Below are 95,630 nucleotides of genomic sequence, written 5' to 3'. Positions count from 1 at the left end.
CCACGCTCCGCGTGGGAACGATCACACAAAACTTTCAGGCGTTAGCGACCGCCACCGAGATCGACAAAAGTCCCGGTGGCATACGAAGCCTTGTCCGACAGCAGCCAGACAATCGCCTCCGCCACTTCATCCGGCCGCCCGCCCCGCGCCATCGGAATTGCCGACTCCAGCTTGCTGACCCGGTCCGGATCGCCGCTCAACGCGTGGAAGTCGGTGTAGATGTAGCCAGGACGCACCGCATTGACCCGAATACCCTCGCCCGCCACTTCCTTGGACAGACCGATGGTGAAGGTGTCGAGTGCGCCTTTTGACGCGGCGTAATCGACGTACTCGTTGGGCGAGCCCAGCCGCGCAGCGACCGAGGAGACGTTGACGATGCTGCCACCCTGCCCGCCATGTTTGGGCGACATGCGCAGGATCGCGTGCTTGGCGCAGAGGATCGGTGCCAGAACGTTGGTTTTCATGATTTTGAGGATGCGGAACTCCGACATTTCCTCGACCCGGGATTTATGACCGACGGTGCCGGCATTGTTCACCAGCGCGGTCACCCGACCCAGCTCCGTGTCGACTCGTTGAAACAGGCCGATCACCTCGTCCTCGATACTGACGTCGGCACGGACGGCGATGGCGGTGGCGCCACGCTCGCGTACCTGGTCAAGCACATGGTGGGCAGCCTGTTCGTCCGTCTGGTAATTGATGCAGATCCGATAGCCTTGCTCGGCAGCCAACAGCGCCGTGGCGGCCCCGATTCCGCGACCGCCACCGGTGATCACAATGACTTTATCCATGCTGGCCTCCCCCGATGCACACGTAACAGTCGAGGCAAGAATAACCGCCATCGCGGGGTTTTGCATGGCCTGCGTCAGCGGTTCAGCTCACCGCCAGAGGTTTGTCCCGCGCAATGCCCTGCAAAAAGCGATCAGCCGGCATCGGGTGGCCGAGCAGATAGCCTTGCAGCGAATCGCAACCCAGTTGTGTCAGAAAGTCCTGCTGAACGCCGGTTTCAACACCTTCGGCGACGATGCGCAAGCCCAGCGCCTGACCCAACGCGACAATCGCCGAAACGATGGCCGCGTCATCGCTGTCATGCTCCAGATCGCGGACGAAGCCACGGTCGATCTTCAGTTCGTTGGCCGGCAAGCGCTTGAGGTACATCAGGCTCGAATAACCGGTGCCGAAATCGTCGATGGACAGGTCGACGCCCATGTCGGACAGTTCCTGCAACACTGTCATGCTCGCGTCGGCGTCACTCATGGCGGTGGTTTCAGTGATTTCCAGCGTCAGGCTGTTGGCCGGCAAGTGGTGTGTCGCCAGCGCCTTGGCCACGCTTTGCACCAGCCCGGCGTGGCAGAACTGCAAGGCCGACAGGTTGACCGCGATGCGCCAGTCGGTGTGGCCCAGCACATACCATTCGCGCATCTGTCGACAGGCTTCGTTGAGCACCCATTCGCCAATCGGGATGATCAGCCCGGTTTTCTCCGCCAGTTCGATGAACTTGTCCGGCATCAGCATGCCGTGAGTCGGGTGCTCCCAGCGCAGCAGCGCCTCGGCCCCCACCGGACGCCCGTCGGCCGCGTGGAATTTGGGTTGGTAATGCAGACAGAATTGATTGTGCTCCAGCGCCGCGCGCAGGTCCTGCAGCAACTGAAGTTGCTTGCGTGCGTTGCTGTTCATCGAGGCGTCAAAAAAGCTGTAGCCGTTCTTGCCGCCGCCCTTGGCGTGGTACATCGCCGCGTCGGCGTTCATCAGCAGTTCCTGGGCACTGTGGCCGTTGCCCGGATACACAGCGATGCCGACGCTGGCGGAAATCTGCAGTTCATGTTCAGCCACCCGGAACGACTGCGCGATCAGACCGACCTGACGCGCGGCCAGCCCCAGTGCATCGTTGGGCTCGGTCAGGCGCACCAGCAGCACGAATTCGTCACCACCGATCCGTGCCAGCGTGTCGAGGCTGCGCAAATCTTCGCGCAGACGCACCGCCACCTCTTTGAGCAACTGATCGCCCATGTGGTGGCCGAAGGCATCGTTCACCGGTTTGAAGCCATCCAGATCGATGAACATCAGCGCGAAACAGCCGCCCTGCTCGTTGACCTTTTTCATGGCCTGATTGATCCGGTCATCCAGCAGCATGCGGTTGGGCAGACCGGTCAGCGTGTCGTGCAACGCCAGTTGAGTGAGTTCACGGTTGGCAACCGTCAACGAATGGGCCAGATCGGCAGTACGCGCCTCGAGGCGTGCGTCGAGAATCGAGGTCAACAGCGCAATGCTCAGCACCGCCAGCGTGGTGATCAGCACCAGATTGTCCAGGCCATTGCCATTCAGACCGTTGAGCGCCGCACCGCAGAAACTTCCCTCGGGAAAACGCGCCGCCGCCATGCCCGTGTAGTGCATGCCGACAATCGCGATCCCCATGACGATGGCGGCACCGGCACGGAACAGACGCACGTAAGGCGATTGCTGACGCAGGCGAAAGGCAATCCACAACGCCGCCGCCGAAGCACCGACAGCAATCGCCAGCGAGGCGCCGAACAAAGTGGGGTCGTAATCGATGCCTGGTTGCATGCGCATCGCGGCCATGCCGGTGTAATGCATGGCACTGATGCCGGCGCCCATGATCAGGGCGCCAAAGGCCAGTTGCCACACCGGCAGTTTCGGCTGGCTGACCAGCCACAGGGCGAAGCCGCAGGACAGTACGGCGATCAACAGCGAAAGCGCTGTGAGCGCAATGTCATACCCCAGGCTGATCGGCAGCTTGAAAGCCAGCATGCCGATGAAGTGCATCGACCAGACGCCGACCCCCATGGCAAACGCGCCACCGGCCGTCCACAAATGCACGGCGCGGCCCCTGGCAGTGGCGATGCGCCCGGTCAGGTCGAGCGCGGTGTATGAAGCCAGGATCGCCACACTCAGCGAAATGAAAACCAGGGTGAAGGAATAACTACCGATGAGCATGGGCATTCTCGCGACCACCCCACCGGACTGCGTCCGTTCGCGGCGGGGACAAATGCGGCGATTGTACTGATTGCGCAGAAGAACGCACTGACAAAGTAATCAAATGGCCATCAAGTCGATGAAACGCTTGTTTGATCGTCTGACATGCCTCTGGTCCGGTGGCCAAGACACAGAACAGATCGTTCCCGGTAAAGCGACAGATCGTTCCCACGCTCTGCGTGGGAACGATCTGGCTGCGTCAGGGATTCTGGCTGGTTTCCAGTTGCCCGTCCCAGCCACCACCCAGCGCCGCGATCAATTGCACGCTGGCGATCAGTCGGCTTTGCAGGATGTTGAGCACGGTGCGCTCGTTGCTCAGCGCCGTGGCTTGCACCACCACCACATCGATGTAGGCAATCAGGCCGGCCTTGTACTGATTCTGGGTCAGACGCAGAGAATCCCGCGCCGCATCCAGCGCTTCCTGGCGCACCGCCGCCTCGTCCTCGTACACCTTCAACTGCACCAGATAGTTTTCCACCTCGCGGAAGCCGTCGAGCACGGTCTGCCGGTATTTGGCTACAGTCTCGTCGTATTTCGCTTCGGTGCGGTCGACTTCCGCCGAGCGACGGCCACCGTCGAACAGCGGCAGGCTCATCTTCGGCCCGACCGACCAGAAGCGGTTCGGCAGGCTGATCAGGTCACGGGAGGTACTGCTGCTGTAGCCGCCGCTCATGCTCAGGCTGAAATCCGGGTAATACGCCGCTTTCGCTACACCGATATTGGCGTTCGCTGCGATGACCAAGCGCTCTGCCGAGGCGATGTCGGGACGCCGTTCCAGCAGTTGCGACGGCAGGCTCAACGGAATCTGCGGCAGTTTCGGGATGTCCTGGGTTTCGGCGATCTTGAACTGCGCCGGTGGTTGACCGGTCAGCACGGCAATCGCGTTCTCGAACTGTGCCCGTTGCCAGATCAGGTCCACCAGATCGCCCTGGGTGGATTTGAGCTGGGTCTGTGCCTGCGCCACCGCATCGCGTCCGGAGATCCCGGCGTTGTACTGGTTGCGGGTCATTTTCAGCGAACGCTCGTAAGCCTCCACCGTCGACTCCAGCAAACGTTTCTGCTGATCGATCACGCGCAATTGCAGGTAGTTCTGCACCAGCTCCGATTGCTGGCTCAGGCGCATGGCCGCCAGATCGGCGTAGCTGGCCTGGGCGCTGGCCTCGTTCGCCTCCAGACCACGACGCAACTTGCCCCAGACATCGGCTTCCCAACTCACACCCAGTTGCGCGTTGTAGGTATCGCGAATACCGCTGGCGGAACTGCTCAGGCTCGAACTGCTGCTGCCGGTGCCCTGGCTGGAGCGGGTCTTGCCCGCGCTCAGGTCGAGCGTCGGGTAGAACGCGCCACGGGCATCACGCACCAAGGCCTGGGCCTGACGATACTGCGCCTCGGACTGGGCCACGGTCTGGTTGGAACTGTTGAGTTTTTCCACCAGTTCGTTGAGCTGGCGGTCGCCGTACAATTCCCACCAGGCGCCACGGGCCAGAGCGTCGGAAGGGTTGGCCTGACGCCAGCCTTCAGCCTCTTTGTATTGAGCGATTTCGGCAGTCTGCGGGCGCTGGTAGTCCGGGCCGACGGCGCACGCGCTGAGCATCGCCACGCACAGCGACAGGCTCAGCAGACGCGAGCCGCGGACACTGGCCAGTTGGATAAGCGAACGGTCATTCATAGCGGAGTTTCCAGAGCGGCATCGGTACGCACGCCACGCCACTTGTTGAAGCGATGGCGGGCCTTGTCGAGATAGAGGTAAACCACAGGTGTGGTGTAAAGGGTCAGGATCTGGCTGAAGATCAGTCCGCCGATGATGGTCAGGCCGAGCGGCTGGCGCATTTCCGCACCTTCGGCCCGGCTGAGCAGCAAAGGCAAGGCGCCGAGGATTGCCGCCAAGGTGGTCATCAGAATAGGACGCAGCCGTTGCAGACAGGCGCTGCGGATCGATTCCAGCGGCGCCATGCCCTGGTGACGCTCCAGTTGCAGCGCCAGGTCGATCATCAGGATCGCGTTCTTCTTCACCACACCGATCAGCAGGAACAACCCGAGCAGCGAGATCAGGCTGAATTCGCCGCCCAGCACGTAGATCGACAGCAGCGCGCCGACCCCGGCCGATGGCAGTGTCGACAGAATGGTCAGCGGGTGAATGTAGCTTTCATACAGCACACCCAGCACCAGGTACACCGCCAGCAGCGCACCGAGAATCATGAACGGCTGGCTTTTCTGGGTGGCCGCGAAGGCATCGGCGGTGCCGGCCATTTTCGCGATCACGTCTTCCGGCAGGCCGACCTTGGCGATCGCTCGCTCGATGGCCGCGCTGCCCTTCTCCACCGTCACGCCTTCGGCCATGTCGAACGCGATGCTTTCGGAGGCGAACTGACCTTCGTGGCTGACCCGGTCGTCCTCCAGGCTGCTTTCGTAGTGGGCGATGGTCGACAGCGGAATCCGTGCACCATCGGCAGTGATCACCTGCACCTGATTGAGCGTAACCGGATCCTGGGCGTATTTCGGATTGACCTCCATCACCACCTGATACTGGTTGAGGCTGTCGTAGATCGTGGAAATCTGCCGCTGGCTGTAGGCGTTGTTCAGCACGGCGGTGACCATGTTCATGTCCACGCCCAGACGCTTGGCCTGATCGCGGTCGACGATCAGTGTGACCTGCTGCGCACCGCGTCCTTCACGAGCATCGATGGCCGTCAGTTCCGGCAACGCCCGCAACGCGGTCACCACTTTCGGGTACCACTCGCGCAAGGCGCCCAGATCGCCACTCTGCAGGATGTAGCTGTACTGCGACGTGGTCTGTTCACGACCGCCACCGAATTGCAGGTCCTGGTCGGCCATCAGCATCAATTGCGCGCCGGGCACCTTGGGCATTTCCTTGCGCAGACGCTCGATGACCTTCTGCGCCGAAATGTTGCGCTCCTTGATCGGCTTCAGGCGCACCAGCATGAAAGCGTTGTTGGTGCCGTTGTTGCCGCCGATGAACCCGGCAACGCTCTCGACGGCGTCATCCTTGAGCACGGCGCGGCGGAAGGTTTCCATTTTCGGCTGCATCACGCTGAACGACAGACCGTCGTCACCGCGCACGAAACCGATCAACTGGCCGGTATCCTGTTGCGGCATGAAGGTCTTCGGCACCACCACGTACAGCGCGACGTTGACCCCGACCGTGACAATGAGGCTCAGCAACGTCAGACGTCGGTGGCGCAGCACCCAATCAAGGCTGGTGGCGTATTTGCCCACCATCCAGTCGTTGGTGCGCCGGCTCCAGCGTTGCAGACGGTTTTCCTGCCCCTTTGTATGCGGTTTCAGCCAGCGGGCGCAAAGCATCGGTGTCAGGGTCAGCGACACCACCAGCGACACCACGATGGCCGCGGCCAGGGTGATGGAGAACTCTCGGAACAGGCTTTCGATGATCCCGCCCATGAACAGGATCGACAGGAACACCGCCACCAGCGACACGTTCATCGACAGCAGCGTGAACCCGACTTCCCTGGCCCCCAGATACGCGGCCTTCATCGGTTTGACGCCTTCGTCGATGTGCCGGGAAATGTTCTCCAGCACCACGATGGCGTCGTCCACCACGAGCCCGGTGGCGAGAATCAGCGCCATCAGCGACAGGTTGTTCAGGGAAAAGCCGTACAGGTACATCACCGCAAAGGTGCCGACCAGCGACACCGGCACCGCCAGGGTCGGAATCAGGGACGCCCGGAAATTGCCGAGGAACAGGAACACCACCAGGATCACCAGCGCCACGGCGATCAGCAGGGTCATCTCCGCTTCGTGCAGGGTGGCCTTGATCACCGGCGAACGGTCCATCGCCAGATTCAGTTTGACGCTGGCCGGCAGCACCGCCTGCAACGCCGGCAACTGGGCCTTGATCTCGTTGACCGTCTCGATGATGTTGGCGCCGGCCTGCCGGTTGATCACCAGCAGCACCGCCGCATCGTCGTTGAAGAAACCGCTGTTGTAACGGTCTTCCACGCCGTCGCTGACCTTGGCCACGTCCTTCAGACGCAAGGCCGCACCACCGTTGTAGTGAATGATCAGCGATTCGTAGTCCTTGGCTTTCTCCAGTTGATCGTTGGCCTGGATCTGCCACAGGCGCTGGTCATCCTCGACCGAGCCCTTGGGCCGGCGGACGTTGGCGCCGGCGATGGTCTTGCGCACATCGTCCAGCGCCACGCCATACTGGTTCAGCGCCTGGGGTTCGAGTTCGATGCGCACCGCCGGCAGGGAGCTGCCGCCAATCTGCACTTCACCCACGCCCTGCACCTGGGACAGGCTCTGGGACAGGATGGTGGAAGCCAGGTCGTAGAGCTGGCCTTTTTCCAGTACATCCGAAGTCAGCGACAACACCATGATCGGCGCCTGCGACGGGTTGACCTTCTTGTAGGTCGGCATGCTGCGCATCCCGCTCGGCAACAGATTGCGCGAAGCGTTGATCGCCGCCTGCACTTCCCGCGCTGCGCCATTGATGTCGCGGTCGAGGTCGAACTGCAGAATGACCCGTGTCGAGCCCTGGCTGGAGCGGCTGCTCATGGTGTTGACGCCGGCGATGGCGCCGAACGAACGCTCCAGCGGCGTGGCCACGGTGGAGGCCATGACCTCCGGGCTCGCGCCGGGCAGGCTCGCCTGCACCACGATCACCGGGAAGTCCATTTGTGGCAGTGGCGACACCGGCAGCAGACCGAAGCTCACACCGCCCAGCAGCATGATCGCCAGGCTCAGGAGCATGGTCGCCACCGGGCGTTTGATGAAAGGACCGGACAGGTTCATGGCTGCTCTACCGGCTCCACGGCCGAAGGCGCACGGCCCCAGCGCCGACCGAGGCGGTCGAAGTACAGGTAGATCACCGGCGTGGTGAACAGCGTCAGGATCTGGCTCACCAGCAATCCGCCGACCATCACCAGACCCAGCGGCTGACGCAATTCAGCCCCGGAGCCGGTGGCCAGCATCAGCGGCACCGCACCGAACAGCGCCGCCAGCGTGGTCATCAGGATCGGGCGGAAACGCAGCAGCGCCGCCTGATAGATCGCCTGCTCCGGCGCCATGCCCTGGTTGCGCTCGGCGTCGAGGGCGAAGTCGATCATCATGATTGCGTTCTTCTTGACGATACCGATCAGCAGGATGATGCCGATGATCGCGATCATGCCCAGGTCATTGCCGCTGAGCAGCAACGCCAGCAACGCGCCGACCGCCGCCGACGGCAAGGTCGAGAGAATGGTGATCGGGTGAATGTAGCTCTCGTAGAGCACGCCCAGCACGATGTACATGGTCACCACCGCCGCGAGGATCAGCAGCAAGGTGCTCGACAGCGAAGCCTGGAACGCTTCGGCCGCGCCCTGGAACTGGGTCTGCACGCCGATCGGCATGCCGATGTCCTTCTGCACCTGCTCGATGATGTCCACCGCATGCCCCAGCGCCACGCCGTGGGCCAGGTTGAACGACATCATCACCGCCGGGAACTGGCCGATATGGGTGATCGCCAGCTGTGCCTGACGCTCTTCGACATGGGCCAGGCTGGACAACCGCACCTGCCCGCCATCGGTGGTCTTGACGTGGATCTGGTCCAGCGCCTGCGGACCGATCTTCTCCCCGGCCTGAGCCTGCAGCACCACTCGGTACTGGCTGGCCTGGGTGTAAATGGTCGAGATCTGCCGCTGGCCGAAGGCGTCGTACAGTGCGTCGGTGATATTCGCCACCGAAACGCCAAGGCGCGAGGCCGCATCGCGGTCGATCACCAGGAACACCTGCAAACCCTTGTCCTGCAAATCACTGGCAACGTCCGTCAGCTCGGGACGCTGAGCCAGAGCCTCGACCAGACGCCCGCTCCACAGGCTGAGCAGTTCGGCGTCCGGCGAAGACATGCTGAACTGGTACTGGGTGCGGCTGACGCGGTCTTCGATGGTCAGATCCTGCACCGGCTGCATGAACAGACGGATGCCCACCAGTTTGTCCAGTTGCGGTTGCAGGCGGGTAATCACTTCGGCAGCCGTCAGATCACGTTGGCTGTGAGGCTTGAGGTTGATCAGCAGGCGACCACTGTTGAGCGTGGCGTTGTCGCCGTCGACGCCGATGTAGGAAGACAGGCTTTCCACCGCCGGATCTTCGAGAATCACCTTGGCCAACGCCTGTTGACGCTCGCCCATGGCGGCAAAGGAAATCGACTGCGGCGCCTCGGAAATGCCCTGGATCACCCCGGTGTCCTGCACCGGGAAAAAGCCCTTGGGCACCACCATGTAAAGGAACACGGTCAGCGCCAGGGTGCCGATGGCCACCAGCAGGGTCAGCGGCTGGTGCTTGAGCACCCACTGCAACTTGCGTCCGTAGGCGGCGATCATCCAGTCGATGAACGCGCCGCTGGCGCGGTAGAAACGGCCCTGCTCATGTTCTTCCGGCTCACGCTTGAGCAGACGCGCGCACATCATCGGCGTCAGCGTCAGCGAGACCACCAGGGAAATCAGGATCGCCACTGACAGGGTGATGGCGAATTCGCGGAACAGCCGCCCTACCACATCAGCCATGAACAGCAGCGGAATGAGTACCGCAATCAGCGACAGGGTCAGGGAAATCAGGGTAAAGCCGATCTGCTTCGCGCCCTTGAGCGCGGCCTGCATCGGACTGTCGCCTTCCTCGATGAAACGGGCGATGTTTTCCAGCATCACGATCGCATCGTCGACCACGAAGCCGGTGGCGATGGTCAGCGCCATCAGCGTCAGGTTGTTGACCGAGAACCCGGCCAGGTACATCACGCCGAACGTACCGATCAGCGACAGCGGCACGGCCACTGACGGAATGATCGTGGCGCTGGCCCGACGCAGGAACAGGAACGTCACCATCACCACCAGCGCGATGGCGATCAGCAGTTCGTGCTGCACGTCGGTGACCGAGGCGCGGATGGTCTGGGTGCGGTCGGTCAGCACGGTCACGTCGAGGCCGGCCGGCAGGTTGTCGGTGATGCTCGGCAGCAGCGCCTTGATCCGGTCGACCACCTCGATCACGTTGGCGCCCGGTTGACGCTGAATGTTCAGCAACACTGCCTGATTCTGGTTGGCCCACGCCGCCAGACGCTCGTTTTCGGCGCCATCGACGATCTGCGCGACATCCTTGAGTCGCAGCGGCGCGCCGTTCTTGTAGGCCAGGATCAGGTTGGCGTAGTCCTTGGGCGAAGTCAGCTGGTCGTTGGCATCGAGCATCGACACCCGGGTCGGGCCGTCGAAGTTACCCTTGGGCTGGTTGACGTTGGACGCACCGATGAGCGTGCGCACATCCGACAGGTTCAGACCATTGGCCGCCAGCGCCTCCGGGTTGACCTTGATCCTTACCGCCTGACGCTGGCCGCCGGCGATGCTGACCATGCCGACGCCGCTGATCTGGGCGATCTTCTGCGCCATGCGCGTGTCGACCAGATCGTTGAGCTTGGGCAGCAACATGGTTTTCGAGGTGATGGCCAGGGTCAGTACCGGGGTATCCGCCGGGTTGACCTTGTTATAGACCGGCGGCGCCGGCAGATCAGTCGGCAGCAGGTTGGTCGCCGCATTGATCGCCGCCTGCACCTGCTGCTCGGCGACGTCCATGTTGATGTCGAGGCTGAAACGCAGGGTCAGCACCGAGGCGCCGCCGGAACTGGTCGAGGCCATTTGCGTCAGGCCCGGCATCTGTCCGAACTGGCGTTCGAGCGGCGCGGTGACGGCGCTGGTCATGACATCGGGGCTGGCGCCCGGGTACAGGGTCATGACCCGGATGGTCGGATAGTCCACTTGCGGCAAAGCCGAAACCGGCAGCAGGCGATAGGCGATCAGACCGGCCAGCACGATGGCCAGCATGCTCAGCGTGGTGGCGACCGGGCGGAGGATGAACAGGCGCGAAATGTTCATGCGCCCTTCTTGGCCTTGTCGGTGACGGCAGCATCAGGTGCGCTGGCGGCGGATTTGCCTTGCAGGTGGCCGGTCGGGGTGGTCGGCACATCCTGACTGTCGTTGACCACTTCCACTTCACTGCCTTCCTTCAAACGGTCGGTGCCTTCCAGCACCACGCGGTCGCCGGCGGCCAGGCCTTCGGTGATCACGGTGTTCTGCCCGTCACTGGCGCCGATCTTCAACTGGCGGATGGTGACTTTCTTGTCGCCGTCCATCGCATAGACGAACGTACCGTTGGTGCCGAACTGGATGGCTGCGGACGGCGCCAGCACCACACCCTTGAGGGTGTCGGCCAGCAGGTGGACGTTGACGAACTGGTTGGGGAAAAGGGTCTGGTCGCGGTTTTCGTAGCGCGCCTTGAACTTCAAGGTGCCGGTGGTCACGTCGATCTGGTTGTCGAGGCTTTGCAGCACACCGGTGGCCTGAATTTTCGTGTCGCCACGGTCCCAGGCTTCGGCCGGCAGTCTGGCGCCGCTGCGATAGCGGGCGAGCACGGTTTCGAGGGAGTTTTCCGGCAGCGTGAAGACCACGCTGATCGGCTGGGTCTGGGTGATGACGGCGAGGAAGGTGGTGTCATTGGCCGCCACCAGGTTGCCGACGTCGAGCTGGCGCAGGCCGATGCGACCGGCAATCGGTGCGCGGATCTTGGTGAATTCGAGATTGAGCCTGGCGTCGTTGACCGCCGCCTGATTGGTCTTCACGGTACCGAGAAACTGGCCGACCTGGGCTTCCGCGGTGTCCAGGGTCTGCTTGGCGATGCTGTCTTCCTTGTACAGGCCGCGATAACGCTCGACGTCCACCTGAGCGTTTTTCAGCTGTGCCTGGTTCTGCAGCAAGGTGCCTTCGGCCTGAAGCAAGGCGTTCTGGTATGGGCGCGGGTCGATTTCCGCCAGCAGGTCGCCGGCCTTGACCATCTGCCCTTCCTCGAAATAGATCTTCACCAGCTCGCCGCCGACACGGCTGCGCACATTGATCGTATTGAGCGCGGTCACGGTGCCCAGCGCCTTGTAGTACAGCGGGAAGTCACCGGTCACCGCCGGCGCCACGCGCACCGGGATCGGACCTGACGCCCCGCCGAACCCCGGACGCATCATCCCCGAACGCCCGGTGTGACCGGCCTGCGCCTTCTCACCGCCCTCCTTGTGGGCTGATCCGGCGGGCCAGAATTTCCAGCACAGGCCGGCGATGACCAGCAGGACCAGCAGGCTGAGCAGCCAGCGACGAGAGTTTCGGGAAGACGATTGCATGGAGTGATTGACCATTGGGCGCGTGGGTTTCTATGACGGGAGGCTGAACGATAAGCACTGGTGGGGGTAAAGCAAAGCAGCTTTACCGGCAATTTACCTTCAACTTACGTTTCAAGGTGTGAGCCAAAACACTGATACACAAATGAAAACGGCCTGGACAGGGCCAGGCCGTTAACAATTGTAAAAGCGCTTATTTCAATACGGCGAGGGCGGCGTCGTAGTTCGGCTCTTCAGCGATTTCCTTGACCAGCTCGCTGTGCAGCACGTTGTCGTTTTCGTCCAGCACAACCACCGCACGGGCGGTCAGACCTTTCAGCGGGCCGTCAGCAATGGCCACACCGTAGTTCTCGATAAACTCGGCGCCACGCAAGGTCGACAGGTTCTGTACGTTTTCCAGGCCTTCGGCGCCGCAGAAACGGGCCTGGGCGAATGGCAGGTCAGCCGAGATGCACAGCACCACGGTGTTGGCCAGTTCGTTGGCCTGAGCGTTGAACTTGCGCACGGAAGTGGCGCAGGTCGGAGTGTCGACGCTTGGGAAGATGTTCAGCACTTTGCGCTTGCCGGCGAAGTCTTTCAGGGTGACGTCGGACAGATTGCCGGCTACCAGGGAAAAGGCTGGCGCCTTGGAACCGGCTTGTGGCAGCTGGCCGTTGACTTGAACCGGGTTGCCTTTGAGAGTGACTTGAGCCATGAACGGTGTCCTTCTTAACGTTGTTGGGAAAGCATGCAAGAGGCGGAAGTTAACCACGAAATGGTCCGACGACCTATGCCTGAACTGAAATTGTCACGCGCCACCACGCAGACTGGATACTTGTTAAAGCACAAGTCTGCATCTTTTATTTAACGACCTGTCGATTCAAGCCCCCGCCGTTCGACAAAGCAGTGCATCCCTCATTTGCCACGGAGAAACACCATGCGCTTCATGATCATTGTCAAAGCCAGCCAGGATTCCGAAGCCGGCGTGATGCCCAGCGAACAGTTGCTGACCGAGATGGGCAACTACAACGAAGAACTGGCCAAGGCCGGCATCCTGGTGTCCGCCGATGGCCTGCACCCGAGCAGCAAAGGCGCCCGTGTACGTTTCAGCGGCGAGAAACGCAGTGTGATCGACGGTCCGTTCGCCGAAACCAAGGAGCTGATCGCCGGGTACTGGATCTGGGACGTGAAATCGAAGGAAGAAGCCATCGAGTGGGTCAAGCGCTGCCCCAACCCGATGCCGGGCACCGAATCCGAGATCGAGATTCGCCAGGTTTTCAGCGCTGAAGACTTTGGCGCCGAGTTCACTCCGGAACTGCGCGAGCAGGAAGAGCGGATTCGTGAACAGGCCAAAAAGCACTGACACCCGCACAAACACTTCAGTCCCCACGGGTTACGCCGTGGGGACTGTGCGTTGCTCAGCCTTGCGTCACTTGGCCTTCATCTTCAGATAAGACTGATGCATGTCCGAGGCCCAGCCATCGATCACGGCTTTCACGTCATCGGCTTTCATGACCTGAGAGTCGTTTTCCAGAGGCTTGCCGGTGCCCTTGCGCACGACCTGCGCCACCACCTTGTTGCTGCCGCCATCGAGGAACACGGCTTCGGTGGCCAGGGTGGTTTCCTGATCGCGACTGCCGCTGGCGGTCGTGACCGCTGCTGCCACCAGAGCAATCGGGATCACTTCATAGGCATGCAATCCTTCGGTCTTGCTGCTGACCGCCGTGATGGCCGCCCGCACCACGATCACACCCGGACCGGGCCCGGCGGCCAAAGGCAAGGACTTGCCCACTTCGCGCTTGAGTGCCTGGTCGTAGTAAGCCGTGATGCCGTTGAGGGTCTGTTGCGGGATTCTTACCGTTGGCTGAGGCTTGGGATAGAGCTGGGTCGGTTCGATATAGACGCTGGTGAACTTGTTGATATCGAGCTTGGGATCGACCCAGCGCATGACCTCGGCACCGGACGGTGATTTGGCCTCCTTGAGCTGGCTGTAGTCCTTGAGGAAGCCTGAATACTCATCCGGAGCGACGGTTTTGCTGGAGCAGCCCACGACTCCAAGCGTGGCAATGCACAGGGTGCTCATCATTACGGCTAGCTTCATGCTGTAACTCCTGTCAGAAGGCCTGATTTATTGCATCGAGGAGTTACAGGTATAGCTAAAACCACAGGCTTTGCCCTGGCCGAAATCATCATTCACGCCAGGTTGCGGATCCGTCTCACCAGGTCGACGTCTCCCCGCTGCGCAACGCCATCTCCCGCCGGCTGTGAAGCCGCATCGCCTTGATCAGCGACACCGTACCCACCAGCAGAATCGCCGCGCCGAACAGGAAGTCGATGTTGTACAGCTGGAAATCCTGCACCGGCCCCACCAGCACCGTGCGCACCACACCGATCCCCACCAGTGTGGCGAGGAAGTCGATCCCCGGCTCGTCGCGGTAGAACACCAGCAGCAACGGCAGGCACAACACCAGCAACATCAGCAGCACCACGACCTTGAACGCGCCTTTGCGCTCGACGCTGAACGCACATTCATGGGCGCCATAAGCCTTGTAGTCTTCATCGCGGACCACCGAGCCTTTCTCATTGATGTAGTCGGCGCGGTTGTACTTCTGGATCGGCGTGAAGGTGTTGGACATCTCCATCAGCGTGGTGATGTTCTTGAAGCGCAGGTCGACGCGCTCGTTGCCCTTGAGGTAATACAGAACTGGCTTGTAGCCGTAGCGATAGGTGTCGAAAGGGAATTCGGTGTCCCGGCCCTGAACGCCGATCGGGCGCGATTCGAGCTGGGCGAAGGCGCTTTTGTCGGTCGAAGCCAGGTTGCGGCTCAACGGCAGCACTTTCACCTGTTCCAGGAAGATCGGCGTGACGCCGTAGGACCACTGCAACGGTTCCAGACGCAGACGCAGTTCGTTGCGGCCCAGGTCATAGCGGTTGAAGGTGCGTTCGGAGACCACCACCGCGCCGCTGAGCATGAACTCGCCGCGCAGGTTGTTGGTGATGCGCAGGGTCAGTTGATCCTTGCCCTGCAGCGCCGCATCCGGGGACGGCGGCGTGCCGCACCACGCGGTGCTTTCGCCGACACCGCCGAGCTGACCGCCACGGTTTTCATTGAATACGTAGATGTAGCCGGCCCACAGCGTCAGCATCAGCAGCAACGCGGTGAGGCCCAGAATCTTTTTGCCCGGACTCACTGATCAGACTCCCTTCTTCGTTCCGTCGTCCAGCCGAAAACCCGCTGGCGACGGGGACTCTACCAAAAGGCCAGCATCGACCCAAGGAAAAATCCCCGAAATACGTCCGCCATAGGGGATTCCCCGGTACATGGCGTTCGAACCTGATCGTGCAATCAGTCCGCAATCATTCACTTTCCATATAACACTTTCCACTTGGAACTTATCGACAAAACAAAAAATTCTAAAAACCTGTAATTTCTGACAGTTGAAAATCGACACTAAAACCAGGAAATTTTCCCCAACTCAAAACTCCTGACTCAACATCCATGAAACATATCCTTCTGATCTATTACTCCCAGACCGGACAACTGAAACAGATCGCAGAATCCTTCATACGTCCGATCATTGAAAATCATTCCATTACGATAGACATGGAAGAACTAAAACCAATAACGCTGTATCCATTTCCCTGGCCATTTGGTCAGTTCATCGATCAGTTTCCGGAAGCTGTCTCACTAATCCCCCCCGCGCTGCACCCGTTTCAATTCGACGAGGGCAAAAAATACGACTTGATTATTCTTGCTTACACTGTGTGGTTTCTGTCGCCTAGCCCGCCGATCACTGCATTCTTGAAATCTGCGAAAGGCAAAATGGTGCTCAGCGAAACTCCGGTCGTAACATTGATCGCTTGCCGCAATATGTGGCTAGAGGCTCATGAGCAAGTTAAACAGTTGATAAAACAGGCTAACGCATACATTCTGGATAACGTGGTATTAACGGACAGGGGAAGTTCATTAAAAACACTTGCAACAACGCCACGCTGGATGCTGACGGGGAAAAGAGATGCTTTTTGGCGCATTTTTCCCAGAGCCGGGATTCACAACGATGACATCATCGCTACGCAACGTTTTGGCAAGGCGCTGCTGTTTTCAATTCTGAATGGGGATATACAGAAGACAAACCCGGTCCTGACAGGACTGAAAGCCGCAACGGTTGATCAACGACTGATCGATAGTGAGAAAATCGCACGTCGCAGCTTCCTGATCTGGGGGAAATTATTTCAACTTCTGGGGCCACAAGGGCACTTCCTCAGAAAAATTGCGGCCATTGCCTACGGACTTTTTCTAATTATCATCATCGCAACGGTCGTTCCAGCGATGATGATTATCAGAGTACTTCTAAAACCTTGGCGACAACACGCCATTGACAAAGAACGTCAATACTTCGAAAGCCCTTCAGGTTCCGAAGATGATCGAATGGAGAAATTCTCATGAACAACGCCGTCTACATCAATCGCACTGCCACCTTCTTGCCAGGAGATCCCGTTTCGAATGATGAAATGGAGAATATTCTTGGTCTGGTTGCAGACAAACCGTCAAAACTTCGGGAAAGAATCCTGAAAAGCAATGGAATCAGAAATCGGCATTACGCCATTGATCCTCTGACCGGACTCACAACACACAGCAATGCTCAGTTGACAGCGGCAGCTATTCGAAATGTTGTACATGACGGGGATTTAGCGTCTGAAATTGAAATTATCAGTTGCGGGACAAGTTCACCCGACCAGATCCTGCCAAGTCATGCATCAATGGTACATGGTGAACTGAAAAACCCGCCTTGCGAACTTGCATCTTTTAGTGGAGCTTGCCTTTCCGGGTTGGCAGCCATGAAATTTGGTTACATGTCCATTCTTTCTGGTCTAAAAGCAAGTGCTATTACTACAGGCTCCGAATTAACATCCACATTCATGCGAGGAAGAAACTTCACAGATGAGTTAAATTCGACTGTCGAGAAATTTACTACAAATCCTGAAATAGCCTTCGAGAGAGATTTCCTTCGCTGGATGTTATCCGATGGCGCTGGTGCTGTCTTGCTGGCCAACAAACCGAATACGGATGGTATTTCCTTGCGGATCGACTGGATCGAAATGCGTTCTTACGCGAACATCTTGCCTTCATGTATGTATATAGGTGCAGAAAAGCAGGAAGATGGGACGCTGAAGGGATGGCGAGAGTTTGATTCGTACCAACAACTCGGCGAGCGGTCTGTATTTTCTATTACGCAAGATGTGAGACAGCTTAACGAACACGTTATCAACTTCACCGTCGCGAAAGGGTTGCAAGACATCACCAGAAAGCAATCGATTAAACCGCAAGAAATCGACTGGTTTTTGCCCCATTACTCCTCAAATTATTTCCGAGAAAAAGTTTACAACTCGCTCAAATCCATTGACTTTGAAATACCGTTCGAGCGCTGGCATACCAATCTTGAAAGAGTTGGAAATATTGGATCTGCCTCCATTTATTTCTTGATCAACGATCTACTCGAAAGCAAGAAACTGAAGCATGGTGATGAAATTCTCTGCTACGTCCCGGAGAGTGCTCGTTTTTCAACCGGCTTTGCAAAAATGACTGCCATTAAGCACTGATCACGAAATCCACCATGCAGTTCAATTGAAGACTTCAAGAGAGCCGTCATGAAATACAGTTTATCCACACAAGACAAAAAAGCTCCGAGCAGTACCAATGAACTATTCGATCTGATCATTGGCTCCTGGGCTTCACAGATCATTTACACCACCGCAAAGGCAGGAATCATCGACAAGGTCCAGACAGGTTTCAACTCTATGGAAAAACTTGCCAGCATCCTCAGCATCAATAAACCGGAACTCAACCGGCTGCTGAGTGCAGTCGATGCTTTAGGTCTCATCCGCCTGCATGACACGGGTTTGATCGAACTGACCGAGATGGGCGAACTACTGCGCTCAGACAAGGATGAAACACTGCACCCTTTTGCGTTGCTTTGTGGCCAGGACTGGCACAACAAGACTTGGGAACATTTGTTCGCACGCCTTGGATCAAACAACCCTGCCTTTGATGAAGTCATGGGCGAACCCGTCTTCGAATACCTTACAAAAAACCCGATTGCAGGTGCCTTGTTCGACAACGCCATGAATGCCCTTTCATCAATATGGGGCCCTTACGTGGCCACAGAACTGGATCTTTCGAAACTACATTCGGTCCTGGATATTGGTGGTGGTAGTGGAATTTTTCTTGCCCAAATCCTCACACATCAACCGCACTTAAAAGGTCATTTGCTTGATTTGCCCGACGCCATTGACCGGGCTCGGCAAAGCAAGCACTTGAGCCACTTTTCCAGCGCGCAACGCTGTGACTTCATAAAGGGCTCTTTCTTTGACGCTATCCCGGTGAAAGCCGATGCACATGTCATGAAGTTTATCCTTCATGACTGGGCGGATCACGATGCCCTGACCATCCTTTTGAACAGTCATCGAGCACTCAATCCTGGAGGCCGTCTGTTTATCATTGAACAGGTTATTTCCGCCTCCAGTCCTCCTCTCGCCAGAATGAGTGACATTGAAATGATGCTTTTTGGCAATGGGAAAGAGCGCACAGCCCAGGAGTTCATCAAGTTACTCGAACGAGCCGCTTTCAAGGTAGAAAGCATCAAAACAACGACAACCCCCTTCTCGATCATTGAGGCAAGCGTGCTCTAAGCCAGATATTTGAAATCACAGGTTGAAGCACCTGAGTCAACGCCGCCGAAACAACGGCCGCGGCTCGATCACCGAGCGCCCGTACAGCACGCTCATTCCCGCCAGTCCCTTGAGCGCATCCTCGGCGGATTTGTCCTCGCGTACCGCGAAACTGTCGAACCCGCACTGACGCATATGGCTCAGTTGATCGCGCAACACATCGCCAATGGCCCGCAACTCGCCTTTCCAGCCAAAACGGCTGCGCAGCAGATAGGCCTGGCTGTAGGCGCGGCCGTCGCGAAAGGTCGGGAAGTCGAGGGCGATCAGCGGCAGCGAGGCCAGCCACGGCAGCAGGCTTTCGACGTCGTCGTCCGGCCCGAGCCAGACCGCATGGGTTGAAGGGGATTCGAGCCAGTGAGCCAGTGGAAGTATCAGCATTTCACCGCTGCTCCCGGTTTCAGGCGCGCGGATCAGCGTCCACGGATCGTCGAGCACGATCCGCGCCCCGCCCGCCTCCATCCGCAGCAGATTGTTCATGCCGACACCTCCAGCGCTTTCGGGTAGACCCGCTCCTTGAACGGTTCCAGCCCGATACGCGCCACGGTATCGACGAACAGTTCCTCGGCCTCGCGGTAACGAACGAAGGTGCCGATGATCCGTTCGATCACATTCGGCACTTCGGCGGCGCTGAACGACGGGCCGATGACTTTGCCCAGTGCGCTGTTCTTGCCCTGGGCGCCGCCAAGGGTGATCTGATACCACTCGCTGCCGTTTTTATCGACGCCGAGAATTCCGATATTGCCGATGTGGTGATGCCCGCAGGCGTTCATGCAACCGGAGATGTTCAGGCTGATGTCACCGAGGTCATGCAGGTAATCGAGGTCGTCGAAGCGCGCCTGAATCGCCTGGGCGATGGGGATCGACTTGGCATTGGCCAGCGCACAGAAATCACCGCCGGGGCAGGCGATGATATCGGTCAGCAATCCGGCGTTGGCGGCGCCCAGCCCCTGTTCCTGCGCCAGTTGCCACAACGCATACAGCGCCGATTTGGGCACGTCCGGCAGAACGATGTTCTGTTCGTGGGCGATGCGGATTTCGCCGAAGCCGAAGCGCTCGGACCAGTCGGCCACGGCCAGCATCTGCAAACCCGTGACATCCCCCGGTGGCGAGGCCGGACCCGGTTTGGTCGACAGCACGACACTGGTGTAGCCCGACACCTTGTGCGGTTGTACATTGCGCGCGACCCAACGGGCGAACGCCGGGTTGTCGGCCAGGTGCGTGCCAAACTCCAGATCGGTCCCGGCCAGCGTGCGATAGTCCGGCGGCACAAAGGCGCCGGCGACCCGCTGGTATTCAGCGTCGGTCAGTTGTGCCGGGCCGTCCCTGAGGTGTTGCCATTCTTCCTCGACCTCTTTGGCGAACGCCTCGATGCCCAGCGCCTTGACCAGAATCTTGATCCGCGCCTTGTACTTGTTGTCGCGCCGACCGTGACGGTTGTAGACCCGCAGCACCGCCTCGACGTAGGACAGCAAGTGTTGCCACGGCAAGCCCTCGCGGATCTGCAGACCGAGAATCGGCGTGCGCCCCAACCCGCCGCCGACGATCACTCGCAACAGCATCTGTCCGTCGCGACCGGGGTAAAGGTACAGGCCGATGTCGTGCATCATGATCGCCGCGCGGTCCTGTTTCGCCGAGCAGATGGCGATCTTGAACTTGCGCGGCAGGAACAGAAATTCCGGGTTGATCGTCGACCATTGCCGCAGGATCTCCGCCAGCGGGCGCGGATCGATCAACTCGTCCGCCGCGACCCCGGCAAAGGCTTCGGTAGTGATGTTGCGTACACAGTTGCCCGAGGTCTGGATCGCATGCATGTTCACTTGCGCCAGGCGTTCGAGAATGTCCGGCACTTCGTGCAGTTCGATCCAGTTGAACTGCAGGTTCTGCCGGGTGGTGAAGTGGCCGTAACCCCGGTCGTAGTCACTGGCGATGCTCGCCAACGTACGCATCTGTCCGGCGCTCAGGGTGCCGTAGGGAATCGCCACCCGCAGCATATAGGCGTGCTTTTGCATGTACAGGCCGTTCTGCAGGCGCAACGGCAGAAACTCTTCTTCGCTCAATTCCCCGGCCATGAAGCGCTCGACCTGATCGCGAAACTGCGCAACGCGCTCGAACACCAGCGCCCGGTCGTAATCGTCGTATTGATACATCGGCTACCTCATCAGCACTCAGCACAACTCCTGTGGGAACGAGGCATCTAGAGATTGCGCGATCTGGCGCAATCTCTAGATGCCTCGTTCCCACAGATTCCTGAAAGCACTATGACGTTGCAGCGCAGCCCGTTACAGATTCACCTGAACGCATAAAAACCGTATCAGGGCGCGGCAGATGGCCGCAGGCAAAGCCTCGATCTGATCCGCATAAATCAACAATTCCTGAGCCTGTTTTGTTTCCGGCAGCATTCCTACAGTGCAGCTCGTGCCAGACCGGGTGGCCTGGCAAGACTTTGCAACCGTGGAAGAATTGACCATGAGCACAGCAGCAATCGGACAGGCTTATAACTACAAGGTCGTCCGCCAATTCGTTATCGCGACGGTTTTCTGGGGTGTGGTCGGGATGGCGATGGGGGTATGGATCGCCTCGCAACTGGTATGGCCGGACATGAATCTGGACTTGCCGTGGACCACCTTCGGTCGCCTGCGACCTTTGCACACCAGCCTGGTGATTTTCGGCTTCGCCGGCAGCGCGCAATTCGCCGCCAGTTACTACGCGGTGCAGCGTACCTGCCAGGTGCGGCTGTACTCGGACAAACTCGCCGCGTTCACTTTCTGGGGCTGGCAAGCGGTGATCGTGATCATGCTGATCAGCCTGCCGATGGGCTACACCACCACCAAGGAATACGCCGAGATCGAATTCTCCGGCGCGGTGTGGATGGCCGTGGTCTGGGTGGCTTACGCCATCGTGTTCTTCACCACCGTGGTGCAGCGCAAGACCAGGCACATCTACGTCGGCAACTGGTTCTTCGGTGCGTTCATCCTGGTGATCGCCATGCTGCACGTGGTCAATCACCTGTCGATTCCGGTGGACTGGTTCAAATCCTATCCGGTGTATTCCGGCGCCACCGATGCCATGGTGCAGTGGTGGTACGGGCACAACGCGGTGGGTTTCTTCCTGACCACCGGGTTCCTCGGGATGATGTATTACTTCGTGCCGAAACAGGTCAATCGGCCGGTGTATTCATACCGGTTGTCGATCGTGCATTTCTGGGCGCTGATCACCCTGTATATCTGGGCCGGCCCGCACCACCTGCACTACACCGCGCTGCCGGACTGGGCGCAATCCCTCGGCATGGCGATGTCGCTGATCCTGCTGGCGCCAAGCTGGGGTGGCATGATCAACGGGATGATGACGCTGTCCGGCGCCTGGCATCAGTTGCGCACCGACCCGATCCTGCGCTTCCTCGTTCTGTCGCTGGCGTTCTACGGCATGTCGACCTTCGAAGGTCCGATGATGGCGATCAAGACCGTCAACGCCCTCTCCCACTACACCGACTGGACCATCGGCCACGTACACGCCGGTGCCCTCGGCTGGGTGGCAATGATCACCTTTGGCGCCACCTATCACATGGTGCCCAAAGTCTTCGGTCGCGAGCGCATGCACAGCACACCGCTGATCAACCTGCACTTCTGGCTGGCGACTATCGGCACCGTGTTGTACATCGCTTCGATGTGGGTCAACGGCATCACTCAGGGCCTTATGTGGCGGGCGATCAACGAAGACGGCACGCTGACCTACTCGTTCGTCGAAGCGCTGCAGGCCAGTCATCCGGGGTTCGTCGTACGGTTTGCCGGCGGGGTGTTCTTCCTGACGGGCATGTTGCTGATGGCCTACAACGTATGGCGCACGGTGCGGGTGGCGGATGTTGCGATTGCCCACCGTGAAGCGCAGATCGCCTGATCAACGGAGCCGGTCATGTTCGATATCGTTTTGAATGTATTGGGCGTGCTGTTTCTGTGGCTGTCGGTGGAGTACTGCTTGCGCCATGAAACGGCTGAAAGCCTGGATGATGCGAGCCTGACGCCGTTTGCCGATGATCCGGAGGTGGCGCGGCGGGTTGAGTTGGCTACCGGTAAAACCGTTAAAGCGGTGGCGCCGGAAACAGCAAAAACAGGCTGGATCAACCTCGAAATGTAGCCGCAAATGACTGCCCACTGTTGATCGTTCCCGCGCCCTGCGTGGGAACGATCTTTCACAGCAATTCAGACTCTGCGCAGACGCGCCATGCTCAGAGTGTCGACCCACTGCCCGTCACGCACGGCGTAATCACGGAGCACGCCTTCGGTCTCAAAGCCGAACTTGCGATAGAGCCCGATGGCCGCCTCGTTGTCGGCGTACACCGAGAGTTCGACCCGGTGCAGGTTCATCCAGTTGTCCGCCACGTCCAGCGCAGCCGCCAACAACTTCGACCCCACGCCTTTGCCCTGCCATGCCGTTGCGACGCCCATGCCGAGACTGCCGGCATGACTGCGGCGCACCCGCGAAAAAGCCTCCAGCCCGATATGGCCGATCACCACACCTTGATGCAGCGCCACCAGTTTCAGCATCCGCTCGTTTTCCGGCATCAGCCGTTGCCGCCAGATCTCGGCCGACTGAAACGGCATCTGCAACACCTGCCGGGTCACGGCCGGGTCGTTGTAGAGCGCGGTGACGCCCTCGACGTGGGACTCGCTGAAGCGTTCGAGGTGAATGGCGGGGTTGTGCTCAGGCATGAACGATCCCTCCTGGATCAGTGCGTGGCCGGTCACTTTAAACCGCTTCCTCACGGATTCGCCATGCCTGTTTAAAGCCGTTGGCCGAAACGTCCGGCAAGCCACAACGCCTTGCGCCATTGCCTGTGCATCCGCCAGAATCCGCCGGCTTGTGGGCCTTGAGGGTGGGTTTTATCGTTTCCGGGTCGCTGAAGAATCAGCGATCGGGTCTCGCAGTCCGCGATCTGGAATTGAAGGCCGAGGCGCCACTATAGACTGATCGTTCCCACGTCGAGGCGTCGAACCGTCCGCGTGGGAATGCCTCAAGGGACGCTCCGCGTTCCAGCTCTGGAAGGGACGCGGAGCGTCCCGGGCTGCATTCCCCACGCGGAGCGTGGGAACGATCTAAGAAAAACTACTCAAACCATTCCTGCCGCTCATTGAACGTGCGCTGAATCAACTCAACCAACGTCTGCACTTCAGCCACATCCCGCGATGCGGAATTAACCGCCAACCACGCCTGCAACCGCATCGCTTCGTCAAACAGACCCGGCAACGCCACCAACCCGCGATCAAACCGGCTCATGTACATCGGCAGCAATCCGATGCATGCGCTGCACCGGATCATCTCCAGCATCAGCTCGTAGGACTGCATCTGCACCACGCCCGCCAGACGTTGCTCGACCAGATTGTTCCAGGGCCGGAAGCTGTCGATCTGCCGGTCATGCTGCCATTGCACCAGCATGAAATCGGCGAGGTCATCCGGGCTTTCAGGGCGAGCAGTGACGCGGGAGTAGCGTTTGGCGATGTGCGGTTGGTACTCCAGTTGCGCGAGGCGCTGCGGTTCGCTGGTGGCGAAGGTCGGGCCTGGATGCGGAGTGTCGCCATGGGCGAGCCACAGCACGATGTCGGCGCTGACGGCGCGCAAGGCCAGTTCGCTGTCGAGGGCGATGATTTCCAGGCGCACGCTGGCGTTGCGGCGCAGCAGTGCGATGAGATCGCGGCCGAGGATGTCGTGCAAGATCGATTCGGCGACGGCCAGTCTGATCAAGGGTTGCTCGATCACCGGCAGTTTGCGTTCGTGGGCCAGCGCGACCAGTTGCGCCTGCAATTGCTGGCCTTCGCGGGTCAGGGTCAAGGCACTGCCTTGAAAGCTGAACAGCGCGCATTGCAGTTGCTGTTCCAGCTGCGCCAGCTGTTTGCGCAACAGGGTCGAACGCACGTTGAGGCTGCGGGCGGCCTGCATGAAGCAGCCGCAACGGGCGCTGACCAGAAAGTATTGCGCGATGTCGCCCTCTATTTTCGCGACCTGCGCCAGCCAGGGTTCGGCCTTTTCCTGCGGCCAGCGAAAATCGGGGCTGCCCTGTCGTCCTGCGGGTTCGGTGAATGACATCGATGACTCCCTGTCGATCTTTGTATTTATGAATTCCACACATCCCCATGTGGGAGCGAGCCTGCTCGCGAAGGCGGCGTTTCAGTCACCGCAAGTGTTGAATGTGCAGACGCTTTCGTCGGAACGCCGCCCGGAGCAGGCTCGCTCCCACAGGGGTTCAGTGGTGGATCTGAATTACAGTTTTTCCTCCAGCACCTTGTTGAGTTCTGCCCCGTCAATGCTCAGCGTCGCGGTATTGAGCATGCCGTCCAGATACGCCTGGGCGATCTGTTCCTGACGCTGGGCACGCAAGGCCTGGGTCAGTTGATCACGCAGTTCATCAAGGGTCGCGGTGCGCGCCGGTTGTTGTTCGGTGAGTTTGATCACGTGGAACCCGGCACTGCTTTGCACCGGGTCGGAAACCGCGCCGACCTTGAGTCGCGCCACGCTGCCACGCACTTCCGGCACCAGTTGCTGCAACGGTTGCAGGCCGGTGTCGCCACCGCGTTCAGCGGTGAGGCGATCCTGGGAAAACTCCTTGGCCAGCGCCGCAAACTCCGCCGGAGATGCCTGGGCCTTCTTGCTCAGCTCCACCGCCTGCTTGCGAACCGCCTCAAGGTTCTGCGGCTCGTTCACACCAAGGAAAATCTGGCTGACCCGGTACAACGCCGGGGTCTGCCAATTGGCCTTGCCCGCATCATAGGCCTGCTGCAATTCGGCGGCGCTCGGGTAATCCGCCGGCACCTGACTGACCGAACGCAAGTAATCGCGAAAAACGATCTGTTCGGTGGCCGCACGGGTTTGCCTCGCAACGTCGGGACGCTGCGCCCAGCCCTGGGCATCGGCCTGTTCCAGTACGGCTTTTTCAGCCAGGCGTGAACGAATCCAGCGCTCCAGCGCCTCGCGATTGCCGCGCAGTTGCTCGCGGGTCTGCGGTGGAACAGCCGCCAGCAACGCCTGCAATTCCTCCGGCGTGACCTGCTGATTGCCCAGTCGCGCCACCGCAGGCCCGGCACTGGCGCCCACGACCGGCGCCGGTTGCTGGGCGGCGACCGGGTCATTACCCGGCCGCACCACCAGCGCCACGGCCACCACCAACAGCGCCACCGCAGCGGCGCTGATCACCATGGCAGGTTTTGTCACAGCGCGACTTCCTCTTGCTCAACCTTTGCAGCCTGGGCGGCAGCAGCGTTCTGGGTGAAGTCACGCAGATACACGATGAACTCCTGCAACAGGCGATCCCACAGTTCCAGATTGCCGCGCAGGTAATCGCTGCTGACGCCAGCGGCCACCACCACGTCCATTTCCATCACCAGAAACTCGCCCTGCAACGACAACCTGGCAAAGCGGCGGGTCGCGTTCCACTGCTCGGCCACGCCCGCCGGCAGCTCACCCTGTACGCGCAATGCGCAGCTGAAGGTGAAGTCGACGTAGCTGCCCTGCTCCGCCACCGCCGGGTTGCCGAAACGCACGGCGTAACCGATGCCCTGGCTGGCGCTGAGCAACTGGACGATGCCGTTCTGCTCGGTCTGGTTGACGCGATAACCGGCGGTTTGCAGCACTTCGGTCAGGGATTGCGGGGATACGTGACTGATCAATTGAGTCATGACTTCTTCCTTGTTCATCAGTGTGCGAGCGCCGCTTGCGGCGCATCGAATTGGGTCTTGTACAGTTCATCGCCAAAGCCCTGGGCCAGTTCATCGAACTTGACCCGGGCGCTGCCGGCAAAGGGCTGGCGGATCTTCATCACCTCGGCCACATCGATGTTTTCGTAGGCGGTGAGGATTTGCTTGGCCACGCCGTACATTTGCTGATTCTTGACCGAACATTGCTGCACTTGTGTGTCACGTTCGGCCAATTGCGCCTGAAGCTTAGACCGTTCTGCCTCTTTGGCACGGGCCATGACCAGCAACTCGTCATAGGCCTTCTTGAACTTGCCGATCTGCTCGTTGCTGGCCGCCACCTGCGCCTGGGCCTGGTTGTGCAGGCTTTGCTGCTGCCCGGCCAGTTGTTCGGCGAGGCCTTTGGCCTTGGCCAGTTCAGCGGTCAATTGCTTGATTTGCGCTTGGGCAGCCTTTACTTCGTTCTGCGCCGCCAGTTGCGCGGCGCTGGCCTGGGCCTGCTGACTTTGCAGGGTTTGCAGTTGCTGGGTGGTGCTGCGCAACTGGGTGCGCAGGCGCTCTTCCATGCCTTCGGCGCTCGCCCCGGTGGCAGCGATCAAACCCAGACCCAACAACAAGATTCGCGTGTGCATTTGCCTCTCCCGGCGCCTTAGAAGCGCGTGTTGATCTCGAGCTGCAAGACGTCGATGTCGAACGGCGCGCCATACACCGCCTCGGTGCTCATCCAGCGACCGGTGGCGTAGACGTTCTTCGCCAGACCGTAGTTGCCACCGAGGATGTAGCCCTTGGCGTTGGTGCCGCCGAGGTGGAACGACGAGTCGTTGAAACCGTCCGGCAAGGCATCCGGCTGGATGTACTTGTAGCCAGCGAACAGGTTCCAGTCGCCCTGCTTCTTCAGGTCCAGCGCGTTGCCCAGGGTGAACTGCACCATCCACGCATTGGCACCGCTTTCGATGTTGCCGCTGCTGTCGAGGTTGTTGACCAGTTGCCCCGCCGAGCGCTTGCGCATGTCGCCTTCGTCGTAGCCGAGGTTGTGGATGTAGTTGCCCTGGCTGCGCAGTTTGAAGTCGGCAGGCAGGTCGGCGTCCCAGACCAGGTTCAGGTCCAGCAGGTTGAACTCCGAGGCCAGACCGACGAATTGCGGCTGCGGCGTGGTGGTCGGGTTGAGCGGGTTCGGCGTGATGTCACGCAGCAGGAATACGCTGTTGCCCTTCTGCATGAACGCCGCACGGGTGCCGTCACTGTCGCAGCCCGGCGCGCCGGCCCAGGGTTCGCAAGGGCTGGAGCGCTGGCCTTCGATGTCATCGAAACGGTAATAGGCCAGCGCGCCTTTCAAGCGGTGGTTGCTGTTGATCGCCCACTTGGCGCCGATCTGCGCGCCGTACAGCCACTTGTTGTCGCTTTCTTCCTTGTCGAAGCCGTTGCTGGTGGTGGTGTCGTTGGTGTAGTCCACCGGGAACGCGCCCACGGTGCCGAACACACCCCAGTCGCGGCTGAGCTTGTGGTCGAAAATCGCCGCCACGCCGTCGAAGTTCAGGTCGTTGGAATACAGCATGTCGGTGGACATGAACGGGTTGGCGAAGCGGCCACCGGTCAGGGTCAGTTCATCCGACGGTTTCCAGGTCAGGTAACCCTGATCGAGCCAGATGTCCTTTTTGGCAAAACCGCCGCCCAGGTTCTGGGTGGTCGACACCGGGTTGTTGTCGGAACCTGTGCCGATACGGATGCCGGCGGTCCATTGCGGCGAAATCTCCGCTTTCATGCCCAGACGCGCACGCAGGCGGAACACGTTGGTACGGTCTTCGCGGGTATTGAGCAACGGCGGCAAGGCTGTGCTGCTGTTGGGGTTCACGTCGTACGGGCCGTTGTTGTTGAGCTTGGCGAAGTCGACGATTTCGTTGCTGTTGCTGCCCGAGTAGTAGCGCGATTCGTCCCGCAGACGAATGTCGCCGTCGAAGCTGATGCGTGATGCCCAGTCCGGGAACATGTTGGGCGCCGCCCAGTTTTCCTGCTTGGCGGTGGCCATGACTTCAGCCTTGACCTGATCGCGGATCTGGTCGCGCACCGCCGCCGGCACGTATTGCACCCGCACATCGCCCGGGGCGGCGACCGGCCCGGCTGCTACAGCAGTAGACGCCGCAGCCTGCCTGGCCTGTGCCGCTTCGTTCTGGGCCTGGGCGATCAGCGCGTCGGCCTTGTCCTGTTTCAGAATGCCCTGCTCGACCAGCAAGCGGATCAGATTGATCGTGGCGTTCTCCGAGGGCGCAGGCGCTGCCGCGGCCTGACCGACGAGGGTCGCGATGACCATGCCGACCGCCAGGGACAATCGATTCACGTTGGAAATCATCTGCACACAACTCCTTTTCATACAGCTTTATGAATTCGGTTAACCCGGACGCCGCCCTTGCAGGGACATGCGCACGGGCAAGGTGATGGAGGCGGGAGGCCGTTCGCTCAAAGCAGGCGCATTGCGCAGCGCGGCCAGAACCTGCGTATCGATGTCCGGGTGCCCGCTGGACTTGACCAGTTCGACCCGGGTGATTTCACCCACGCTGCTGAGCCACACATCGGCCTGCAGCGAAAACGCGAGGCTGCGCAGGTCCGGGTTCTCCCGCAGCAGCTTCTGAAAGGTGAACGCGAGGAACTGGCTGTAGGTGCCGTTGCCCACACGTCCACCACCCGCACCGGCCATGCCGCCGCCCTTGCCCGCGCCGATGTTGAAAGCGTCGTTGCCACTCTGGGCGTCGCCGTCCATTTGCATCGGGTTGGCCAGGTCGTCCGCCGGTGATGGCGGCGCTTCTTCCTCGGGTTTCACTTCCTGTGGCTCGGGCGTCGGCTCGGGCTCGACGACTTTTTCTTCCACCGGGGTTTCCGGCTCCGGCGGTTTTTCCGGCGGCGGAGGTGGCGGTGGCGGCAACGGAATGATCGTCGGCACCTTCGGCGCTTCACGGCGGATGCCGCTCATGTCGTTGGCCCACTGCCACAGGAACCACGCGGCGAGCGCGCCGAGGATCAACCCGGCGCCCCACTTCACGTAGCGCACGGGCGATTTCTTCACCGGCAGCGGTTCGATCGGCATCTGTGCAGTCATGACTCAGCCCTGCGTCGGTTTGCCGGTGACGAGACCGACCTGGGACAGTTCGAGCCGGCGCAACAGATCCAGCACTTCGATGACTTTCTGGTATTGCACCGTGGCATCGCCACGCACGATCACCGGAAAGTCCGGGTTTTGCGCCTTCTCGATGCGCAGGCGCTCTTCGAGCTCCGGCAGGGTCACCGGGTAGGCGTCGAGGAACACCTGGCCGCCGTCGTTGACCGAAATCGCCTTGGTCTTGGCCTCGGACAGCGACACCGCGGCGCTGGCTTTGGGCAGGTTGATCTGGATCCCGGAGACCTGCGCGGTGGCGGTGAGGATGAACATCACCAGCACCACCATCAGCACGTCCACCAGCGGGGTGATGTTGATACTGTCCACCGCTGCATCTTCATCATCGTCGTGGGAGGCATTTACGGACGCCATGTCAGTGCTCCTCAGGCCGGTACGGAGTGGTTGACGTGATGGCCGCGCTGATGCGCCGCTTCACTGGACTGACCTTCGCCGTGCATCTCCGCCAGACGAGTGATGAACTCGTCGACGAACACGCGCATGTCGGCGCTGACTTCCTTGTTGCGGGTGATCAGGCGGTTGTAGCCAAACAGCGCCGGGATGGCGACGAACAGTCCCATGGCCGTGGCGAGCAACGCAGCCGCCATACCCGGGGCGATGGCGTTGATGTTGACGTCACCGGCCATGGCCGTGCCGAGAAACACCACCATGATCCCCAGCACGGTGCCGAGCAGGCCGATGTATGGGCCGCCGGCAATCGCGTTGGACAGGGTCGAGAGTTTCGAACTCAGTTGCTGGTTTTCCCGGGTGCGCACACCGTCCATGGAGCAGCGGATGGCTTCGATGGTCGCGGCCGAAACCGACGAGGTATCGGCGCCCTGCTCGCGGCGGGTGCGGATTTCTTTCACCGCCACCTGATACAGGCGCCACAGCGGCGAGTGCTGCAAGCGCTGGGCGAGCTGCGCGTCGTCGGCGAACATTTCCAGGCGCGTGCCGACCTTGGCGAATTGCTCGCGAAATGCTTCGTTGGCGGCGGTGACACGGCTCAGGGTGCGGTTCTTGCGCAGCATGATGAACCACGACTGAAACATCATCAGTACCAGCACCGCGATGATCACCCACGCATCCACCGGCACGGCATTGAGCAGGAAACCTAGGCTGCCGAAACCGAAGCCGGACTGTTCTTCATCGACCCCGTAGGCCACCAGTTTCGACTCGGCGCCCTGGGAGGTGGCGTCAGCCAGCAACAATGGCGCCGGACGGGCGACTTTCGACAGGCGCAGTTCATCGATGGCGCCCACGAACGGCTGGAACGCGCCCGGTGAAAGGTCCGCACCGATGGCCATGACCGAATTGAACGCCGGCATCGCTTGAGCGAGCGCTGCGCTTTCGCGGCCGTTGATGTACAGCGTCACTTTCGAACCTTCGGCGGTCAGCGCGACATGCTGCCATTGACCGGGATTCAGCGGTTGCGTGGCGACAGCACGCTGACCGCTGATATCCACGAACGGCACACCCTGATTCACACCGATCAGCAGGCTGTTGGCGCCTTCGCGGCGGGCCAGGATCAGTTGCTCGCCACTGGCCTGATCCAGTCGCAGCCAGGCACTGAAGGTGAAGGCGCTACCGGCGTTATGCTGCAGCGACGGACTGGCCGGCAGCAACAACGGTTGGCCGCTGAACTGCAGGGCCCGCCCGACTACGCCGTCGATGGCGGCACCGGTTGCGCTCTGCGCGGTGTTGCCGTAGGCGGTGGTGTCTTTTGCCGGGGTGCCGGTGGCGCCGTCGAAGTGATAGAGCGCGGTGTAATTCGGATCGAATGTCAGTTGGCCGTTGCCGGTGGCCGGTGCTTTCGGGTTGCCGTAGTACATCCAGATGTCCTGGCGCTGACCGCCCTCGACATTCGGCACATCGACCCAGATCAGCGCCATGCCCATCAGCGCATCGAAGCTTTCGATCTGGTGGTTGAGCACGGTCTTGTCGTCGGCGGCGACAAAACGCAGATCCGAGCCGTCCTCTTTCACGCCGTCGAAGGTGAAGTTGCCGGTGTGCAGGCGCACCAGCAGCGCGGTGCGGCCCAGGGCCTGATTGATCCCGGCGCCCTGCGGCGTGGTGTCGACGGCGATCTGTTTGCGGTAATGCCAGTCGTCCTGCCACCAGGCCTGAGCCGTGGCCGGGAGCACGAAGCCCAGGCAGATCAACAACGAAAGAATGAGGCGCTGCATGGAACGTGCTCCTTTAGAAAGTGGCTTGAAGGTTGAAGTGCAGGCGCGATTCCTGTTTCGAGGTGTTCGGCCCTTCGAGTAGCGGATAGCCCCAGTCGACGCTGCCGGACAGCCATTTGCTCAGGCTGGCGCGGGTGCCGAGGCCGACACTGGCCAGGGCGTAACTGGCGTCCTGATCCGGCAATTCGTCGCGCAGATACAGTTGCGCGCCTTCGGCGAAGGCGTAGAAGCGCCAGTCCTGCATCCAGGTGCCGGCGTACTTGGCCAGCGAAGGCGTGCGGACTTCCTGACTGAGCAACACGCCGTCATCACCGGTGCGTTCGGCAGCCAGATAGCCGCGTACCGAGGTCGCGCCGCCAGCGGAGAATTGTTCGTTGGATACCAGTGGGCCCGACGCCAGCTGGAACGCGGCTTTGCTCGCGCTTTGCCAGTCGTTGTCGAAGGTCCAGGTGAAACTGGTGTTGCCCTTGAGCACGGCAAAACTCGGCTTGGCGCGGTAGCGCTTGTAGTCGAACTCTTCGTCGGAGCTGCCGTAGCCGAAAATGCTGCGGGTAGCCGCAACGAGGCTCAGACCGAGGCCTAGCTGGCTCTTTTCGGTGTAGCGATAGCCGTTGTAGGCGAAGGTGAACGGCGCGTATTTCAGCGGCACCTTATCGCTCTCGCCGGACAGGGTCAGGCGTTCGTCGAAGTCCTTGAAGTCGATGCCGGCCGACAGCGAGTTCGACCAGCTGCCGCTGGACGGAATCGTGTAGATCGCCGACACGCCATAGGAGTGGCCCTTGCCGAGCACGTTGCTGCCGCCGATGGTGGCGACGTTGCTGTCGGATTGATAACCGGAGAACTGCACGCTCCAGCGGTCGGTCAGCGGCGCAGTGTACGAGCCGGACCAGACCTTGGCGTTGTCGGTGTCCTGCGGTGCGGTGAAGTAAGTCAGGTTGAGGCTGTGGCCGAGTTGCCAGAGGTTGTTATAGCCAAGGCTGGTCACGGCGCGGAGCTTTTCGGTGTCGGCGCTGTAGTCGTTGTTCAGACCCACGCTGGCGGTCCATGGGTTCTGGTCTTCGACCTGCAGGTCCACGTCCATGGTGCCGGGGCGCTGGCCTTCGCGAACCAGCGGCATGACCTGCCGGCCCGGAGTCTTGTTGAGTTGCGCCAGTTCGCCCTGGACTTTGGCGAAGTCCGGCACCTCGCCCTCTTTCAGCGCCGGAACGTTGTCGCGGATGTCCAGCGGCGAATAGTGTTTGGCGCCGACTACCCGCACCCGGCCGACCTTGGTCTCGCTGACTTGCAGGTAGACGATGCCATCGGCCACGGCTTGCTCCGGCAGCTCGACGAACACCGATTGGTAGCCGCGTTCCTGATAGGCCTTCTGCAAGGCATCGCGGGCGCCTTCGATGTCGCTCAGGGCTTTTTGCGGGCCGAGGAACGGGTACACCGCTTCTTCGATGGCCCGGGCATCGAGCACGGTGTTGCCGCGCACGAAGTATTCGTTGACGTCCACCAGACGCTGCGCCGATTTGTTTTCGGCCTCGTCGGCGAACGCCGGCTGCACGCCCGCCGTCACCAGCAGCCAGCCCCACAGCGCCAGCCGTGACGTGAAAATCTGCTCCACACTACCCCCTGAAATTCGCGATGACCTGTTGGCGTCTCGGCGCCCTGTGTATTGCGTCGGTTGCTGGCCGCTGTCAGTTGCTGACGTGCGGGGCGCAGGCGTGCTTGCCGAGCCAGGTGTGCAGCAGCGCGAAGTTCAAGGAGAACTCGGGCATTTGCAGCAAGGCACCGCAGAACACTTCACCAATGACTTTCTGAATGAGCAGCACCGCACGAGGCTCGTTGAGCAGCGTGGCGATGTCGCGACTGAGGACGTTGTAGCTCCAGACTTTCTGGTTCAGGCCCAGGCCGACGAACCAGCGGAACAGCAGGTTGTAATTGAGTTGTTCGAACAGTTGCTGCTCGCTCGGCACCGAATACAGCAGTTGCAGGAGCAGGATATGCATGACCGTTTGCGCCGGGATCAGCATGCCGGGCCGGGCGTTGAGCTCGTGCAGGAGATCGGCGTGAGCGTCGAACAGATCGTCGATCTGCGGGCGCAGCAGCACCAGCGAATGACCCGGCGGAATGTAGCTGGAGACTTCCTTCAAGGCCCCTTGCCAGTCATCCTGCGACACGATCCAGACCCACGGCGCGCCGTAGCGATACACCGAAACCGGCTTCTTGCGCGCCGCTTCAACGATCTTCGACAGGCGTTGATCGAGTTCCTGCATGCCCACTTTCGAGTAGCGTTCCATAGTCCCCATTGCCTCACTCCCGGCGTCCCGCCTCGGCTTGTGAAAAGTGCCCCAAGGGCCCTTCAAGCGCGTTACATAGGCATGACCGGACTGGCGATGTGCTACCGAACTTTTGTCATAAAAGCTTCATTACAGAAATCGTATGAGATCGATCAGGCACCCTAAAAACCTGTGGGAGCGAGCTTGCTCGCGAAGGCGGTGTGTCAGCCAAATAAAAGGTGACTGAAAGGACGCCTTCGTCGGAACGCCGCCCGGAGCAAGCTCGCTCCCACAAGGATGAGCTTTTTTTTTGGTCAGGTATAAACCGGCCAGGTCTCGACGATCTTGCCGCCACGCATCGCCAGCAAGTCACCGAATTGCAGAAGGACAGCCTCGGTCTGCGTCGGCCGCAGAAAGACCTGATCCTCCACCGTCAGCCCCACCGCATTCGAACCATTGACCATCTCCTGATTCGAGCTGCGTCCGTAAATACCGTTGCTCTGAAGCCCCGGCGGCGATTCGAACTCGGCCATCCAGTTGCCGCCATAGATGAAGAAAGTCTGACGCTGGTTGGCGTCCCACCACGAGAACAGCTTTGATTTGTCATCCAGCGCCGGGATGTTCACCGCGCCGGTGCTTTTCAATACCGGGGTGGCGATGTAGGTGGCCGGCACATGCTCCACCAGCGACGGCAGATCATAGTGGGTGGGTTTGAGCATCGCCGTGCCCACCGACACTTCAGTGCTCAGACTTTCGTTTTCATGCATGCGATAACTCGGGCTGCCGGCGGTGTTCAGGCACAGGCCGTCGTGCCACAGCGCCGGATATTGCTGCCGGGTGAAGTCGACGCAGCGCTGATAAATCACCATCACCTTGGCGAACAGTTCTTCGGGCGAGCCGAGAATCCCCGGCACGCCCATGCCCACGAACGGGTCATAGCCCATGAACCCGGCAAACTCCAAGTGCTGCGGGTTGGCGGCGATCAGCGCAAGCATCTGCCCGAGCACGTTCAGATCGCTGACGCCGCCCCGGTGCAGGCCGACGTCCAGCTCGATGTTGATCCGCATCCGCGTACCCAGACCTTGGGCCAGTGCGAGGTACTGCTGCAACCGCTCAGGCCCGTCCAGCAGCCATTGCAGTTGCTTCGACGGGTCGAACGGGCCTTTGTGGGTCTGGTAGAACAGCTCGGCAGAACGAACCGGCAACGGCTTGCCGAGCAGGATGTCGGACTGCGGGTAAACCTGCGCGTCGTGATTGAGAAACGGCTGATGAAACGACATCAATCGCTGCGTCCCGGCCCGTTGCCCGATATAGCTGAGCAGCCCCGGCGATGGCAATGATTTCTCTACCAGTCGCAGGTGTTTGCCGCTGCGTTTGACCGAGCCCATGACCACGTCGATGTTGTGGTCGAGGCGATCCAGATCGATCAGCAACACCGGGCGCATCGGGCCTTTGGTCTTGAGTTCATGGTTCAGCGCCCGGAAATATTCGCTGTAAGGCCCGCCGCGATCCGCCGGCCGCAGCCACGCGCCCACACCCACCAGCAGAGCGCCGACACCCAGAGTGCCGAGTACAAAATTGCGTCGATTGACCGCCATCAGCTCACCCCCAGAATCGACGACAGATGCGCGTTGAGGAACTTGCCGCTCGGGTCCAGCGCCTCGCGCACCTGAATGAATTCCTGCCAGCGCGGATACAGTGTCTGCAACGTGCGGGCATTGAGCGTGTGCAGCTTGCCCCAGTGCGGACGGCCGTTGTACTTCCAGAAGATCGGCTCGACGGCGGCGAAGAAATTGTGATGGTCCATCTGGTAATGCTGATGCACCGAGATCGAACAGCTGTCGCGCCCCTCGAACATGCTCAGCGGAATGTCGTCGGCCTTGACGTAGCGGTACTCGATGGGAAACCAGGTGCGCAGATCCTTGTCACGGATCAGCTTGAGAATCTCGCGCAGGCACGCCGGGCCGTGTTCGGCGGGCACCGAATACTCCATCTCGTTGAAACGCACGGTGCGCACGTTGGCGTAGATGTCGAACGAGTCGCCGACCCGATCCTCGAAACTCGCCAGATGTCGCATGCTGTTGAGCAGCGAAGTGCGCAGGCCCGGGAAATCGCTGCCGTACTTGTCGAGCTTCTCGATCAGGGTCACGAACTCGTTGCCGCCCTCCTCTTCGGGGGGAATCGGTGGCGTGGCCGGGTCGGTGGTTTCGTTGAGGGCAATCGACAAGGCGTAGTCGGAGTGAGTGACGACGAGCATTTCCCAATGCTGGTTTTCGCTTGTGTTCTTGTCGAGGTCTTCCAGCAGCTCTTCGGTTTTGGCGATCCACTGACGTTCGCGCAGGCGATAGGCCGGGCGGTTTTGCAGGCGGATTTTCGTCGCCACGCCCAGCGCACCGAGGGACACCCGCGCAGCGTTGAACACCTCGGGGTGACGCTGGCTGTCGCAGTCCAGCACCTCGCCGCTGGCCGTCACGAGTTGCAGGCCACAGACCTGGGCGGAATAGGACTGGAAAGTCTTGCCGGTGCCGTGGGTCGACGTGGAGATGGCCCCGGCGAGAGTCTGGTAGTCGATGTCGGCCATGTTCTTCAGGGCCTGACCGACGTCCTTGAGCGGCACGCCCATGCGCGACATCGGCGTGCCGGCGGCGAACTCGGCCTGCAGGGTCTTCGGATCGTGATCCAGCAGACCGTTGAAGTAACTCAACGAAAGCAGCGTGCCGTCGGTGGGCACCAATGCGCTGAAGGAGTGTGCCGAGCCGACCGGGCGGATCTTGCCCGCAGCCTGTTGAATCACGGTCGTCAATTCATCCAGATTTTTCGGGGCCACCCGTGCTGCCGGCAGACAGCTTTGCCCGCCTGACCAGTTGCGCCACGGAATCAGCCGGGGCGCACGCATCAACTGGCCCAGCGCCGGATTGGAAGCCAGTGCGCTGAAAGCACCGACAATGCTTGCCCGCTGCAACAACTGCCGGCGTGTCAGATCTATCGGCATGCCAGAATCCTTATTGTGGGAGCGGCTGACCGGCCATGAAGCCGATCAATTGAAGAAATTGTTCTTCCGAACACTCGACGCACTGGCCCATCGGCGGCATGCCGTTGTAGCCGTTGATGGCGTGGTCGAGCAACGTGTCGGCGCCCTGACGGATACGCGGCTCCCATGCCTTGCGGTCGCCGGTGAGTGGCGCGTTCGCGGCGGGGTTGGCGTGACAGAGCTGGCAGCTGTTGGTGTAGATCTGCGCCAGCGCCGGGTCTGCGGGTATGGCGTTATTCGTGCTGGCCGGGGGTTTTGGGTCTTCGCCGCAGCCAGGCAGCGTCATGGCCAATGCCAGTAATAATGTGAGTCGGATTGCCCGCATAACGGCCTCGCTTATTGTTGTGGTCACACCTTAAGGCAGGCAGGTCGGCGGGTTGAGGGCATTGCGGGACATTGAGGGGGGCAAACGGGGCCAGCCCATTACCGAAGACGATCGTTCCCACGCTCCGCGTGGGAACGATCATGTGTGGATGCCCGCTCTGCTGTGCGGTTTCGCGTGACATTTGCGGGTTTAAATTTCGGCACATTCAGGCGTATAACCGTTACAGACTTTTTCAATGACACGCGGGTAGCGACATGACCACAGCAAACATCCTTGGCAATCTGTTCCCTTCTGTCAGCGACATCCCGGAAAAATACCGCCTCGGCGGCCAGGTCGAACAACGCGAGTACCTGGTCGACGGCCAGTTGCGCCGCTGGGACGGCCCGCTCGCCACCGTGCGCAGCCCGGTCTATCTGCACGGCGACAACGGCGACGAACAAGTGATCCTCGGCAGCACGCCGCTGCTGGACGCCGACACCGCCCTCACCGCCCTCGACGCTGCGGTACGCGCCTACGACCGTGGTCAGGGCCTGTGGCCGACCCTGCGCGTAGCGGAACGCATCCAGCACGTCGAAGCCTTCCTCGGGCGCATGCGCCAGCAGCGCGACGCCGTGGTGAAACTGCTGATGTGGGAAATCGGCAAGAACCTCAAGGACTCGGAAAAAGAGTTCGACCGCACCTGCGACTACATCGTCGACACCATCAACGCGCTGAAAGAACTCGACCGCCGCTCCAGCCGCTTCGAACTGGAACAGGACACCCTCGGCCAGATCCGCCGCGTACCGCTTGGCGTGGCGCTGTGCATGGGCCCTTACAACTATCCGCTGAACGAAACCTTCACCACGCTGATTCCGGCGCTGATCATGGGCAACACCGTGGTGTTCAAACCGGCCAAGCTCGGCGTGCTGCTGATCCGTCCGCTGCTCGAAGCCTTCCGCGACAGCTTCCCCACCGGCGTGATCAACGTGATCTACGGCAGCGGCCGCGAGACTGTCAGTGCGCTGATGGCCAGCGGCAAGATCGACATCTTCGCCTTCATCGGCACCAACAAGGCCGCCAGCGACCTGAAAAAGCTGCACCCGAAACCACACCGCTTGCGCGCCGCACTGGGGCTGGATGCGAAGAACCCCGGCATCGTCCTGCCGGAGGTGGATCTGGACAATGCTGTCAGCGAAGCTGTCACCGGTTCCCTGTCGTTCAACGGCCAGCGTTGCACCGCACTGAAAATCCTGTTCGTGCATGAAGATGTGGTCGAAAGCTTCATCGAAAAATTCAACGCAAAACTGGCCAGCCTCAAACCCGGCATGCCGTGGGACAGCGGGGTTTCGCTGACGCCGTTGCCGGAGTCGGGCAAGGTTGATTATCTGCATGGGCTGGTCGCCGACGCGCAAAGCAAGGGCGCCCAGGTGGTCAATCCGAATGGCGGCGAATCACGGGAGTCGTTCTTCTATCCGGCGGTGTTGTACCCGGTGACGCCGCAGATGCGCGTGTATCAGGAAGAGCAGTTCGGCCCGGTCGTACCCATCGTGCCGTATCGCCATCTCGATACCGTGATCGACTACGTGCTGGAGTCGGACTTCGGCCAGCAACTGAGCATCTTCGGCACCAACCCGGTGGCGGTCGGTCGTTTGGTCGACACCTTTGCCAACCAGGTCGGGCGAATCAACCTCAATGCACAGTGCCAGCGCGGCCCGGACACCTACCCGTTCAACGGGCGCAAGAACTCCGCCGAAGGCACGCTGTCGGTACACGATGCGCTGCGGGTGTTTTCGATCCGTACGCTGGTGGCCACCAAGTTCCAGGAGCCGAACAAGGATCTGATCAGCGAAATCATTCGCGGACGCGATTCGAACTTCATCGCCACCGATTACATCTTCTGAGGAGGAATCACCGCTGAGCACTTTCAGCCCCCACCGCTGGCCGCCGTTGTTGCGGCGGATCCTGCGGCCGCTGCTGGACCCGTACCGTCGCTACCGCCACGCGCGGTTGATTCACGCGGTGCGGGTGGCGCTGGGGTTGCTGGCGACGATCCTGTTGACCACCGGCATCAACCTGCCCCACGGCGAATGGGCGTCGGTGACCATGCTGGTGGTGATCGGCGGTTTGCAGCACCACGGCAACATCGGCAAGAAAGCCGCCGAGCGCGCCACCGGCACCTTGATCGGCGCCGGCGTCGGCTTGTTACTGGTGGCGCAACAGGCTTGGCTCGGCCTGCCGTGGCTGACCTATTTCGCGATGGCCGTGGTGTGCGGATTTTTCTCGTATCACGCCATCGGCAAGGGCGGCTACACCGCCCTGCTCTCGGCCATCACCGTTTTCATCGTCGCCGGGCATGGCGACAACCCGATCACCGACGGGCTGTGGCGCGGGGTCGATATCCTGATCGGTATCGCTTTGGCCCTGGCCTTTTCCTTCGCCCTGCCGCTGTACGCGGTGTATTCGTGGCGCTACAACCTGGCCGATGCGTTGCGCGACTGTGCAACCGTGTATGGGCGGATCATCAGCGGCGAGCCGGTTTCCGCCGATGAACACTTGAAACTGATGGGCCGGTTGAACACGGTGATGGTGCAACTGCGTTCGCTGATGCCGTCGGTGTCCAAGGAGGTGAAGGTCTCGATGACCGAACTGGATGCGATCCAGCGCAACCTGCGCATGTGCATCAGCACCCTGGAAATCCTCGGCAATACCCGTCCGGATCCCAATGACCCTGAAGCCATGGCGCATCTGCAATCGGCGTTGAAGGCCGAGCATCGGCAGATCCGTGTGCAACTGATCGGCATGGCCCGGGCCCTGAAAACCGGTGCGACCCAGCGCCTTGGGCGTCCGCTGGAATTGTCGGACGCCAGCCTCGACGCGCCGGTTTACAGTCCGTTGGACGGTTACCGACTGTTGACCCGGCAACTGGCGTCCAACATTGGCGAGATGCGCCAGCGCCTGGCGAAAACAGCGCCGCGCTGGAACATCTGAGGATTACTGCGCCGCCAGACGCCGCGACCTGAAACCCCAGCCCTGTTGCATGCCGGCAGCGGCCAGCAGGATCGCTGCCACGCCGACCCATTGCAGGGTCTGCAGTTGATGGCCGAAGGCAAACCAGTCGACGAAAATTGCCGCGATCGGATAAATGAACGACAGTGCGCCGGTCAGTGCCGTGGGCAATTTCTGGATCGCGCCGTAAAGCAGCACATACATCAAACCGGTGTGAACGATGCCCAGCGTCACCAGACTGGCCCAGGCACTCGGCGCCTGCGGCAGCGCTGAAAGATGCGCGAACGGTGCGAGCAGCAGCACACCGGTGCAGACCTGGATCAGGGCGATCAGGTGTGGCGGCGTGCCGGTCAGGCGCTTGATGATCAACGCGGCGATGGCGTACAGAAACGCGGCCCCCAGCGCCAGTGCGATCCCCGTCAGGTAATCGCTGCCGTCACCACCCTGCCCGCCATGGGCACTGACGATGGCCAGCATCCCCATAAATGAAATCGCCAGCCAGAACAGCTTTTGCAGGGTGATCTTCTCGCCCAGAAACAGCGCCGCCAATCCCACCAGCATGAACGGCTGCACGTTGTACACCGCCGTGCCGATGGCAATCGAGGCCCGTGAATACGAAGCGAACAGCAATACCCAGTTGCCGACGATTGCCACACCGCTGAGCACCGCCAACAGGAATGTGGTGCGGGTCAGAATGCCAGGGCGCAGAAAACCGAATGCGGCGCAAATCAGCAAGAGCGTTCCGGAGCCGAATACGCAGCGCCAGAACACCACGTCGAGCACCGGTTGCCCGGACACCAGCACAAACCAGCCGATCGTCCCGGATATCAGCATGGCAGCGGTCATTTCGAATGAGCCGCGACGGATTGTTTTGTCCATCATCAATCTCCTTAATGTGTGGCAAAAGTATGCCAAGCGAGACCGGGGCTTCTCCAGCGCAAAAAGCAGGCTAAACTCGATTTCTGCCTTTTTTATCGAGGGTGACTGGCGTCATTCACCTAATGCAGGAGTTGTGTATGACCGACGACATCGACCAGATCCTGATCGGGGCCTTGATGGAAGACTCCCGACGTTCGCTCAAGGCCCTGGCACAAATCAGCGGGTTGTCATCACCGAGCGTGGCCGAGCGTCTGCGTCGGCTGGAAGAGCGCGGCGTACTCAAGGGCTACACCGTGGAGATCGATCCGAAGTGCTTCGGCTACCAGTTGCAGGCCATCGTGCGGGTACGGCCATTGCCGGGGCAGTTGCAGGAAGTGGAACGGCAGATTCTGTCGATTCCCGAATTCACCGAGTGCGACAAGGTCACCGGCGAGGACTGTTTTATCGCTCGCCTGCATGTGCGTTCGATGGAGCAGCTCGACACCCTGCTCGATCGGCTGAATACCCTGGCGGAAACCAATACCGCCATCGTCAAGAAGACCCCGGTCAAGCGGCGATTGCCGCCGATGGCGTGAGCGGCGTAGATTGAGTCTTTTCCGGCGAAGGATTGGCGGCATGAAAAATCAGGCAATGATGCTGGCGGCGTTGATGCTGGCTGGGTGCGGTACGGTGCAGACCGTAGCATTCAGTGACAAGCATTCCACCGAACAGTTGAAGGCTAATAAATCCTACTGCGGCGCTGTACCGCGCATCTACAGTGGCGTGACGTACGACTTCTGCCTGCTGCACGCCGAAAAGCCGGATGACGTCGATGCGTTCAACTACAAGAACGCGACGCCTGGCCTGCTGGTCGATGCGGCCGTGTCGGGAGTGCTCGATACATTGCTGTTGCCCTACACAATCTATAAGCAACAGGCCGATGGCAGCATCGTGATCAATTGATCGCCTGCTTTCTTTTTCGCAGGCAACAAAAAACCCGCTTTCGCGGGTTTTCTGTTTATAGCGTTGTCGCTATCAATCGTCGCGACCCATGATGCCGAAGATCTGCAACAGGCTGATGAACAGGTTGTAGATAGATACATACAGGCTGATGGTCGCCATGATGTAGTTGCGCTCGCCGCCGTGGATGATGGCGCTGGTCTGGAACAGGATGCACACCGACGAGAACAGCACGAAACCTGCGCTGATCGCCAGTTGCAGGCCGCTGATCTGGAAGAACAGGCTCGCCAGCGTCGCGCCCAGCAGGACGAAGAAACCGGCAGTGATGAAACCACCGAGGAAGCTCATGTCCTTGCGGGTGACCAGCACGTAGGCCGACAGACCACCGAACACCAGCGCGGTCATTGCGAAGGCGGAGCTGACCACTTCGGCGCCGCCCTGCATGCCCAGGTAACGGTTGAGGATCGGGCCGAGCAGGAAGCCCATGAAACCGGTCAGGGCAAATGCCGACACCAGGCCCCAGGCCGAATCACGAAGCTTGTTGGTCAGGAAGAACAGCCCGTAGAAGCCGATCAGCACCACGAAAATGTTCGGGTAGCCGACGCGCATCTGCTGAGCCACGAAAGCCATCACACCGCTGAATGCGAGGGTGAGCGCCAGCAAGCCGTATGTGTTGCGCAGGACGCGGCTAACCTCTAGCTGCTCAGCCTGCACGCTGTTGTGAACTGCGTAATCCTGTTCGCGCATGGCGACACTCCTGTTGGTTTGAAACGTTCAGTCGCAAAGATCATAACAGACGCTCTGTAACAAGCCATGCACAGAGTTTGACAGTGTGTTTCATTCAGGTATTATGGCGCCCGCAACGCAAACGGAGGTGTGGCCGAGTGGTTTAAGGCAACGGTCTTGAAAACCGTCGACTGTAACAGGTCCATGAGTTCGAATCCCATCGCCTCCGCCATCTTATGTACGACAAAGCCCTGATTTTTCAGGGCTTTGTCGTTTCTGGCGGTTGGCTTGCGTCAGTGCAGAAAGATCGATTTGTTGCAGCGTTTTCGGACGCGTCCTAAAACTAAGCTGTAGAAAGCGAATTACCATCGCCGCCGGTGGCGTTCGCCATAATCTGCGATATGCACATTCCGCATATCGTGCACGTCCCTCCCCGGCGTTCTGCCGACCTAAAACTTCCCCTGCTACTCTGGTTTCGTCCACGGAGGAAACCGAAATGTCCAATTCTGATCTGCTCCCTTCCCTGCTCTTCAAAATCAACGAAAACCAGCTTGCCCTTGAGGCAGCCATCATGGAGCTCACGCTCTGGGTCGAGCAGCGCGGATCCGCCGACGTGGCGGAAAACGTTCGCGAGTCTCTGGCCGCAATCGATCGGAATGAGGAGTTCATCAAGATGACCCTGGCCGTATTGATGACGCCTGACTGACAGCTCGTCGCTTCAGCCTCGCCCGCCCGCCACGTCTCGATTACTGTATATCCAAACAGTACACAGCTAGGCATTCCCGTGAATCCCTCCGATATCGAAAACACCGACGACTGGCTCGGCTGCCCAACTCCACTCGAAACCTGCCGGCATCAGCTCCGGATGTATGAAAACGAATTCGAAGCGCTCACCCTTAACCTCAAGCGAGCGCTGGAAAATGTTCATGGCCTGGTTCGAGACAATGATGCGCTCAGGCAGGAGAGGGATTCTCTCAGAGCGAAGCTTCAGTACACCGAAGGAGATTTACTGAGCGAAAGGCGAAGACTCGCCGACGTCGAGCACAATAGAAACTATTTGTTCAATGAAAACCAGCGCCTGCTCAGGGATGCTCGAGAGCGAGAAGAGTCGTCGTATTTTTGCGAAAACTGCGACGAAAAACGTTTGTGACGAAGCTGACGCCCGCTGGTCTACGCTGAAGGCTCATGTGAGGACCTGACAATGTGCGGACGACTCTCCCAGTACAGCGGTATTCACGACTTCGTGGCAGCGCTCAGCATGCCGAACGCCTTGGTCAACTCAACCGGCGAGCAGCCTTTCGAGCGATACAACGCCGCGCCGACCGCTCAACTTGCCCTCTTCCATCAGGAAGGTGAGTTCCTGCATGCCGATATGGTTCGCTGGGGATGGCGCCCGCACTGGGCCAAGGATCGCGCCGCGCCGATCAACGCCAGGGTGGAAAAAGTCGCCCACGGCCCATTCTTCCGCGCCATTTGGCCGCACCGGGCGATCATCGCGATCAACAATTGGTTCGAATGGGTTGACGAGGGCGGCCCGAAAAAGCAGCCCTACCTGATCCGGCATCGGGACTGGTCGCCGATCTTCTGTGCCGCAATCGGCCAGTATCCGAACGAAGAACATGACCCGGGCGAGCATGATGGCTTTGTCATCATCACCGCAGACAGCGCGGGCGGCATGGTCGACATTCACGACCGGCGCCCGGTAGTTCTCCCGCCAGAGCTTGCCCGCGAATGGCTGGCCCCAGCAACACCGAAAGAACGCGCCGAGCAGATGGTGCTGCACCAGGGAGAGCCATCTGAGGCTTTCGAATGGCTCAAGGTCGACCGCGCCGTCGGCAATGTCCGCAACCAAGGCCCCGACCTGATCCGCCCCATCAGCGCGTGATTTCTCGCACGTACGCCTGGCAGGCCTGGAGTGCAATCAATCCCCGGTCACCTTCGTCGGTGATGGCGACAATTCGTTGAGCATGCGCCGGGTCAAGTTCGGCTCGTACGGGGCCATGAACCACGCCGCCGGCGCCGGCGGTGGCAGGCACTGAACAGCCACCGGCTGAACCCGCATCGAGGAGGACTGACAGCCGCAGATCAGAAGTGGCAAGGCGATCGCGTAGAAGAGCCTGTTCTTTTTGAGCATTGGTCATTTTCTCGGAGTGGGTTTTGTCACTGGCGGCCAGCTGCTGCTCGAGCGCCAGCCGCTTGTCCTGTTCGGCCTGCTGCGCAGTGGCCGCCGCCTGGGTCAGCTGATTGAGGGCTTCGGTGTGTAACCGGGCCTGTTCCGCCAACTGCTTACCGTAGCGCCAGTCCTGGAACTGCCAGGCGCAGGCGGCGCCGATCAGCACCAACGCCAGAACACCCGCCGCTCTCCACAGCCCAGGCATTACGGCACATCCTTGAAGAAGACGTGGCCGCCCAGCTTGCAGGTCTGTTTCGCCTTCGCGGCCCAAGCCGGTGGAAGTTTCATGCTGGTGGCGTAATAGTGCGTGGCGCCGCCAGTGGGATCCGAAACCTTGCCATCAATCACCTGGTCAGCGGCCTTCCGTGCTTGAGCAAGCTCGCGGCTTGAGATCGGCTTAGCACCGCTGAGGTACGGGAAGTTCGGATCGTTTTTGTTCCAGCAACTGAACTGATAGGGCTTCTGGCAGACGCCGGCGTAACCTTCCCCCCACCATGAATTGGTCTTGCCATCGTTCACGCGGTTGCGGATCGTCCACGCCACGGCCACTTGACCGTCCGCGCCCTCACCGCGAGCCTCGCCCCACAGCGTGCGCGCAAGAATGTCGCGCTCTTTTTCCGTTGCAGTCATTACGATTCTCCTGACAACAAAAAGCCCGCACTTGGCGGGCTATGGGTTAATTGATTTGATGGTTACTCTGGCCAAGGGAAGCTGGCCTGTATCTCGGCGTACCGATTCAGACCTGTCTGCCTGGCTACCTGAATCTCGCTCTCTGCAGCCCCCATCATTTGAAGTCGAGCAGCCTCCGAGAAGAACCGATCTGACCCTGTAATGGGATCGGCATATGCTTGCAACCGCTTCGCCTCGATCTGTTCTCGCTGGCTCGGAACCGGGATCTCCACGATCATTGGCAAACCATCAGGACCGGGCACTATCTGCTTATCAACTGGGCGAAAACGCACAAACTCATCGTATTGTGCGGCACTCAGTTCCACGGCATCAGACGGGAAGTCTGGATAGTTTGCGGGGTCGTCGTACCAACTGTTTTTCATGGCGCTGTAATACATTTTCAACCCTCAATAGCCGATCGCAATTGCACCGAAGGCGCACGGTATAGTTCCCGCCCAACTTAAGAATGTTGTGGTTGTCGGGTTGCCTGCAGCAATTGTTGTAGGACTCGCACCATTTGCTGATGAGGCCCAAACACCACAGCAGGCATTAGGAAAGGCGATCGGAAAGTTCGACGGAGCACCTTGCGACCCCAACGTCGTTGTACGGATCCATTGAATGATCAACTCACGGCGCACGCCACTTGACTTGTCCCGGAAAGGGATCTTGATGTAATCGTTATTCGCCGCGCCGCCGGCGCCAATAAAGGTCACCAATAATCCGAGCGGAGAAACAGCCTTGTCTGAAATCGCCCCGGCGAGAATTTCGGCCGGACTGGCAAACTGCGTAACACCTGCCGCCGACTCGGTAGCGGTCTGACCCAACGCAACAGCGTGGTGACTCTTGGTCCCGTTGGACACCTGCAAACCGCCACCCGAGGATGAAACAAGGATCCACGCGGCCAGAGCGACCGAGTACCTGACGGTGCACAGCCCATTTGCAACGATCTCTCCGCCCTGAAGCGGAAGATGAGACGGCCCGAGCAAAGGACCGGGCGCCAATCCGTTGGGCGCAAAGGTACTGGCGCCAGTGTTTGCGGTTTTCGCTTTGAACCGGAGCACCAGCTTTTCATCGACTGCCACAACGGCGGGCGTATAGGCGACCAGATAAGCGTTTGCCACACCCGTGTCAGCTCCATAACCACCGGAGCCTAACTGGCCGATGACTCGTATTGCCTGCAACAGCTGGGTCAGATCCGCTTCAGCCGGTGCCAGCCCGGCAGCCTGAATGACGTTGAGGACTTCATCTGTAACCGAGTTCCCCCAAGCAGATGGGATCAAAGACCCTGGCGTCCCGGTCAACGGGTTCTCGTCGACAAACTTGCCGTCCACCAATCCCACGCTGGGCACACTTTTCGGATAATCCACGCTCTTACCTCTCAGTCGTAATTGATGTGCACTACGGTGTGCGCCGGCGCCGGGCGCCGTATTGAACATTCGAGCGGATCACCCGGGTTCGCACCGAAGCGCTCTCCCCAGTAGCTGACGCCGAATCGTCTGCCCTGCCGCTGCCGGCCGCCCGTGTTGAGCGTCCACATAAACTGCGCGTGCCAGGTCCCGAAGTGCGCCGCCCCAAAACGAGAACGCCCCATACGGGGCGCTCGATGCTCGGTGATGGTTGCTCCGGGGTAACCCTGGCTCACAGCAATCTCGATGAAGTAGGCCCTGCTTTGCCCTCCGACTTCGACCAACCGCCGGCGAACCGCAAGACGACGATCCTCGAATGCAGGGTTGGGACCAAGGCACGGATCCGGCAGGTTCATAACCGACTCCCAGTCCGGTACCAGCTCACTGACGCCGGACGGGTCCATCTCGTTCAGCAAGTCGCCAGCCCGGGCATCCAGCCGCGAGAACTCGACGGCCACGCCGGTCAGCACCAGGTCAATCTCCGGTACCAGTTGCGGGTCCCAAGCTGGCCCTGAGGGCAGAAGTCCGCGCAATTGACGGCGGTACTGATCTGCGGTTCGCGCTACAGCCATGTGATACCTCCGAAGGTCAGCAACTCATTGGATGCGGCGATGACATCCGCAGCGGGCACAGTCAGAGAGTGATCGGTTTCACCAGCGGCTCCACTGATGGCTTCACGGATGTGGCTGATCAGCAGCTTGTCGCCCAGCCCAGCCTCGCGTTCGTGCAGGTCGATCAGGCTGGCAGCGATCGCGGCGCGTACCGCGCTTGTGTCGGGTACCGGGTGAATGCTGTAGTGCACCGACTTCTCTGTGGGGGCAAGCACATATAGCTCGGCGGTTACAGGCCGAAGCGGCTCGATATAGCTCTTTATCTCCAGCAACTGCGTGGGGTTCGGTACCGGCTCTGGATCGTTATCACGCATCACGAACAAACCCACGGTGCCGGGCCCCATGTAACCACCACGACACCAAGCACGTGTGACGCCGGGGAACTCCAGCGCCCAGGTCTCGTAATCGTCGGCTGACCCACCATGAGGAATGACCCGATAAGAGCGAATCACTCGCGCTCGGAGCGACTCGACACTCTCCTTCGCAATGCCACCAGCAAGTCCTGGGGCAATTACGGTGAAGGCATTGGTTATTCCCGGTACTGGCTGCACTAACGTCAAGGCCAGCCCCGCGTCAGCATTCCCCAGCGCGCCAGCATCGACAGCTTCAATTGTCGTGGTGTTGGTGCCGGCGGCGGTGGTAACGCCAGTGGTTACTCGGTACATGCGCCCGTCACCGGCTTGAAGAACCACATCAACATCCAGAACGGCACCCGCTGCAGCGCTGAAGATCACACTGCCCTCAGCAGGCTGGGCTGCATTGCGTGGCTGGTTCAAGCGCAGTGCTGCAATGCGCTCCAGCGTTTCTTCATCAGCCTTGTCGGGCAGGATCTGGTCTGCCAGCCAGTTGAGGTAGCCATATAATCCGTAGGCTGCACCACTGAGCGCACGTGAAAGCACCTGCGCATCGGATCGCCTGAGCGAGTCACTGGCCAGATCAGCCTGGGTCCGATTGATCAGCACCGGTAACGACGGAGTTTCAAACGGCATAGATCACCTGCCAGGAAGAGAGAGGTTTGATTTCCAACCGGGCGCCACTCGGGACGGTCAGTACGACAATGAGATTCAACCGGTTGATGTCGCGCTTTTCACTGCTGACCTCGATCCGGATCACTTCGCCGTCATCCAGTAGCCAACGTAGCGCTTCATCGGCGTAAAACTCCGCATCCCGTTGGGTGGCGTCGGTCAGTTTCACGCGGCGCAACAGCCAAAGCCGCGAGCCAATACGGTCGTCTGCGATGGCTGGATAGCTGTCGCCCCACCAGCCGTACCGTTCTTCATCGTCTAAAGGGTCATCCTCGAAGCCACGGCGCCAGGTGAACAAGCTGATGAGTACCGCCCGCGTCAGGGCGGCTTCGCGATCGTCCGATAAGTTCATCAGCCCCCCGCTGCGGGAGGCCCGCTGTTGCCGTTGCCGGCCTGGACTTTGGTGTGGACGTGTTCGACCTGGCTTACTCCGGACGCCACCTGGTCACCTTGCGAGACAATTCGGCCGGTCTGGGTTATCGACGGCGTGTCGAAGTTCACGGCGGTGGTGGCCTTGATGTTCAGCGTATCGGTTTCGATATCGATGATCCGACCGCGCTTGAAGTGGATCCGGTCGCCTTCATCGGTGTAGATGGCCACCTCACCTTCCTTCAGTTCCTTGATCCGGTACCGACGATCCGATGCAACCACCACAACGGCGTGAGAACGGTCGCCGTTGAGGAACATGGTCAGCACTTCGGCGCCGGCCTTGGGATGACTGGTGAACCCGTATGCCTCGAAATGCTCGACGCTGTCCTTCAATTCCCCGGCCGTCAGTCTCACTTGCAGGGTCTGCATCATCCGGCCAGCAGCGGCGAGCACCACGGTGCCGCGCGCCAACATGTTTTTCAGGCTCATTTTTTAGGCTCGTAATCTGCGGGTATGAGGTATTCGAAGTTGTCGCCCTTGCCGCCTTTCTTGAGCTTGCGGTTTTTGTGCGGGTCGTGCGGCTCAGGTTCGAAACCATCCGGAGGGCCTATCTCCATTCGTGTGATCATCCCGGACTCGGACAGGGTGTAAGTCACCCGAGCAATGAGCATCACGCGGTCGAACCCGATCACGGGATCAATGACCCGCACCAGCGAGTTATGCCGCCACAGCGCCCCGTTCGACTGCCGCCAACCTTGCACGGTGTAGGTGGTCGTGAGCGCCTTGCCCATCCGACTGCCCCGCTCCCAGTTCGCCCGGGCCTGGGCCAGTTCGTTGGTCATCTGGCCAGACTCTTGGATGATCATCACCCGCTTGCGCGCCATGCGTGGATCAGTCACCACCGCCGAGACTTCAGCCGCTTGTTCACCGAACTCTTCATCGGTTCCACTCTTTTGGCCAAGCACTCGGTATTCGGAAAACACCGCCGAAAAATCCAGCGGCGCGTCACCGGTCAGGATGTTCTTGCCCACCTCCAGCACATCAAAAGCACGCACCTCGCTCCCGGGCTTGGCGAGCACCGCCATGCCTTTTGCATCGTCAGTGGAGAAAACACGGAACAGCGTCAGCAATCGGTCGATAGATTCAAACGCCGTCTCACCCGGCTCAATGGTGTGATCCGACAGCTTGGCGCTCTCCGGGATCTGGCTGCGCACTTTGATCCCATACGGACGGGCCAGCGCGCTGACAATGGCCAGCACGCTCTGGTTGTTCCACTGCCCCGGTTTGTTGATCGCCGCGCAGTCCACCAGGTCAGCGGTCAGCGAACGGCCGCTGATGCTGGTGGTGATCTGCTTGTCGTCGTAGCTGATCGGCGTGGCGAACACCCAGCCAGTCAGCACCAAGTCGTCACCGATCCGCACCTGACATTTCGCCCCCTGCTTGATCGGCAACGGCTGGAGCTGCCCGGGCCACTTCCAGGTGATGCTGAGATTGAAAGACCGGGCCTGATCCTCGAGGCCGGCGGTGATCTCCACGGATTTCCAGCCGGAGTAATCCAGGCCGTCAACCGTGAGGCCGACAGCATTGATATCTTCCATGGGTTACCTCTGAGCTATTTTGATCGGCAGCGCCGGGACGAACCCTGGGTGCCTGAGGCGATTGCGCTGTACCACTTCGGATTCACGCGTGGCATCACCGAAGCGCCGGTAAGCCAGTACCAGCGCCGGCAAAGTTTCCGCCGGCGTGATTTCGACCAGGCGCACACCGGACTCTGCGACAGCGGTCAGGTGCTTGACGATGGTTTGACGCAGGGTGTTGAGCGCCATGTAGTGCTCGGGGTCAGCCTTCAGCGATGCTTCGAAGATGGCTTCATTGAGGTTTTCCCGCAGCTCGATCACATCGTCAGCCACAGGAACCTCTGGCCTTACGATCGGCTGCACTGCCTGCTGATCAACCCCGGGCGTTGCACCCGGTGAAACTGGCTGTGAAGCGATCGGCATTTCACTGATGATCAACGCGACCTGCACCAAAAGCGCGTCCTGCACCAGATCGGCGGTCGCCTGTGACGCAGCGGCGGAGTCTCGCCCGCCGGCCTGGCTGACCGTGTTGACGCTGGCCACCGCCTCGGCGTGCTGCGTCGAGGCGGCCACCGTGTTGCGGTAGGTTGAACCTGAGTCATCACCCAAGTAGTCATCGACCGAGAACTCACTGAAGTAGCTGGAGAACAGCGACGACAGCGAGTCCGGTGCATTCATCAGCGACTGGACGAAGCCGGTCAGGTTGGTGAAGGCGCCAACAATCGTAGAGAACTGCTGCTGGATCACCGTATACACACCCGACAGGCTGTTGCGCAACCGAGCCAGGCCGAGCCGCGCCTGATCCACCTTGGCCATCGCGGCCTTGTAGCGGTCGAGTGCTGAATCCAGCAGGCTGTCCGAAGCCTTGACCACCTGCTGCTGGGTGTTGACTTTGGCCGTGGGGAACTTCAGCGGGGTGTCCGGATAGAACGTCACCGCGAACTCGGCCATGCCGCCGCGCTTGAAGTCGTGGCTCAGTTCCCCCTCGCCGACTTTGACCTGCATTCGCCCCAGCCATGGATGAACCAGTTCACCGGGACCCGGCGCCTGGAGGGCTTCCATGAACTTGTCACGCCGTTCGAAACAGTCATCACCGATGATCCAGCACACCAGACGATGCACCTGTGATTGCTTGCCCAACTGTTCCGCGTATGGCTCATCCCGTTGCGGAAATTCGTGCAACTGCACTTTCATGCCGATCGGCACCGATGCCTGAGGGATCAAAAATCTGATCCCCCGAAATGACGCCGGCAGCATCTGGTCACGCCATGTCGTCTGATCCATTCACCACCTCATCGACCCACAGTGCGGGTACCCACGTCAGGTTTGATTTTCAATCCAGGCTGATTGGTTTGTGATTTGTCGACTTGCAGGCCTGGCGGCTGGTTCTCGAACCGCATCACCAGCTCCCCCTGAAGCTTGGGCTGGCTCGCGGCCATGGCGTTCTGAACCAGTGAGTCGCCTTGCGGTGACCAGCGCTCGCCATCTGGGCGAGGCCGCAACAGAGTCCCGTCGCCGTTGCCGGCACGCGCCGGGGCAACTTGCATGGTCAGGTTGTTGACTGCATTGGTCGCATTGCTCACCGCGCCGTCTATGCCGCCATCGCCCACCATGCCAAACGCTTCCATGATCGACCTGACCCAGCCACTGATCTTGTCCCATGCCTCCTTGAACCATTGCAGCGCTGGTTCCCAGTTGGCGATCAGCGCACCGGCCGCCATAGCGATCAAGCTGGCAATCAGCACGAACGGATTGGACTTCGCCACCAGGTTGAAAATACGAGTTGCCACCGTGGCAGCAATCACCGCCCCTCGGACAACGGCCAGGGTGACGCTGAAGATTTTCCCGGCAACGTTTGCCGACAACATGGCAACGCGCATCGCAAGGAAACCCGCAGCAGCGCCCATCAGGCTCTTGGCGATGACGGGGCTGGTCTGGGTGAATTTCTCCCAAGCCGCCTGCGCACGACGCGCAACTGCCGTGATCAATCCCCATAATGCGGAAAAGAACGGAGCAACCCTCTGCCAGTTACCAATCAGAAGCCCCGCCGCCAGCGCGAGCCCGCGGATCACCAACCCGACGACAGACATCTTGGTAACTGTTTCGAACAGCTTCAGGGCGAAGATGCCACCCATCACTGCGAGCTTGAGCGCGCCAAAAGCAATCCCTACACCCAGAACACTTTTGACCAGACCCGGGTTCGCCGCAGCAAATTCGGATATCTGTCCAACGATAGGCCCCAACAACGTCATGATGTCGTTGAGCGGCGGCAGAAGCACATTGCCGATCTCAATGCCCAGTCGCGTTACACGGTTGCGCATCAGTTGCATCGCGTTCGCGGTGGTGGCGGCACGTGCGCTGTATTCGCTATTCATGGAGCCAGCGTATTTGGCGTCAGCCCCGACGTCCCCGAAGCTCTTTTTCAAAAGATCGAGGTTGGTCAGCAATGGGGCGATCGCTGTGACGGACTCTGATCCGAACAACTGGGTCAACAAGCCGGCCTGCTTTTCCGGTGCGACCTTGGCCACTCGTTCCAAAACATCAAGCATGGTGCCTTGAGCGTCTTTCTGCATACCCTGAGCCACTTTCGTGACATCGAGCCTGAGCGACTTGAACGCTTGGGTTTGTTCTTTGGTGGCAGCCTTCCCTTTGGTCAGCGCCAGCATGAAGTTCTTCAAGCCAGTGGCCGCGACTTCGCTGGGCACACCGACGCCGGCGAGCGTGGCGCCCATGGCGGCAATTTGTCCCGAGGCCAGACCGGCGATTTTCCCGAGCGGACCGATACGGGTCACGATGTCGGCGATCTGCGCGGCAGAGGATGGACCGGTGTTGCTCAGATAGTTGATTTTGTCGGCCAGGGCGACTACTTCGGGCTGGGTCAACTTAAAGGACGTCCGCCACTTCGCCATCATGTCGCCGGACTGTTCCGCCGTCTGGTCGAAGGCGATGCCCATCTTCACGGCGTCTTCAGCGAACTGTTTCAACTCGCCCGCTGCAAAACCCGCCTGCCCGCCGGCCGCTACGATGGCAGCAATGCCGCTCGCTGCCATTGGCATTTTCTCCGACAGGTCGAGCACATCCTTGCCCATCTGCTGGAACTGTTGCGGCGTGTCGAAGTTGACCACTTTCTTCACGTCGGCCATCGATGATTCAAAATCGATAGCGGCCTTCGCCCCGGCAACAAACGGGGCAGCAAGCGCCCCGCCCTGCACTACATCCTGAAAGCTGATCTTGCCCAGTCCCGAGCTTTCCAACTGCTTGCGAAAGCCCGCAACGTTTTTCCGGATACCGGACAGCGTCGGCGACAGCTTGTCGACACCAGTGATCAACGCCTTGAGCTGGAACTTGTCCGCCATCACTGCACCTGTTGAAGTTTGTTGATCCGCTGGGCGTGCTCCATGCACTCACGGAGCACATCGAGTGGCCGCGCCAGCATCAGCTCCGGATCGGTTTTCCAGAACCACGCCAGGTCATACGCAACGGCAATCAGGTCGCCGATGGACTCGACGCCGCACTCATGAAAAAACTGGCCACCGCCCAACTCAAAGCGTTGAGGTCGGCCAAATCCAGCTGGTTGACCGAAGACGGCGGGATGCCGGCGCAGACCGCGATGTACTTGGCGGCGACATCCATGTCCAGGCTGACTTCTTCGTTTTTGTCGATCTTGTACGGCAACGCCTTGATGGCCCGGACTTCCTGCACCGTCGGCCGGCGCAGGGTCAGTTCAGTCACCGGCTCGCCGTGGGCCTCGATTGCAACCTGCAGCTTCACTGGATCACTCATTGCCAGCTCCCATTCACACCGTCGAATTGCAGTTCTGTCGTACCGTCGTCGCCCTTCGCCGCGGGTTCATCGACGAGATAGGCGCCCGAAAGGACGTACACCTTCCCGTTTGCGAATTCGCAGGTGACGGTCATGTCGCGCCCATTGGCCAGCATCTTGATCGGGAAGCCCTGTGACAAAATCGCAGTCATCTTCAAGCTCGGGGCAAGAGCCTCTTCCTTGTAGAACCCGGGATAAACCGTCTCCCGTTTCACGGCCATCAGGGGAGCTTCCGCGCCCCCGCTGATTGTCAGTTGGGTCCCGTCCACCTTGACGTACGCGGTGCCGGCTACTTTTTCGCCCATGGTCTTTGTCTCCAGAATGAAAAAGCCCGCACGGGGCGGGCTGGGTGTTCAGGGTCAGTGTTACGCCGCAGCGTCGTACTGAAGGCGGAACTGGTTCAACAGCGCGAAGATGCGCAGGCCATTGATGTAGTCCGGCGGGAACAGCACATTCACACGGCTCGGGTCATTGCTGTCGCGTTCAACAATCAGGTGTTCGGCGAACAGCTCTGCGTTTTCTACGTGGCCTTCCCTTTCGAGCTTCGCATACTGCGCGATCAACTCGCCGCGAATGGTGCTCGGCGTGACGATGGGCTGGCCGGCGCCGAAGTTGGTGCCGTCGCTGGCTAGCTTGTGGCGGCCGTACTTGCTGGTGATCACGCTTTGCATACGCCGGACGATAAACGCCGACTGGTGCATGGTCTCGCTGTCCAGGTAGGAATTGTCCGCCTGGCCGTAGGCGTTCTTCTGGTAGGTGGTGATCGAACGCTGAATGCGTACATAACCGCCTTCGAAGTACGCGGTAGCGATGCCGTAGCTCAGCAGCGACTGGCGCTCGGTCAGGGTAAAGCGATCGCTGGCCGGCGCCGGATCCAGCCCCGGCAGGCTGCCGCTCTGGGTCGGCCGGCTGGCATCGGCAGAGATGAAAACCGCCGAACGGGCCGCCAGAGCAGCGGCGACCACCCAGACCGGTTGCGGGACACCCGCCTCGACGCCCTGAATGGTCATGTGCTGATCGTTGCGCACCTGACCCGCCGCAACCAGAGTGCCGACGGTACCGCGCTTGGCGCTGTAGACGTGGCCGAACAATTGTTTGGCCCAGCTCCAGCGCCCGGTGTTGTCATCCATCGCATCGCGCCAGGCATTGAGCGTGGTGGTGTCCGACCAGGGCTGACACAGAAACTCGAACGGTTCATCACCCAGGGCGGCGATCGCGTCCACAGCGTCAGGCACGCCAACACCCGCCGACATCGCGGTGGCGGTGACCGTCAGCCCCGCCGGGGTTGCCTCACCGTTCGATTTGCCCAGACGGTTCAAAACAATACCGATGTCGTTGCCACTTTCGCCCGTCCACTTGCAGGTCAGCGTGACAACGCCCTGCGCCGCAGCGGCGGTCACGGGGAGGTCTGGACTTGCGTTGATCTTCACTGCCAACGCGGAGGCCACTACAGCCGCAGTCGCTGCCGCCGGAACCACCGACTGCACACGGACACCACCGACATACAGGTTCAGCAGACCGCCTTCAGTTGCGGTACCGGCAATAGTCACAGTCGCTGATGCCGTCTCGCCGGTTTCATTCTGCAAAGGCAGACACCAGACTTCGCCAATCGGGTCAGCCTTGCGCCAGGTTTCGTACATCGCGGCGAGCATCGAACCTTGACCGCCGATGTCTTTGGCGAGCGCGACGCTGGAGACGAGCACCAGCTTGCCGATGCTCTCACCGGCAGCATCATCGTTGACCTGGCCGACGATCAGCCGGCGCATGGCCGACGATGCGGTGTTTGCAGCCGAGCTATCCATCTCCGCGTAGAACAACGGTACCCGGATATCGGCGGGAATGTTGCTGAATCCGATGGCCATTATTTGCCGTCCTCGGGTTGCGCCGCTGCGACGGCTTTGGTGGATGGAGCTTTGGCGGGTTTGGGTGTGACATCACCGTCTGCCAGGCGACGGCGCCACCAGGCATTGTCGGGGACTTCCCGACCCTCAACGGGCAACAGGTCGCCCGCCTCCGGGTCGGGCACAGAGCGGCCAGCGGCCGGCGCCACAGTGATGCGCTTGGTCATGGTTTTACTTCTCCAGTGAATTGGACTTCGATGCGCCCGTCCGGGCCGGGGCGTTTCAGGTTGGGGTCTGCCGGGTCGATGCAGTCCATGCGGATGTTCGCGCCCGTGAAGTTGGCCAGACCGTCTAGCTCCAGTTCGTGCCAGGTCTCTGGAGGTTGGTCCGATCGATTGCGGCCGATCTGGAATTCGGCGGTGAAGAGATATTGGTAGATGACTCGGGCACGACTGACGAAAACCAGCGTGCCTTTGTCGTATTCGATCGGCGTGTACTCCGGGCCAGGCTTCCAGCCCACCAGAGCGCGCCATAGTTCTGCGCGCAGATCGTGCAGCTGATCGTTGGCCTCCTGTCCGCGCTCATCCCCGGCGTCCAGCACAACCACCACTGCAAACTGGTCTGTAACTTCCTGTATCACAGCATTCTGCGCCTTGCTGGGCGCTGCGGCATCCGCTGCTGCAATCACGTATGCCGCCGGCATGGGGAGCTTGGCAGTCTCCGCAACAGCGTCCCAATCGATACCGGCTGCAACCCGTCCGGCATAGGTCGGGCACGTCGCCTTGAGATGGGCAACAATCGGGTTCAACTTCATTGATCAACTCCCGGGCATAAAAAAACCTCGCGAGTGCGAGGCTTTTTCGAGGGACGGGGATCAGCCTTTAGTGAAGGCCTCCACCGCCGAACCAACGTTGATGTCGCTTGGCAAAGGGAGCTTCACGACGGTTACATCTGACTCTTTGGAAAACTTCCCTTCCGCCAACTGGCGGGCGCTTCCGTTCACCGACTGGAATTTATTGGCTTCGTAGAGCCAGATGTGCGGCGCGCTCTTGCCGTTCAGTGTCAGGTTCCAGCACCCAATCATCGAGCGGTTGCTAATCACTTTCGAATCACACTCGACAGAACCATTGGGGTAGATCTTGTGGTTCAGGTAGATGAGGGTGATGCGATCGATTGCAGCACTGGGGGCTTCCCGCGCAGCTTCTACAGCATGCGCAGTAATCGCCGAGACGGACATGACGACGGAGGCAATCAAACTCAACGCTTTCATAGGTAACTCCCTGTTAACAGAGCCGCAAGCCTATCGCAAAAGCGCTGGAGAGTGTCCGCTAAGCCGCCGGCGGCTCATGACAGCGCCGCCGCGAAAGCCGTGAACAGGATTGACCGAACTTGCTCGGATGAGTCCTGAAGCGCGTCGGCCATGTAGTTGTCGTGCGGTTTGATCCGCCATTCCCCCGCCGCCCGCTCGGCGACAAGCCGGGCACGAACGCCGGCCTGGCGTCGATTCTTGCGCCCGATGCCTTTACCGGGCGCGAGCTTCTGGGGCTTTCGGCCTTGCTTCACACCGTAGAAAAGATAGGCTGGATAAAACTCGCCCATTGCAGGCGTGAGGGTCGGCGAAATCTTGACCATGAAGCCGGAGCGCGACACCTTGAACTTGATGGAGCTGACGGTCTCGCCGGTCCGGTTCTTGGGATAGCCCTCTCGCCCCTTTCCCAACACCAGGTTCATCTGGGCGTGCTGGGTTACCAGCAAACCGGCTTTGCGCATCCCGGCGCGAATCTTCTTCTTGTCGAACGCTTCACGCTCGAAATCTTCGAAGCCCTCGACGTGAAGGTAACTTTCGACCGATGCGGAGTTAGCCATAGATTCCACCTCTGGGCTTTTGCGGCCCGAGTTCTTCGACTTCCAGAATGGTGAAGCGCCGGGTTCCGTTCATATCGGCGACCCGCCGTACCCGATAGATGATGCCTCCGTGCACGACCTCATGAGCATCACTTACACCCTTGAGGTAGTAGAACGTCACGCGGTGGGTGATCTTCACATCGGTTTGAACACCGGCTGTGTAAACGGCGGTACCGACTGGCTCGATCTTCGCCCAACGCTTTTTCTCGTCGGTGAAGATTGAGTCAAGGCCTTGATCCGGCGCCGGGGCATCCGTGCGGAGCCTGAGCGTAATCCGCCGATCTAGTTCACCGGCGCTCGGTTCGCGGTAGGCCATAGTTAGAACCTCGGCGGTACGGTGATCTCGGCCACCAGGTGGTCAAGGAATTCGGACGGCAGCTCAGACAGCGACTGCCCCACAAGGAACACCTCCGGGTGCCGATGGATTGTCGCCGCCGCCATTAGCAGCCAGTTGCGGACACCGGGGTGAAGGTCAAGATCGGTCACTGCCTTGTAACGGATACGCAAGACGCCGGCGGGTCGCCCTGCCGGGAACGATACGAAGCTTTCGCGCTGGCCCTGCTCGATCTCTACCAGGCCAGTGTGATCGATCCAAGTGCCATCAGGCTGCCGAACCTTGACCGAAACAACTTCGGTTGCCTGCCCGATGTCCAGCGCGTGACCGGAGGGAAACCCAGCCGGCCAGTCCTCTTCGTAGATTGCTCCGCGAATACCCGCTCCGGTTTTGGATTCGCACTGAGTCGTGACGCCAGGGATGATGATGTCGCTGATCAGCCCCGGTTCCATGTCCTCAGGCTCCAGCCGGCACTGGAATGCCACCTGCTCCAGCGTCAGGACTGGATCGCCGAAGTACTCGATTCGACGGGCCATGGCTTAGGGTTTCTCGTCGTCAGGGTCTGACGGATTCTCTGGATTCTCCGGGTTCTCCGGGTTTTCAGGGTTTTCAGGGTTGTCGTTATTTTCTTGACCAGCCGAGTCCAGAACTGCCGGCGCAACCGATCCGGGCTTACTGTTCTTGCCCGTAGCCTTCTTGGACTGCGGCGACTTCGGTGAGGCTTGAACGGAGGGCTTGCCAGCGTAGACTTTCGCATAGCCCGACTCAATCAGCACTGAAGCCTTATCAGCGTCGAAGCCTGCGGTTTCTCCAGTGGCATATCCGTGCCAAGGCTTTTTAAAGGTGACAATCGTCAGTTCGCTCATTTTGCTACCTGCTCAATAAGTGACCCCGCAATCGAGCGGGGTCCAGAAATTACATACCAGCGCCCCAGGTGATACCGGTACCGATCGAAACCGACTCGGAATGACGCGGGCCGAAGTCGTGCTTGCTGATTACGCGGATCAGGGTCTGGTCACGCTGGAACGCACTGACGGTATTACCGCCGGCGTCCTTGTAAGACGCCTCCGTGCTGATCGCGATGGCCAGGCTGGTGTCTTCGCCGATGTAGCAATCAGCGAAGTTGGCAAAGTAGATTTCGGACTCGTTGCCGCCCGCACCCAGGTTGGTCGGAATCTGAGTGGTCAGCGCGTACGGATAGCCCTTGAGCATCCCAGCATCGATTTCTGGATAGGCCTTGTTGCCGTTGCCGTCACGCAGTGCTTGCAACCAACGAATGGTGCGCGGCGCCATCAACCAGCCACACCCAGCCAGATCGACATTCGCCGCTTCGAGCCGAAGCATCAGGCCGCCCAGATACAGATCGACGATGGTCAACGTCGCGCCGGCCGGCGCACCAGCCACGTTGCCCGGGAGCGCCCAGTGGCGCAGACCTTTAGGAAGCGATCCGGTACCCGGGCCACGGATGAAATGCAGATCCTCGGAAAGACCCATACTCACCGCCAGATCGTTACTGACCTGGGCGTCGATGCGTGGGTTCACACCGGCATAGGCCAACAGGTCGTTGGAAATTGGAACCAACGCCGCTGCCTTTTTGGCCGACAACTTCAGGTCACCGAACTGCATATCAGTGACGGAGATATCTTCCTCGGTACCCAAGTAGGTCACTTGGGTATTGCCCAGTACACGGGGCATCGTCAGGTTGCCATTGTTGAGTGGCAGACTTACCGCCCCCATTTTGCGAACCACCGATTTCGGACGTAGCGACTCAATCACGCTGGCACTGAAGTTTTCCGGCACCAGTACCCCGCCGGAGCCAGGAGTAACGGTGGACAGCGCGGCCTGCACATCTGCGCCATACCCGCCGGTTTTCGCCATCTCGGCTGCTGCCTGCTGATTACCACCTGCCTGGACCATCAAGCGGACCATTTGCGCCATGGCTACACCTGGCGGCGTTGGCTCGGCGCGCACTGTAATGTGAGCTGGAGGGCTGTTGATACCCTGAGCACTCTCGGCAACAGGCACCGCAGATGCGGCGGTCAATCGTTCGGCCGTCTCCGCACGGGCGATTTTGGCGGTCAGTTCGTTGATCTGGGTTTCCAGTTGCGTGAACTGCGCCAACTGCTCGGCGGACAGGCTGGCACCGTCCGTTTCGATTTTGGCCAACGCCTGGACCTGTGCAACCAGTTGAGCGCGTTCGCTACGCATTTGAAGTACAAGGGACATGGTGCCTCCTGGGCATTAAAAAAACCGCACAGTGCGGGCTCGGTGACTGCCGCGAACGCGGTCAGATTAGGGTTTGAAGATTCAGTGCGGCTGCGCGGACGGACAAACGCCCGGCCTGCCGTCCAGCGCGGTTCAGTGCAATTGCTTGGGACAGATCATCGACCGCCTGCTGAGGGCTCTGCATTCGATCAGCAAGACCGGCATTGATACCGGCCTGCCCTCGATACAGCCCCGCCTCGGTAGCAATGACCTGTTGCACGGACAGCCCGCGATACTCCGCCACGGCATTGACGAACAGCTGGTAGCTCTCCTGAACAACATCGTTCAAGTACTTCAGCGACTGCTCGCTCAAGGGTTCGTGGGGGCTGAGGTCGTTCTTGTGAGCCCCGGCATAAACCGTGGTCACCTTTACGCCCATGCCCTCTTCCTGCTTTGAACGGTCCATGTGACTGGCGATGACGCCGATCGAACCGACGCCGCTGGTCTGGCTCACCACCAGCTCGCTACACGCCGATCCCAGCAAGTAGCCGCCGCTGTAGGCCATGAAGTTGACGATGCCGGTGATGGGTTTCTGCTGGGCCATGGCGCGGATATCGGCCGCCAGTTCGAAAGCACCGACGGCGGAACCGCCGGGGCTGTCGATGTCCAGAACGATGCGTTCCACCATCGGATCCGCCACCGCGTTGCGCAGCTGCGCCCGGAGTGATTCGTAGCTGGTCATCGTTTCGCACATGCTGATGTGACTGCCACGGCTGACGAGCACGCCGCTGACGGGAATAACCTCGATCCCCGTTCGTGCAATGGCCGTTCGGCGTTCTTCTTCGCGCTGTGCTATACGGTCGATGCCGTCATCATCCCAGATGGCCGGGCCTTGCTTGGCGCCAATGTTGACGATGTTCAGGCTCATTGCCTGGTTGGCCCAGCGCACGCCGAGATCCAGCATGTCGGGCAGCACCAGCAGCGGCTGATTGAACAGCAGGCTGGAGGCTCGCAAGTAGTTTTTCATTGGGCAAGAATCCTTCCGATTTCAGCGTGCTGAAGTTCGAGCTGGGCTCGGACTTGGGGGTTGGTCAAATCGCCGCCGGGTTTGCCTGCATCGACCATGTTCAGGGGTTGCAGGTAGATATCGCCACCAGGCACTGGCGGCATGTTCTCCAGTCGGCGGATGTCGTTGACGCTGAGCCAGCCCCATTGCCTGCCGATGGCATAGGCTTCGTAGCGACTCTTCTGATCGCCACGCAGCAGACCGGACAGGTTGAACTCGATGAAGTACTCACGCCGATCCTTCGGCAGCAGGAAGTCGCGCATCATCGACTGTTCGTGACGCTTGACCCACGGCAGCAACGCGAACACCACGAACTGGATCATCAGTTGCTCGAGCGTGTTGTAGTTCGACTTTTCCAGGTCGTTGACCATGGGCAGCGGGATTTTGTAGATCCGGGCGATATCGGTGCCGGTGGTTTTGAGGATGCCAAGCACCTCGGCGTCCACGTTGTTCATCGACACTGGCTTGAACGTCATGCCCTCCTGCAACAGCGCGACCTTCTTGGCATTGTCCATGCCGCCGAACTTCTGGCCCCACTGATCAACGATCTTGTCGATGCTGCCCTGATCCTTGATCGACGGAGCTTCACGGGGGCGCTCGATCACGCCGGATACGGTCACGCCGTTGGCGAAACTCTTGCCCGTGTATTGCCGCACGGCCTGGGCGAGCCCCAGTGAATCCGCGTGCACTTCGATCGGGGAAAGGCCGACGTAGTGATTCGTGCTGACCCAGCGCACGTGGTGGATCATGCGCATCGGCAGCGCTTCGCTCGCGCCGATGCGGTAGTACGGCAGCAGGTCGGCACCTTTCAGCACCTGCACCTTGTTATTGCACAACGGCCACAGGCCGATGACGTTGCCGTCGTCACGACGGTCAATGAAGCTGTAACCGTTGCCCCGCAGACCCGCCGCGAGCTGGGTGCATTCCCGGTATTCATACGGAGTCTGGAATCCGTTGGGCTGGTACCGCAGGACGTCATAGGCCGGATGATTGATCGCCGGTTCCCGCTGCCCTTTGTCTTGCCGGCGGTACATCTCACAGGGCAACTGCCCCATGGTTTCCGCCAGCAGCGTGACGCAGTTCTGCAGGATGGGCAGGCCCAGCGCGGACTCGGGTGTGACTGTGACTCCCGAGCTGTTGCGGCCGCTGCCGATGAGGCCGCGCCAGAATCCGCTGTCCGGGTTTGTGAGAGTGCCGCGCCCTTCGCCGAGCACGCTTGAGAAAAACATGCTCAACCTCCTTGGGGTTTGGATTGGGCTTTCAGTACAGCGGCTGCGCGATCGGCCAGGTAGGCCCAGGCCATCAGGCCGAGCCCGGCGACGATGCAACCAGCCGGAACGCTGATCAGCGTCACTCCACCCACCAGCAGCCCGAAGCCCAGCAGGCCGGCCAGCCAGGCCGCGATGGCTAATTTCATATACCTGCCCCTTCGTCGTAGATGGATTTGCCGCTCGGGCCTGCGGATTTGATACTGGTCCCGACAGCGATGATGGATGCCACGATGCCGTCAATCCGCCCTGTGGCTTTGGCCTTGTCGGCCTTTCGGTTGTTGGCCGGATCGCAAACGATCACCGCGTTACCGGCGCACCAGGTCATGACCGGGTTACCGTCATGGCGTAGGGTTTCGACCGTTTCCGTTTCGATGACTTCAACATCCGCCGGATCCAGATCAATGACGCCCTGCTCATCTGCACGCCCCAGCAACCGGCGTTCGAACTCATCGACAGCCGGCGCCATGTCCTTGAAGCCTTGGCCGAAGCCGACCATTTCCGGCAGCGAGATATCCTCATCCGCCATCAGTTGCAGCAGGTCTTCCACGCGCCAACGGTCGTAACCGATTCGCTCGACATCGAAGTACGCGCAGATTTTTACGAGCCGCATCAGTACGTGCTTCTTGCTGATGGCTCGACCGGGAGTCGTCTCGAGGTGACCGTCCTTGACCCACATGGCGTACGGAACCTTGTCCCGATCCTCCCGCCCTTGCAGATCCTCATCCGGAATCCAGAAGTACGGCAGCAACCGCCAGTGAGGGTCGTGCGGCACCGGCCAGAACAACAGCACGAACGCAGTCAGGTCGGTGGTGCTGGCCAGGTCGAGCCCGGCAACGCAACGGCGGTTGCGGAGAAGCCGCATCGGTACGCGCTCCTCGGCCTGTTTCCAGACAGCCCACGAAATCCAAGGCGCATCAGCCTGAGTCCATTCGCAGAAGTTGAGTCGGCGAACCACGGACTCTTGCGCCGGTAGGCCCCGGGCTGACTGCACCTGTTCACGCAAATACTTGCGTCCGGGGATGCCGTCGGTTTGCCCTTCAGCGATGTGATCAAGCGAGGGGTTGACCTTCGGCCAGCAGGCTTCGTCCGTGAACGGATCATCCCCTTCATCCAGCGAACAGATGAACGCGAAGAAGCTGTCGTCTGTTTCGATGTCCGCACAGATCCGCACGCCCAGGTCGTGGTACTGACCGCAGACCGTCTTTTTATCCGATCCGCTGTTGGTGATCATCACCACCAGAGCCTTGCGTCGGTTCTTGGTACCGGCGCGCATCATGTTCACGGTCGCGGCAGTCTTGTGTTCGTGCACCTCATCGAGCAGGCCGATGTGGGGGCGCGGGCCGGACTGGCCTTCGTCCGCGCTGATCGGGCGGAAGAATGAACGGGTATTGGGGTAGTAGAGGTTCCAGACCTTTTCGTCTCGACCTGATTGCACCACCCGGGAATACAGCGACGGTGACATGTCCACCATCGATACGGCGTCCCGAAACAAGACCATGGCCTGATCGCGCTTGGTGGCGGCCGCGTAGATTTCCGCACGCCTTTCACCATCAGAAGCCAGACCATACAAGCCGATGCCAGCAACCAGAGGACTTTTACCCGAGCCCTTTCCCGTCTCGATGTAGCCCAGGCGGAAACGCCGGAAACCATCCTCTGTCATCCAGCCAAACAGGCTGCCTACGACGAATGCCTGCCAGGGTGCGAGCAAGAACGGCATACCCTCGTAGTCACCGCCGTTGAGGCAGAGGACATCTTCGAAAAAGCCGATGGCACGATTCACACGGTCCAGGTCGAACACCAACCCGCGATCCGGACCGTTCTTCAAATCTCGCAAGTGACGCTTGCACGCATTGCGGACATCCGGGCCCGCGATGATTTCACCAGCAAGCACGGCCTTCGCGTAGCCGGTTACTCGGTCATCAACTGAAGTATCGTTCAGCGGCTGCTCTTGGGCCATTGGGGAATAACTCACCTTGCGGGGGCGCCGGCGCTTTCAGGTTGCGCCGGGACACTGGCGACATACCGAACTGAGCGCCGGCGGCGTTGGCGCGGCGCTCGGCGTCGTTGGCGAGCTGCCGCAGAACGTGCATCTGCTGGGCACCGGTCTTGAAGGTCTGGACATCGCCGCCCAGTTCATCGGTGGACTTGGCGTTTTTCTCCGCGATCAGCCGCTGGTAACGGCGCCAATCCGCAGCAGCTTGGCAGTACGCGGCCAGCGCCATGGCATCGAGTTCGGAGAGAAGCCGCATAGACATCAGCGCCGGTACCACCCGCTCCCACTCGGCCTTGGCATCGTCCGAAAGGACATCAGGCATGGGCGGGGCTTTCACCGGGACTGTTGGGGACTGAACTTCGTCCAGCAAAGCAGCGACGTTTTTACCGCTCGGATTTCCCCGCAACAAATGAACCGACGCCGGCAAAGACGGACGGCCCGAATTTCCATTTCCTGCCATAAATTCAACCCCTTACCTGTCGATACCCCCCCTCCCTCATTTTTCCCGACTTTGCGTAAAGAGGGGGGCGATCGGTCTAGAGAGAAGTCGAAATGAAGTTTTTCACCCCCCCTACCCTCGGGGCGTGCCATTTTTTGGTGCGTCGGGGATGGGCGGTCACCGGTTCCAGTGATGCCCCGGATCGACCGGACGGCCGTCGGCATGACACCCCGGCACGCGCCCGCTCTTCTCGATCCGTTGCTTCGTCGAGTCGTGACAGAACTTGCACAGGCCTGCCCAGTTCTCAGGGTCCCAAAACAGTTTCCACGCCGCCTTGATCCGCACCGGATCCCCGCTGTCCTTGGCTTCCTTCAGCTTGGGCGGCACCTTGTGGTCAACAACTGTGGCCGCCACCGGACGCCGATCGCACGAACACATCGTGCAGTACGGATTCGCCCGCAGGTGTGCATCGCGTGACTTCTGCCACTTGTACCCGTAACCCCGTTCGGTGCTGCTGCCGCGACGGTCATCCGATACCTTGCCCATCAGCCCATCTTCCAGACACGGGCCAGATTGCCGCTGCTCTGGTACACCGACCCAACGAACACCGCCAGCACGATCACCAGCGGCCAAGAGTTCGGCGGCATGACCAACTGCCCTTTGCCGATGTACACCACAGCGGATCCCGCAGCGACCATCACCACCCACGCAAGACAGCTCATGCTCCGGCGGAACCGGGCACCGCGCCGACGGAAGGTGAACAAGCGAACGAACAGAGCCACGCACAACCAGAACGTGGCCTGAGTGAGTACTTGCGGCATAAGTTGACTATCCATCCTGCCTCCCTTGCTGTTCAGCAATGAGGCCGCGCCGCTTGATGACGGCCAGCGCGACAGTCACAACCACCACCGACGCACCGAACGCCGCCGGCCCGGTGTACTTGAAAGGCCTGGTGCCGAACAACTCAACTTCGGCCATGCCAGGGGCGAACATGTAACCCATCACGAAAGACACCAGCAGGAAGAGAACACGCTTCCAGACCGGCAATTCCTCAGTGGTAGTGAAGAACACCAGAGAACCAGCCAGCGCACCGATCACCGCGAGTATGTCCACACCCGCCAGCAGGCCGGTAGCCGCCAGTCCCACACCACCGGCCACGACAACAGTTGCCGGCTCGCTCATGCTGATTCTCCTTGCAGACACCCATCGGGCCGAAAATAAAAACCCCGCCGAAGCGGGGTTAGGTGACCGGCTCGGGGAGAACCGGGTGAAGCTGCACAGCACGTGCTCAATGAGCGATTCAGGCGCAAATCGCATATCGTGGGGACTTTTTACCTGCCTCCGGAAAAACCGAAAAGGGCCTCTTTTCGGTTGGTTGTCTCGACGCACCTTTGACGCACTTTGACGCAGGTTTGAGGCAAACCACCCGGACGAACGGTATCTAGCAAACCCTCACGCGAGCGACTTTCGAAACTCGAGTCAGATCGGTCTCACTCGATCTGCCGCGCCGATTGCGCTCACGCATCGGCGCAGTGCGCACAGTCAAAATGACCAGCATCTGCTGGTGCAGCGCATGGACCCAGTTCCTGTACGTCCGGTCGGCGTCCTCCCCGAGCCCCAGATAGGGCAACTGCGATCGAACCGACAACGCAGGCCGAGGCAAATAACGATTGCGCGCCAGGGTCACCAACAGCGCCCCTTTCTCGGACTGACGCTCAAGTTGCGCCAAGGCTGCCGCAACTTCCAGCGCCGCATGATCCATGCCGCCACCTGCCGCCATCATAAGGTCGCGAGATCCCGGCGTCCCCCGAGGGGCAGAGCCACCCCATTCGATGATCGTCGCCATTGGGCTGCCCAGACCGCCGCCCTCACCAACCTGGTTGAACTGGTTGCCCCAGTGCTGCATGAGTTCTTCGATTTCCTCGATCATCGACCCTTCCCCCCGAAAAACCGAACCCGACACAAAAAACCTTCAACCCGACACAAACCCAACACACCAAAAACCCTTATAAAACATTGCTTTAAAACTACTGTGTCAGGTGTGTCAGGTGTGTTGGGTTGTTCTTCACGCATGAAAAAACGAATTAAGTGTTGATGAGTTGTCATTGTTTCTGTGCGTGCGCACGCCTGCACGCGGGTAAAACCTGACACACCTGACACACGGGTACAGAAACCCGCGAAAACCGTGGGCTGTAGCTGTGTCAGGTTTCGAATTTCAACCTGAAACACAGGGAACACACCTGACACACTTCTGGTCATCATGCGGCCACACTCCCCCGGTCAGCGAACTTGACGTGTTCCCAGCTATCCACGCTCCATCCGCTGGCCTTGGCTTGCTCTCGCCATGTGGCAACCGCTGTTCCCAGCGCAGCTGCAGTCAAGGATGGGGACGGGGAAGGCGCACGCTCTACACCAGACCACGGGAAGAAGAACGTACCGAATGAACGGCGTGCGCCCTCCATCCAAGGCACCCGAGGCACCTTATCGACCTGGGTCGAAATGAAGCCGCTGAACTTCGTGTGGCTCAGCGTGTGTTCCTTGTTGCGATGGCACCACTCCAGGAACAACGCATAAAGGTCACTGCTCACGCACACCGAGAACGGAGCGCCGAGCATCCCGTAACGCCATTCCCGCAAGAACGTCTGCCAGCTCGCCATACTCAACTCAACCAGACGCTGACGCGCTGCCGTATTCGGCGGTTTGGTCCGCTCATCGAAGTCACCGAGCGGATAGCTCAGCAAGTAGTCATAAAGCGCCTCGACACCACCATTGGCCAACTCGTGCTTGACCTTCTTCTGTTCGGCCTCGGGTAAAGGATCCTTGGGCCACATCACCAACATACGCCGATCCTTCTCCCCGATCGGCCATGGCATGATCTCATTCGACAAGAACACCGCGTTCATATGGTTGGCTTCCTCCCAACCGTTCACGAATTTGGATTCCATCCGAACCGTCTTACCGGTGACCATGTGTTTGATCTTGCCGACCTGGTTGTAACGCTGGTCCCGACTGACAACCTCTTCAAACACACCGTACAACTTGTTCGACTGCCAAACCGTCCAGTTCGATTCGAGCTGTGCCTGGCCAACCGTTGCACCGCAGTCACCATAGATCCGGCCCATGATGTCACTGAACAGGAGACTTTTGCCGCTGCCTTCCTCTGTCGAGTGGAACAGCACGGCCGTGTCCATCTTGGCGCCGACATTCTGCAACGGGAAGGCAAGCCACTTCGTCAGCCAATCCGCCGCGTCTCGATCACCGTTGCACAAAAAGGTGATGATCCACTGCAAGGTCTTGCACTTGTCGCGGTCACTGTCGGGCACCAAGGGCAGCCCCTCGAATGTGTTGATGTAGACCTCAGGGTCTTTCGTCATGCGAGGGTCGAAAACAATGTGTTCCATATCTACGGTGCGGCGGTCAGGACTGTTCAACCACATACCGTACGCATCGCCCAGCGACATCTTCAGTGCACCTTCCGGAACGCGCCTGCGCTTCTGCACGTCCCACGTGTCCTTCGTCCCGTCGATATAGACGTAGCGCTCAACCGGCGGCATGCCCTCCCCGCTGACCTGTTTGAACTTCGCTTCTGCCTTGGCCTTATTCGCCAGGCGCTCGGCCATGTCATCAGCGATCACCTTCTTCACCGGCAGATCGAGCCATTCCTTCGCAAGCGGCTTCGTCACCAACATTTCGAAAGCGGACTTCTTGATGATCACCCGTTTGAACGTGTCGAAGATCGCCGTCTTGCCCTCGACCAACGCAAACCGCGTGAAGATCCGTTCCGCCGTCCAGCCGTTCCCCCCGCCCCCCTCTGGAGCCGGAGCGCCGTTATCGGCGGGCTCTTCCAGAGATGGGGAACGGGGAAGATCTTCCAACTGAACAGGGACAACAGAAGCAGCCGCTGCATAAAGCTGGGTGCGCACAACATCAAGGCCTTGCTCGATGTGCAAATCGTTCCAGTCCTTGGCCATCAAGCAACCTCCCCAAAATACGGGAACGTCGCAACGCCACCGACCTCAAGAGCTGCGGCAGTCGCTTTGGTCCGTCCGGGATTACCAGGTGCAGTCGGGTCATCATCTCCCGCGATGACGATCGAAGCCTCAGGGTGCGTCTCGCGCAGAATCCGGGCGACGTTCACCAGGTTGCCGGAATCAACCGCCATTGCCACGGGCCAGCCGCTGGCCATGTGAACACTTGCGGCCGTCGCGTATCCCTCGGCCTCGCCAACCACCGAAGGCGAATCGACCGATCCCAACACATGGAAGCAACCGGACTTACGCCCGTACTTTGGAAACAGTTTGGTACCCTGCCCATTGATCGATTGCAGGCTCCACAGCTTGCCAGTGGCGTCACGAAGCGGGATCGCAATGCTGCCCGGCTTGAACACCAGAAAACTCAGGTAGTCGGGCCGGGACTTTGGCAAGCCGTTGAAAAACTGCATGGCGTTGCTGCCGGCCCACACCTGGCAACGCTTGTTGCGATCATCAATAGACAGAATGACCGTAGTGTTGAAGAACCCGACACCGAATGCGCCAACCTGCTTACGGTCCAGGTACGGGCTGCTCCCCTCCGACTGACAATATTCGTTCCAGATACGCAAACAGCAGTCAGCCACCAGCCCACGCATTTCCTCGAGTAACGCTTCGTCAGCCTCGACCTCCGCCTGACGCTGTTTGCGCCGCAGCTCGGCCTCTGCCGCAAACCGCTTTTTTTCCTCGGCAGTCATTTCAGTTTTGTCGGGCTTCCAACCCGCATCAAGGGCCAGCTTGATCACTGTGCCCATGCCGGTACCGCCCTTTTTGAACGACTTCCAGACGGACAAAGCCGCCTTGCCGTCATAACTCTTGCTGCTCTGGCTCCAGTTGTTCCAAGGGCCATAACCCTCCTGCCCGAACTCAGATTTCAGACCCATGCCGACCTCGACCCACGTGTCACGCTGGTCTGGCGAGATGTACTGAAGCAGGTTCGGAAGTTGGTGCAACTGGAGTGGGATTTTATCGCCGCTCATCTCCGAGCCTCCCGAAACTCCTGACAATGGACGCAGGTCTCGCAACCCTGAATCGTCTGCTGTCGAAGTAACGGGATAGGATCGCCGCAATCCTCACAGAACTGCGCGCTGACGCGGCTCGCGGCCACACGGCGGTTACGGTGTAGGGCGATGTCGAGCAGGTATTGCGCCTGGTCGTTAGCGCGATCGATATCGTCAGCCATGACTGTGACCCTCCATCGCGGCACGTGCGCCGGCCATGATGCCCAGCACAGCGCGGATCACATCCATTCCCCGCTTGTCGAGAGCGGCGACTTCGTGGGGCTCCCACACGCTATCGGCAGCACCGTCGTGCATGCTCGAAACAAACTCGCCGGTTTCTTCCAGCAGTTCGCCAACAGCTTTCAATGCCTGGCCCGTTGCCGGGACCGGAGTCGGCTTGTACCAGACCGCCCCCGCCGGACGCATCAGCGAATCAAGTAGCGCCGGACTCAAGGTCAGCTCGACGACGGACTCCAGCTCATCGGGAGTCAGCCATCGACGCTCTTCAGTGAGTTTCAGTTTCTTCTGGAGTTCGTCGTAGTCCATGGACATGGCGTGCGCCAAGGCCGTGATCCCACCGTGATAATCACGCCCGGCGCGGTACAGCGCCTCACGCAATGAAAGAACCGGGCCCGCGCCCGGCAAGAGGTCTGTTCGACTCATAACCGTAAAATCCCCGTTTACGGCCTAGCCATACGAATAGGTACGACCTATCCTACGACCACGACCGATGTGCATGTGCTGTGTATCGTCGTAGCCGGGCTGGGGGATTCTTTGGTGAGAGGCCCCAGTCCGGCACCCCTTCACGCGGCCTTTGGTTTACGTCTGGAACCAATGGGCCGAATTTCAATAGCGGAGCAGCTGCCATCAGGGCCCGTTTTCACCCTGATGTCTCTTTTAGAGCTCAGCATTTGCGACACCGCGCTCTGAGAGACAGAGAGCAACAACGCAAGCTCGGGCTGTGTTTTCCCTACGGCAAACTCACGCAGGGGAACGCCAATAGTGTTTTCCATTCTTTCTTCCTCGAACGGGTTCGCTCAAGGATATTAGTGTGACTTCTATATTTGCGCAACCAATAAAGATGTCAGACTGTTTTGAGGCAATCAGCACTGCTTATACAGTATCCTGCATGGATACTGATAAACCGACCTCCGACAAGCCTGTACCGGCTCATACCCTCACCCGCAAGCGCGGTCCTCGATCAATAGTCGAAGACCCGATCAGGGATGAAGAAGCGCGCCTGCTGAAGATGAAGTACCAGGCACGAAAAAAAATCGACCCAGAATTAAACCAAGAAAAAATAGCCGATCTGTGCGGATGGGCAGGACAAAGCGTGGTCAGCCAATACCTCAATGGCAAGATTGCGCTCAATTTTTCAGCTCTGGTTAAGTTCGCCTCTATCCTAAAATTTGACCCACGTGAAGTTAGCCCTCGTCTAGTAGCCTCGCATCCACAAATCAACGTTGATCACATCCCCCCAATCATTCAGGAAAGCGTCACCCCTACTGCGAACCTCGGTGCCATAGTCCGCGAAGAAGCTGCGGCATATGGCGTTACGCCGGCTGAGCTGTGGGACGACAAGACCCCATTAGGTGAGGACGAAGTTGCCCTTCCCTTCTTTCGGGAGGTCGAGCTTTCCGACGGACAAGGAAATGTGGTCATGCTTGATGAGTACGGTCGGAAGTACCGCCTGTGGAAAGGCCTTCTCCAGCAAAAAAATATTCATCCCGAGGACGCGGCAGTCGTAGTAGTCACGGGCAACAGCATGGTGCCCGTGCTTCCTCCTGGCAGTCTTGTCGCGATTGATGTTGCCCCAGGCAATATCGAAGACGGGAAGATGTACGCCGTAGATCATGACGGACTCATTCGCATCACACTTCTCTACCGCATGCCGGGCGGAGGTGTAAGGTTGAAGAGCTACAACAACGCTGAGCATCCCGAAGAACGCTACGACGGCGCTTATGTGAGGGAACACATCCAGATCATGGGCAAAGTGTTCTGGTATTCAGTGATCGTCCCCTGACAAATCCGCCAAATGAGAAGGCCGCGAAAGCGGTCTTTTTTTTGCCATCGAAAAATTAGGCGGGAATATATTGACAGCTTATATCAGCCGGACTAATTTTATGAGCGACAAGGCCTCTCACCAAAGGTTGCTCTCTCATGACCACAACACAGCACGGCACCACCCGCTGCCCGGTATATCTGCACCCGGCAGCTTGCACCAGTCCGGCAGCCGTAGAAGCAATTCAAAAGCACACCGGCCTACTGGTAATCGTCACCCCCGGCGCCCGCCTGGCATCTGCGAAAGCAACGACTGCCACGGCTGACCTCGGCCCATTCGGGGGTGACGCGGCATGAGTACATATTCCCTCCCCCTTGCGAAGCAGGAGCTACTGCACCACATGCTGCAGGTCGGCGGCGATGCTACCTGCGACCTGATCCGCCCTCAGCAAACGATGCGCGCCGAGTTCACGGTTGAGCTGACGCCCAGCCAAACAATCGTTCAAGTCGATGTGGCCGGCCGCAAAGACACGATCAGACTGCGTCGCGATGACCGGGCAAATCATCTTCATCTGCGCGACTTCATTCACGAAGTTGCCAACGCTCCAGCGTCGGCTTGAGGGCGAAGTCATGACGAACCGCACCCTGGACGAAACCGCCGCCCTGCTCGGACTCAAGCCCCGCGCTTTTCGCGCCAGGCTGCGCGAGCTGGGCATCCTCAACAGCAGCGGCGACCTTGCCAGCCAGCACCGGGGCCGGGGCTATCTGTTCTCGGATCCGCGCAGCACCGTGATCCCGGGCATCAACAAGCTCCGGCACTACGCCGTAGTGATGGTTAAGGAAGAAGGGATCGATTGGCTGGCCAAGAAGCTGGGTATCACCATCACGAACAAGGACGCCGCCGCATGAAAAACCACTACATCAATGCCCACTGTCAAGCGCTCGGCACGCTCCGACTGATTCCGATCTATCTGGACAGCCCGGGCATCGTCAGCCGCGCAACGCTCATCGGTGCCGCCAGCGAAGCGATCGACCAACTCAGCGCCCTGCCGATGCGCGTGCTCGAACTGGCCGACGTATACCGCTGCGTCAACAGCGTCATCCACGAAGGCCAGACAGCCTACGTCACCCCGACTAACTCGCCCGAGTATCCATTCGGCGCCGTTGTCGCGGACGAACACGGCCACGTCTGCGCTGCCGCCATGGGCAAAAGCAAGGAAGGCCTGGCCGAATTGATCCGCCTGAAGTTGCTGCCCCCAACGGAGGGGCGCGGGGAGAACGCAGCGTGAGCGACACAATCGACCAACTGCGCCGTCAGTTCGCTACGCCCTGCCCGTCCCTGACGGCGGTACGCGAACATTACTTCACCCACATCCGCACCGACCGCTACCTGCTGAGCGAAATCAAGGCTGGCCGCATCAACCTGACCGTGACCCGCCTGCACAACTCAGCCCGTGCGAAACCGGTGGTGTACCTGCATCACCTGGCCGAATACCTCGACGCACAAGCGCCGAAGCAAGCGGCCTGACTCCACGGTAGCGACTGCCGTTCAGCCGCAAATAACACAAACTCAATGAGGCACAGCACATGAGCAAAGCACGCCCCTTCATCGACACGCTACGGGACATCGAGGCCGGTGGCCTGCTCGATGATCTGAGCGAGGCCCAGTTCCAACTGATCGACGCTATCCGCCTGTCCGGCAAAGCCGGGAAGCTGGTCATCGAACTGAACTATAAGCCCGACGGGCGCGGCCAGATGAACATCAAGGCCGACGTGAAAGTAAAAGAACCGGCCCTGTCACGCGGGACTTCCCTGTTCTTCCTCACCCCCGAAGGCAACCTCACCCGCCGCGATCCGCGACAGCAGGACTTGGCCCTTCGCCCCGTCGAGGAAGAGCCCGACGCGCCACTGCGCCACGTCGCACCGTAACGATCACTCACCGAAGAAACCGGAGCACATCCAATGCAAGAAGCTATCAACCACCTGGTCACGCTCGCTCAATCGCTAGGTAAGCCCCAGAACCACCCAGGGCTACCGGCGCCGTTTGCGCTCGTTCCCGACGGCACTCAGATCAAAGACCTCGAAGGCCTTCAGGCAGCGCCAAGCCGCATTCGCCAGGCCGTGAAGGTTCTCGATGCAAACACGTTCATCGCGTACATCAACCGCTATGCAACTTCCGCGTCGGTTGTGTTCTGCGACGGCCCAGAAGGCCGAACCTTCAAGGGTGTTCTCGACTACCACCAGCCCGACCAACCATCGTGGGGACAGCACGTGGCCGTCTACCAATGCCCAATCAGCATTGAGTGGGGCCGCTGGAAATCTTCCGATCGCAAGAAGATGGATCAAGCGACCTTTGCCGAATTTTTCGAAGACAACATCAGGGACATCACTGTCCCCGAAGGAGTCCCAAACGCGCCATCAGCTGCGGACATGCTCGAAATCAGTCGCACCCTCGAAGCCAAGAAGAACATCAGCTTTCGCCAGGGCACGCGCCTCGATAATGGCCAGGTGCAACTGACCTACAACGAGCAGATCGACGGCCAGGCCGGCGAGACCGGTCAGCTCAAGATTCCGGAGCAGTTCTACATCGGCGTCAAACCTTTCCTCGGTGGTGATGCGTTCTGCGTTCCGGTTCGATTCCGCTACCGCATTCAGGAAAGCCGTCTTGTGATGTGGTTCGAGCTGGTGCGCCCAGACAAGGTTCTTGAAGAGGCCTACACAACTGTCCGCGCCAAGATCCAAGAGTCGATCAACACCGTACCGATGTACGAAGCAACCATCTAACCCTTGCAATACCCCGCCGCCGGCCTCTCACCAAGAATCCCGGCGGCGGGCTCTACCGGAGCACAGCACATGCACGCACAGAACACGATCATCCTCATCTGCCTGGCCTTGGGTTTGGTCCTACTGGGGTATTTCATTCGCAAGATCATCCTTCGGGCACTGGCCCGCAGCTATGATGCCGGCCTCGCCGAACGCAACAGCCTGCACAGCCGCAGAATCACCGCGCTGAATACCGACCTCACCACCATCACGCAATTGCGCAACCAGGAGGCCCAGCAACTGGCCGACCTGCGCACGCAGATGCACGCCATCAAAGCAACCCCCTTCACCGCGACCGACTACCGCGACCTGACCAAGATCACCCAGTTCCTGGCATTGGCACTCCAGACATGGAAGGCACTGAAAGGCACCGAAGCCAGTCAGGCAAAGGCTGAACAACTGATCAAGGTTGCCCGCGCATTGGCTCACCGCGTTTATCACACCGTCGAGACGGCCAAAAGCCTGAACGGGCAGCCGCTGGACACCTTGCTGATCGAATGGCTCAACCAGCACGGGACCTTCAGCGCCGCGCCTGAACTGAGTTCAATCAGCTTCCCCCATGAAGCCGACACCGAGGGCTACCAGCACCTGCGCGATGCACTGCGCGAAGCGATGGAGCTGAACCGACTGCCAGCGGAGGACGCAGCATGACTTGGATACTCACCCACAGCGGTCGCCGGTTCAATCTGGTAAACCCAACCGCCGCCATGATCTCACCGCTGGACATCTCTCACGCGCTGTCGAATCTGTGCCGCTTCAACGGCCACACCCGCACGCACTACAGCGTGGCACAGCACAGCCTGACGGTGTCGAGCCTGGTCCCGGACCAGTACAAACTGGTTGCCCTGCTGCATGACGCGACCGAAGCCTACATCGGCGACATGACCCGACCACTGAAGGCACTGATGCCCGGCTTCCGCATGGCGGAAGAGACGATCTGGCGCGCCATCTGCGATCGCTTCAACCTCGACCCGGTACTGCCAGAGTGCGTGATCCGCGCTGACCTGGTCGCGCTGGCCACCGAGCGCCGCGACCTGATGCCCATCGACCCCGCCGAGTGGGAATGCCTGCGAGGCGTTCCTGCAATGCCCGAGACCATCACCCCACTCTCCGCACCCGAGGCGTACATGCAGTACTTCAGCCGGCTGATGGAGCTGATGCAGAGCAACCATCGGAGGGCTTGTGCATGAGCGATGCAATCAAAACTCTGATTATCCAACCAACGCCGGTCGAGCGCGATAGCAGCGGATGGTGGACACATCCGGGCTACCTTCCAGAGTACGACGACGAAGTCACCCAAGAGCAATTCAATGATTGGTGCGCTCGCAACCAAGTGGAAACGAAAGTCAGCCACATGGAAAGCGATGTCGATCCCGATGTTTTCGAGAGCTACATGAATGACGGCCAAGTCGATTGTTCAGCCTGGGTGATTCAGCATCCTGTCGAACCGGGGTGGTTCATCCTGTCCATTCACGACACCGAGGACGGGCCCATCTGCGTTTGGGGACGGAGGATCATATCGTGACCGCTATCAAGGAACGGCCGATCCTGTTCTCGGCGCCGATGGTGCGCGCCATTCTGGATGGTCAGAAGACGGTCACACGCCGGCCGATCAAAGGAAATCAAATCCCCAGCCGTAGCAAGTCCGATTTCCCCGAACACCAATGGATGGCCGTTGTTCAAGACCATCCGCGCTGGGGATTCGCCGCCTTTGGCGCGACTGAAGAGGAATGCGCAGCGGAACTGGCCATGTACGGCGGCTGCCCATATGGGCGGCAAGGCGATCGCCTGTGGGTGCGCGAGGCCTGGGCAGCTGACGCTCAGGTTGATGCGATCGCTCCGCGAGATTTCAGCCAGGGCGAACCGATCTTTTACCCAGCAGATGGCGCAGTTCGGCAAACCGGCTGCTCCATGATCACCCGGGGTCGTGGCCGCCCTTCGATCCACATGCCGCGCTGGGCCAGCCGCATCCTGCTAGAGATCACTGACGTCCGCGTCGAGCGGTTGCAGGACATCAGCGAAGTGCAAGCGATGGCGGAAGGAATCAGCGCCGTAGCTTTTCGCCCTGACGACGGCTGGCCGATCTGCACCGGATACATGGTCGGGCCTGATGACGGGAAAACGGCGCTTGAAACCACGGCAGCGAAAGCATTTGCGGGTCTGTGGAACTCCACCGGCGGCGACTGGGACGCCAACCCCTGGGTCTGGGTCGTCGAATTCAAACGGGTGCAGCCATGATCCTCAAATGCATGGCCGGCTGCACCCTCTTCTTCTGGCTTCCATTGGCCCTGACCATAAAGGCGGTGATCGGATGATTATCGATGACGTAATGACGGACAAAATCACACTGCACGGGCTCGGCTTCGTGCAGGTCCAGCTCCAGGGTGGCCAGCGGCTGCACGTTTGGCACCCTGAGTTACCGCGCCGGGCCTGCTTCGAGCACTCGGCGATCCACAACCACCGGTTCGACTTCGAGTCGCGCGTTCTGGTCGGCACACAAATCAACATCCTCTACGCCGATTTCCCTGCGGCTTCAGCCTGCTTCATCAAGGAAACCCACGAACTCTATCTGCATGAGGGTGCGAGAACGGCGCGTGGTGGCCGCCCATGGACGCCGAATGGTTGCGTGGATATGCGAGAGCTTTACAGCCACGCGGTATCCGCCGGATCGACCTACCACATGAAGGCCTACGACTTTCATCGCACCGAGCCCGGCGGCGACGGCAAAGTGGCGACAATCTTGAAGAAAGGGTTTGAGGGCCAGAAAGGTGCGCAATCCAGTTGCGTCATCGGCATCGAGCCCGACACGGACTTCGACCGATTCCAGTGGTCGCCCGCTCAACTCTGGGAGGTCGTCAGCGATGTGCTGCTCGGCCAGAAGGTGACGCCATGATCTTCGCCCCGCTCTACATGGCCTACCTCATCTACAAGGGGCCTCGGAGATGAATAACAGGATCGTCTGCCAATTCAGCTGCGGTGCCGCTTCGGCAGTGGCTACCAAGCTCGCGCTGGCCCAATACGGCGCAACGCACAACGTGCAAATCATCAATGCTTTTTTGGCCAACGAACACGAAGACAACCGGCGCTTCCTGATGGACTGCCAGAACTGGTTTGGCCAGGAGATCGTTCAGCTTCGCGATGAGAAATACGGCACCGATATCATCCAGGTATTCCGCCGCGAACGCTTCATGAAAGGTCGCAACGGCGCTCCCTGCACCAAACTGCTGAAGCGCCGGTTGCTCGACTCTTGGAAGCAACCAGGCGACGTAATGGTATTCGGCTACACCGCCGAAGAGGTCGATCGTTTGGAAGATTTCCGCGATCGAAATCCTGATCGCCCGGTGATCGCCCCTTTGATTGACGCAGGGCTGGGGAAAGACGACTGCAAGGCAATGGTAGAACGTGCAGGAATCGAGTTGCCGCTGATGTACCGCCTGGGCTACGACAATGCCAACTGCATCGGCTGCGTGAAAGGTGGCGAAGGCTACTTTCGAGCAATCCGAGAAGACTTCCCGGAGCAGTTTGAAGAATTGTGCGTGATCCAAGACGACTTAGGCGAAGGCTCGTACCTGTTTCGCGATCGCACCACCAATGTGCGCTTCTCCCTGCGCGACCTCGGCGACGGCCCAGTGCGGCGTAACGAGAAGATCCCATCGTGCTCGTTCTTCTGCGAAATGGCTGAAGCCGACATAGCAGATAAGCAGTAACCCCTCCCCATACTCAACAGCCTGTCGGTGTACGGCGGGCGAGGAATTCCCGTGAGCAATGCACTTGATAGCCGACCGCTGCTGGTCCGCCTGCAGAAACGAATTGAAAAACTTGATCCGGAAGGACGCAGGGGCGCGACCCCGGTGGATGTCGAGCTTCACCGGCAGTCAGTGGCCCTGGTGAATGAGCTGGCAATCGCGCTGAAACTGACCCGCGAGAACCTGCGCGCCTGCCAAGCCACGATCCACCTTGCCGGCGGATTCGACCCCGCCTACGTCAACGACGCGCAGGCCGCCATGGCGGTGGCCGATGCAGTGCTGGCCAAGGCCGTCGCGTAACACACCAATATCTGCCGCCCCGCGCGCCATCGCCCCAAGGCAGGACAGCGTGTCCCCTTCATAAAAACCTTCTGCCGCCGCCGGCGGCGTGGAGAATCTCATGGAAACCGAAATACTCTCCGACGATGAGCTGGCGGAGCTGACAGGCTACAAAGCCAGGGGCTGGCAGCGCCGATGGCTTCTCGAACGTGGCTGGACCTTCGTTGAGAGCCGTAGCGGACGCCCGCTTGTAGGCCGTCAATATGTGCGCATGAAGCTGGGCGTGACGCTGCAGGTGGTTCCACTGATGCCGCCACCAGCGGCCGCGCCAGCATGGACTCCAGACATTTCAAAGGTGAGGTGATATGCGCCCAAGGAAGACCCAAAACAGAAACCTTCCGCCTCGCATGTACGTCAGGCAGAGGGTTCGCCAGAACGGGAGCATCTGGGTCAGTTATTACTATCTCAACACGCAGGGAAAAGAGGTCTCACTCGGTGGGGATCTGAACCTGGCACGCCTCAAATGGGCAGAGCTTGAGGCAAAGGACAAGCCTCTGGATCTATGCATCATGCGAGCAATCTTTGATCGGTACGAACGCGACATCATCCCAAAGAAAGGTGAGCGCACACAGAAGGACAACCGGGCGGAGTTGCGCCAGCTTCGGCCTTACTTTGACGAGGCGCCGATCGACGCGATCACCCCCGCACAAATCGCCCAATATCGCGACGCTCGAAGCGCAAAGGTACGTGCAAACCGAGAAATCGCCACGCTTTCCCATGTTTTCAACATGGCACGCGAATGGGGCCTCACCGTCCGGGAGAACCCGTGCCAGGGCATCAGAAAGAACAAGGAAAAACCGCGAGACTTCTACGCAAATGATGCGGTTTGGAATGCGGTGTACAAGAAAGCCTGCCAAGAGCTCAAGACCGCAATGGATCTTGCGTATCTGAGCGGTCAGAGGCCGGCTGATGTGCTGGTCATGAGGAAAGATGAAATTGAGGGCGGCGCACTGAGCGTCGTGCAGAACAAGACCCACAAGAAGCTTCGGATCTTGCTTGAGGTGGAGGGGCGCGAAACAGAATTCGGCCTGTTGATTCGCGAGATTCAAGCAAGGAATGAAAGGCACAGCTCACCGTATCTCATTCTGACTGAAGAAGGACGAAGGGTTTCCACGTCGATGCTTCGACACAGGTGGGATGATGCCAGGGAGGATGCGGCAAAAGCCGCTACGGAGATGGGTGATGCAGTTCTGGCGAGTAAGATCCGTCAGTTCCAGTTCCGCGATATTCGACCAAAAGCGGCGTCGGAAATCACCAGCATCGAAGACGCAAGTCTTTTGCTGGGTCATACCAAAGGCGACATAACTGAGCGCGTTTATCGGCGCGTAGGTGCTGTTGCCAAGCCTACAAAATGACTTTAAATCAGTCCCAAAACTAAACGTCGACCCCTTGTGATTTGCGGCCTGTAGAGGTACGGTTGCGCGTTCGTTTTCGGACGCAGATCATGCCCAAAGCCGCGTTTTACATGGCTTTTTATAACGGTCTTGAAAACCGTCGACTGTAACAGGTCCATGAGTTCGAATCCCATCGCCTCCGCCATCTTATGTACGACAAAGCCCTGATTATTCAGGGCTTTGTCGTTTCTGGCGTTCTGAAAAATCTTCGCCTTTAAGGATGCGTTCCATAGCTATTCTGGACGTGTTCCATAACTAACAGCTTTTCTCTCCCCTCTCCGGCGTCCTGCCGAATTGAAGGCCGGTAATCGTCGTCAAACCGCGACCGTTTCAACGCTTCTGGAACGCCAGGCAAAGGCCAACACCATCAGCAGCCCCAAACCTGCCATCGCCGCTCCAGCCAGGGAAATCGCCGGATAACCCAGGCCCGCGTTGATCACGGCTCCGCCCAATGCTGCCCCGATCGCGTTGCCGAAGTTGAAGGCGCCGATGTTTACCGCCGAGGCCAGATTGGGCGCATCCTTGGCAGCTTCCATGACGCGCATCTGCAGGGGCGGTACCAGGGCAAAACTGGCGATCCCCCAAATCAGAATGGCCACGGCGGCCGGTAGCGGCCAGCGCATCAACAGGGTGAACGCCAGCAGGACGAGAATCAGCACACTCAGCGAGACGATCAGGGTGCGATCTATTGAGCGGTCGGCAGCCTTGCCGCCCCACATGTTGCCCAGCGTCAACCCGACCCCGTAAAGCATCAGCATGGCGGTGATGTAAGCGGTGGACGCATGCGTTTCGTTGCTGAGGATCGGCGCGATGTAGGTAAAGACGGTGAACATGGCGCTGGAGCCGACTACGGTCAGGGCCAGCGCACTGAGCACCGGGCCGCGCCCCAACACTCGAATTTCCGCCATGACGCCTACGTTTTGCGGCGCCCGCACGTTGGGCAGTGCAAACCACAACGCGGCCATGGTCATCATGCCCAGCCCGGTAATCCCCCAGAAAGCAGTTCGCCAACCGAACAGCTCGCCAAACCAGGCGGCCAGCGGCACACCGCCGATGGTCGCCAGTGTCAGGCCCGTGAACATTGCCGCAACCGCGCCGGCACGTTTTTCCGGGGCGACCACGCTGGCGGCAACGATGGAGCCGACGCCAAAAAATGCACCATGGTTCAGTGAGGTCACCACCCTGGCGATCATCAGGCTGTGGTAATCCATGGCCAGGGCCGACATCAGATTGCCCAGGGTGAAAATCGCCATGAGCCCGATAAGCAGGTAGCGCCGAGGAATTCTGCCCGTGGTCAGGGTCATCAGGGGTGCGCCAAGCAATACCCCCAGCGCATAAGCACTGACCAGCAAACCGGCCGCAGGAATGGAAACGCCCAGATCCGCAGCGATACTCGGCAACATGCCCATGGGGGCAAATTCTGTTACGCCGATGCCGAAAGCACCGATGGCAAGCGCGACAAGTGGTGGATTGATACGCATGGAAGGCTCCTTATCTATGCCGCAGATGCTACGATCCTGTGTTTTCCAGCGGTAGATAGCATTTTTGGTAATCACCTTTGCGCAGGAGGCACAAGTGGATTTCAACGGCAGGTCGGGGGAAATGAGTGTGTTCATCACGGTGGCGCAGGAAGGCAGCCTGTCGGCGGCGGCGCGAGCACTGGGCCTTACACCCTCGGCAGTCAGTCGGATCATCGCGCGCACCGAACACCGTCTTGGCACCCGCTTGTTGTTGCGCACCACACGAGCCATCACCTTTACTGCCGAGGGCGAAGCGTTCTTGCGTGGTGCCAGGCGAATCCTCGCCGACATGGACGAAGTCGAAGCAGCCATCGCCGATCAGGGCGTACCCAAAGGGCGATTGCGCGTCAGTGCCGCCCTTGGCCATGGCCGGCTGGCCATCGTTCCCCTGGTCGCAGCGTTCAGCGCCCGTTACCCGAACATCGTCGTCGACCTCACACTCGGCGACGAGGTGGTCGACATTCTCGGCGGACAGGCCGACGTCGCGATCCGCTTTGGCCATCTGCCTGACAGCCCGCTGACCGCACGCCGGATCGGCGACACCGGCCAGGTCGTGGTGGCCTCGCCAGAGTATCTGCAGCGCCATGGCGTCCCCCGGGAACCGGAAGACCTGCTGAAACACAACTGCCTGCGCTTCAATTTCCGGCGTGCCGAACCCAACTGGCCGTTCATCCGCGACGGCAAGGAGTTTTCCCTGAAAGTCAGCGGCAATATCGAATGCAGCAGTGGTGAAGCGCTGGCACAACTCGCACGGGTCGGTGCCGGCATAGCGCGTATCGGTGAGTTCACCGTGCGCGAAGATCTACGGCGCGGAGCCCTGGTTGCACTGTTGGAAACCTGGAACCCCGGTGACCTGGAACCGATCCATGCGGTGTTCATAGGTGGGGCAGCCATGCCGGCGCGAGTGCGATTGTTCGTGAACTTTTTGCTGGAACATCACCGGATGTGAGCGCAATTCACAGAAGGCAACCATCGCGGCAGCCCTTCGATTGGACGGGAGTCACGAGTGCCTTTTGCTGTGTGATCGGAACACGCGTTCGGCCCGAAGAGACCCGCCCTCTGATTTCGTCAGACAGCCACGTTAGATTCAGGCAGATGAACGTCAACGGCGCGGGTCGCTTTCCCGGCCGCTTCAGGCCCCCGATTCAGGATCGCTGGCAGGCATCCCGCGCGGCTCTTTTACATCAACGTCCTGACTGTAAGACGCGTCAGACGCCGCAGGCTTGCGGACTACTTCTCCGCTCCCGGGTTCCGGATGTTCTGTGGCGACAGCGTTCGTCGCTGCCACGTCCGTCATGTCTTCATCAAGCGGTGCTTCGTCATCGGGCGGCAATGGCACTTCGGCCTTTTGGTATCTGGGGTCATGCCCGGTTTCGTTGTCGGTGGTGCGTGTCACGGCCTGCTGCGACTGGTTGCCTGGTGCATTTTCGTCGATGTCCATGATGCCTCTCCGTATCGGTGCCCGCGATTGCGTGCTTGAACGTAAGAGAACCTGAGTACCTGTGAGTGCCTTCCATTGGACGAATGGCAGGCAATAAAGAACCCGGCTCTTCGGCCGGGTTTCGTTTATTACGCCTGTACACGTAAAAATTTACGCAACCGCCCGCTCATGCTCGCTTTCATGGACGTAAATCCACGAAATACCCGACGGGGAATGTTCATCAAGACGCATGAGGGCCGAATCGACCTTCTTCTTGGTGATCCCGTCCTTGACCAGATCGAAGACCGTCAGGAAAAAACCTCCCGGAAGCGGCGTGATCGAGAGATTGGTGATGTGCGATTCCGGGCTTCCGGCACGCTGGCCGTGCAGTCCCCAAAGTCGCTCCCAGTAATCGGCCCGGCCCATGATCTCACCGTTCGTGAGTACCACCCGGAAATCTTCCGCCAGTGCATCGTACAAGGGTTTTATGGCGCCTTCGGATTGGGAGGCGACGCCACGGGACCAGGGAAAAAAGAGGTTGTACCAGCGGTACACCTCGGCTTCGACAAGCGCAGTATCAGCCGATGTTGCGAGTCCTTCGCTGATTGCCATCTGTGTTCTCCTTCACAAGAAAAAAGGCGCACGTGTTCCGTTATGCATCGTACGGACGATGCTCCACGCCTTGATCAAGATCCATCCTGAAATCCTGGTGACCGGGCTTTGCTCAACTGATCGGTTGCGAAAAATGCCGGTCAATTGGCGGACACGGTCACGACAAGTGGGTTCTGACCTGACGGATAGTATTGAGAACGGCCCCACGGTCAAACGTGGCCGAACGATCGTTGTCCTCCTATCCGGGGGCAACGGCGAAAATGGCATACTCCCACCGACCAGATCATTTCGGAGACCACTATGCTTCGCGTGTTCGAACGCAGGCTCGACCCTTTTCCACCCGATGAAGCACCGCCCCCGCCCGTGGGGCTGATGCGTTTTCTGTGGGCCTGCACCCGCGGTGCCCGCGGTTATGTCCTCGCTCTGGCGCTGCTCAGTGCCAGTGTGTCGATCTACGAGGCCTGGCTGTTTTCGTTTCTCGGGCAAGTGGTGGACCTGCTTTCCACTTGGCAGACCGGCGGTGCCGTGAGCGGTCAGGAAAGCCGCGTGCTGTGGGGCATCGCCATCGTCTTGCTCACCAGCGTCGGTCTTGTGGCGTTGCGCACCATGGTTCAGCACCAGATTCTGGCGATCAACCTGCCGCTGCGCCTGCGCTGGGACTTCCATCGCCTGATGCTGCGGCAAAGTCTTTCGTTCTTTTCCGACGAGTTCTCCGGACGCGTCACGACCAAAGTGATGCAGACCGCGCTGGCGGTACGCGAAGTGCTGTTTACCGTCATCGAGATCGCCCCCGGCATCGGCGTCTATTTCATTGCGATCATCGCATTGGCCGGGGGCTTTTCCCTGAAACTGATGCTGCCGTTCGTGGCCTGGGTCGCGCTGTTCGGGCTGGCGATGCTGTATTTCGTGCCGCGTCTGGGGCAGGTCGGGCAGGAACAGGCCCATGCCCGGTCGTCGATGACGGGGCGAATTTCCGATGCCTACACCAACATCACCACGGTCAAACTGTTCTCGCATTCCAACCGCGAGGCGCACTTCGCACGTGCGGCAATGGAGGATTTCAAGCAGACCGGTTTTCGCCAGATGCGTCTGGTCAGTCAGTTCGAGATCGTCAATCAGGCGCTGGTAGTCGGGCTGATTCTTGGCGCCGGCGGCTATGCCCTGTGGCTCTGGCATCAGGGTCAGGTCGGCGCGGGTGCGGTGGCTGCAATCACGGCCATGGCGCTGCGGATCAACGGCATGTCCCACTGGATCATGTGGCAAATGACATCGCTGTTCGAAAACATCGGCACCGTTCAGGACGGCATGGCGACCCTGACCCGGGGCCCCAAGGTACAAGACGCGCCGAACGCCGGGGTGCTGGTGCCTTCCGGTGGCACGGTGACCTTCGACGACGTGCACTTCAATTACAACGGTGAGCGCCAGGTGCTCGATGGCCTGAGCCTGCACATTCGCGCCGGAGAAAAAATCGGCCTGGTGGGTCGCTCCGGTGCCGGCAAATCGACGCTGATCAATCTGCTGCTGCGTTTCTACGACGTCGACAGCGGCAAAATCTGCATCGATGGGCAGAACATCGCGCAGGTGACACAGGACAGTCTGCGCAGCGCCATCGGCATGGTCACTCAGGATACGTCACTGCTGCACCGCTCGATCCGCGACAACATTGCCTACGGACGCCCGGACGCCACCGATGCGCAGGTTCATCGCGCCGCGATCAACGCCCAGGCCGACGGTTTCATCAGCCAACTGAGCGACCGTCAGGGCAATACCGGTTATGACACGCTGGTGGGCGAACGCGGCATCAAGCTGTCCGGTGGTCAGCGCCAACGCATCGCCATTGCCCGGGTGATGCTCAAGAACGCTCCGATCCTGCTGCTCGACGAGGCCACCAGTGCGCTGGATTCGGAGGTTGAAGTCGCGATCCAGGAAAGCCTGGATGAAATGATGCAAGGCAAGACCGTCATCGCCATCGCGCATCGGTTGTCGACGATTGCCGCCATGGACCGGCTGATTGTCATGGACGAGGGCCGCATCATCGAACAAGGCACCCACACCGAACTGCTGGAACGAAACGGCACCTATGCGCGACTCTGGCAGCATCAGAGCGGCGGGTTTCTCGGTGAGGATCAGGGGCTGGACGAGGCGCTGGATCGGGTGTGAATGGTGCGCGAGGTATACGGCCCGTGCGGGAACACGCCCACTGAAGCTCGACGATCCTCAACCCACCGCCCGCAACCATTCCAGCAATTCCATTTCCAGACTGCCCGGTCTGGGCGGCGTTGGAGACAGCAAGCAGTAATGCGAGCCGTCTTCAACGAACCCCGAAGGCGCAACCAGCACCCCGCTCTGGATATCGTCGCGAACCAGATGCCACGGCCCCATGGCCACCCCGAGCCCGGCGACAGCGGCCTGAATGCTGAAATAGAAGTGTTCGAAAGACTGCACCTGCGCGGCGGGAACGGCATGGCCCGATGCGCTGGCCCACTCTTGCCAAGCCGTGGGACGGCTGGTGGTCTGCAACAGAGAAGCCGTGGCGCGCAAGCATTGGCCGCGCTCATCGAACCATTGGCCGGCTTTGTCCGGCCGACACACAGGCCCGACCTTTTCGGCAAACAACCGCTCGGCGTGATAACCCGCAGGTCGGGGGAAATCGTCGCGCCGAATGGCCAGGTCGATTCCCTGTTCAAATGAAAACAGACCGCCGCCGGCCACCAAGTGAATGTCCGGACCACCATGGCGCGACTGGAAATCGCTCCAGCGCGGGATCAGCCAGCGCATCAACAGCGTCGGCTCGCAGGACAGGACCAGCCGTCGCGTACGGCGCGCCTCGCTGCGAATTTCGCGAACGGCATGGGTCATCAACCCCAGCCCTTCACTCACCGCTTTGAGCAATCGCCTTCCCGGGTCCGTCAGGAACACCCTGCGCTGGCGCCGCTCGAACAGCTCGACACCCAGATCCTCTTCCAGCAGACGCACCGCCCGACTGATGGCGCCCGGCGTGAGATGCAGCTCGTTCGCCGCACGGGCGAAGTTCTCGAACCGGCCAGCGGATTCAAAGCAGCGCAGCGCCAGCAGAGACGGCATTCGCCCTCCTGAAAATGGTGATTCAGATTCACCTTTCTGTTCAGAAATCATCGTTAGTCCCGGCGCGTGGTCTTTGCAAACATGGCTTTCTATCACCAACCTACTCAAGGTTCCACCATGAACGAATGGATAGTCGTAATCACCATCACGCTGCTTGCATGCATCAGTCCCGGGCCGGATTTCGCGATGGTCTCGCGCAATGGCTTGCTGCTTTCTCGACGCGCCGGCGTACTCACGGCAGCGGGCATTGGTCTGGGGGTGCTGGTGCATGTCGGCTACACCCTGCTGGGACTGGGCTGGGTGCTTCAGCAAACACCGTGGCTGTTCAATGCGTTGAAGCTGGCGGGGGCTGGATACCTCGTCTATCTGGGCATAAAAATGCTTCGCTCCAGACCTGACGTTCGGCAGCCGGATGCTGCGTCACCTGCCCTGTCCGATCTGGCTGCACTGCGCACAGGTTTTCTCACCAACGCACTGAACCCGAAAACCTCGATTTTCATCGTCAGCCTGTTCATGGGCGTCGTCCGACCGGACAGCGGACTGCCGTTGCAAATCGCCTATGGACTGTTCATTGCCGGAGCGCACGTGGAGTGGTTCGGCCTGGTGGCGCTGTGCTTTTCCGCCGGACGGGTGCGCGAGAAACTGCTGGCGGCACGGCAGTGGATTGACCGGGCGTTCGGTGGTCTGCTGGTGGGATTCGGGCTGATGCTGACGCTCTCTCAGCGATCATCCTGATCCGGCGTCGCTACACAGCGATACATAAACCCCCGTTGCACGACACATCCCGGGTACATGCCGATGCAAAAGTGTGGGCCATCGGAACCTTGGCTCCGACCCCACAACCCACACAGGCAGGTACTCTCATGATCAATCAAATCGACACCGTGCTGTACACCGGCAAGACCCGCACCACCGGCGGACGCGATGGCGCCTCGCGCAGTTCCGACGGCAATCTGGACGTCAAACTGTCGCCACCCGGCTCCAACGGCAGCGGCACCAACCCGGAACAACTGCTGGCGGCCGGCTGGTCGGCCTGTTTCATCGGTGCCATGGGCAAAGCGGCGGCAGCACTGAAAATCAGGCTGCCGGCGGATGTGGCGGTGGAAACCGAAATCGATCTGGGCAAGACCGGCGATGCGTTTTTCCTGCAGGCCCGCCTGAACGTCAGCCTGCCGGGACTGGAGCCTTCGGTCGCCCAGTCGCTGATGGAAGCCGCGCACCAGACCTGCCCTTACTCCAAGGCCACACGCGGCAATATCGACGTAACCCTGCGCCTGATTTGAAACCGGCTCGCACCGGCTTCAACCTCGAACGCCCGAAGCACCGCTTCGGGCGTTTTGTTTTGCCGCAACAGACGCGTTCGCCTGTCCATGCTGACGTGTGGTCACCAGCCCGATAAAGGAAATGGCCAGCGCCAGGCCAATGGTCGAAGTCACTTCCAGACGATGCTCCGGCGTCACCATCATCACCGCGAGCGCGGCGCAGATAAAGGCCATCACCAGATACGTCAGCCACGGAAACAGCCACATGCGGAAAGTCAGCTCGACATTCTGCCGCAACAGCATCCGGCGCATGCGCAGTTGAGACACCGCGATCACCAGATACACCAGCAGCGCGATGGCACCGGAACTGGCGAGCAGGAACTGAAACAGGCCGGCGGGCATGAAGTAGCTGAGCAGTGTCACCCCGGCGCCGATGACGCTGCTGGCAATCACCGCCGCCCTCGGCACGCCCGCAGCGGAAGTCACTTTCAAGGCGTGCGGTGCATCGCCGCGAAGTCCCAGTGAAAACAGCATGCGCGAAGCGATATAGATCGACGAGTTCATGCAACTGGCCACGGCGATCAACACCACCACATCGACCATGAATTTGGCGTGGGGAATGTTCATCAACTCCAGTGCCCGCTGATAGGAACCGACGGACGCCAGCAGCGGGTCGTTCCAGGGCACCACGGAAATCACCACGAAAATCGACAACAGGTAAAACACACCGATGCGCCAGATCACCGAGCGCGTGGCCTTGGCGATGTTCTGCGCCGGATGGTCCGATTCGGCGGCAGCGATGGTCACGGCCTCGGTGCCGATGAAACTGAACATGATGGTGATGAAGGCGCCGACCACCGCCGACAGGCCATTGGGCGCGAACCCGCCGTGCTCCTCCATCAAGCGGCTCAGGCCGCTGGCTTCACGCTCGGGAATCCAGCCCATCAACACGGCAAAACCCACGCCGATGAAACCGATGATCGCCACGACCTTGGCCATGGCGAACCAGAATTCGAACTCGCCGTACTTGGAGACACTGAACAGGTTGGTGATGACCAGCAGGATGATAGACACCAGCGCAAACAGCCATGCGTCGACCTGAGGAAACCATTGATTCAGAACATGCCCGGCGGCCAATGCCTCGATGGGAATGACCAGCACCCAGAACCACCAGTAGAGCCAGCCGATGGTGAAGCCGGCCCAGCGACCGATGGCTTGATCGGCGTAAGTGGAAAACGATCCGGTGTCCGGTCGGGCCACCGCCATCTCCCCCAGCATGCGCATGACCAGCACCACCAGCAGGCCGGAAAACAGATACGCCAGCAACACCGCCGGCCCCGCCGCAGCGATGGCGTGCCCGGAACCGACGAACAACCCCGCGCCGATGATTCCTGCGATTGACAACATGGTCACATGGCGCGGCTTGAAGCCCTGCGCCAGCTGACCGCTCGATTCCTTCGAATTCAGGCTGTTCATTGTTTTTGTTGTTCTCTGATGGACGCCTCACCTTACGTGGCCGGTGTTGAACGCAAATAGCCCGTGTGCGGCATGTCGATGCCTGATTTCGACATGCACGGGTGACCGTCAGTGAGAAAGACGAGCCTTCGAACGACTCATGAAAGCGGAGCCGATCCCGAATCTTCCGTAGCACAATCCACGCTTTCGAAGATGAACATACCTTCACCAAAAACCTCGTCGGATGCGTCTAGTCTGCGGGTTCCAACATAGTGACTACAGGAGTTACCCACCATGTTCTCGCACGAAGGCATCCCGCTGGTCTTCCTCTTTCTCGTTCTGCTGCTTGGCGTGCTGACGGCCGTTCTGCATCCGGTGCATGCGTTTTTCAGCTGGCTCAAAAGGCGCAAGCAAAAGACATCGGCCGGGGTTGTGAAAGAGATGGATGCGCGCTGACGTTCTTTCTGTTCGGGTCGGGCGGCATTAGCGTGCGTTGAGTCCGCCGACAACAAGAAAAGGCCTGCCACATGGGCAGGCCTTTGCAGTGTCCCGGTGGTTATTGCTTCAGGATCAACAACGGCTCGCCCTTCTTGACGATGTAAGTCGCCAGTTCCGAACCCTTGTCATTACCGACGTTCTTCGCGATATGCGCCACGCCTTCCGGGATGAACAGCGAGTCGCCCGCTTTCAGCGTTACCGGCGCACGGCCTTCGAGCTGGTATTCGAACGTCCCGCTGACCACATAGGCGACTTCAACGCCCGGGTGCGCATGCCGGGGCGAAGTGATGCCCGGCTCGAAATCGACCCGCGCCTGAATTACTTCGCGATCCGACGCGCCCAGGTCCTGATGGACCAGATCCGTGCGGCTCAGGCCTTGTTGCCAACTCTTGGCGGGGGCCGCCGTTTGAGCCTCGGCGGCGTGTGCCAGGCCGGTCATTGAAACCAGTACGGCGGCTGCGGTCATCAGGAGTGTGCGGTGCATGGTGTTGCCCTCTTGGAAGTCGTGAAGTGACGGTCCTACTTTGAAGAGGGCATGTAGCGCAAGTGTGTCCGGATACCGCCGCTTGTTAACTCACTGTGTACGAGGGCGGGATTGATACATGCTCATACAACTCGCACACCTGCGACAGCCATTGCCTGAAGGCGATGATCTTTTTCGAGGAGGAAGCCACGCAACCGGTGTGAATCGCCCGGTTGCGTGGTCGCTGTCAGGTCTTGGCGGCTTCGTCGATCAGCGCTGCCACTTGCGCAGCACGGGAGGCCAGCGAAGCGTGGCTGGCGTCGAGGGTGATGACTTTCTTCGCATTGAGCCGGGCGGACATGCGTTTCTGGTTGTCCGGGTGAATCATGTGATCCTGGCTGGAAATCTGATACCACGACGGTTTGTGCTTCCACGCCGGATCACTGATGACATCGCCGAAAGTGCTGGCCAGCGGCGCTTTCTGGGTGACGGCCATCACCAGTGCCTCGTCTGCCGACAGGTCCTGGCAGAAGCTTTCATGGAACTTGTCTGCCTTGAGCCAGAGGAAACCGTCGCTGTCCGGGGCGAGATTCGGTGCGGCGGCGGGCAGATGTTCCTGAGTGATGCCGCCCGGGCTTTCGCCCTGATCCGGGGCGAAGGCGGCGATGTACACCAGCCCGGTCACATTCGGTTGATTGCCGGCCTGTGTGATCACCGCCCCGCCGTAGGAATGCCCGACCAGCAGCACCGGCCCGCTGACTTGAGCGACCATTTTGCGGGTGCGCTCGGCATCGTCGGCCAGCGACGTCAGCGGCATTTCCACCGCCTGGATTTTGCTGTAGCCCTTGCGCGTCAGTTCGACAATCACCTTGCCCCAATGCGCGGCACCGCCCCAGAACCCGTGTACCAGCACAATCGTCGGTTTTTCACTCATGGCCCTGCTCCTGCTCGTGATGAATTCGGCGCCAAAGAGTATGGAACGCTTGCACAAACCCGGCGGGCCGGCAGACCAAAGGTGCCTTTCGGGATGTGACAGTTGTCGGATGCCCCAACGCGCCTATATTGAAGAAGGTTCCAGCCGTCCCCCACCGAGTGCCCCAATGGCCACGACCGAGCACCTGATCATCTGCGAGCATTGCGACTGCGTGTATGAAAAGTCCACGCTCGCCGCTCATCAGAAAACCCTCTGCGCTCGCTGCGGCGGCGTGCTTCAGCGCCATAACAATCTGAGCGTGGAGCAACGCCTGGCCCTGAGTTTCACCGCGGCCATGCTGTGGCTGTTCGCCAATTTTTACCCGGTGATGAGCATCAGCATGCAAGGCCTGAAAAACAGCGCGACCCTGTGGGATTCGGTGCTGGCCCTGAGTCAGGGGCCGATCACCTTCATGGCGATGGTGGCGGCGATCTCGATCATCATCGCCCCGGCCTTTCAATTGGCGTTATTGATCTGGGTACTGAGCTTCGCCCTCGCCTCGCGCCGTTCGCCGGCCTTCAAACTGTGCATGCGCTGGCTGGAAACCCTGCGCCCCTGGAGCATGCTGGAAGTGTGTCTGCTCGGGGCGATGGTGGCGGTGTTCAAACTGGCGGGCATGCTCGATGTGATCCCCGGCATCGGCCTGTTTGCGCTGGCCGTGCTCAGCCTGTTGCTGATCCGCATCGCCGGACGCGACATACGCGATTTGTGGGACATTCTATGAAGCGGCCGCCGACCGCCAGCGAACTCAACCTCTGCCTGTGTCACAGCTGCGGCCTGGCCTGCGACATGACCGACGAGCCGCACCACTGCCCGCGCTGCGACGCGCCGCTGCACCGGCGCAAGATCAATTCTCTCGCCCGCACCTGGGCCTACATGTTCGCCGCCCTGGCGTTCTACGTGCCGGCGAATCTGCTGCCGGTGATGAACACCGTCATGCTCGGCAACGGTGCCGACAGCACCATCATGAGCGGCGTGCTGGAATTCTGGGCCCACGGCGCGTGGGACATCGCGCTGATCATCTTCATCGCCAGCATCGCGGTGCCGGGGATCAAGTTCATCGCCCTGACGCTGCTGCTGATTACCGTGCAACGGGACAGCCACTGGGCGCGCCGGGAACGTTCGAAGCTGTACCGGTTCGTCGAGCTGATCGGCTATTGGTCGATGCTCGATGTGCTGGTGGTCGCGCTGGTGGCGGCGCTGGTGAAATTCCAGGCGCTGGGGGATATCGAGCCGCGACCGGGGATTCTGTTTTTCGGCCTGGTGGTGGTGTTCACCATGCTCTCGGCCATGAGCTTCGACCCAAGACTGATCTGGGACAAGGCGCCCGCCGAAGAAACAGACGTGCCCCGACACTCGAACGAACAAGTGCCGGGGCATTGATTGCCGCCAATCAGATCTGCGCGGTGCCGCCGTCGACGAACAGTTCGATGCCGTTGACGAAGCTGCTGTCATCCGAGGCCAGGAACAACGCAGCCTTGGCAATCTCGCTCGGTTCACCCAGACGCCCGATCGGCACCACCGACGCCAGTTGATCGAACAGCCCTTGAGTGTGTTCTGCCGGCACCAGACCTGCCAGCCCCGGGGTGCGAACCGGGCCGGGACTGATGGCGTTGACGCGGATGCGCCGAGGTTTCAAATCCAGCAACCAGGAGCGGGCGAAGTTGCGCACGGCGGCTTTGCTTGCGCTGTAGACGCTGAAGTTTTCCGTGCCCTGCACCGAGGTGGTCGACGACGTCAGCAGGATCGAGGCGCCATCGCGCAGCAGCGGCAGCGCTTTCTGCACGGTGAACAGCGTGCCCTTCACGTTGGCGTCGAAAATCCGGTCGAAATGCTCTTCGGTGATAGCTCCCAGCGGCAGCATGTCACCGCCCCCGGCGTTGGCGAACAGAATGTCGAGGTGCCCGGCCTTCTCGGCGATTTCGCGGTAGACGCGATCCAGGTCTTCCAGCTTCGCCACGTCGCCCTGAATGCCGATGGCGCGCGGGCCGATGGCGGCGACCGCTTTGTCCAGTTCGGCCTGACGACGGCCAGTGATGAAGACGGTGGCGCCCTGGGCGACGAATTCCTGCGCCGAGGCCAGGCCGATACCGGTGGTACCGCCGGTGATCAATGCGATTTTGCCTTCAAGTCTGTTGCTCATGATGAATCTCCAGTAACCGTGTTGAGGAAGGTGACGGGTCGTAGGTGAGCCGTTGAAAGCGACTTTAGGCCGATGGATTGATTTGAAAAATCCGCAAAATCGGTTTTGTTTGTACACAGACATGCACAATACTCAGCACCGACTTCAATCCTTGAGTGCAGCCCGATGAATCAGTTACTGGCGATCCGTGTGTTTGCCCGCGTGGTGGAAAGCGGCTCGTTCACCAAAGCCGCCGACTCGTTGAACCAGCCCAAAACCACGGTCAGCAAACTGATCGGGCAACTGGAAAGCCACCTCGGCGTGCGTCTGCTGCAACGCACCACCCGGCGCCTGACCGTCACCGCCGACGGCGCCTCCTATTACCAGCTGACCCAACAACTGCTGCATCAACTGGACGACATCGATCAGGGTTTCAGCCAGGCCCAAGGCCTGCCTCGGGGTCGGATTCGCGTGGACATCGGCGGCTCCACCGCGACCATGCTGGTGATTCCCGAACTGCCGAAGTTCTTCGAGCGTTATCCGGACATTCAGGTCGATCTGGGCGTCAGCGACCGCCCGGTGGACTTGATCAGCGAGCGCGTCGACTGCGTGATTCGCGGTGGCCCGCTGACCGAACAGGCACTCGCCGTACGCCGCCTCGGCGAAGTGTCCTGGACCACCTGCGCCACGCCCGACTATTTGCAGCGCCACGGCACGCCGATGCACCCGCTGGAGCTTGCCCGGCATCAAATGATCGCCTATCGCTCGGCCTCCACCGGGCGCATTCTGCCGTCGAACTTCCAGCGCAACGGCGAACGCCATCAGATCGAAGGCAAAGGCCTGGTCAGCGTCAACGAAAGCAACGCGCATCTGGCGGCCGGGCTCGCCGGGCTGGGGATCATCCACACCTTCAGCTACACCGTCAGGGCGGCCGTCGAGCGTGGCGAACTGGTGCCGATCCTCACCGACTGGCGCCCGCCGGCCTACCCGTTCCACCTGCTGTACCCGCCGAACCGGCATTTGAGCAATCGGGTGCGGGTGTTTATCGATTGGCTGGTGGAGCGATTTGCGCAGGTTGATTAAGGTCCCAGATTTCGCGGGTTTGCCTACCAATGCCGGCAGTGGGGCCGGTGTTGTTTGTGCTGACGTCATCGCGGGCAAGCCC

At 60.1% G+C, this 95,630-nt stretch carries 107 protein-coding genes, 1 tRNA gene and 1 pseudogene; 38 read left to right on the top strand and 71 right to left on the bottom strand.

Annotated elements, in window-relative coordinates:
- Positions 1–41: 41 nt before the first annotated feature.
- The 7 genes from BBF94_RS11145 to tpx form a co-directional block, all read right to left on the bottom strand.
- Positions 42–788: an SDR family oxidoreductase gene (locus BBF94_RS11145; RefSeq protein WP_065259085.1), complete on the bottom strand. Its 747-nt coding sequence runs from the start codon at positions 786–788 to the stop codon at positions 42–44.
- An 82-nt stretch (positions 789–870) separates the two neighbouring features.
- A complete protein-coding gene (locus BBF94_RS11140) occupies positions 871–2,952 on the bottom strand; it encodes a putative bifunctional diguanylate cyclase/phosphodiesterase (protein ID WP_065259084.1) in 2,082 nt (693 codons plus the stop codon).
- Between the two features lie 238 nt (positions 2,953–3,190).
- Complete coding sequence (locus BBF94_RS11135) at positions 3,191–4,660, bottom strand: efflux transporter outer membrane subunit (RefSeq protein ID WP_065259083.1); 1,470 nt, start codon at positions 4,658–4,660, stop codon at positions 3,191–3,193.
- Positions 4,657–7,764 (bottom strand): efflux RND transporter permease subunit, encoded by a 3,108-nt coding sequence (locus BBF94_RS11130; RefSeq protein WP_065259082.1) that lies wholly within the window; start codon positions 7,762–7,764, stop codon positions 4,657–4,659. The genes BBF94_RS11135 and BBF94_RS11130 overlap by 4 nt, the downstream gene beginning before the upstream one ends.
- Positions 7,761–10,865, bottom strand: coding sequence for an MdtB/MuxB family multidrug efflux RND transporter permease subunit (locus tag BBF94_RS11125; RefSeq protein WP_065259081.1), 3,105 nt, complete (start codon positions 10,863–10,865; stop codon positions 7,761–7,763). The genes BBF94_RS11130 and BBF94_RS11125 overlap by 4 nt, the downstream gene beginning before the upstream one ends.
- Positions 10,862–12,169, bottom strand: a complete 1,308-nt coding sequence (locus BBF94_RS11120) for an MdtA/MuxA family multidrug efflux RND transporter periplasmic adaptor subunit (protein ID WP_065259080.1) — start codon at positions 12,167–12,169, stop codon at positions 10,862–10,864. The genes BBF94_RS11125 and BBF94_RS11120 overlap by 4 nt, the downstream gene beginning before the upstream one ends.
- A 175-nt stretch (positions 12,170–12,344) precedes the next feature.
- The gene (tpx, locus tag BBF94_RS11115; RefSeq protein WP_007968505.1) at positions 12,345–12,845 is read right to left on the bottom strand and encodes a thiol peroxidase; all 501 of its coding nucleotides are present in this window, start codon (positions 12,843–12,845) and stop codon (positions 12,345–12,347) included.
- Positions 12,846–13,067: 222 nt separating this feature from the next.
- Between tpx and BBF94_RS11110 the strand changes: the two genes are divergently transcribed.
- On the top strand, positions 13,068–13,493 hold the full coding sequence (locus BBF94_RS11110; protein ID WP_065259079.1) for a YciI family protein: 426 nt from the start codon (positions 13,068–13,070) through the stop codon (positions 13,491–13,493).
- Positions 13,494–13,559: 66 nt separating this feature from the next.
- Here the strand turns inward: BBF94_RS11110 and BBF94_RS11105 are convergent, their stop codons facing one another.
- Together BBF94_RS11105 and BBF94_RS11100 are read right to left on the bottom strand one after the other, a co-directional pair.
- Positions 13,560–14,231, bottom strand: a complete 672-nt coding sequence (locus BBF94_RS11105; RefSeq protein ID WP_065259078.1) for a DUF3313 domain-containing protein — start codon at positions 14,229–14,231, stop codon at positions 13,560–13,562.
- Between the two features lie 115 nt (positions 14,232–14,346).
- Positions 14,347–15,321, bottom strand: a complete 975-nt coding sequence (locus BBF94_RS11100; protein WP_065259077.1) for a hypothetical protein — start codon at positions 15,319–15,321, stop codon at positions 14,347–14,349.
- 308 nt (positions 15,322–15,629) lie between these two features.
- Between BBF94_RS11100 and BBF94_RS11095 the strand changes: the two genes are divergently transcribed.
- From BBF94_RS11095 to BBF94_RS11085, 3 genes are read left to right on the top strand one after another with little or no spacing between them, the layout of a single operon-like run.
- Complete coding sequence (locus BBF94_RS11095; protein WP_065259076.1) at positions 15,630–16,577, top strand: hypothetical protein; 948 nt, start codon at positions 15,630–15,632, stop codon at positions 16,575–16,577.
- Positions 16,574–17,731 (top strand): beta-ketoacyl-ACP synthase III, encoded by a 1,158-nt coding sequence (locus BBF94_RS11090; protein WP_065259075.1) that lies wholly within the window; start codon positions 16,574–16,576, stop codon positions 17,729–17,731. The genes BBF94_RS11095 and BBF94_RS11090 overlap by 4 nt, the downstream gene beginning before the upstream one ends.
- Positions 17,732–17,779: 48 nt before the next feature.
- Positions 17,780–18,820: a methyltransferase gene (locus tag BBF94_RS11085; protein ID WP_065259074.1), complete on the top strand. Its 1,041-nt coding sequence runs from the start codon at positions 17,780–17,782 to the stop codon at positions 18,818–18,820.
- 36 nt (positions 18,821–18,856) lie between these two features.
- Here the strand turns inward: BBF94_RS11085 and BBF94_RS11080 are convergent, their stop codons facing one another.
- Together BBF94_RS11080 and BBF94_RS11075 are read right to left on the bottom strand one after the other, a co-directional pair.
- Positions 18,857–19,336 carry a DUF934 domain-containing protein gene (locus BBF94_RS11080; RefSeq protein WP_065259073.1) on the bottom strand — a complete coding sequence of 160 codons (480 nt, stop codon included), beginning with the start codon at positions 19,334–19,336 and terminating at the stop codon, positions 18,857–18,859.
- Positions 19,333–21,006, bottom strand: coding sequence for a nitrite/sulfite reductase (locus BBF94_RS11075; RefSeq protein WP_065259072.1), 1,674 nt, complete (start codon positions 21,004–21,006; stop codon positions 19,333–19,335). Before BBF94_RS11075 ends, BBF94_RS11080 begins: the two co-directional genes overlap by 4 nt.
- A 319-nt stretch (positions 21,007–21,325) precedes the next feature.
- Here BBF94_RS11075 and ccoN point away from each other — a divergent pair, with 319 nt between their 5' ends.
- Both ccoN and BBF94_RS11065 read left to right on the top strand, forming a co-directional pair.
- On the top strand, positions 21,326–22,753 hold the full coding sequence (gene ccoN / locus BBF94_RS11070; protein ID WP_065259071.1) for a cytochrome-c oxidase, cbb3-type subunit I: 1,428 nt from the start codon (positions 21,326–21,328) through the stop codon (positions 22,751–22,753).
- Between the two features lie 15 nt (positions 22,754–22,768).
- The gene (locus tag BBF94_RS11065) at positions 22,769–22,990 is read left to right on the top strand and encodes a hypothetical protein (protein WP_065259070.1); all 222 of its coding nucleotides are present in this window, start codon (positions 22,769–22,771) and stop codon (positions 22,988–22,990) included.
- 65 nt (positions 22,991–23,055) lie between these two features.
- Here BBF94_RS11065 and BBF94_RS11060 read toward each other — a convergent pair whose 3' ends face one another.
- From BBF94_RS11060 to BBF94_RS10995, 14 genes are all read right to left on the bottom strand, one after another.
- The gene (locus BBF94_RS11060; protein ID WP_065259069.1) at positions 23,056–23,565 is read right to left on the bottom strand and encodes a GNAT family N-acetyltransferase; all 510 of its coding nucleotides are present in this window, start codon (positions 23,563–23,565) and stop codon (positions 23,056–23,058) included.
- A gap of 394 nt (positions 23,566–23,959) precedes the next feature.
- Positions 23,960–24,937, bottom strand: a complete 978-nt coding sequence (locus BBF94_RS11055) for a LysR family transcriptional regulator (protein ID WP_065259068.1) — start codon at positions 24,935–24,937, stop codon at positions 23,960–23,962.
- A 174-nt stretch (positions 24,938–25,111) separates the two neighbouring features.
- Complete coding sequence (locus BBF94_RS11050; protein ID WP_404820934.1) at positions 25,112–26,044, bottom strand: peptidylprolyl isomerase; 933 nt, start codon at positions 26,042–26,044, stop codon at positions 25,112–25,114.
- Positions 26,045–26,055: 11 nt separating this feature from the next.
- Positions 26,056–26,523 (bottom strand): YbjN domain-containing protein, encoded by a 468-nt coding sequence (locus BBF94_RS11045; protein WP_065259066.1) that lies wholly within the window; start codon positions 26,521–26,523, stop codon positions 26,056–26,058.
- A gap of 17 nt (positions 26,524–26,540) precedes the next feature.
- Entirely contained in the window at positions 26,541–27,170 is a 630-nt protein-coding gene (locus tag BBF94_RS11040; RefSeq protein ID WP_065259065.1) for a DNA repair protein, read from the bottom strand.
- A gap of 17 nt (positions 27,171–27,187) precedes the next feature.
- Positions 27,188–28,885 carry a putative porin gene (locus BBF94_RS11035; RefSeq protein WP_065259064.1) on the bottom strand — a complete coding sequence of 566 codons (1,698 nt, stop codon included), beginning with the start codon at positions 28,883–28,885 and terminating at the stop codon, positions 27,188–27,190.
- Between the two features lie 39 nt (positions 28,886–28,924).
- Positions 28,925–29,629 (bottom strand): energy transducer TonB family protein, encoded by a 705-nt coding sequence (locus BBF94_RS11030; RefSeq protein WP_065259063.1) that lies wholly within the window; start codon positions 29,627–29,629, stop codon positions 28,925–28,927.
- A 3-nt stretch (positions 29,630–29,632) separates the two neighbouring features.
- Positions 29,633–30,058 carry an ExbD/TolR family protein gene (locus BBF94_RS11025; RefSeq protein WP_007955109.1) on the bottom strand — a complete coding sequence of 142 codons (426 nt, stop codon included), beginning with the start codon at positions 30,056–30,058 and terminating at the stop codon, positions 29,633–29,635.
- An 11-nt stretch (positions 30,059–30,069) separates the two neighbouring features.
- Positions 30,070–31,869, bottom strand: coding sequence for a DUF2341 domain-containing protein (locus BBF94_RS11020; RefSeq protein ID WP_065259062.1), 1,800 nt, complete (start codon positions 31,867–31,869; stop codon positions 30,070–30,072).
- Positions 31,870–31,882: 13 nt separating this feature from the next.
- Positions 31,883–33,478 carry a ShlB/FhaC/HecB family hemolysin secretion/activation protein gene (locus BBF94_RS11015; RefSeq protein ID WP_065259061.1) on the bottom strand — a complete coding sequence of 532 codons (1,596 nt, stop codon included), beginning with the start codon at positions 33,476–33,478 and terminating at the stop codon, positions 31,883–31,885.
- A 73-nt stretch (positions 33,479–33,551) separates the two neighbouring features.
- Positions 33,552–34,163: a transposase gene (locus BBF94_RS11010; RefSeq protein ID WP_082302392.1), complete on the bottom strand. Its 612-nt coding sequence runs from the start codon at positions 34,161–34,163 to the stop codon at positions 33,552–33,554.
- 284 nt (positions 34,164–34,447) lie between these two features.
- Positions 34,448–35,656: a DSD1 family PLP-dependent enzyme gene (locus BBF94_RS11005; protein ID WP_176704447.1), complete on the bottom strand. Its 1,209-nt coding sequence runs from the start codon at positions 35,654–35,656 to the stop codon at positions 34,448–34,450.
- Between the two features lie 74 nt (positions 35,657–35,730).
- Positions 35,731–37,059: a D-arabinono-1,4-lactone oxidase gene (locus BBF94_RS11000; protein ID WP_176704446.1), complete on the bottom strand. Its 1,329-nt coding sequence runs from the start codon at positions 37,057–37,059 to the stop codon at positions 35,731–35,733.
- A 76-nt stretch (positions 37,060–37,135) separates the two neighbouring features.
- Positions 37,136–37,489, bottom strand: coding sequence for a c-type cytochrome (locus BBF94_RS10995; protein ID WP_065259057.1), 354 nt, complete (start codon positions 37,487–37,489; stop codon positions 37,136–37,138).
- A gap of 254 nt (positions 37,490–37,743) precedes the next feature.
- On the opposite strand from BBF94_RS10995, the gene BBF94_RS10990 reads away from it, so the two are divergent.
- Together BBF94_RS10990 and BBF94_RS10985 are read left to right on the top strand one after the other, a co-directional pair.
- Positions 37,744–39,369 carry an NADP-dependent glyceraldehyde-3-phosphate dehydrogenase gene (locus BBF94_RS10990; RefSeq protein WP_065259056.1) on the top strand — a complete coding sequence of 542 codons (1,626 nt, stop codon included), beginning with the start codon at positions 37,744–37,746 and terminating at the stop codon, positions 39,367–39,369.
- Between the two features lie 46 nt (positions 39,370–39,415).
- Positions 39,416–40,456: an FUSC family protein gene (locus BBF94_RS10985; protein WP_176704445.1), complete on the top strand. Its 1,041-nt coding sequence runs from the start codon at positions 39,416–39,418 to the stop codon at positions 40,454–40,456.
- 3 nt (positions 40,457–40,459) lie between these two features.
- On the opposite strand, the gene BBF94_RS10980 is transcribed toward BBF94_RS10985, so the two are convergent.
- The gene (locus tag BBF94_RS10980) at positions 40,460–41,353 is read right to left on the bottom strand and encodes a DMT family transporter (RefSeq protein WP_065259055.1); all 894 of its coding nucleotides are present in this window, start codon (positions 41,351–41,353) and stop codon (positions 40,460–40,462) included.
- Between the two features lie 137 nt (positions 41,354–41,490).
- Between BBF94_RS10980 and BBF94_RS10975 the strand changes: the two genes are divergently transcribed.
- Together BBF94_RS10975 and BBF94_RS10970 are read left to right on the top strand one after the other, a co-directional pair.
- Complete coding sequence (locus BBF94_RS10975; RefSeq protein ID WP_064381847.1) at positions 41,491–41,928, top strand: Lrp/AsnC family transcriptional regulator; 438 nt, start codon at positions 41,491–41,493, stop codon at positions 41,926–41,928.
- Positions 41,929–41,968: 40 nt separating this feature from the next.
- Positions 41,969–42,295: a YceK/YidQ family lipoprotein gene (locus tag BBF94_RS10970; RefSeq protein WP_065259054.1), complete on the top strand. Its 327-nt coding sequence runs from the start codon at positions 41,969–41,971 to the stop codon at positions 42,293–42,295.
- A gap of 72 nt (positions 42,296–42,367) precedes the next feature.
- Here BBF94_RS10970 and BBF94_RS10965 read toward each other — a convergent pair whose 3' ends face one another.
- Positions 42,368–43,039: a Bax inhibitor-1/YccA family protein gene (locus BBF94_RS10965; protein WP_065259053.1), complete on the bottom strand. Its 672-nt coding sequence runs from the start codon at positions 43,037–43,039 to the stop codon at positions 42,368–42,370.
- Positions 43,040–43,162: 123 nt separating this feature from the next.
- Here BBF94_RS10965 and BBF94_RS10960 point away from each other — a divergent pair.
- The 4 genes from BBF94_RS10960 (at position 43,163) to BBF94_RS10950 (ending at position 44,903) form a co-directional block, all read left to right on the top strand.
- A tRNA-Ser gene (locus tag BBF94_RS10960) sits at positions 43,163–43,250 on the top strand.
- Positions 43,251–43,514: 264 nt separating this feature from the next.
- Positions 43,515–43,724, top strand: a complete 210-nt coding sequence (locus BBF94_RS10955; protein WP_065259052.1) for a hypothetical protein — start codon at positions 43,515–43,517, stop codon at positions 43,722–43,724.
- Between the two features lie 78 nt (positions 43,725–43,802).
- Positions 43,803–44,168, top strand: coding sequence for a hypothetical protein (locus BBF94_RS27580; protein WP_141676574.1), 366 nt, complete (start codon positions 43,803–43,805; stop codon positions 44,166–44,168).
- Between the two features lie 51 nt (positions 44,169–44,219).
- Entirely contained in the window at positions 44,220–44,903 is a 684-nt protein-coding gene (locus BBF94_RS10950; protein ID WP_065259051.1) for an SOS response-associated peptidase family protein, read from the top strand.
- On the opposite strand, the gene BBF94_RS10945 is transcribed toward BBF94_RS10950, so the two are convergent.
- The 36 genes and pseudogenes from BBF94_RS10945 to BBF94_RS27100 form a co-directional block, all read right to left on the bottom strand.
- Positions 44,893–45,396 (bottom strand): lysis system i-spanin subunit Rz, encoded by a 504-nt coding sequence (locus BBF94_RS10945; RefSeq protein WP_065259050.1) that lies wholly within the window; start codon positions 45,394–45,396, stop codon positions 44,893–44,895. The genes BBF94_RS10950 and BBF94_RS10945 overlap by 11 nt on opposite strands.
- Complete coding sequence (locus BBF94_RS10940; RefSeq protein ID WP_065259049.1) at positions 45,396–45,821, bottom strand: cell wall hydrolase; 426 nt, start codon at positions 45,819–45,821, stop codon at positions 45,396–45,398. Before BBF94_RS10940 ends, BBF94_RS10945 begins: the two co-directional genes overlap by 1 nt.
- A 62-nt stretch (positions 45,822–45,883) precedes the next feature.
- Positions 45,884–46,258 (bottom strand): hypothetical protein, encoded by a 375-nt coding sequence (locus BBF94_RS10935; protein ID WP_065259048.1) that lies wholly within the window; start codon positions 46,256–46,258, stop codon positions 45,884–45,886.
- A 9-nt stretch (positions 46,259–46,267) separates the two neighbouring features.
- A complete protein-coding gene (locus tag BBF94_RS28150; protein ID WP_225875047.1) occupies positions 46,268–47,227 on the bottom strand; it encodes a gp53-like domain-containing protein in 960 nt (319 codons plus the stop codon).
- 11 nt (positions 47,228–47,238) lie between these two features.
- Positions 47,239–47,838, bottom strand: a complete 600-nt coding sequence (locus BBF94_RS10925) for a YmfQ family protein (RefSeq protein WP_065259046.1) — start codon at positions 47,836–47,838, stop codon at positions 47,239–47,241.
- A complete protein-coding gene (locus BBF94_RS10920) occupies positions 47,829–48,866 on the bottom strand; it encodes a baseplate J/gp47 family protein (RefSeq protein ID WP_065259045.1) in 1,038 nt (345 codons plus the stop codon). The genes BBF94_RS10925 and BBF94_RS10920 overlap by 10 nt, the downstream gene beginning before the upstream one ends.
- The gene (locus BBF94_RS10915; protein WP_065259044.1) at positions 48,856–49,254 is read right to left on the bottom strand and encodes a phage GP46 family protein; all 399 of its coding nucleotides are present in this window, start codon (positions 49,252–49,254) and stop codon (positions 48,856–48,858) included. Before BBF94_RS10915 ends, BBF94_RS10920 begins: the two co-directional genes overlap by 11 nt.
- On the bottom strand, positions 49,254–49,760 hold the full coding sequence (locus tag BBF94_RS10910; protein WP_065259043.1) for a phage baseplate assembly protein V: 507 nt from the start codon (positions 49,758–49,760) through the stop codon (positions 49,254–49,256). The genes BBF94_RS10915 and BBF94_RS10910 overlap by 1 nt, the downstream gene beginning before the upstream one ends.
- Positions 49,757–50,869, bottom strand: coding sequence for a phage baseplate assembly protein (locus BBF94_RS10905; protein WP_065259042.1), 1,113 nt, complete (start codon positions 50,867–50,869; stop codon positions 49,757–49,759). The genes BBF94_RS10910 and BBF94_RS10905 overlap by 4 nt, the downstream gene beginning before the upstream one ends.
- Before the next feature lie 3 nt (positions 50,870–50,872).
- Positions 50,873–52,132 carry a DNA circularization protein gene (locus BBF94_RS10900; protein ID WP_065259041.1) on the bottom strand — a complete coding sequence of 420 codons (1,260 nt, stop codon included), beginning with the start codon at positions 52,130–52,132 and terminating at the stop codon, positions 50,873–50,875.
- A gap of 8 nt (positions 52,133–52,140) precedes the next feature.
- Positions 52,141–54,204: a phage tail tape measure protein gene (locus tag BBF94_RS10895; protein WP_065259040.1), complete on the bottom strand. Its 2,064-nt coding sequence runs from the start codon at positions 54,202–54,204 to the stop codon at positions 52,141–52,143.
- 130 nt (positions 54,205–54,334) lie between these two features.
- Positions 54,335–54,631, bottom strand: coding sequence for a phage tail assembly protein (locus BBF94_RS10890; RefSeq protein ID WP_065259039.1), 297 nt, complete (start codon positions 54,629–54,631; stop codon positions 54,335–54,337).
- Entirely contained in the window at positions 54,628–54,975 is a 348-nt protein-coding gene (locus BBF94_RS10885; RefSeq protein ID WP_065259038.1) for a phage tail tube protein, read from the bottom strand. Before BBF94_RS10885 ends, BBF94_RS10890 begins: the two co-directional genes overlap by 4 nt.
- A gap of 60 nt (positions 54,976–55,035) precedes the next feature.
- Positions 55,036–56,532, bottom strand: coding sequence for a phage tail sheath subtilisin-like domain-containing protein (locus BBF94_RS10880; protein WP_065259037.1), 1,497 nt, complete (start codon positions 56,530–56,532; stop codon positions 55,036–55,038).
- The gene (locus tag BBF94_RS10875; RefSeq protein ID WP_065259036.1) at positions 56,532–56,738 is read right to left on the bottom strand and encodes a DUF2635 domain-containing protein; all 207 of its coding nucleotides are present in this window, start codon (positions 56,736–56,738) and stop codon (positions 56,532–56,534) included. Before BBF94_RS10875 ends, BBF94_RS10880 begins: the two co-directional genes overlap by 1 nt.
- Entirely contained in the window at positions 56,735–57,325 is a 591-nt protein-coding gene (locus tag BBF94_RS10870; RefSeq protein WP_065259035.1) for a phage tail terminator protein, read from the bottom strand. Before BBF94_RS10870 ends, BBF94_RS10875 begins: the two co-directional genes overlap by 4 nt.
- Positions 57,326–57,385: 60 nt before the next feature.
- Entirely contained in the window at positions 57,386–57,781 is a 396-nt protein-coding gene (locus BBF94_RS10865; protein ID WP_082302391.1) for a hypothetical protein, read from the bottom strand.
- Positions 57,782–57,855: 74 nt separating this feature from the next.
- On the bottom strand, positions 57,856–58,377 hold the full coding sequence (locus tag BBF94_RS10860) for a hypothetical protein (protein ID WP_065259034.1): 522 nt from the start codon (positions 58,375–58,377) through the stop codon (positions 57,856–57,858).
- Positions 58,370–58,732: a phage head closure protein gene (locus tag BBF94_RS10855; RefSeq protein ID WP_065259033.1), complete on the bottom strand. Its 363-nt coding sequence runs from the start codon at positions 58,730–58,732 to the stop codon at positions 58,370–58,372. Before BBF94_RS10855 ends, BBF94_RS10860 begins: the two co-directional genes overlap by 8 nt.
- Before the next feature lie 2 nt (positions 58,733–58,734).
- Entirely contained in the window at positions 58,735–59,286 is a 552-nt protein-coding gene (locus BBF94_RS10850) for a hypothetical protein (RefSeq protein WP_065259032.1), read from the bottom strand.
- Between the two features lie 3 nt (positions 59,287–59,289).
- Positions 59,290–59,616 carry a hypothetical protein gene (locus BBF94_RS10845; RefSeq protein WP_065259031.1) on the bottom strand — a complete coding sequence of 109 codons (327 nt, stop codon included), beginning with the start codon at positions 59,614–59,616 and terminating at the stop codon, positions 59,290–59,292.
- Between the two features lie 49 nt (positions 59,617–59,665).
- A complete protein-coding gene (locus BBF94_RS10840) occupies positions 59,666–60,976 on the bottom strand; it encodes a phage major capsid protein (protein WP_065259030.1) in 1,311 nt (436 codons plus the stop codon).
- Between the two features lie 61 nt (positions 60,977–61,037).
- Positions 61,038–61,982 carry a S49 family peptidase gene (locus tag BBF94_RS10835; protein ID WP_065259029.1) on the bottom strand — a complete coding sequence of 315 codons (945 nt, stop codon included), beginning with the start codon at positions 61,980–61,982 and terminating at the stop codon, positions 61,038–61,040.
- Entirely contained in the window at positions 61,979–63,250 is a 1,272-nt protein-coding gene (locus BBF94_RS10830; RefSeq protein WP_065259028.1) for a phage portal protein, read from the bottom strand. The genes BBF94_RS10835 and BBF94_RS10830 overlap by 4 nt, the downstream gene beginning before the upstream one ends.
- A gap of 2 nt (positions 63,251–63,252) precedes the next feature.
- A complete protein-coding gene (locus BBF94_RS10825; protein ID WP_065259027.1) occupies positions 63,253–63,438 on the bottom strand; it encodes a hypothetical protein in 186 nt (61 codons plus the stop codon).
- Positions 63,435–65,249 carry a terminase large subunit gene (locus tag BBF94_RS10820; RefSeq protein ID WP_065259026.1) on the bottom strand — a complete coding sequence of 605 codons (1,815 nt, stop codon included), beginning with the start codon at positions 65,247–65,249 and terminating at the stop codon, positions 63,435–63,437. Before BBF94_RS10820 ends, BBF94_RS10825 begins: the two co-directional genes overlap by 4 nt.
- Positions 65,212–65,607 (bottom strand): phage terminase small subunit P27 family, encoded by a 396-nt coding sequence (locus BBF94_RS10815; protein ID WP_176704444.1) that lies wholly within the window; start codon positions 65,605–65,607, stop codon positions 65,212–65,214. Before BBF94_RS10815 ends, BBF94_RS10820 begins: the two co-directional genes overlap by 38 nt.
- A 294-nt stretch (positions 65,608–65,901) precedes the next feature.
- Entirely contained in the window at positions 65,902–66,270 is a 369-nt protein-coding gene (locus BBF94_RS10810; RefSeq protein ID WP_065259024.1) for a holin, read from the bottom strand.
- Positions 66,270–66,560 (bottom strand): phage holin family protein, encoded by a 291-nt coding sequence (locus BBF94_RS10805; RefSeq protein ID WP_065259023.1) that lies wholly within the window; start codon positions 66,558–66,560, stop codon positions 66,270–66,272. Before BBF94_RS10805 ends, BBF94_RS10810 begins: the two co-directional genes overlap by 1 nt.
- Entirely contained in the window at positions 66,553–66,906 is a 354-nt protein-coding gene (locus tag BBF94_RS10800; protein WP_065259022.1) for a putative holin, read from the bottom strand. Before BBF94_RS10800 ends, BBF94_RS10805 begins: the two co-directional genes overlap by 8 nt.
- 259 nt (positions 66,907–67,165) lie before the next feature.
- Positions 67,166–67,654: a hypothetical protein gene (locus BBF94_RS10795; RefSeq protein WP_065259021.1), complete on the bottom strand. Its 489-nt coding sequence runs from the start codon at positions 67,652–67,654 to the stop codon at positions 67,166–67,168.
- Positions 67,655–67,982: 328 nt separating this feature from the next.
- Positions 67,983–69,656 (bottom strand): annotated as a pseudogene (locus BBF94_RS10790) (primase-helicase family protein); the annotation flags it as partial.
- 38 nt (positions 69,657–69,694) lie between these two features.
- Positions 69,695–70,732: a PriCT-2 domain-containing protein gene (locus BBF94_RS10785; protein ID WP_065259019.1), complete on the bottom strand. Its 1,038-nt coding sequence runs from the start codon at positions 70,730–70,732 to the stop codon at positions 69,695–69,697.
- On the bottom strand, positions 70,729–70,935 hold the full coding sequence (locus BBF94_RS10780; RefSeq protein ID WP_065259018.1) for a TraR/DksA C4-type zinc finger protein: 207 nt from the start codon (positions 70,933–70,935) through the stop codon (positions 70,729–70,731). Before BBF94_RS10780 ends, BBF94_RS10785 begins: the two co-directional genes overlap by 4 nt.
- Positions 70,928–71,416, bottom strand: coding sequence for a phage regulatory CII family protein (locus BBF94_RS10775; RefSeq protein WP_065259017.1), 489 nt, complete (start codon positions 71,414–71,416; stop codon positions 70,928–70,930). The genes BBF94_RS10780 and BBF94_RS10775 overlap by 8 nt, the downstream gene beginning before the upstream one ends.
- A gap of 140 nt (positions 71,417–71,556) precedes the next feature.
- The gene (locus BBF94_RS27100; protein WP_082302390.1) at positions 71,557–71,766 is read right to left on the bottom strand and encodes a Cro/CI family transcriptional regulator; all 210 of its coding nucleotides are present in this window, start codon (positions 71,764–71,766) and stop codon (positions 71,557–71,559) included.
- Between the two features lie 116 nt (positions 71,767–71,882).
- Between BBF94_RS27100 and BBF94_RS10770 the strand changes: the two genes are divergently transcribed.
- The 16 genes from BBF94_RS10770 to BBF94_RS10695 all read left to right on the top strand — a co-directional run bounded on the left by BBF94_RS10770 (position 71,883) and on the right by BBF94_RS10695 (position 81,017).
- Positions 71,883–72,776 (top strand): LexA family transcriptional regulator, encoded by an 894-nt coding sequence (locus tag BBF94_RS10770; protein WP_082302393.1) that lies wholly within the window; start codon positions 71,883–71,885, stop codon positions 72,774–72,776.
- Between the two features lie 379 nt (positions 72,777–73,155).
- On the top strand, positions 73,156–73,374 hold the full coding sequence (locus BBF94_RS10765; RefSeq protein WP_065259016.1) for a hypothetical protein: 219 nt from the start codon (positions 73,156–73,158) through the stop codon (positions 73,372–73,374).
- Between the two features lie 10 nt (positions 73,375–73,384).
- Positions 73,385–73,663, top strand: a complete 279-nt coding sequence (locus BBF94_RS10760) for a hypothetical protein (RefSeq protein WP_065259015.1) — start codon at positions 73,385–73,387, stop codon at positions 73,661–73,663.
- Positions 73,660–74,043 (top strand): hypothetical protein, encoded by a 384-nt coding sequence (locus tag BBF94_RS10755; RefSeq protein WP_065259014.1) that lies wholly within the window; start codon positions 73,660–73,662, stop codon positions 74,041–74,043. The genes BBF94_RS10760 and BBF94_RS10755 overlap by 4 nt, the downstream gene beginning before the upstream one ends.
- Positions 74,040–74,282 (top strand): pyocin activator PrtN family protein, encoded by a 243-nt coding sequence (locus BBF94_RS10750; RefSeq protein WP_065259013.1) that lies wholly within the window; start codon positions 74,040–74,042, stop codon positions 74,280–74,282. The genes BBF94_RS10755 and BBF94_RS10750 overlap by 4 nt, the downstream gene beginning before the upstream one ends.
- Before the next feature lie 59 nt (positions 74,283–74,341).
- Complete coding sequence (locus BBF94_RS10745) at positions 74,342–74,683, top strand: hypothetical protein (RefSeq protein WP_065259012.1); 342 nt, start codon at positions 74,342–74,344, stop codon at positions 74,681–74,683.
- Positions 74,684–74,716: 33 nt separating this feature from the next.
- Positions 74,717–75,538, top strand: a complete 822-nt coding sequence (locus tag BBF94_RS10740) for a YfdQ family protein (protein ID WP_065259011.1) — start codon at positions 74,717–74,719, stop codon at positions 75,536–75,538.
- A gap of 69 nt (positions 75,539–75,607) precedes the next feature.
- On the top strand, positions 75,608–76,228 hold the full coding sequence (locus BBF94_RS10735; RefSeq protein WP_065259010.1) for a hypothetical protein: 621 nt from the start codon (positions 75,608–75,610) through the stop codon (positions 76,226–76,228).
- Positions 76,225–76,767, top strand: a complete 543-nt coding sequence (locus tag BBF94_RS10730; protein WP_065259009.1) for a phosphohydrolase — start codon at positions 76,225–76,227, stop codon at positions 76,765–76,767. The genes BBF94_RS10735 and BBF94_RS10730 overlap by 4 nt, the downstream gene beginning before the upstream one ends.
- A complete protein-coding gene (locus BBF94_RS10725) occupies positions 76,764–77,102 on the top strand; it encodes a hypothetical protein (RefSeq protein WP_065259008.1) in 339 nt (112 codons plus the stop codon). The genes BBF94_RS10730 and BBF94_RS10725 overlap by 4 nt, the downstream gene beginning before the upstream one ends.
- Entirely contained in the window at positions 77,099–77,815 is a 717-nt protein-coding gene (locus tag BBF94_RS10720; protein ID WP_065259007.1) for a hypothetical protein, read from the top strand. Before BBF94_RS10725 ends, BBF94_RS10720 begins: the two co-directional genes overlap by 4 nt.
- A gap of 73 nt (positions 77,816–77,888) precedes the next feature.
- Positions 77,889–78,470 (top strand): hypothetical protein, encoded by a 582-nt coding sequence (locus BBF94_RS10715; RefSeq protein WP_065259086.1) that lies wholly within the window; start codon positions 77,889–77,891, stop codon positions 78,468–78,470.
- 49 nt (positions 78,471–78,519) lie between these two features.
- Positions 78,520–79,284 carry a hypothetical protein gene (locus BBF94_RS10710; RefSeq protein WP_065259006.1) on the top strand — a complete coding sequence of 255 codons (765 nt, stop codon included), beginning with the start codon at positions 78,520–78,522 and terminating at the stop codon, positions 79,282–79,284.
- A 51-nt stretch (positions 79,285–79,335) separates the two neighbouring features.
- Positions 79,336–79,623, top strand: a complete 288-nt coding sequence (locus BBF94_RS10705; RefSeq protein WP_082302388.1) for a hypothetical protein — start codon at positions 79,336–79,338, stop codon at positions 79,621–79,623.
- Positions 79,624–79,723: 100 nt separating this feature from the next.
- The gene (locus tag BBF94_RS10700; protein ID WP_065259005.1) at positions 79,724–79,966 is read left to right on the top strand and encodes a DUF4224 domain-containing protein; all 243 of its coding nucleotides are present in this window, start codon (positions 79,724–79,726) and stop codon (positions 79,964–79,966) included.
- A gap of 1 nt (position 79,967) precedes the next feature.
- Positions 79,968–81,017 carry a tyrosine-type recombinase/integrase gene (locus tag BBF94_RS10695; protein WP_065259004.1) on the top strand — a complete coding sequence of 350 codons (1,050 nt, stop codon included), beginning with the start codon at positions 79,968–79,970 and terminating at the stop codon, positions 81,015–81,017.
- Positions 81,018–81,370: 353 nt separating this feature from the next.
- On the opposite strand, the gene BBF94_RS10690 is transcribed toward BBF94_RS10695, so the two are convergent.
- Positions 81,371–82,537, bottom strand: coding sequence for an MFS transporter (locus tag BBF94_RS10690; RefSeq protein ID WP_065259003.1), 1,167 nt, complete (start codon positions 82,535–82,537; stop codon positions 81,371–81,373).
- A gap of 94 nt (positions 82,538–82,631) precedes the next feature.
- Here BBF94_RS10690 and BBF94_RS10685 point away from each other — a divergent pair, with 94 nt between their 5' ends.
- Entirely contained in the window at positions 82,632–83,525 is an 894-nt protein-coding gene (locus BBF94_RS10685) for a LysR family transcriptional regulator (protein ID WP_082302387.1), read from the top strand.
- A 183-nt stretch (positions 83,526–83,708) separates the two neighbouring features.
- Here BBF94_RS10685 and BBF94_RS28380 read toward each other — a convergent pair whose 3' ends face one another.
- Together BBF94_RS28380 and BBF94_RS10675 are read right to left on the bottom strand one after the other, a co-directional pair.
- On the bottom strand, positions 83,709–84,017 hold the full coding sequence (locus tag BBF94_RS28380) for a hypothetical protein (RefSeq protein ID WP_065259001.1): 309 nt from the start codon (positions 84,015–84,017) through the stop codon (positions 83,709–83,711).
- Positions 84,018–84,167: 150 nt separating this feature from the next.
- Positions 84,168–84,608 (bottom strand): hypothetical protein, encoded by a 441-nt coding sequence (locus tag BBF94_RS10675; RefSeq protein WP_065259000.1) that lies wholly within the window; start codon positions 84,606–84,608, stop codon positions 84,168–84,170.
- Positions 84,609–84,908: 300 nt separating this feature from the next.
- Here BBF94_RS10675 and BBF94_RS10670 point away from each other — a divergent pair, with 300 nt between their 5' ends.
- A complete protein-coding gene (locus BBF94_RS10670) occupies positions 84,909–86,768 on the top strand; it encodes an ABC transporter ATP-binding protein (protein ID WP_065258999.1) in 1,860 nt (619 codons plus the stop codon).
- Between the two features lie 57 nt (positions 86,769–86,825).
- Here BBF94_RS10670 and BBF94_RS10665 read toward each other — a convergent pair whose 3' ends face one another.
- Positions 86,826–87,743, bottom strand: coding sequence for a LysR family transcriptional regulator (locus BBF94_RS10665; protein ID WP_065258998.1), 918 nt, complete (start codon positions 87,741–87,743; stop codon positions 86,826–86,828).
- Positions 87,744–87,809: 66 nt separating this feature from the next.
- On the opposite strand from BBF94_RS10665, the gene BBF94_RS10660 reads away from it, so the two are divergent.
- Positions 87,810–88,427, top strand: a complete 618-nt coding sequence (locus BBF94_RS10660; RefSeq protein ID WP_065258997.1) for a LysE family translocator — start codon at positions 87,810–87,812, stop codon at positions 88,425–88,427.
- 128 nt (positions 88,428–88,555) lie between these two features.
- Positions 88,556–88,975: an organic hydroperoxide resistance protein gene (locus BBF94_RS10655; protein ID WP_065258996.1), complete on the top strand. Its 420-nt coding sequence runs from the start codon at positions 88,556–88,558 to the stop codon at positions 88,973–88,975.
- Between the two features lie 18 nt (positions 88,976–88,993).
- On the opposite strand, the gene BBF94_RS10650 is transcribed toward BBF94_RS10655, so the two are convergent.
- A complete protein-coding gene (locus tag BBF94_RS10650; RefSeq protein WP_065258995.1) occupies positions 88,994–90,430 on the bottom strand; it encodes an amino acid permease in 1,437 nt (478 codons plus the stop codon).
- Positions 90,431–90,703: 273 nt separating this feature from the next.
- Here BBF94_RS10650 and BBF94_RS27960 point away from each other — a divergent pair, with 273 nt between their 5' ends.
- Complete coding sequence (locus BBF94_RS27960; protein WP_176704443.1) at positions 90,704–90,865, top strand: hypothetical protein; 162 nt, start codon at positions 90,704–90,706, stop codon at positions 90,863–90,865.
- Between the two features lie 100 nt (positions 90,866–90,965).
- On the opposite strand, the gene BBF94_RS10645 is transcribed toward BBF94_RS27960, so the two are convergent.
- The gene (locus BBF94_RS10645; protein ID WP_065258994.1) at positions 90,966–91,391 is read right to left on the bottom strand and encodes a cupin domain-containing protein; all 426 of its coding nucleotides are present in this window, start codon (positions 91,389–91,391) and stop codon (positions 90,966–90,968) included.
- A gap of 226 nt (positions 91,392–91,617) precedes the next feature.
- Positions 91,618–92,304: an alpha/beta hydrolase gene (locus BBF94_RS10640; protein ID WP_065258993.1), complete on the bottom strand. Its 687-nt coding sequence runs from the start codon at positions 92,302–92,304 to the stop codon at positions 91,618–91,620.
- A gap of 166 nt (positions 92,305–92,470) precedes the next feature.
- Between BBF94_RS10640 and BBF94_RS10635 the strand changes: the two genes are divergently transcribed.
- Both BBF94_RS10635 and BBF94_RS10630 read left to right on the top strand, forming a co-directional pair.
- Complete coding sequence (locus BBF94_RS10635; protein ID WP_065258992.1) at positions 92,471–93,067, top strand: paraquat-inducible protein A; 597 nt, start codon at positions 92,471–92,473, stop codon at positions 93,065–93,067.
- Complete coding sequence (locus BBF94_RS10630; RefSeq protein ID WP_065258991.1) at positions 93,064–93,726, top strand: paraquat-inducible protein A; 663 nt, start codon at positions 93,064–93,066, stop codon at positions 93,724–93,726. The genes BBF94_RS10635 and BBF94_RS10630 overlap by 4 nt, the downstream gene beginning before the upstream one ends.
- A 10-nt stretch (positions 93,727–93,736) precedes the next feature.
- Here the strand turns inward: BBF94_RS10630 and BBF94_RS10625 are convergent, their stop codons facing one another.
- Positions 93,737–94,486 carry an SDR family NAD(P)-dependent oxidoreductase gene (locus BBF94_RS10625; RefSeq protein ID WP_065258990.1) on the bottom strand — a complete coding sequence of 250 codons (750 nt, stop codon included), beginning with the start codon at positions 94,484–94,486 and terminating at the stop codon, positions 93,737–93,739.
- Positions 94,487–94,651: 165 nt separating this feature from the next.
- Here BBF94_RS10625 and BBF94_RS10620 point away from each other — a divergent pair, with 165 nt between their 5' ends.
- A complete protein-coding gene (locus BBF94_RS10620; protein ID WP_065258989.1) occupies positions 94,652–95,548 on the top strand; it encodes a LysR family transcriptional regulator in 897 nt (298 codons plus the stop codon).
- The last annotated feature ends 82 nt before the right edge of the window (positions 95,549–95,630 follow it).

The organism is Pseudomonas bananamidigenes (assembly GCF_001679645.1).
Lineage (GTDB): Bacteria > Pseudomonadota > Gammaproteobacteria > Pseudomonadales > Pseudomonadaceae > Aquipseudomonas > Aquipseudomonas bananamidigenes.
Note: the sequence above shows the minus strand (reverse complement) of the source record. Positions and strands in the feature narration are given on the sequence as shown.

Coding starts and splice junctions, on each gene's coding strand:
- BBF94_RS11145 (WP_065259085.1), bottom strand. CDS start 788: ATGGATAAAGTCATTGTGATCACCGGTGGCGGTCGCGGAATCGGGGCC.
- BBF94_RS11140 (WP_065259084.1), bottom strand. CDS start 2,952: ATGCTCATCGGTAGTTATTCCTTCACCCTGGTTTTCATTTCGCTGAGT.
- BBF94_RS11135 (WP_065259083.1), bottom strand. CDS start 4,660: ATGAATGACCGTTCGCTTATCCAACTGGCCAGTGTCCGCGGCTCGCGT.
- BBF94_RS11130 (WP_065259082.1), bottom strand. CDS start 7,764: ATGAACCTGTCCGGTCCTTTCATCAAACGCCCGGTGGCGACCATGCTC.
- BBF94_RS11125 (WP_065259081.1), bottom strand. CDS start 10,865: ATGAACATTTCGCGCCTGTTCATCCTCCGCCCGGTCGCCACCACGCTG.
- BBF94_RS11120 (WP_065259080.1), bottom strand. CDS start 12,169: ATGGTCAATCACTCCATGCAATCGTCTTCCCGAAACTCTCGTCGCTGG.
- tpx (WP_007968505.1), bottom strand. CDS start 12,845: ATGGCTCAAGTCACTCTCAAAGGCAACCCGGTTCAAGTCAACGGCCAG.
- BBF94_RS11110 (WP_065259079.1), top strand. CDS start 13,068: ATGCGCTTCATGATCATTGTCAAAGCCAGCCAGGATTCCGAAGCCGGC.
- BBF94_RS11105 (WP_065259078.1), bottom strand. CDS start 14,231: ATGAAGCTAGCCGTAATGATGAGCACCCTGTGCATTGCCACGCTTGGA.
- BBF94_RS11095 (WP_065259076.1), top strand. CDS start 15,630: ATGAAACATATCCTTCTGATCTATTACTCCCAGACCGGACAACTGAAA.
- BBF94_RS11090 (WP_065259075.1), top strand. CDS start 16,574: ATGAACAACGCCGTCTACATCAATCGCACTGCCACCTTCTTGCCAGGA.
- BBF94_RS11085 (WP_065259074.1), top strand. CDS start 17,780: ATGAAATACAGTTTATCCACACAAGACAAAAAAGCTCCGAGCAGTACC.
- BBF94_RS11080 (WP_065259073.1), bottom strand. CDS start 19,336: ATGAACAATCTGCTGCGGATGGAGGCGGGCGGGGCGCGGATCGTGCTC.
- BBF94_RS11075 (WP_065259072.1), bottom strand. CDS start 21,006: ATGTATCAATACGACGATTACGACCGGGCGCTGGTGTTCGAGCGCGTT.
- ccoN (WP_065259071.1), top strand. CDS start 21,326: ATGAGCACAGCAGCAATCGGACAGGCTTATAACTACAAGGTCGTCCGC.
- BBF94_RS11065 (WP_065259070.1), top strand. CDS start 22,769: ATGTTCGATATCGTTTTGAATGTATTGGGCGTGCTGTTTCTGTGGCTG.
- BBF94_RS11060 (WP_065259069.1), bottom strand. CDS start 23,565: ATGCCTGAGCACAACCCCGCCATTCACCTCGAACGCTTCAGCGAGTCC.
- BBF94_RS11055 (WP_065259068.1), bottom strand. CDS start 24,937: ATGTCATTCACCGAACCCGCAGGACGACAGGGCAGCCCCGATTTTCGC.
- BBF94_RS11050 (WP_404820934.1), bottom strand. CDS start 26,044: ATGGTGATCAGCGCCGCTGCGGTGGCGCTGTTGGTGGTGGCCGTGGCG.
- BBF94_RS11045 (WP_065259066.1), bottom strand. CDS start 26,523: ATGACTCAATTGATCAGTCACGTATCCCCGCAATCCCTGACCGAAGTG.
- BBF94_RS11040 (WP_065259065.1), bottom strand. CDS start 27,170: ATGCACACGCGAATCTTGTTGTTGGGTCTGGGTTTGATCGCTGCCACC.
- BBF94_RS11035 (WP_065259064.1), bottom strand. CDS start 28,885: ATGATTTCCAACGTGAATCGATTGTCCCTGGCGGTCGGCATGGTCATC.
- BBF94_RS11030 (WP_065259063.1), bottom strand. CDS start 29,629: ATGACTGCACAGATGCCGATCGAACCGCTGCCGGTGAAGAAATCGCCC.
- BBF94_RS11025 (WP_007955109.1), bottom strand. CDS start 30,058: ATGGCGTCCGTAAATGCCTCCCACGACGATGATGAAGATGCAGCGGTG.
- BBF94_RS11020 (WP_065259062.1), bottom strand. CDS start 31,869: ATGCAGCGCCTCATTCTTTCGTTGTTGATCTGCCTGGGCTTCGTGCTC.
- BBF94_RS11010 (WP_082302392.1), bottom strand. CDS start 34,163: ATGGGGACTATGGAACGCTACTCGAAAGTGGGCATGCAGGAACTCGAT.
- BBF94_RS10995 (WP_065259057.1), bottom strand. CDS start 37,489: ATGCGGGCAATCCGACTCACATTATTACTGGCATTGGCCATGACGCTG.
- BBF94_RS10990 (WP_065259056.1), top strand. CDS start 37,744: ATGACCACAGCAAACATCCTTGGCAATCTGTTCCCTTCTGTCAGCGAC.
- BBF94_RS10980 (WP_065259055.1), bottom strand. CDS start 41,353: ATGGACAAAACAATCCGTCGCGGCTCATTCGAAATGACCGCTGCCATG.
- BBF94_RS10975 (WP_064381847.1), top strand. CDS start 41,491: ATGACCGACGACATCGACCAGATCCTGATCGGGGCCTTGATGGAAGAC.
- BBF94_RS10970 (WP_065259054.1), top strand. CDS start 41,969: ATGAAAAATCAGGCAATGATGCTGGCGGCGTTGATGCTGGCTGGGTGC.
- BBF94_RS10965 (WP_065259053.1), bottom strand. CDS start 43,039: ATGCGCGAACAGGATTACGCAGTTCACAACAGCGTGCAGGCTGAGCAG.
- BBF94_RS10955 (WP_065259052.1), top strand. CDS start 43,515: ATGTCCAATTCTGATCTGCTCCCTTCCCTGCTCTTCAAAATCAACGAA.
- BBF94_RS10950 (WP_065259051.1), top strand. CDS start 44,220: ATGTGCGGACGACTCTCCCAGTACAGCGGTATTCACGACTTCGTGGCA.
- BBF94_RS10945 (WP_065259050.1), bottom strand. CDS start 45,396: ATGCCTGGGCTGTGGAGAGCGGCGGGTGTTCTGGCGTTGGTGCTGATC.
- BBF94_RS10940 (WP_065259049.1), bottom strand. CDS start 45,821: ATGACTGCAACGGAAAAAGAGCGCGACATTCTTGCGCGCACGCTGTGG.
- BBF94_RS10935 (WP_065259048.1), bottom strand. CDS start 46,258: ATGTATTACAGCGCCATGAAAAACAGTTGGTACGACGACCCCGCAAAC.
- BBF94_RS10925 (WP_065259046.1), bottom strand. CDS start 47,838: ATGGCTGTAGCGCGAACCGCAGATCAGTACCGCCGTCAATTGCGCGGA.
- BBF94_RS10920 (WP_065259045.1), bottom strand. CDS start 48,866: ATGCCGTTTGAAACTCCGTCGTTACCGGTGCTGATCAATCGGACCCAG.
- BBF94_RS10915 (WP_065259044.1), bottom strand. CDS start 49,254: ATGAACTTATCGGACGATCGCGAAGCCGCCCTGACGCGGGCGGTACTC.
- BBF94_RS10910 (WP_065259043.1), bottom strand. CDS start 49,760: ATGAGCCTGAAAAACATGTTGGCGCGCGGCACCGTGGTGCTCGCCGCT.
- BBF94_RS10905 (WP_065259042.1), bottom strand. CDS start 50,869: ATGGAAGATATCAATGCTGTCGGCCTCACGGTTGACGGCCTGGATTAC.
- BBF94_RS10900 (WP_065259041.1), bottom strand. CDS start 52,132: ATGGATCAGACGACATGGCGTGACCAGATGCTGCCGGCGTCATTTCGG.
- BBF94_RS10895 (WP_065259040.1), bottom strand. CDS start 54,204: ATGGCGGACAAGTTCCAGCTCAAGGCGTTGATCACTGGTGTCGACAAG.
- BBF94_RS10890 (WP_065259039.1), bottom strand. CDS start 54,631: ATGAGTGATCCAGTGAAGCTGCAGGTTGCAATCGAGGCCCACGGCGAG.
- BBF94_RS10885 (WP_065259038.1), bottom strand. CDS start 54,975: ATGGGCGAAAAAGTAGCCGGCACCGCGTACGTCAAGGTGGACGGGACC.
- BBF94_RS10880 (WP_065259037.1), bottom strand. CDS start 56,532: ATGGCCATCGGATTCAGCAACATTCCCGCCGATATCCGGGTACCGTTG.
- BBF94_RS10875 (WP_065259036.1), bottom strand. CDS start 56,738: ATGACCAAGCGCATCACTGTGGCGCCGGCCGCTGGCCGCTCTGTGCCC.
- BBF94_RS10870 (WP_065259035.1), bottom strand. CDS start 57,325: ATGAAGTTGAACCCGATTGTTGCCCATCTCAAGGCGACGTGCCCGACC.
- BBF94_RS10865 (WP_082302391.1), bottom strand. CDS start 57,781: ATGAAAGCGTTGAGTTTGATTGCCTCCGTCGTCATGTCCGTCTCGGCG.
- BBF94_RS10860 (WP_065259034.1), bottom strand. CDS start 58,377: ATGGCTAACTCCGCATCGGTCGAAAGTTACCTTCACGTCGAGGGCTTC.
- BBF94_RS10855 (WP_065259033.1), bottom strand. CDS start 58,732: ATGGCCTACCGCGAACCGAGCGCCGGTGAACTAGATCGGCGGATTACG.
- BBF94_RS10850 (WP_065259032.1), bottom strand. CDS start 59,286: ATGGCCCGTCGAATCGAGTACTTCGGCGATCCAGTCCTGACGCTGGAG.
- BBF94_RS10845 (WP_065259031.1), bottom strand. CDS start 59,616: ATGAGCGAACTGACGATTGTCACCTTTAAAAAGCCTTGGCACGGATAT.
- BBF94_RS10840 (WP_065259030.1), bottom strand. CDS start 60,976: ATGTCCCTTGTACTTCAAATGCGTAGCGAACGCGCTCAACTGGTTGCA.
- BBF94_RS10835 (WP_065259029.1), bottom strand. CDS start 61,982: ATGAAAAACTACTTGCGAGCCTCCAGCCTGCTGTTCAATCAGCCGCTG.
- BBF94_RS10830 (WP_065259028.1), bottom strand. CDS start 63,250: ATGTTTTTCTCAAGCGTGCTCGGCGAAGGGCGCGGCACTCTCACAAAC.
- BBF94_RS10825 (WP_065259027.1), bottom strand. CDS start 63,438: ATGAAATTAGCCATCGCGGCCTGGCTGGCCGGCCTGCTGGGCTTCGGG.
- BBF94_RS10820 (WP_065259026.1), bottom strand. CDS start 65,249: ATGGCCCAAGAGCAGCCGCTGAACGATACTTCAGTTGATGACCGAGTA.
- BBF94_RS10815 (WP_176704444.1), bottom strand. CDS start 65,607: ATGCCTGATGTCCTTTCGGACGATGCCAAGGCCGAGTGGGAGCGGGTG.
- BBF94_RS10810 (WP_065259024.1), bottom strand. CDS start 66,270: ATGGGCAAGGTATCGGATGACCGTCGCGGCAGCAGCACCGAACGGGGT.
- BBF94_RS10805 (WP_065259023.1), bottom strand. CDS start 66,560: ATGGATAGTCAACTTATGCCGCAAGTACTCACTCAGGCCACGTTCTGG.
- BBF94_RS10800 (WP_065259022.1), bottom strand. CDS start 66,906: ATGAGCGAGCCGGCAACTGTTGTCGTGGCCGGTGGTGTGGGACTGGCG.
- BBF94_RS10795 (WP_065259021.1), bottom strand. CDS start 67,654: ATGATCGAGGAAATCGAAGAACTCATGCAGCACTGGGGCAACCAGTTC.
- BBF94_RS10785 (WP_065259019.1), bottom strand. CDS start 70,732: ATGAGCGGCGATAAAATCCCACTCCAGTTGCACCAACTTCCGAACCTG.
- BBF94_RS10780 (WP_065259018.1), bottom strand. CDS start 70,935: ATGGCTGACGATATCGATCGCGCTAACGACCAGGCGCAATACCTGCTC.
- BBF94_RS10775 (WP_065259017.1), bottom strand. CDS start 71,416: ATGAGTCGAACAGACCTCTTGCCGGGCGCGGGCCCGGTTCTTTCATTG.
- BBF94_RS27100 (WP_082302390.1), bottom strand. CDS start 71,766: ATGGAAAACACTATTGGCGTTCCCCTGCGTGAGTTTGCCGTAGGGAAA.
- BBF94_RS10770 (WP_082302393.1), top strand. CDS start 71,883: ATGGATACTGATAAACCGACCTCCGACAAGCCTGTACCGGCTCATACC.
- BBF94_RS10765 (WP_065259016.1), top strand. CDS start 73,156: ATGCTGCAGGTCGGCGGCGATGCTACCTGCGACCTGATCCGCCCTCAG.
- BBF94_RS10760 (WP_065259015.1), top strand. CDS start 73,385: ATGACGAACCGCACCCTGGACGAAACCGCCGCCCTGCTCGGACTCAAG.
- BBF94_RS10755 (WP_065259014.1), top strand. CDS start 73,660: ATGAAAAACCACTACATCAATGCCCACTGTCAAGCGCTCGGCACGCTC.
- BBF94_RS10745 (WP_065259012.1), top strand. CDS start 74,342: ATGAGCAAAGCACGCCCCTTCATCGACACGCTACGGGACATCGAGGCC.
- BBF94_RS10740 (WP_065259011.1), top strand. CDS start 74,717: ATGCAAGAAGCTATCAACCACCTGGTCACGCTCGCTCAATCGCTAGGT.
- BBF94_RS10735 (WP_065259010.1), top strand. CDS start 75,608: ATGCACGCACAGAACACGATCATCCTCATCTGCCTGGCCTTGGGTTTG.
- BBF94_RS10730 (WP_065259009.1), top strand. CDS start 76,225: ATGACTTGGATACTCACCCACAGCGGTCGCCGGTTCAATCTGGTAAAC.
- BBF94_RS10725 (WP_065259008.1), top strand. CDS start 76,764: ATGAGCGATGCAATCAAAACTCTGATTATCCAACCAACGCCGGTCGAG.
- BBF94_RS10715 (WP_065259086.1), top strand. CDS start 77,889: ATGATTATCGATGACGTAATGACGGACAAAATCACACTGCACGGGCTC.
- BBF94_RS10710 (WP_065259006.1), top strand. CDS start 78,520: ATGAATAACAGGATCGTCTGCCAATTCAGCTGCGGTGCCGCTTCGGCA.
- BBF94_RS10700 (WP_065259005.1), top strand. CDS start 79,724: ATGGAAACCGAAATACTCTCCGACGATGAGCTGGCGGAGCTGACAGGC.
- BBF94_RS10695 (WP_065259004.1), top strand. CDS start 79,968: ATGCGCCCAAGGAAGACCCAAAACAGAAACCTTCCGCCTCGCATGTAC.
- BBF94_RS10690 (WP_065259003.1), bottom strand. CDS start 82,537: ATGCGTATCAATCCACCACTTGTCGCGCTTGCCATCGGTGCTTTCGGC.
- BBF94_RS28380 (WP_065259001.1), bottom strand. CDS start 84,017: ATGGACATCGACGAAAATGCACCAGGCAACCAGTCGCAGCAGGCCGTG.
- BBF94_RS10675 (WP_065259000.1), bottom strand. CDS start 84,608: ATGGCAATCAGCGAAGGACTCGCAACATCGGCTGATACTGCGCTTGTC.
- BBF94_RS10670 (WP_065258999.1), top strand. CDS start 84,909: ATGCTTCGCGTGTTCGAACGCAGGCTCGACCCTTTTCCACCCGATGAA.
- BBF94_RS10665 (WP_065258998.1), bottom strand. CDS start 87,743: ATGATTTCTGAACAGAAAGGTGAATCTGAATCACCATTTTCAGGAGGG.
- BBF94_RS10660 (WP_065258997.1), top strand. CDS start 87,810: ATGAACGAATGGATAGTCGTAATCACCATCACGCTGCTTGCATGCATC.
- BBF94_RS10655 (WP_065258996.1), top strand. CDS start 88,556: ATGATCAATCAAATCGACACCGTGCTGTACACCGGCAAGACCCGCACC.
- BBF94_RS10650 (WP_065258995.1), bottom strand. CDS start 90,430: ATGAACAGCCTGAATTCGAAGGAATCGAGCGGTCAGCTGGCGCAGGGC.
- BBF94_RS27960 (WP_176704443.1), top strand. CDS start 90,704: ATGTTCTCGCACGAAGGCATCCCGCTGGTCTTCCTCTTTCTCGTTCTG.
- BBF94_RS10645 (WP_065258994.1), bottom strand. CDS start 91,391: ATGCACCGCACACTCCTGATGACCGCAGCCGCCGTACTGGTTTCAATG.
- BBF94_RS10640 (WP_065258993.1), bottom strand. CDS start 92,304: ATGAGTGAAAAACCGACGATTGTGCTGGTACACGGGTTCTGGGGCGGT.
- BBF94_RS10635 (WP_065258992.1), top strand. CDS start 92,471: ATGGCCACGACCGAGCACCTGATCATCTGCGAGCATTGCGACTGCGTG.
- BBF94_RS10630 (WP_065258991.1), top strand. CDS start 93,064: ATGAAGCGGCCGCCGACCGCCAGCGAACTCAACCTCTGCCTGTGTCAC.
- BBF94_RS10625 (WP_065258990.1), bottom strand. CDS start 94,486: ATGAGCAACAGACTTGAAGGCAAAATCGCATTGATCACCGGCGGTACC.
- BBF94_RS10620 (WP_065258989.1), top strand. CDS start 94,652: ATGAATCAGTTACTGGCGATCCGTGTGTTTGCCCGCGTGGTGGAAAGC.